This is a genomic window from Ectopseudomonas guguanensis (assembly GCF_900104265.1).
Taxonomy (GTDB): domain Bacteria; phylum Pseudomonadota; class Gammaproteobacteria; order Pseudomonadales; family Pseudomonadaceae; genus Aquipseudomonas; species Aquipseudomonas guguanensis.
Genome location: NZ_FNJJ01000003.1, coordinates 321,998 through 437,340, shown reverse-complemented (window position 1 = coordinate 437,340; position 115,343 = coordinate 321,998). Strand labels below are relative to the sequence as shown.

General features: G+C 64.0%; 100 protein-coding genes, 3 tRNA genes and 1 pseudogene (2 of these 104 running past the window's edge). 50 read left to right on the top strand and 54 right to left on the bottom strand.

Annotated elements, in window-relative coordinates:
* From BLS61_RS06800 to BLS61_RS06750, 9 genes are all read right to left on the bottom strand, one after another.
* Positions 1–60, bottom strand: the start of a protein-coding gene (locus tag BLS61_RS06800; RefSeq protein ID WP_090429128.1) for a relaxase/mobilization nuclease and DUF3363 domain-containing protein. Its footprint begins 1,914 nt before the window's first position; 60 of the gene's 1,974 nt are visible here — the first part of the coding sequence; it begins with the start codon at positions 58–60; its stop codon lies off the left edge, out of view.
* Between the two features lie 400 nt (positions 61–460).
* Positions 461–1,048 carry a S26 family signal peptidase gene (locus tag BLS61_RS06790; protein WP_090429125.1) on the bottom strand — a complete coding sequence of 196 codons (588 nt, stop codon included), beginning with the start codon at positions 1,046–1,048 and terminating at the stop codon, positions 461–463.
* Positions 1,045–1,578: a DUF2840 domain-containing protein gene (locus BLS61_RS06785; RefSeq protein ID WP_090429123.1), complete on the bottom strand. Its 534-nt coding sequence runs from the start codon at positions 1,576–1,578 to the stop codon at positions 1,045–1,047. The genes BLS61_RS06790 and BLS61_RS06785 overlap by 4 nt, the downstream gene beginning before the upstream one ends.
* The gene (locus tag BLS61_RS06780) at positions 1,575–1,826 is read right to left on the bottom strand and encodes a chromosome partitioning protein ParB (protein WP_090429181.1); all 252 of its coding nucleotides are present in this window, start codon (positions 1,824–1,826) and stop codon (positions 1,575–1,577) included. Before BLS61_RS06780 ends, BLS61_RS06785 begins: the two co-directional genes overlap by 4 nt.
* Entirely contained in the window at positions 1,823–2,461 is a 639-nt protein-coding gene (parA, locus tag BLS61_RS06775; RefSeq protein ID WP_090429121.1) for a ParA family partition ATPase, read from the bottom strand. Before parA ends, BLS61_RS06780 begins: the two co-directional genes overlap by 4 nt.
* Positions 2,462–2,702: 241 nt before the next feature.
* Entirely contained in the window at positions 2,703–3,536 is an 834-nt protein-coding gene (locus tag BLS61_RS06765; RefSeq protein WP_208598777.1) for a replication initiator protein A, read from the bottom strand.
* A 26-nt stretch (positions 3,537–3,562) separates the two neighbouring features.
* Positions 3,563–3,859, bottom strand: coding sequence for a helix-turn-helix domain-containing protein (locus BLS61_RS06760; RefSeq protein WP_090429113.1), 297 nt, complete (start codon positions 3,857–3,859; stop codon positions 3,563–3,565).
* 85 nt (positions 3,860–3,944) lie between these two features.
* Positions 3,945–4,730: a DUF2285 domain-containing protein gene (locus tag BLS61_RS06755; protein WP_090429110.1), complete on the bottom strand. Its 786-nt coding sequence runs from the start codon at positions 4,728–4,730 to the stop codon at positions 3,945–3,947.
* Positions 4,731–5,067: 337 nt separating this feature from the next.
* Positions 5,068–5,418 (bottom strand): DUF2958 domain-containing protein, encoded by a 351-nt coding sequence (locus BLS61_RS06750; protein WP_090429179.1) that lies wholly within the window; start codon positions 5,416–5,418, stop codon positions 5,068–5,070.
* A gap of 317 nt (positions 5,419–5,735) precedes the next feature.
* Between BLS61_RS06750 and BLS61_RS06745 the strand changes: the two genes are divergently transcribed.
* Positions 5,736–6,026 carry a helix-turn-helix domain-containing protein gene (locus tag BLS61_RS06745; RefSeq protein ID WP_090429107.1) on the top strand — a complete coding sequence of 97 codons (291 nt, stop codon included), beginning with the start codon at positions 5,736–5,738 and terminating at the stop codon, positions 6,024–6,026.
* 47 nt (positions 6,027–6,073) lie between these two features.
* On the opposite strand, the gene BLS61_RS06740 is transcribed toward BLS61_RS06745, so the two are convergent.
* Complete coding sequence (locus tag BLS61_RS06740) at positions 6,074–6,385, bottom strand: DUF736 domain-containing protein (RefSeq protein WP_090429104.1); 312 nt, start codon at positions 6,383–6,385, stop codon at positions 6,074–6,076.
* A 794-nt stretch (positions 6,386–7,179) separates the two neighbouring features.
* Entirely contained in the window at positions 7,180–7,314 is a 135-nt protein-coding gene (locus BLS61_RS23975) for a hypothetical protein (protein ID WP_276524459.1), read from the bottom strand.
* Between the two features lie 176 nt (positions 7,315–7,490).
* Here BLS61_RS23975 and BLS61_RS06735 point away from each other — a divergent pair, with 176 nt between their 5' ends.
* Positions 7,491–8,270, top strand: a complete 780-nt coding sequence (locus tag BLS61_RS06735; RefSeq protein ID WP_090429101.1) for an Abi-alpha family protein — start codon at positions 7,491–7,493, stop codon at positions 8,268–8,270.
* Between the two features lie 258 nt (positions 8,271–8,528).
* On the opposite strand, the gene BLS61_RS06730 is transcribed toward BLS61_RS06735, so the two are convergent.
* Together BLS61_RS06730 and BLS61_RS06725 are read right to left on the bottom strand one after the other, a co-directional pair.
* Complete coding sequence (locus BLS61_RS06730; protein WP_090429098.1) at positions 8,529–10,562, bottom strand: ParB/RepB/Spo0J family partition protein; 2,034 nt, start codon at positions 10,560–10,562, stop codon at positions 8,529–8,531.
* Positions 10,563–10,641: 79 nt separating this feature from the next.
* Positions 10,642–11,472 (bottom strand): DUF932 domain-containing protein, encoded by an 831-nt coding sequence (locus tag BLS61_RS06725; protein WP_090429095.1) that lies wholly within the window; start codon positions 11,470–11,472, stop codon positions 10,642–10,644.
* A gap of 591 nt (positions 11,473–12,063) precedes the next feature.
* Between BLS61_RS06725 and BLS61_RS06715 the strand changes: the two genes are divergently transcribed.
* The gene (locus BLS61_RS06715; protein WP_090429092.1) at positions 12,064–12,873 is read left to right on the top strand and encodes a hypothetical protein; all 810 of its coding nucleotides are present in this window, start codon (positions 12,064–12,066) and stop codon (positions 12,871–12,873) included.
* 52 nt (positions 12,874–12,925) lie between these two features.
* On the opposite strand, the gene radC is transcribed toward BLS61_RS06715, so the two are convergent.
* The 4 genes and pseudogenes from radC to BLS61_RS06700 form a co-directional block, all read right to left on the bottom strand.
* Positions 12,926–13,435 carry a RadC family protein gene (gene radC, locus BLS61_RS06710; RefSeq protein ID WP_090429089.1) on the bottom strand — a complete coding sequence of 170 codons (510 nt, stop codon included), beginning with the start codon at positions 13,433–13,435 and terminating at the stop codon, positions 12,926–12,928.
* A gap of 453 nt (positions 13,436–13,888) precedes the next feature.
* Positions 13,889–14,008: pseudogene (locus BLS61_RS23360) on the bottom strand (IS30 family transposase); the annotation flags it as partial.
* A 76-nt stretch (positions 14,009–14,084) separates the two neighbouring features.
* Positions 14,085–14,771 (bottom strand): hypothetical protein, encoded by a 687-nt coding sequence (locus tag BLS61_RS06705; protein WP_139205537.1) that lies wholly within the window; start codon positions 14,769–14,771, stop codon positions 14,085–14,087.
* 200 nt (positions 14,772–14,971) lie between these two features.
* On the bottom strand, positions 14,972–15,856 hold the full coding sequence (locus BLS61_RS06700; RefSeq protein ID WP_090429083.1) for a hypothetical protein: 885 nt from the start codon (positions 15,854–15,856) through the stop codon (positions 14,972–14,974).
* A 347-nt stretch (positions 15,857–16,203) separates the two neighbouring features.
* Between BLS61_RS06700 and BLS61_RS06695 the strand changes: the two genes are divergently transcribed.
* Entirely contained in the window at positions 16,204–17,445 is a 1,242-nt protein-coding gene (locus BLS61_RS06695) for a response regulator (RefSeq protein ID WP_090429080.1), read from the top strand.
* A 1,391-nt stretch (positions 17,446–18,836) separates the two neighbouring features.
* Here BLS61_RS06695 and BLS61_RS06685 read toward each other — a convergent pair.
* The 6 genes from BLS61_RS06685 to BLS61_RS06660 all read right to left on the bottom strand — a co-directional run bounded on the left by BLS61_RS06685 (position 18,837) and on the right by BLS61_RS06660 (position 22,407).
* Positions 18,837–18,910: transfer RNA gene (locus BLS61_RS06685), tRNA-Cys, on the bottom strand.
* Between the two features lie 38 nt (positions 18,911–18,948).
* A tRNA-Gly gene (locus tag BLS61_RS06680) sits at positions 18,949–19,024 on the bottom strand.
* 67 nt (positions 19,025–19,091) lie between these two features.
* Positions 19,092–19,652, bottom strand: a complete 561-nt coding sequence (gene pgsA / locus BLS61_RS06675) for a CDP-diacylglycerol--glycerol-3-phosphate 3-phosphatidyltransferase (protein WP_024308167.1) — start codon at positions 19,650–19,652, stop codon at positions 19,092–19,094.
* Positions 19,653–19,685: 33 nt separating this feature from the next.
* Positions 19,686–21,509: an excinuclease ABC subunit UvrC gene (gene uvrC, locus BLS61_RS06670; protein WP_090429077.1), complete on the bottom strand. Its 1,824-nt coding sequence runs from the start codon at positions 21,507–21,509 to the stop codon at positions 19,686–19,688.
* Positions 21,510–21,511: 2 nt separating this feature from the next.
* Positions 21,512–22,156, bottom strand: coding sequence for a response regulator transcription factor GacA (gacA, locus tag BLS61_RS06665; RefSeq protein ID WP_090429074.1), 645 nt, complete (start codon positions 22,154–22,156; stop codon positions 21,512–21,514).
* 163 nt (positions 22,157–22,319) lie between these two features.
* Positions 22,320–22,407, bottom strand: a tRNA-Ser gene (locus tag BLS61_RS06660).
* Between the two features lie 164 nt (positions 22,408–22,571).
* Between BLS61_RS06660 and BLS61_RS06655 the strand changes: the two genes are divergently transcribed.
* The 7 genes from BLS61_RS06655 (at position 22,572) to BLS61_RS06625 (ending at position 26,833) form a co-directional block, all read left to right on the top strand.
* Entirely contained in the window at positions 22,572–23,240 is a 669-nt protein-coding gene (locus tag BLS61_RS06655; RefSeq protein WP_090429072.1) for a Bax inhibitor-1/YccA family protein, read from the top strand.
* 135 nt (positions 23,241–23,375) lie between these two features.
* On the top strand, positions 23,376–23,768 hold the full coding sequence (gene tusD / locus BLS61_RS06650; RefSeq protein WP_090429069.1) for a sulfurtransferase complex subunit TusD: 393 nt from the start codon (positions 23,376–23,378) through the stop codon (positions 23,766–23,768).
* The gene (tusC, locus tag BLS61_RS06645) at positions 23,769–24,128 is read left to right on the top strand and encodes a sulfurtransferase complex subunit TusC (RefSeq protein WP_090429066.1); all 360 of its coding nucleotides are present in this window, start codon (positions 23,769–23,771) and stop codon (positions 24,126–24,128) included.
* Positions 24,128–24,427, top strand: coding sequence for a sulfurtransferase complex subunit TusB (gene tusB / locus BLS61_RS06640; protein WP_090429063.1), 300 nt, complete (start codon positions 24,128–24,130; stop codon positions 24,425–24,427). The genes tusC and tusB overlap by 1 nt, the downstream gene beginning before the upstream one ends.
* Positions 24,424–24,759: a TusE/DsrC/DsvC family sulfur relay protein gene (locus BLS61_RS06635; RefSeq protein ID WP_090429059.1), complete on the top strand. Its 336-nt coding sequence runs from the start codon at positions 24,424–24,426 to the stop codon at positions 24,757–24,759. Before tusB ends, BLS61_RS06635 begins: the two co-directional genes overlap by 4 nt.
* Complete coding sequence (locus BLS61_RS06630; RefSeq protein WP_090429055.1) at positions 24,756–25,751, top strand: glycosyl transferase family protein; 996 nt, start codon at positions 24,756–24,758, stop codon at positions 25,749–25,751. The genes BLS61_RS06635 and BLS61_RS06630 overlap by 4 nt, the downstream gene beginning before the upstream one ends.
* A gap of 74 nt (positions 25,752–25,825) precedes the next feature.
* A complete protein-coding gene (locus BLS61_RS06625) occupies positions 25,826–26,833 on the top strand; it encodes a glutathione S-transferase family protein (protein ID WP_090429052.1) in 1,008 nt (335 codons plus the stop codon).
* A gap of 80 nt (positions 26,834–26,913) precedes the next feature.
* Here BLS61_RS06625 and cysG read toward each other — a convergent pair whose 3' ends face one another.
* The 6 genes from cysG to ftsK all read right to left on the bottom strand — a co-directional run bounded on the left by cysG (position 26,914) and on the right by ftsK (position 34,687).
* On the bottom strand, positions 26,914–28,302 hold the full coding sequence (gene cysG / locus BLS61_RS06620) for a siroheme synthase CysG (RefSeq protein WP_090429049.1): 1,389 nt from the start codon (positions 28,300–28,302) through the stop codon (positions 26,914–26,916).
* Between the two features lie 159 nt (positions 28,303–28,461).
* Complete coding sequence (gene serS / locus BLS61_RS06615) at positions 28,462–29,742, bottom strand: serine--tRNA ligase (protein ID WP_003240645.1); 1,281 nt, start codon at positions 29,740–29,742, stop codon at positions 28,462–28,464.
* A gap of 78 nt (positions 29,743–29,820) precedes the next feature.
* On the bottom strand, positions 29,821–30,201 hold the full coding sequence (gene crcB, locus BLS61_RS06610; protein WP_024308156.1) for a fluoride efflux transporter CrcB: 381 nt from the start codon (positions 30,199–30,201) through the stop codon (positions 29,821–29,823).
* Positions 30,198–31,523 (bottom strand): replication-associated recombination protein A, encoded by a 1,326-nt coding sequence (locus tag BLS61_RS06605; RefSeq protein WP_090429046.1) that lies wholly within the window; start codon positions 31,521–31,523, stop codon positions 30,198–30,200. Before BLS61_RS06605 ends, crcB begins: the two co-directional genes overlap by 4 nt.
* 3 nt (positions 31,524–31,526) lie before the next feature.
* On the bottom strand, positions 31,527–32,153 hold the full coding sequence (gene lolA / locus BLS61_RS06600; protein WP_024308154.1) for an outer membrane lipoprotein periplasmic chaperone LolA: 627 nt from the start codon (positions 32,151–32,153) through the stop codon (positions 31,527–31,529).
* A 125-nt stretch (positions 32,154–32,278) separates the two neighbouring features.
* On the bottom strand, positions 32,279–34,687 hold the full coding sequence (ftsK, locus tag BLS61_RS06595; RefSeq protein ID WP_394328136.1) for a DNA translocase FtsK: 2,409 nt from the start codon (positions 34,685–34,687) through the stop codon (positions 32,279–32,281).
* Between the two features lie 194 nt (positions 34,688–34,881).
* Between ftsK and trxB the strand changes: the two genes are divergently transcribed.
* The 4 genes from trxB to infA all read left to right on the top strand — a co-directional run bounded on the left by trxB (position 34,882) and on the right by infA (position 37,685).
* Positions 34,882–35,832 carry a thioredoxin-disulfide reductase gene (gene trxB, locus BLS61_RS06590; protein ID WP_003240652.1) on the top strand — a complete coding sequence of 317 codons (951 nt, stop codon included), beginning with the start codon at positions 34,882–34,884 and terminating at the stop codon, positions 35,830–35,832.
* Between the two features lie 55 nt (positions 35,833–35,887).
* Entirely contained in the window at positions 35,888–36,568 is a 681-nt protein-coding gene (gene aat, locus BLS61_RS06585) for a leucyl/phenylalanyl-tRNA--protein transferase (RefSeq protein ID WP_090429042.1), read from the top strand.
* Between the two features lie 54 nt (positions 36,569–36,622).
* A complete protein-coding gene (locus BLS61_RS06580; RefSeq protein WP_090429040.1) occupies positions 36,623–37,330 on the top strand; it encodes an arginyltransferase in 708 nt (235 codons plus the stop codon).
* A 136-nt stretch (positions 37,331–37,466) separates the two neighbouring features.
* Positions 37,467–37,685, top strand: a complete 219-nt coding sequence (gene infA, locus BLS61_RS06575) for a translation initiation factor IF-1 (RefSeq protein WP_002553999.1) — start codon at positions 37,467–37,469, stop codon at positions 37,683–37,685.
* Positions 37,686–37,774: 89 nt separating this feature from the next.
* Here infA and clpA read toward each other — a convergent pair whose 3' ends face one another.
* Complete coding sequence (gene clpA / locus BLS61_RS06570; RefSeq protein WP_090429038.1) at positions 37,775–40,045, bottom strand: ATP-dependent Clp protease ATP-binding subunit ClpA; 2,271 nt, start codon at positions 40,043–40,045, stop codon at positions 37,775–37,777.
* Positions 40,046–40,074: 29 nt separating this feature from the next.
* On the bottom strand, positions 40,075–40,437 hold the full coding sequence (gene clpS / locus BLS61_RS06565) for an ATP-dependent Clp protease adapter ClpS (RefSeq protein WP_090429176.1): 363 nt from the start codon (positions 40,435–40,437) through the stop codon (positions 40,075–40,077).
* Positions 40,438–40,667: 230 nt separating this feature from the next.
* On the opposite strand from clpS, the gene cspD reads away from it, so the two are divergent.
* The gene (gene cspD, locus BLS61_RS06560; protein WP_090429037.1) at positions 40,668–40,937 is read left to right on the top strand and encodes a cold shock domain-containing protein CspD; all 270 of its coding nucleotides are present in this window, start codon (positions 40,668–40,670) and stop codon (positions 40,935–40,937) included.
* A 74-nt stretch (positions 40,938–41,011) separates the two neighbouring features.
* Here cspD and icd read toward each other — a convergent pair whose 3' ends face one another.
* The gene (gene icd / locus BLS61_RS06555; protein ID WP_090429034.1) at positions 41,012–42,268 is read right to left on the bottom strand and encodes an NADP-dependent isocitrate dehydrogenase; all 1,257 of its coding nucleotides are present in this window, start codon (positions 42,266–42,268) and stop codon (positions 41,012–41,014) included.
* Positions 42,269–42,630: 362 nt separating this feature from the next.
* Here icd and BLS61_RS06550 point away from each other — a divergent pair, with 362 nt between their 5' ends.
* The 13 genes from BLS61_RS06550 (at position 42,631) to BLS61_RS06490 (ending at position 58,204) form a co-directional block, all read left to right on the top strand.
* Entirely contained in the window at positions 42,631–44,859 is a 2,229-nt protein-coding gene (locus tag BLS61_RS06550; RefSeq protein WP_090429030.1) for an NADP-dependent isocitrate dehydrogenase, read from the top strand.
* 162 nt (positions 44,860–45,021) lie between these two features.
* Entirely contained in the window at positions 45,022–45,462 is a 441-nt protein-coding gene (locus BLS61_RS06545; RefSeq protein ID WP_090429027.1) for an NUDIX hydrolase, read from the top strand.
* Positions 45,463–45,599: 137 nt separating this feature from the next.
* Positions 45,600–46,712 (top strand): tRNA 2-thiouridine(34) synthase MnmA, encoded by a 1,113-nt coding sequence (gene mnmA, locus BLS61_RS06540; protein WP_090429024.1) that lies wholly within the window; start codon positions 45,600–45,602, stop codon positions 46,710–46,712.
* Positions 46,709–47,329 (top strand): high frequency lysogenization protein HflD, encoded by a 621-nt coding sequence (gene hflD / locus BLS61_RS06535; protein WP_090429021.1) that lies wholly within the window; start codon positions 46,709–46,711, stop codon positions 47,327–47,329. Before mnmA ends, hflD begins: the two co-directional genes overlap by 4 nt.
* 2 nt (positions 47,330–47,331) lie before the next feature.
* Positions 47,332–48,195 (top strand): DMT family transporter, encoded by an 864-nt coding sequence (locus BLS61_RS06530; protein ID WP_090429016.1) that lies wholly within the window; start codon positions 47,332–47,334, stop codon positions 48,193–48,195.
* A gap of 148 nt (positions 48,196–48,343) precedes the next feature.
* Positions 48,344–49,714, top strand: a complete 1,371-nt coding sequence (gene purB / locus BLS61_RS06525) for an adenylosuccinate lyase (RefSeq protein ID WP_090429013.1) — start codon at positions 48,344–48,346, stop codon at positions 49,712–49,714.
* A 221-nt stretch (positions 49,715–49,935) separates the two neighbouring features.
* A complete protein-coding gene (locus BLS61_RS06520; protein WP_090429010.1) occupies positions 49,936–51,102 on the top strand; it encodes a ribosomal protein uL16 3-hydroxylase in 1,167 nt (388 codons plus the stop codon).
* A complete protein-coding gene (locus BLS61_RS06515) occupies positions 51,095–51,520 on the top strand; it encodes a GNAT family N-acetyltransferase (RefSeq protein ID WP_003240666.1) in 426 nt (141 codons plus the stop codon). Before BLS61_RS06520 ends, BLS61_RS06515 begins: the two co-directional genes overlap by 8 nt.
* A gap of 8 nt (positions 51,521–51,528) precedes the next feature.
* On the top strand, positions 51,529–52,170 hold the full coding sequence (locus tag BLS61_RS06510) for a DUF7931 domain-containing protein (RefSeq protein ID WP_090429007.1): 642 nt from the start codon (positions 51,529–51,531) through the stop codon (positions 52,168–52,170).
* Positions 52,167–52,976, top strand: a complete 810-nt coding sequence (locus BLS61_RS06505; RefSeq protein WP_090429005.1) for a secretin N-terminal domain-containing protein — start codon at positions 52,167–52,169, stop codon at positions 52,974–52,976. The genes BLS61_RS06510 and BLS61_RS06505 overlap by 4 nt, the downstream gene beginning before the upstream one ends.
* 561 nt (positions 52,977–53,537) lie before the next feature.
* Positions 53,538–55,133 carry an isocitrate lyase gene (locus BLS61_RS06500; protein ID WP_090429001.1) on the top strand — a complete coding sequence of 532 codons (1,596 nt, stop codon included), beginning with the start codon at positions 53,538–53,540 and terminating at the stop codon, positions 55,131–55,133.
* Between the two features lie 277 nt (positions 55,134–55,410).
* Positions 55,411–57,426 carry a PhoX family protein gene (locus BLS61_RS06495; RefSeq protein WP_090428999.1) on the top strand — a complete coding sequence of 672 codons (2,016 nt, stop codon included), beginning with the start codon at positions 55,411–55,413 and terminating at the stop codon, positions 57,424–57,426.
* 121 nt (positions 57,427–57,547) lie between these two features.
* Positions 57,548–58,204, top strand: a complete 657-nt coding sequence (locus tag BLS61_RS06490; RefSeq protein ID WP_090428996.1) for a hypothetical protein — start codon at positions 57,548–57,550, stop codon at positions 58,202–58,204.
* Between the two features lie 97 nt (positions 58,205–58,301).
* Here the strand turns inward: BLS61_RS06490 and BLS61_RS06485 are convergent, their stop codons facing one another.
* Positions 58,302–59,639 (bottom strand): pectinacetylesterase family protein, encoded by a 1,338-nt coding sequence (locus BLS61_RS06485; RefSeq protein ID WP_244157916.1) that lies wholly within the window; start codon positions 59,637–59,639, stop codon positions 58,302–58,304.
* 581 nt (positions 59,640–60,220) lie between these two features.
* Between BLS61_RS06485 and BLS61_RS06480 the strand changes: the two genes are divergently transcribed.
* From BLS61_RS06480 to nuoN, 13 genes are all read left to right on the top strand, one after another.
* On the top strand, positions 60,221–60,634 hold the full coding sequence (locus BLS61_RS06480; protein ID WP_090428994.1) for an NADH-quinone oxidoreductase subunit A: 414 nt from the start codon (positions 60,221–60,223) through the stop codon (positions 60,632–60,634).
* Positions 60,635–60,644: 10 nt separating this feature from the next.
* Positions 60,645–61,322, top strand: coding sequence for a NuoB/complex I 20 kDa subunit family protein (locus BLS61_RS06475; protein ID WP_013715478.1), 678 nt, complete (start codon positions 60,645–60,647; stop codon positions 61,320–61,322).
* 63 nt (positions 61,323–61,385) lie between these two features.
* Positions 61,386–63,167 carry an NADH-quinone oxidoreductase subunit C/D gene (nuoC, locus tag BLS61_RS06470; protein ID WP_090428991.1) on the top strand — a complete coding sequence of 594 codons (1,782 nt, stop codon included), beginning with the start codon at positions 61,386–61,388 and terminating at the stop codon, positions 63,165–63,167.
* Positions 63,164–63,664, top strand: coding sequence for an NADH-quinone oxidoreductase subunit NuoE (nuoE, locus tag BLS61_RS06465; protein ID WP_090429173.1), 501 nt, complete (start codon positions 63,164–63,166; stop codon positions 63,662–63,664). The genes nuoC and nuoE overlap by 4 nt, the downstream gene beginning before the upstream one ends.
* A complete protein-coding gene (gene nuoF / locus BLS61_RS06460) occupies positions 63,661–65,007 on the top strand; it encodes an NADH-quinone oxidoreductase subunit NuoF (protein ID WP_090428989.1) in 1,347 nt (448 codons plus the stop codon). The genes nuoE and nuoF overlap by 4 nt, the downstream gene beginning before the upstream one ends.
* Before the next feature lie 59 nt (positions 65,008–65,066).
* Positions 65,067–67,775: an NADH-quinone oxidoreductase subunit NuoG gene (gene nuoG / locus BLS61_RS06455; RefSeq protein ID WP_090428987.1), complete on the top strand. Its 2,709-nt coding sequence runs from the start codon at positions 65,067–65,069 to the stop codon at positions 67,773–67,775.
* Positions 67,772–68,764: an NADH-quinone oxidoreductase subunit NuoH gene (nuoH, locus tag BLS61_RS06450; protein WP_090428984.1), complete on the top strand. Its 993-nt coding sequence runs from the start codon at positions 67,772–67,774 to the stop codon at positions 68,762–68,764. Before nuoG ends, nuoH begins: the two co-directional genes overlap by 4 nt.
* A gap of 11 nt (positions 68,765–68,775) precedes the next feature.
* A complete protein-coding gene (nuoI, locus tag BLS61_RS06445) occupies positions 68,776–69,324 on the top strand; it encodes an NADH-quinone oxidoreductase subunit NuoI (RefSeq protein WP_017677093.1) in 549 nt (182 codons plus the stop codon).
* Between the two features lie 160 nt (positions 69,325–69,484).
* Positions 69,485–69,994 carry an NADH-quinone oxidoreductase subunit J gene (gene nuoJ, locus BLS61_RS06440; protein ID WP_090428981.1) on the top strand — a complete coding sequence of 170 codons (510 nt, stop codon included), beginning with the start codon at positions 69,485–69,487 and terminating at the stop codon, positions 69,992–69,994.
* On the top strand, positions 69,991–70,299 hold the full coding sequence (gene nuoK / locus BLS61_RS06435; RefSeq protein WP_003460477.1) for an NADH-quinone oxidoreductase subunit NuoK: 309 nt from the start codon (positions 69,991–69,993) through the stop codon (positions 70,297–70,299). Before nuoJ ends, nuoK begins: the two co-directional genes overlap by 4 nt.
* Positions 70,296–72,146: an NADH-quinone oxidoreductase subunit L gene (nuoL, locus tag BLS61_RS06430; RefSeq protein WP_090428978.1), complete on the top strand. Its 1,851-nt coding sequence runs from the start codon at positions 70,296–70,298 to the stop codon at positions 72,144–72,146. The genes nuoK and nuoL overlap by 4 nt, the downstream gene beginning before the upstream one ends.
* A 15-nt stretch (positions 72,147–72,161) precedes the next feature.
* The gene (gene nuoM / locus BLS61_RS06425) at positions 72,162–73,691 is read left to right on the top strand and encodes an NADH-quinone oxidoreductase subunit M (protein ID WP_090428975.1); all 1,530 of its coding nucleotides are present in this window, start codon (positions 72,162–72,164) and stop codon (positions 73,689–73,691) included.
* A 19-nt stretch (positions 73,692–73,710) separates the two neighbouring features.
* Positions 73,711–75,195, top strand: coding sequence for an NADH-quinone oxidoreductase subunit NuoN (gene nuoN / locus BLS61_RS06420; protein ID WP_090428972.1), 1,485 nt, complete (start codon positions 73,711–73,713; stop codon positions 75,193–75,195).
* A gap of 114 nt (positions 75,196–75,309) precedes the next feature.
* Here the strand turns inward: nuoN and tam are convergent, their stop codons facing one another.
* Complete coding sequence (gene tam / locus BLS61_RS06415; RefSeq protein WP_090428969.1) at positions 75,310–76,071, bottom strand: trans-aconitate 2-methyltransferase; 762 nt, start codon at positions 76,069–76,071, stop codon at positions 75,310–75,312.
* A 306-nt stretch (positions 76,072–76,377) separates the two neighbouring features.
* Here tam and BLS61_RS06410 point away from each other — a divergent pair, with 306 nt between their 5' ends.
* Positions 76,378–77,385, top strand: a complete 1,008-nt coding sequence (locus tag BLS61_RS06410; protein WP_090428965.1) for a TRAP transporter substrate-binding protein — start codon at positions 76,378–76,380, stop codon at positions 77,383–77,385.
* Between the two features lie 39 nt (positions 77,386–77,424).
* Here the strand turns inward: BLS61_RS06410 and BLS61_RS06405 are convergent, their stop codons facing one another.
* The 8 genes from BLS61_RS06405 to BLS61_RS06370 form a co-directional block, all read right to left on the bottom strand.
* Positions 77,425–78,852, bottom strand: a complete 1,428-nt coding sequence (locus tag BLS61_RS06405) for an efflux transporter outer membrane subunit (protein ID WP_244157919.1) — start codon at positions 78,850–78,852, stop codon at positions 77,425–77,427.
* A 101-nt stretch (positions 78,853–78,953) separates the two neighbouring features.
* A complete protein-coding gene (locus BLS61_RS06400) occupies positions 78,954–82,058 on the bottom strand; it encodes a multidrug efflux RND transporter permease subunit (protein WP_090428959.1) in 3,105 nt (1,034 codons plus the stop codon).
* 106 nt (positions 82,059–82,164) lie between these two features.
* Positions 82,165–85,257 (bottom strand): MdtB/MuxB family multidrug efflux RND transporter permease subunit, encoded by a 3,093-nt coding sequence (locus BLS61_RS06395; RefSeq protein ID WP_090428956.1) that lies wholly within the window; start codon positions 85,255–85,257, stop codon positions 82,165–82,167.
* Positions 85,254–86,477: an MdtA/MuxA family multidrug efflux RND transporter periplasmic adaptor subunit gene (locus BLS61_RS06390; RefSeq protein WP_090428953.1), complete on the bottom strand. Its 1,224-nt coding sequence runs from the start codon at positions 86,475–86,477 to the stop codon at positions 85,254–85,256. The genes BLS61_RS06395 and BLS61_RS06390 overlap by 4 nt, the downstream gene beginning before the upstream one ends.
* 165 nt (positions 86,478–86,642) lie before the next feature.
* The gene (gene tpx, locus BLS61_RS06385) at positions 86,643–87,143 is read right to left on the bottom strand and encodes a thiol peroxidase (RefSeq protein ID WP_090428951.1); all 501 of its coding nucleotides are present in this window, start codon (positions 87,141–87,143) and stop codon (positions 86,643–86,645) included.
* Positions 87,144–87,317: 174 nt separating this feature from the next.
* Positions 87,318–90,998, bottom strand: a complete 3,681-nt coding sequence (locus tag BLS61_RS06380) for a translocation/assembly module TamB domain-containing protein (protein WP_090428948.1) — start codon at positions 90,996–90,998, stop codon at positions 87,318–87,320.
* On the bottom strand, positions 90,995–92,722 hold the full coding sequence (locus BLS61_RS06375) for an autotransporter assembly complex protein TamA (RefSeq protein ID WP_090428945.1): 1,728 nt from the start codon (positions 92,720–92,722) through the stop codon (positions 90,995–90,997). Before BLS61_RS06375 ends, BLS61_RS06380 begins: the two co-directional genes overlap by 4 nt.
* Positions 92,723–92,789: 67 nt before the next feature.
* Positions 92,790–93,434, bottom strand: coding sequence for a GNAT family N-acetyltransferase (locus BLS61_RS06370; RefSeq protein ID WP_090428942.1), 645 nt, complete (start codon positions 93,432–93,434; stop codon positions 92,790–92,792).
* Between the two features lie 145 nt (positions 93,435–93,579).
* Here BLS61_RS06370 and xthA point away from each other — a divergent pair, with 145 nt between their 5' ends.
* The 3 genes from xthA (at position 93,580) to BLS61_RS06355 (ending at position 97,902) form a co-directional block, all read left to right on the top strand.
* Complete coding sequence (gene xthA / locus BLS61_RS06365) at positions 93,580–94,392, top strand: exodeoxyribonuclease III (RefSeq protein ID WP_090428939.1); 813 nt, start codon at positions 93,580–93,582, stop codon at positions 94,390–94,392.
* A gap of 100 nt (positions 94,393–94,492) precedes the next feature.
* A complete protein-coding gene (locus BLS61_RS06360) occupies positions 94,493–95,872 on the top strand; it encodes a substrate-binding domain-containing protein (RefSeq protein ID WP_090428937.1) in 1,380 nt (459 codons plus the stop codon).
* Positions 95,873–96,915: 1,043 nt separating this feature from the next.
* Complete coding sequence (locus BLS61_RS06355; RefSeq protein WP_090428934.1) at positions 96,916–97,902, top strand: TerC family protein; 987 nt, start codon at positions 96,916–96,918, stop codon at positions 97,900–97,902.
* Between the two features lie 331 nt (positions 97,903–98,233).
* Here the strand turns inward: BLS61_RS06355 and BLS61_RS06350 are convergent, their stop codons facing one another.
* Positions 98,234–99,463 carry an acyl-CoA dehydrogenase gene (locus tag BLS61_RS06350; RefSeq protein ID WP_090428932.1) on the bottom strand — a complete coding sequence of 410 codons (1,230 nt, stop codon included), beginning with the start codon at positions 99,461–99,463 and terminating at the stop codon, positions 98,234–98,236.
* Positions 99,464–99,614: 151 nt separating this feature from the next.
* Between BLS61_RS06350 and BLS61_RS06345 the strand changes: the two genes are divergently transcribed.
* The gene (locus tag BLS61_RS06345) at positions 99,615–100,550 is read left to right on the top strand and encodes a LysR family transcriptional regulator (protein WP_090428930.1); all 936 of its coding nucleotides are present in this window, start codon (positions 99,615–99,617) and stop codon (positions 100,548–100,550) included.
* A gap of 60 nt (positions 100,551–100,610) precedes the next feature.
* Here the strand turns inward: BLS61_RS06345 and BLS61_RS06340 are convergent, their stop codons facing one another.
* Positions 100,611–101,045, bottom strand: a complete 435-nt coding sequence (locus tag BLS61_RS06340; RefSeq protein WP_090428928.1) for a DoxX family protein — start codon at positions 101,043–101,045, stop codon at positions 100,611–100,613.
* A gap of 102 nt (positions 101,046–101,147) precedes the next feature.
* Positions 101,148–102,563 carry an MltF family protein gene (locus tag BLS61_RS06335; RefSeq protein ID WP_090428925.1) on the bottom strand — a complete coding sequence of 472 codons (1,416 nt, stop codon included), beginning with the start codon at positions 102,561–102,563 and terminating at the stop codon, positions 101,148–101,150.
* Between the two features lie 273 nt (positions 102,564–102,836).
* Here BLS61_RS06335 and BLS61_RS06330 point away from each other — a divergent pair, with 273 nt between their 5' ends.
* The 3 genes from BLS61_RS06330 (at position 102,837) to BLS61_RS06320 (ending at position 105,673) form a co-directional block, all read left to right on the top strand.
* Complete coding sequence (locus tag BLS61_RS06330) at positions 102,837–103,664, top strand: TatD family hydrolase (protein ID WP_090429169.1); 828 nt, start codon at positions 102,837–102,839, stop codon at positions 103,662–103,664.
* Positions 103,665–103,748: 84 nt separating this feature from the next.
* Positions 103,749–105,215: a methyl-accepting chemotaxis protein gene (locus BLS61_RS06325; protein ID WP_090428923.1), complete on the top strand. Its 1,467-nt coding sequence runs from the start codon at positions 103,749–103,751 to the stop codon at positions 105,213–105,215.
* 101 nt (positions 105,216–105,316) lie between these two features.
* On the top strand, positions 105,317–105,673 hold the full coding sequence (locus BLS61_RS06320) for an Mpo1-like protein (RefSeq protein ID WP_090428920.1): 357 nt from the start codon (positions 105,317–105,319) through the stop codon (positions 105,671–105,673).
* Positions 105,674–105,679: 6 nt separating this feature from the next.
* Here the strand turns inward: BLS61_RS06320 and BLS61_RS06315 are convergent, their stop codons facing one another.
* The 9 genes from BLS61_RS06315 to mnmH all read right to left on the bottom strand — a co-directional run.
* On the bottom strand, positions 105,680–106,477 hold the full coding sequence (locus BLS61_RS06315) for an acyl-CoA thioesterase (protein ID WP_090428917.1): 798 nt from the start codon (positions 106,475–106,477) through the stop codon (positions 105,680–105,682).
* An 81-nt stretch (positions 106,478–106,558) separates the two neighbouring features.
* Complete coding sequence (locus BLS61_RS06310; protein ID WP_090428914.1) at positions 106,559–107,353, bottom strand: CHAD domain-containing protein; 795 nt, start codon at positions 107,351–107,353, stop codon at positions 106,559–106,561.
* Between the two features lie 81 nt (positions 107,354–107,434).
* Positions 107,435–109,420 (bottom strand): transglutaminase TgpA family protein, encoded by a 1,986-nt coding sequence (locus tag BLS61_RS06305; protein WP_090428911.1) that lies wholly within the window; start codon positions 109,418–109,420, stop codon positions 107,435–107,437.
* On the bottom strand, positions 109,417–110,373 hold the full coding sequence (locus BLS61_RS06300) for a DUF58 domain-containing protein (protein WP_090428908.1): 957 nt from the start codon (positions 110,371–110,373) through the stop codon (positions 109,417–109,419). Before BLS61_RS06300 ends, BLS61_RS06305 begins: the two co-directional genes overlap by 4 nt.
* Positions 110,373–111,290, bottom strand: coding sequence for an AAA family ATPase (locus BLS61_RS06295; RefSeq protein ID WP_090428906.1), 918 nt, complete (start codon positions 111,288–111,290; stop codon positions 110,373–110,375). Before BLS61_RS06295 ends, BLS61_RS06300 begins: the two co-directional genes overlap by 1 nt.
* 95 nt (positions 111,291–111,385) lie before the next feature.
* Positions 111,386–113,353: a methyl-accepting chemotaxis protein gene (locus BLS61_RS06290; protein ID WP_090428903.1), complete on the bottom strand. Its 1,968-nt coding sequence runs from the start codon at positions 113,351–113,353 to the stop codon at positions 111,386–111,388.
* Positions 113,354–113,479: 126 nt separating this feature from the next.
* On the bottom strand, positions 113,480–114,085 hold the full coding sequence (locus tag BLS61_RS06285) for a flavin reductase family protein (protein WP_090428900.1): 606 nt from the start codon (positions 114,083–114,085) through the stop codon (positions 113,480–113,482).
* The gene (locus tag BLS61_RS06280) at positions 114,085–114,363 is read right to left on the bottom strand and encodes a hypothetical protein (protein ID WP_090428897.1); all 279 of its coding nucleotides are present in this window, start codon (positions 114,361–114,363) and stop codon (positions 114,085–114,087) included. The genes BLS61_RS06285 and BLS61_RS06280 overlap by 1 nt, the downstream gene beginning before the upstream one ends.
* Before the next feature lie 40 nt (positions 114,364–114,403).
* On the bottom strand, positions 114,404–115,343 hold the 3' portion of the coding sequence (mnmH, locus tag BLS61_RS06275; RefSeq protein WP_090428894.1) for a tRNA 2-selenouridine(34) synthase MnmH. 182 nt of this gene lie beyond the right edge of the window; only the last 940 of its 1,122 coding nucleotides appear in the window; its start codon lies beyond the right edge, outside the window; the stop codon is at positions 114,404–114,406.

Here is a 115,343-nt window from a genome sequence, read left to right as displayed (position 1 = left end):
GCCTCGGTACTTCGGGGTGTTGGGCCGAATGCGAAAATCGTCGTCACGCCGGTCGGTCATGGCTGTTCCCCCGTCGAGCCAGGGCGTGTCCTGGCGTGTGAAGCACACGGGTATGCCGGCATCGGCGCGTGTTGCGCGTCGCACACAGCACGGCGGTGAAGCCGCGCCGTGCCGCTCCTCCCCCCACGTGCAGACTGGTGTTGCGGGCGAGCAGGTGCCGCCCCCTTTTGTCTTGCCTTCCGCTTTTGCTCTGCCCTGCCCTCCTGGCCTCGGCGCCTAGGCGGCTCTGCTGCACCAGCAGCCAGCCTGTCTGCGAATGCGCCAGTGGCCGCAGGCCGGACGCGTTCGAGGCAAGACATCTGCACGCAGGACAGCTGCGCCGGGTGTTGCGCGAAGCGTGGTGCGGATGCGCCCGCGCTGCACGTGCGACGACACGGCAGCAGCAGCGAATCGGCGACCATCATGGATGTGTCTCCGACCAGATCGGGCGCGCGACGCCGATCACGGCGGACGTGCTGACCGGCCCGAAGTAGCGGCTGTCGAACGACGCCGGGTTGGTCACGCTCAGCAGGAACAACTCGCCCTCGATCAGCGGTCGGCAATGCCGCCAGGATGGCAGCAGCCGGCCCAGGCGGTCGGCAGGCAACGCGGTGGCCACCGGCACGCCGTCGATGCGTACCTGGCCGGCGACGACGCAGACGTGTTGCGGCGCAACCGCACCCACGCGCTTGAGCAGAGGGATGTGCGCCGGCAGGTAACCGCGCTGCGCAGCGAGTGCGGTAGCGTCGGCAGGCAACCGGACCAGGATGAAGCTGTCCACGGACAACGGACGTGGCGGCGAGCCGGCCCCGGACTGAAGCGGTTCGATGCGATACCAGCCGACCGGAACGCTGTCGGACGGGTTGTAGATCAGGCGCGGCAGCGGCTGCGCGAAGGACGCCCAGGCCAGCGCGGCAAGGCCGACGGCGGACAGTACGGCCAAGACGATGCGAGCGCGCAGACGCGAGTATGGACGCGGCGCGAGACCTGCCGTGGAAACAATGGTCATGACCATGATCTCCCGGCGAGCCAGGCGGCGTGCCGCTCGGCGGTGTAGTCGGGCAGCGGCGAGCGTGCAACGATTCGGTTGCCCAGCGTGCGCCAGTACGCGGGCGATGCGGCGGCTGGTGCGATGCCCAGCGCCTCGATGGCGTCGATGCGTTCGAGCACGGCGCGCACCGTGTTATCGCCTTCCATATGCAGCAGCAGGCGCGCGCCAGGCAGCACGCCGGGGAGGCGCTGCACGGTGTCCAATGGCGTGCACGCCTGCATCACCATGAGTTGCCAGCGGATCGTGCCGTAGTCGTTGGCCTGCCAGCGAATGCGGCAGAAGACGGCACCCGGCAGGAACACCGCGACACGTCGCCAGTGATCCAGGCGGGTGATGCGTGCCGGCTCGCCGAAACGCAGGTAGAGCTTGATGCGCTGCTCCACATAGGCGAGCGAAACTCGGGTCAGCTGCGCAGCGTCGGTCTGGCCGGCGAGCACCGCGAGCGATGGCGGCGGCGCAGGCGTGGTCTCCGTGAGCTGTGTGTTCATAGGGATGTCTCCGGGAACTCGCGCTCCAGCAGCGCGCGCAGCAGATCGGCGACCGTTACCCCCTGGGTGAACGCCGAGACCTTGATGCGGGCGCGCATGGCGGGCGTGATGTCGAGGGTCAGGCGTGCGGTGTAAAGGTCTCCTTTCTGCAGGCCGCCAGCATCACCCTGGCGCACCCACGCCTCGGCGTGCGGATTCGCCGGCGGACGCGCGCCGATGGCCGTGCGTTTGCCGCGCTGGCGGTTCATGCCGTCCACCGCAGCAGCTCGTCGACCAGCGCTGTGATCTCCCGCGCGGCGGGGCTGTCCGGAGCCGTCTCGCGAGCGAGTCGCCCGGCGGCCACGCTGTCGGCAAAGACGATGCGCTGGCGCACCTCGGCGCGCAGCGCCGGCAGCGGTTGGTCGGCCAATGCCTGGCGCGCCTCGCGACCAATGATGGTGGTGCTGACACGCCGGTTGATGACAAAGGCCGCCGCCAGTTGCGGCCGGAACACCTGCGCCTCGCGGATCAGCGCGACCATCTCGGCGCTGGCCCACAGGTCGTAAGGGCTGGGCTGCACCGGGATCAATACGCGCTCAGCTGCCAGCAGCGCGGAGCGCGCCAGGGCGGCGATGCGCGGTGGCCCGTCGATGATCACGTGATCGGCGCGACGCGCCAGTTCAGGCGCTTCCTGGTGCAGCGTCTCGCGGGCAAGGCCCACGGCGCCGAACAGCCTGGGCAAGCCCTGCTGGGCGCGCCGTTGCGTCCAGTCCAGCGATGATCCCTGTGGGTCGGCATCCAGCAGGACGACCTGCTGACTGCGCAGCGCAAGCTCGCCCGCGATGTGGGTGGCGAGCGTGGTCTTGCCGACACCGCCCTTCTGGTTGAGCAAAGCGATGATCATGGCGCGGCCCTCCCTGCTGGAAAGCCGGCCTGACCGTGCCGTTTCGTCGTTGTCCACCGCAACGGCGCGCCTCTACAGCAAGTTAGAGCTTTTAAGTTAGAGAGGTTAAGGGAGGCTGTATCCCGCGTGGGATATGGCCTGCAGAGCATTTCGCACGCCTGATAGCACGATAGTGATACGCCCGATAGCACGATACCCCGTACGCCTGATAGCACGAGCCCATGCACAGGTTTTCCCGCGCTTATCCCCGTGCCGTGGGCGGCACGGGCCGGAATGTCAGCAGCTCCGCGCGAGACTCCGGGATGCGCTCGATGCCGAGCACGTAGCCTGGCAGCGACTGCCGCGCCACCAGGGCGCGTAGGTCGCAGGCGAAGTCGCAGAGTTTGGCCGTGCTGCCCGACTTGCGGTGCAGGTGACGGAAGTCGAACTGCCAGCCTTCCGGCTGTTTGCCGCCATGCTTGCGCACCAGGCGGTACAGCCAGCGCTCGATACCGCCAGTGAGGCGGAAGTACGCCGGGTCGATGGTCAGCACCAGGGCGGCATCCAGCACGCCCGCGTAGAACCAGTCCGGCAAGATCAGCTCGATGCCCAACGGCGTGCCGCGGGCGTCGGCCAGCTCCTTCCATTCGTTGATCCAGGAGAAACGATGCAGACGCCGCCCGGTGGTCTCTCGGATAGAGGTGGCCACCGTGGTCGACTGCAGACGATCCAGGGCGGCCTTGAGGCGCTGGTAGTCGCGCAGCGAAACCCCGCGACCGATGAAGCGCAGGATTTCGTAGGGTGTGGCGCGCATCAGGCGTGACGGGTGCAAGCCCGCGTCGCGCGCCGCGACGATCTGGCTGGCCGCCCAGATCAGCACGTCGGCATCCCAGATCGTGGCAATGCCGTGCTCTCGCGTGCCCTCCACACGCACGGTGACACTGCCGGACTGGAAGTCGATCGGCGTGGTGCGCCGTGACTTGCCCAGCGAGAAGAACGGATAGGCCATCAGATCCTGGCTGTCGCGCGGCGCCATGTCCCCCGGCAAGGCTCGGAACAGGTCGAGCTGTTCCCGCTCCGGCTTGGGGCCGGTCATGGCGCTGGCCACCGACGTGCCACCAGTCAGTGCGCACGGCTGTCGGCCGAGTGCTGCTCGGCATATTCAGGATCGGAGGTGGCCTCGAAGCTGTGTTGGTCGGCCCAGGCATCAAGGTCGGCAATGGCATACATGACGCGCCGGCCGAACTTGCGAAAGCGCGGGCCGCCACCGATCACCCGCTGCTTCTCCAGCGTGCGCGGCGATAGACGCAAGTAGACGGCGGCCTCGTCATTGGTCAGGTAGCGCTGCGGCTGGACAGGAGCAGCGATTTGTAGTGGCTTGGCGTGAGCAGCAGCGGGTCGTACGGGAGCAGGTCGCATAAGGGGGAGCCTCCATCTTTCAGGACAGCCCGGCCACACCAGCGCAGCCGGATGGAGACAGTCTCAGAAAGGCCAGGCGGCCTGCTCAGGGCCGGTTTGCGGGCGGCGTAGAACGACCCTCCCCGTGCGCGTCGAGCTGTGCCAGGTGGCGATAGCCTCCGTACATCAGTGCCCGACCGCGCCGCACCAGGCGACGCACTTTCGAGCGCAGGCTGCCGTCGGCGTGCCAGCCGCGTGTGACCATCGCCGTCCCGAACAGCCCAGCGGCCACTTCTCGCAGGGACGCCCCCGCCAGGGTGGCGTCGAGCGTCTGGAGAGTATGCAGCTCCAGCATGGCGCCAGGGCTCGGCCTGCATCTGGCCGCCGCTGGGGACGGCGTACTAGCGGCAACAGCCAGCTTGTCCAGCTCGGCCGCGAGGGCGCCGTAGCGGACGCAGGGCCGGACGACATGGACGTAGGCCATGCCCTCCTCCAAGCCGGCCGCAATCGCCAGACGTAGACGACAACCAGGCCAGCGCGTCGTCAGCAGCAGGCGCCGGCCATCGTGAACCAGGCATTTGCTGCCCGGGATACGCCAAAAGTTGAAGGTTGCGGCATCGGGCATGGGGTCGACATCGGGATAGAGCTGAAGCAATTCCGGATGGTCGGGAAACCAGATCGGATACGCATCACGCGCATCCAAGCCTGGGTCTTCCAGCAGGCGCAGCCCCCAGCGGTGTGCCGCCTCAGGCCGGTACACGCGATCCCGCCAGTCGCTCTGGTAATCCGGATTCCGACGCAGATATTCCCAGGCCAGAGCTAAATCATCCAGATGCAGTACATAGAGATAGGCCGCAGTGGGATACCACTGCTCGGCGTCGCGGTCAGCCATCAGGCAATCTCCCTTTGCACAGAGTTAGCCGCCACGCCTCGCAACGCGGGTCAAGCTCTCCTCAACACAGCCTCCTCTGGTAATACACCAAGCGACAGTATCAAGACCGATTGACTCCGAAGTGTTGCGTGGATTATCCGAATGCGGCAGCGCCGCTGCCCATCAGTGATGCGGCGCTAGGCATATCCTGCAGTCTTGAGCGTGGGCCATCATGACCGAATTGGTCAGGTTGGTACCGCGGATTGCAACAGTGCCGATTGAGACCGAGACAGTCTGGAATCGGATCGAGCTGATCACAGTGCGCCCCGGCACGGCCTGAGCGGGATAGATGGCATGGTCAGTCCATGATCGAGCCGTTAAGGTGCGCCAGCCGTGTGTACTCCGACAACGTGCGCGCCGCCCGGAAGTGCAGGTCGCGCATGACAGGGCGCTTGAGCGGCCCCACGATGGACAGCAACTCAGACATTTTTACGGTACCCAGCGTGGGCATGCCGATCCCCACGTCGCACAGGCCATAGGCCGTGTCCTCGTCGACCGGGTCGAGCGAAGCCAGAAGCCAGGTCGCATGTGCGTCAGGGGTGAACAGGCGCACCACTGGCAACGGGTCGATGTCCTGGCTCGCCGCTCGGGCTCGTCCGTTCGCCAGCAGCTGTTCGCGCTCAGTCTCGGTGATAAGCGACAGGGTCATGATGACGCGCCGGAATGCGCTCCCGCTCTGCTTGTCGGCGTGGACGCGCAGAGGTGCTTTCGCACGGAGTAACCAACCCGCCGATGTGGATTCGTGCATTCGCTCAGAAGCAAGGATGAGAATTCCTGCGAATCCACAAAGGCACCAAGGCGTGAAAACGGCATTTCGAAAATCAGGAAAGGCACGGAGACGCCTCCACGGTTCTGATGAAATACGCCGGTACGGATTTCCGTAAAAACACGGAAGCGGCGAAAATCCCAGGAAATGAGTTAAAGATAACGTGGTTTTAATTCTCCCCCGAACGGACGCTTCTGTCCATGCAGAAGCGATCCATCCAGCCCGGCCGACCGGCCGGCTCCACCACCTTCGATGCCGAGCTGGCGAAAGCCTTCGGCGCGGCGGTGCGCGCACTGCGCATGGAGCGCGGTATCGCGCAAGAGTCGCTGGCGAACCTGGCCGGGATCGAGCGCTCGCACATGGGCAAGGTCGAGCGTGGTGAGCACATGCCCACGCTGGCGATCATTTTCAAGACCGCCGGCGCGCTCGATTGCAGCACGGCAGAGCTGATGGCTGCGACGGAAAGCCAGCTCGCCGCTTCTAGGGCGTAGTCCCACGACAGCACCCCGCCGCAACGGGCGGGGCGCCGAGGTGGCCGTCAGGCCGCCGGCTTGCTGCGCGACCAGATCAGGTTGTGCGTACCGTCCTCCTCCTCGATCAGCCGGGCGTAGATCGTCGCCGGGAACGAAGGATCGTCGAGGGTCACGGACAGGTAGGGCCGCTCGGCCTGGCTGACTTTCTTCCAGGCCGCGCCGATGTCGTAGCCGCCGGCCGCCTGGATGCGGTAGTCGGGGGCGTTCTCGCCGCTCCGGTCGTTGGGGACGAACTTGACCTTGACGTTGAGCGTCAGGGTGCGGACTGTGCCGGTGAAGCCGTCGTTCTGAGCGGTGAAGGTGCCGATGTTGGCCATGATGATTTCTCCTTGCGGGGTAACCAAGGTCGCGCCCATCGCGTCCTTGTTGTGATCCGGCAGGCGGGAGACGGGCTGGCCGCACCGCGCAGCGGCCGCAACAGCGTGGAGGACCAGGAGGCGCACAGAATTTGTGGGCGAGGAATCCGCGCAGCGGAGGGGAAATTGTTTGCACCGGACGGTTGCAGCCATGAAGCCCGAGGCGCAGCCGTGCCACCGCCAGGATTCACGACAAGCCAAGGACGCACCGGGCCGAACCGCCCCGGAAGGAGACGGGGCCGACTCAGTTTCCTCGCGTGACGGCTTCACCGGCCTGCACCCTGACGCGGGCAAGGCCAATACCCCCGACGACGAGCGAGAACGCCCTTGCCGCAGCCTGCGGCAACAGGCTTGAGGCGTGGACTGGAAACGCCATAGCAAGGCCGTGCGGCATGTCCGTAGCCCGTCCTTCGTGATCTGGAACTAGCAACCGTCAGCGTCGAGGACGGTGCGCGCATGCACAACCTGCCGCAGCAAGCCGGGGCGTAGCCCCATCGTGCTCAGCCCGTTGCGGCGGGGCCATCGAAGGCCCCCGCCAGCGGGAACCGATGCCGTGGCGCGCCAGGCCTTGGCGCACCGCTCCCCTCCTACAATCATTCTTCAGACGTAATGGGCAGAATGCGGGCAGAAGCAGTCACTCTGCGGGGGCTACAAAACCAAGGGCGATCCACACAACTTCCTGAATGCGAGCCCTACGGGGGCAAAGCCCGATATAGCCTACTAACGACCGCCCCTCTGGGCGGTCTCTCTCAGCCTCAGCTGTGGCCTTCATAGAGTTTGATCAGCTCATCGCAGAAGTCTTTATGCCGCGCGAGCTTCTCGTCCATTTCCACCTCTTTGCTAGCAGTAACGCCGAACAGCCGGCGAATGGATTCAAAAATCTTGTTCATTGATAATCTCCATAGCCGAACTCCGGCCAGCCGCCCAACATGGGCCTACCCATTCTGAAACGGTGAGAACGCGAGTTTCGGGCGGACTTTCCGAAAGTTAGCGTGAACCCATAGCCTCTGAGTTTTTCGAAGGTCCCTTAGGGTTAGTTGAATCTGCAAATCTGAAGAGGTGAACCATGGATGAAGAAACGATCAAGCGGCTTATGCCCTTACTGGAAAAAGCCTACGACGATGTTGGTCGAGGTGCTGGAAGGGAGCTAGGAAGCATTCTGGAAGACGTGGTGAAGACCTTTCGCCTGGCGCTTGCTCCCATCCAATACACCGCATTCCTGCAGGATTCACTCAGGGGGCATCTCGAAAAGTGTTTCCGGAAAGTACCCAAGGAAAATCTCATTTCGCCCGCACGGTCGTTGACCTTGCCGATATGTGAGCAGCTCAGGTTTCATGAAGATGGCGTGTTGGCAGAGCTATATACCAATCTGCTTAGCTGCAGCATGGATCGCGAGCGTGTTTCTTACGCGCACCCTGGCTTCATTAATGTGATCGCTCAAATGGCACCTGATGAGGCCTTGTTACTGGAGCAGCTGTCCAGCAGGGAGGGCAAGCTCTTCATTCGTTGCGGCGAGCAAAGCAGATTTCCCTATGCTCCATTAGAGGCTGAGCGGCGCTCGCTATACACGGAGTCGGTATATGACCAGCCGATTGAGAGCAGCATAGAGCCTTTCATGGTCAAGCCGGAAAAGCTAGCTGCCCCGGAGCTATTCCTAACCTATCTAGAGCACCTTGTTTCAATGGGCGTGGTCGAATACACGAACGACCACGGTGTCTACAATCTTGCGGGTGTGTCGCGTAGTGGGCTGCAGATCGAGACGTTTGTAATCAGATTGTCGATGTACGGCAGGCTTTTTCACACTGCCTGTATGGCCGACTCAACCTTCGGCAACGCCTACGATTGAAGTTTGCCCCGCTGGCAGTGTGCTCAATGTCCCGAAGGCAGGTGGCCGGCTTAATCCCCCATCATGAAACCGGGTAAGGAAAAACTGCCGCCTTCCCGTGGTTTGAGACGACCCGGCGCACCGAGGCCGCCAGTGGGTCTAGTACCCCTACTCGATCATCTCCGACACCAGCTAGCACAGAGGCGACCTTGCTGCTCACCGGGGAAAACTCCACCCACACAGCAGCACCCCAGCATCCTTGCCAGGGCGCCGAGTGCATCAAGCCGCCAGCGTGTGACCGTGCGCCTCGTCGTCAGCCTCTGTCGGCTCCGACTCCTTCACCACTTCCCGAATAGTCTGCGCCTCCGCACCCTGCCCTGCCGTGAATACAGCCGGCATCCAGCCAGTGCCTTCGACCAACCGTTCGGCTTCGCTAGCGATGTCGGCCTTCTTGAGCTTGGCCAACCGGCTAACGTCCTTCGGCGCGAACTCACCCACCGCCTCCAGGATCACCGCCTTGGCGACGTGCTTGAAGTAGCCTTCGGCGGTCGGCTTCCACCATACACCCATGTCCAGGCCAACGGCCTGCGCCAGCTCGGCTCCAGGCTGATGCTGGAACGCACGCGGCGTGACCACATCGACGGTCACCGCCACGCACACCGCGAGCAACCGCACCAGCTCGTCCTGGGGCATCGCCAACAACGCAGCGAACAGCGCGGCACTGTCCTGCGGCAGCTTCTCGCCCCATGCCTGACGCAGCTCGCGCAGCGCCACAGCGGCGGGCGACTCCGGCCAGTCCGGAGCCAGGCTATCGAGCCGATCCCGCACGGTCAGGCGCACACCGAGCGGCATGCTGTCGCCGTGATCATCGACCTGCAGGGCGGTGTGCACCATCCCATGCACCAAGGCCGCCAGCGCGACCTGCGGGTGCCGGGCCACTTCGATCTGCAGCGCCGCCGTGCGATGGGCACTCAAGCGCTGGGCCAGCCGGTCGGACAGGCTCGCCGCTCTGGGCAGCTCGGTACCCTCGCCCGCCTTGTCGCTCGAGCCTTCACTGTCGCCGATGCCCTGGCGCAGACGCTCCAGGGTACGCAGCGCATTAGCCTCGGCCTCGCGCAACAGCCCGCGATGGATCACCGCCTCACCGCTGCGGTCGATGGTGACCACGGCGCCGGCCACGCTGAGCACTTCCGGGGTGCAGCCCTGCAAGGACTCAGCTACGGCGTGCAGTTCAGCGGCCACCTGTTCGCGCCGCTGCTCCAGCGTCGACACCTTGCCTTCGTCCTCGGCGTCGTAGGCATCCTCCAGCTCGGCATCGACCTTTTCCAACCGAGCTTGCAGCGAGGCGATACGCCGCGCCTCGCGGGCAGTCGGGTCGCGGCGGATGCGCGACGCGCTCTGGAAGGCTTGCCGATCCGCATAGCTGAACTGCGGCACGGCCTCCACCCAGGCCCAGCCCTCGGCGCGCACATCCTCGGCCAGCGCATCCAGCTTGCCGCGCACCAGCGTCTCCAGCAGCGCGGCATCGGTGAGGTAGGTGCCGCTGTCGTCGTCGGCGAACAGGTCGCGGCGAATGCCGCCACCCGCCTCCGTATAGGCCTCCAGCCCGACGAAGCCCACCAGCGGATGACGCACATCGATTTCACGCTCCGTCAGGCGAGCCCGGAGCGCCGCCGCGCCACGTTGCCACTCCGGCGCGTCGTAGAACGCGGCCTCCTGGGCGGCGTAGTCATCGGTGATGGTCAGTGCCATCAGTTGCTCCAGGGTGACGCAGCCAGCCCGGTAGTCCGCCATCAGGCGTGGCGAGACGTTCGCCAGCTTCAGGCGGCGCTGCACCACCAGCGGAGTGACGCCGAAGTCGGCGGCGATATCCTCGACAGGGCGACCTTCCTTGACCAGCGCGGCGAAAGCCTCGAACTGGTCGGCCGGGTGCATCTGCTCACGCAGCAGGTTTTCCGCGAGGCTGACGGTGCGGGCCGAGGCGTCGGGCACCAGCAGGCACGGCACCTCGAAGTCGGCGGCGATGCGCTTCTTCTTCGCCAGCAGCTTCAAGGCGGTCAGGCGGCGGTCGCCGGCCACCACCTCGTAATGCTTGCCATCAGCGGCGAGGATGACGACAAGGTTTTGCAGCAGGCCGATGCGGGAAATGCTCGCAGCCAGCTCGTCGATGGACAGGCGCGGCGTGGTGCGCGCATTGCGTTTGGAACGGCGTGGCAGTAGTTGCGCCAGCGAAAGCAACAGCAGGTTCTTGGTCGGGTCGGCCACTTGCAGAGTGGGCACGGTGACGGCTTCGGTTGGGAGGGTGGCGTTCATGGTGATAGCTCCATTCATGAGATAACGACAGCGGTGGGAATGGAGGGGCCGACCGCCTGACAGCCCCTCGGGGTGGGGGTCAGGCTTTCAACTGGCGCAGGCCATCGGCCAGCAGCCACAGGGCGCGGTTCAGTCGCAGGCCCTGGTCGATGCCTTGCACAGGACGGGTACGCTGGCGGCGCCCATTGCCGCCGCGACCAAGCAGGCCGCCGCGAATGAGGTTTTCCTGGGTGCGGTTGAACACGCTCCACAGGTCGGCGCGGTTGTCGTCGAGACGGCGCGGGGCCAGCACCTGCCGTTCGGTGATCGGTGCGGGCTTGTCAGGGTCGTCGTACTTGAGCGCCAGCGCAGCACGGGCAAAGACTTCGGCCTCGCCGCCGTCCAGGGTGACGGCCCGCATGGCCTCGCGGGACTGCTGCGCCTGCTCGAAGCCGTGCAACACCTCGTAGGCGCCCTCGATCACCTGGCCGGCCACGTCGCCCTTGTGCGGCACCCGCACGTCCGCCATGGTGTCGCCGCAGACCAGGCCGTTCTGGCAGACGAAGCGGAACATGCCGGCGAGCATCTGGTAGCTGCTCGTTCCGTCATGCGAGTTCAGCAGGATGATTTCGTTGGCCTCACCTCGGGCGCTGATCTGGCTAGCGTGGCGCAGGCGGATCAGGTGCTTGGTGAAGTCGCGCCGGTCGTCCCGGCGCACGCGGGTCTGGCACACCATGAAGGGCTCGAAGCCTTCACCGCGCAGCTCCTGCAACACGGTGGCGGTCGGGATGTAGCTGTAGCGCTCGGAGCGACTTTCGTGCGGGGCCTCGGCGAAGATGGACGGGGCCACGGCGCGAATCTGCTCATCCGACAAGGGGGATTCCGAGCGCAGCACCGGGGAGCGGTACGAGAAGTGGGAAGCCAGTTGCATGGTCGTTCTCCTGACAAGGTTTGCTGGTTACCCCCACCGGATTCCTAGATTCGGAGCCCGCTTTCGGCTCTTCCGGTGGGGTCGGCGCGGAGACCTGGGCTGGCCTCGTTGCCACCGTCTTTCCTGAGTTCATCGCCCGCGACGGTCAGGAGCGCGCGGACGGGGGCCGTCAAGGAGACAAGCGCCGGGTAGGTGCGGCCCGCAGGCGCAGCCGAGGACACGGCCCGGCGCGCCTTGACGGCTCAAGGCCGCGGGCTACAGTCGCGACAAGGTGATGAAGTCAGGGAAAGGCGGATCGACAGGCAACGGCCACAGCGTTGGCGCAGACGCCACGCAAGCGCAGCGCGCAGGCCCTGCGTAGCCGGGCCGAAGGCATCAGCCGAACGCCGTGAGGGAACGATGGAAACCCGAATGGGGCGAGACTCGCGCAGCGTGGCTCGATGCACAGCATGACAACGCGCCCGGCCATTGGCCGGGATGCCCAAAAAACAGAGGTACCTGAAAGCAGGTCGAACAATGGGCTTGGGGGTACCGACAAGCGCAACTCGGCTCATTACGCTGCAAAGCATCCTCACTACTCAGAGAAGACCCATGCGTACCGCACCGACCCCATCCCCGCAGCAAACCTGCGAGAACATCCTGATCGACGATAAAACCTACAACGTCGAGCACAACATCCTGCCCAGCGAAAACGCCATCATTGATCGCCTGCTCGCGCGACGCCTCGAACTGACTGAAGCCTACGGTGAGCTGTACGACAAACTGCACCTGCATCCTCGGGCACTCCCGGTATTCCTGAGCCTCTTGCTCAGTACCGCAGCATTCTGGGCCCCAGATAAGATCGCCAGGGCTCGTGCTCAACGGGACGAACTTATCGGCACCAATCAGCAGATTGCACAGAAAGCCGAGGAGCTGGCCGAACTGCTGGAGCACCGCTCCAACCTGCACAATACATCGGGCTTCAGCAGTGACACTCACTACCATGTGTGTAACGTAATTGAGGATGCAGCGAAGGATCACTACCTCTTCAACGCCTATGTGAAGGAGCGCCTGAACACCGTTCGCAACCAGTTCGAGTGGAAGTACTGGCCCACCTTGGAACAGTTCGTTCGAGCGGTGGCCAGCGATGCAAACACCGCTGAAGTGGAAGCCACAGATCCGCTGACTCGAGCCGCAACCGCAGCCACACGCCACTCGCCTGCGGACTTCTTCAAGGCACTCTTCGTCGCCATCGAGGAGAACAGCGAGCAGAGCGGTGGCCCGCTACCCGAAGGCCTCAAGCTCAGCGATGCCACGCTGGCCTCGCTGGTGAACTGTGCATTGGATCTGGGCCCTGACGAACTGAAAGACAGCGCCTACGTGAAGCGACTGCGACAACGCGAACGCAATATGGACAAGTGATGCACGGCCAGCAGGCAGGGCGCAGCAAAAAAGGGGCCGAAGCCCCCAGCTGTCAGAGCAACCCCTGCTCTGCGAATGATGCAGTCGCCTCGCCACCCACGATGACGTGATCCAGCGTGCGCACATCCACCAGTGCCAGAGCCTCCTTGAGGCGCTGGGTCAGCACCTTGTCGGCCTGACTCGGCTCTGGATTTCCGCTCGGATGGTTGTGCGAGAAAATCACCGCCGCTGCGTTGACGCGCAATGCCTCCTTTACCACTTCCCGTGGATACACCGCCGCCGCATCGATGGTGCCGCGAAACAACTCCACATACTCAAGCAGCCGATGCTGGCTGTCGAGGAATAGCGCCGCGAACACCTCATGCTCGAAACCAGCCAGCTTGGTGCACAGGTACTCCTTGACCAGCTCCGGTGACGCGAACAACGCTCCACGCTGGTATTTTTGGTCGATCACCTGACGCGCCATGTTCAGGATCTGATCTGCAGACGCTGGCAGGTAGCGCCCCTGTGCATCACGCACCAGCAGCATGGCATCGAACGAGGAAAAGGAAAGTTGCGACATGGTCATGCTCCGGTTGCTCGGGCGGAATTGCCCGGAACCGGCGCCAGCACGGCGCAGCGCAGCTGTCAGGGGTCAACGACGGCCGCCAGGACGCCAGCGTGCATGCACGCGCAGCCCTTGACGGCGAGAACGCCGTGATACGGTGAAGGGAACAGCAAGACCGCCCCACTCCACCCATGCCACGGATCGGCAAGCGGAGCGCGCAGGCCCTCAAGGGCCGGAGGCGTTAGGGATCAATGCCGAATGGACACGACTCGGCACGAGGCGTGGCGCGCAGCCCGCGAGCCCGCCGGCGGTACGCCGGGGCACCTTAGCGAATAACGAGCATAGAGCTCGCCACTTCAGGTCAACCAAAATGAATGGACAGGGCATTGGCGAAGGACGGATCTTAGTCCGCTTTAGGCCTATGGATTCAACCGATCGACGTAAACCATTCGGCAAGCGAGGCGTACCTCAGGGTTTTCGGGGGTGCTCATTCAGCTGCCGGGCGACCTCGTCGAGCTTGACCTGCGAATAAAGCGGGAGATCAGTGCTCATCAGAAAATACTGCCGCAGCAACCCGTTGGTGTTTTGAGCCACCTTCATCAGATCACGCATCTGAACGCATGAGCTAGACGATCATGAAGGCAAAATCCAAGCTGAAGCCAAGCTACCGGGTGCGCCCAACTTCTGATAAAGCCGCCACTGGGAGATCGAACCGTATCATGACGTTATCGGACTGGCGCAAGGTATGGCCTTCTCTATCTTTGACGACACGCACGCCGCGACTTGCCAGATCACCCACATTGGTCACAAAGCCCAAGCGTCGAGACGCTGAAGCGTGGAGCTCGTAGCCAATACCCCGATCGTCGACGCAAGACACCCCCACAATATCGATATAGCCGTAGCGCGCATCATCTGAGAGACCTTTTCCCTTCCCTAGCAATCGGCAGCCGTCGCCCCGAAAAATGGTGTCCATGGTGAAGGGCTTGAAAGGACTGACCAAGGTAAATAGAAAGTTGCTCTCGGTTAAGGGGCTCGAATCATCCAGTCCAGCCCGACTCATTACCTTCGCTACTACATTCTCACTGCTAGGCCTTGTGTACTTGACCCCTTCTATCGAGGCCGACTCGATAACCTCCATCATGCTTCTTTGAGGTGCATAGAAGACGCTCCAGACGTTGTCAGGCGTAATGGAATACCAGCCCAGCAGAGTGGCGACCCCAGAAACAACGCTAAGTGCTGCAACACTACGAGCAGCCAGTTTTAGTGAGCGGTGCTCTGCACAGAACAGCCACCAGCTCCCCATCCGCTTGCATCTACCTTGGCCACGAGTTCTTCCCAAGCACTGACGCATCTGCACTCCAGCATCGCTGATAAATTTGACTCAATTCTATCCCGGCCTGAATCGCCCCTTCCAAATCCTGTCGCTGCCGACGGAGGACGGCCTCTCCGATTCGTCCCGCTTTCCTTGTTCATGTACACAGCCACAACACTGATACCGAAGATGTTCATCAGTCGTTTGAGGTTGTATCGGGGGGGGAACTCAGAGAGGGATCATTTCGGCAGATCTTTGAGTAGCCAGATCAGAGCACTCATGTCGACGCCCATGTGTTTCAGCTTCTCAATGTTCTCACGAGTGAAAAAGCGCCAGCCGGCCTCGATCAGATCGCGGCTTTGGCGGATCCGGGTCGGCACTTCACCCACCCACTTGGCTTCGTTGGACAGCGCCTTGTTCCGCATAGAGCTGATCTCCTCAACGGTCTGACGCTGAAGGTTCTCCAAGGGCACCAGCAGCCCGGTGTGAACGGTCACTTTGAAACCATTCTTCATGAAGGCCAAGCCTTCAAGAGTGGCCAGCAGCATTTCCTTGTGAGGCCAGCCCTTGCCGTCATTCGGCCTACGATTGGTGGTCTGCCACACGATCTCGGCCTCCTCCTTGGTCATAGGGACGGACTTCATGATTTGGTTGTCACCGAGATCTGCTCGGCGCTTGATCTGCTGGTATGCCTGCAGGCTTACAGCCCCCATCAGTCGGTTCCGGAGTTCCTGCAGGCGCTTGTAATCCCTTTCGATCTGCGCCAACTCCTCGATCATGCTGGGCAGACTTTCCTTGAAGGCGAGGATCGTTCTGATACGCCTAGCCTTGGCGACCTCACCATCCACCCGCTTACGATCTCGGGTGAACTCAACACCGAACTCACGCCGACCACAATCTTTGCCGATGGCGATCAGAAGCTCGTCTGAGGTTGAGACCAAATACCCTTCAAGATGCTTCTGTCGGCAGTTGGCGATGCCACAGGGGATCATGTCTTTGAAGCGGTAGGGGACAACGACGGACTTGAATGTCCTGTCAGTGCCTTTGAAGGAAAGAGACTCCTGGAAGTTATCGTAAACCAGCAGATCGTCTAGGGACTTGAGGTTGAGAAGCGCGCTATCCAAAACTGCAACCCTCCTACAGTGGCAAAAAGCCTTAACAGGAGAGTAATACTGTGTTTTTGTACAGTCAAGTATCCACTGTCCGTGCACCCAAGGCTACCCCGGCCGAAACCGGGGCAGGCGCCTATTCGGCGTCCTTGAAGCCGCTTTGCATGATGTACACCTGGAACCGGCCGTGGGAGCGGCCGTACGGCGCAAGATCGTGAGGCTGAGCAGGCTACCCACTTTCGACCGTACGATCAGACCAGCGTGTGATGGGCACCTCCACGGGCTGGGCTTTAACTGTGGAGTTGAGCCACGGTAATCTGGCCCGAATATTGGCATGGCCCTATGTCAAAGGAAATGTCCTGATGCTTACGAACCTGCTCGTGAATGATTTTCCCAGCGTCTATGCCGCGCTGGTCGAAGCTTTCCCGCACAAGCCGTGGCTCAGAAGAACTGAGACTCTGGATCAGCACGCGAGGTCGACACCACTGCAGCATGCACTAGCTCGCAAGAACAACGGCATTGCGTACAGCCTCAGCCTGTTCGATCAACACGGACTTGGGCTTATGGATACCCCAGATGAGCCTGAAATAATTGTCGCTCTGTGCCTGATGGCCCAGGCACTTGCTTTGACCAAGGCTTCGGATGGGCGGGCTCGTTCCAGGTTGCTCAAGCGTCTGGAAGGTGCTTTCCGTAACCCTGACGACATGCGAGCGCTGCAAATGGAGCTGCATACAGCTACCCATTTGCATCGACTTGGCTCCCGAGTGGAGTGGTCGGACGAATGCAGCGGGCAAGAGACCTACGACATGCTCATCATTAGTTCTTCGGGTCAGGAGGTTGAAGTTGAGTGTAAGACCTGGTCCGAAGACAAAGGTGTGGCCATCACTGCTGAGCAGGCTGCCGGATTGTTGCAGCACTTGGACGGGATCAAGACAAAACTCATCGAGATCGTTAAACCTGGTGAGGTTCTAGCGGTGACCTTTACCGTTGCAGCCGGACTGCCGAGAGGAGAGCCTGAGCAGCGACGGTTAGCCCTCGACTTGGTTGAGGCCATCGTCGAGTCTCAAACGGAAAAAGTAGACGCAGGCCAGATTAGCTTTCTGAAATTGCCCGCCCCTCTTATCAGGCAGCTTGAGGCTGATGACCGCATTACTTATTGCAGTCAGTTGGTAGATGCTGCAGCAGGACCGGCCGTTGGCTATCGTGCGGTGATAGGTGATCGTCAACGAGCAATTGTTGTGGAGTTGCGCAGCGAACGAGTATCGAAGAAATTTTCACGAATGCTGAAGGATGCCAAACACGCCATTCGTGATCAGATGACTGGGACCAGGCCAGGATGTCTGGTAGTTAGGCTGGAGGGGATATCCGGGCCTGAACTGCTGGAGCGTATTACAGAGGCAGGAGGCGTGCCGACGGTATTTGCACATGCGTTGTTTCAAGATGAGCAGCACGAGCACCTAGATTGCATCGTTTGGATGAGTGATCCGGCGCTTCAGGAGCTCGCGCCCGGCATAGGATCGAGCCAGAGCGTGTCGTACGTGATGCGCCGCTCTCAAGGACGGTACTCAAACCTCAATCTCGGGATAATTTTCAACCCTCACTGAGGCCGCTTACTGAACTTGTATCTGTGTGCGGGCCTGTATCTACCACCCCGTGAGGCTTGGCAAGGTATTGCCGTTACCCCGTGATCGGCTCTCCTGCAGATGGCAGCGGGGCAGTAGACACGCCCCAGGCGTGGCTGCACTTCTATGCGCCACCCCTGCCTTGGGCATGCTTAAGCGCTTCTTCGACCTCTTTACTTCGGGTGAAAGGGATCTCCAGTATTCGCATGACTCACCAGGTTGTTAATTGACAACCTGGCCTTCCTTTAAACGGCGGCATCCAACATCGGTACGGTCACATTGTCCGGTAACAGCTCCGTCGACCATCGATCCAGACATCCTCCATGTTCGCCGCTCCTGCAGCATATGGCACCGCTGTTCCGCATACCCGGCCCTGTTGTAGACCTAGCACGAGGAACGACCATCTCCATGCGCCAGGCATTCTCAATCCAGTCGCCATTGAAGCCTACTTCATTGAGCAGCGTGGAACCGCTCCTGCACAGGTCGTGAACCGTCAACGGCTCCAACGGCAGGACCCGCTTCTGTGCGCAAAGTGATGAGCTGGGTAATCCGGTTCAAGATAGCCTGCGACATGCAGCGGTGAAAGTCATAGTGCGAGACTGCACGAATTTCAAGCCAGCGGTACAGGTATGCAGCGCCACGAATATATCTAGGGACTGACCTGCTAGATAGGCTACGTGCGAGCCGCAAATAAAAAAGCCGACCTTACAGAGGCAAGGACGGCTTCAAAATTGGTGCCCGAGGCCGGACTCGAACCGGCATGCCATTGCTGGCGAGGGATTTTCGTCCCACTTCGGCTTTCGCCGCCGCCCTGCAAATCGCAGGACGTTCGTGGGCTGGAGCACGCCTTCACCATAGCCTTGCGGCCGTAGGTGCCCGCCGTCTGCTCTCTACACCTTCCCAAGCAGAACTTGGGCTTGGCTCGGCGTTGGCTCGGACACCGAAGTGCCCAGGGCTTTCGCCGAATTTGACGGGCTTCACTTCGGACGTTTCCCTCCGAAGGCTCAAATTGTTTAAGTCCCCTGTGTCTACCGATTTCACCACTCGGGCGTAGTGCGCAACGCACAAAAACATCTACCGCTGTCTACTGGCCCCTAGCTGGCCCCTAGCTCGCCAAGACTAACTACGAAGTTACATCCTGACTACTCACAACTCACTGTCGCCATTAACTTTTTAGCCCAACTGCACAAGCTGAAAATGCTTGACAAGTCGGATTTTAAGTCTCCTGCGTCTACCGATTTCGCCATTCGGGCGGTAGCGCTGTGCGAAGGGCGGACTATATACAGCCCTCCGCGTCCTCGCAAGGCATGCACAGCACACCCCGGAGAATGAAAAAGGCCTCGTAAATCATTGATTTACGAGGCCTTTTGGATTGGAGGCTGAGGTCGGAATCGAACCGGCGTTCACGGATTTGCAATCCGGTGCATAACCACTCTGCAACTCAGCCATGAAGCAAACGAGCCGCCTTGGCGACTCGTGTAAAACTGGAGCGGGAAACGAGACTCGAACTCGCGACCCCGACCTTGGCAAGGTCGTGCTCTACCAACTGAGCTATTCCCGCTTGTCTTGTCGACGGGCGCCATTTTATAGAATCGAATCGCGCCGTCAACCCTTTGATTCGAAAATACTTATTTCTTTTCAGAGGTGGTGCTGAGGTGCGGCCAGGCGGCCAGCAGGTACTGCAGCATCGACCACAACGTCAGCACCGCTGCGATCACCAGCAGGATGTATCCGACCACCACCCAGAAGGTGAACACGGGCGGATTGCCCAGCAGGATGACCAGTGCCAGCATCTGCGCCGCGGTTTTCCATTTGCCGAGGTTGGAGACGGCTACGTGCGCCCGAGCCCCCAGCTCGGCCATCCACTCACGCAGTGCGGAGACAACGATCTCGCGACCGATGATGGTCGCTGCCGCCAGGGTCAGCCAGAGGTTGGAATGCTCCGCAACCAGCAGTACCAGCGCTACCGCCACCATCAGTTTGTCGGCTACCGGATCGAGAAAAGCGCCGAACGGAGTGCCCTGCTCCCAGCGGCGAGCCAGGTAGCCGTCGAGCCAGTCAGTGGCGGCAGCGACGGCGAAGACGCCGCTGGCAGCCCAGTAACTCCAGGAGAACGGCATATAGAACAGCAGGATGAAGACCGGAATCAGCGCGACCCGGAGCACGGTAAGCAAGTTGGGGATATTCATCGGCACAACTAGGCTGCGAAGTGAACGGGCATTCTACTCACTGTGCAGAGTGTCATAAATCAACTCGGCGAGCTTTTTGCTGATTCCGGGCGCTTTGGCGATTTCCTCGGCGCTGGCGCGGGACAGTTCCTGCAGACCGCCGAAGTGATTGAGCAGTTCACGCCGGCGCTTCGGACCGATCCCTGCAACCTCTTCCAGCGTCGAGGTGCGGCGCGTCTTGCCACGACGCGCACGATGTCCGGTGATCGCGAAACGGTGCGACTCATCGCGTATCTGCTGGATCAGGTGCAGCGCCGGCGAGTTGCCGGGCAAGGTGAACTCGTGCTCGGCGTCGTTGAGATAGAGCACTTCGAGGCCAGGCTTGCGCGTCGTGCCCTTGGCCACGCCGAGCAGAATCAGGTCCGGCACCGCCAGTTCCTGCAGCACCTCGCGGGCCATGGCCAGTTGCCCCTTGCCGCCGTCCACCAGCAGCACATCGGGCAGCTTGCCCTCGCCATCCTTGATCTTGCTGAAACGCCGCGTCAGTGCCTGGTGCATGGCCGCATAATCATCGCCGGGCGTGACGCCCTCGATATTGAAGCGACGGTAATCGGATTTCAGCGGCCCTTCGGGGCCGAATACCACGCAGGAGGCAACCGTCGCCTCGCCGCTTGAGTGACTGATATCGAAACACTCCATGCGCTGCGGCGGCTCGTCCATTTCCAGCACGGCGGCCAGCGCCTCGAAGCGCTCGGCCAGGTGCTGCCGATTGGCCAGGCGTGCAGCCAGCGCCTGCTCGGCATTGGTGACGGCCAGTTGCTGCCAACGCGCCCGGGTGCCGCGTACACGCAAACTGATGCTCAGACTGCGCCCGCGCAACGACTCGATGGCTTCGACCAACGTGGCGAAGTCTTCATGTTGCACGTTGACGATCAACTCGCTGGGCAGATCGCGCTCGACATTGCCCAGGTAGTACTGGGCAAGGAAGGCCATCAGCACGTCGCCGCCCTCTTCTTCGATCGCCACCTGCGGGAAGAAATTCTTGCTGCCCAGCACGCGACCGCCGCGCACGCTGATCAGGTGCACGCAGGCGCCGCCGGGCGTGAGCATGACGGCCACCACATCGACGTCGCCGCTGCCGCCTTCCATGCTCTGCTGATCCTGCACGCGGCGCAGCATGGCGATCTGGTCACGCAACTCGGCAGCGCGCTCGAACTCCAGGGCCATGGAGGCCTTTTCCATGCTGGCGGACAGTTCCTCGCTCAGCGCATTGCTGCGCCCTTCGAGAAACATCACCGAATGGCGTACGTCTTCGGCGTATTCCTCGGGGCTGACCAGGCCGACGCAGGGCCCCTTGCAGCGTTTGATCTGATATTGCAGGCAGGGCCGCGTGCGGTTCCTGTAGTAGCTGTCCTCGCACTGACGAACCAGAAAGGTCTTCTGCAGCAGACTCAGGCTTTCGCGAATCGCCAGGGCGCTGGGGTAGGGACCGAAGTAGCGTCCCTTGGCCTTCTTCGCACCACGGTGGATGCCCAGCCGAGGAAAGTCGCCATCGGAGAGAAACACGTAGGGATAGGACTTATCGTCGCGCAGCAGGATGTTGTAAGGCGGCCGCCATTCCTTGATCAGCGTCTGCTCGAGCAGCAGCGCCTCGGTCTCGTTGGCGGTTATGGTGGTTTCGATCTGCGCGATGCGCGCCACCAGCGCGGCGGTCTTGGGTGCCTGACCGGTCTTGCGAAAGTAACTGGAGAGACGCTTCTTGAGATTCTTCGCCTTGCCCACGTAGAGCAGGCGGGCATCGGCGTCGAACATGCGATAGACGCCGGGGCGACCGCTGCAGGTCGCCAGGAAGGCACTCGAATCGAAGGGAGCAGACATCTTCAGCTGACGGCGTCGACCATGCCGTGGCGTACCGCAAGCAGGGCCAGCTCGACATCGCTGGTGATGGAGAGTTTCTCGAAGATGCGGTAGCGATAGGTGTTGACCGTCTTCGGCGACAGGCACAGCTTGTCCGAGATGTTCTGCACCTTGTGGCAGTTGGCGATCATCAACGCGATCTGGATTTCACGCTCGGACAGAAGATCGAACGGCGAGCCACTGCTCTGTGGCTGGAAGGACTTCAACGCCAGCTGCTGAGCGATCTGCGGGTCGATGTAGCGCTGGCCGGCGAATACCAGACGAATGGCCTGGACCATTTCGTCCAGCGCCGCGCCCTTGGTCAGATAACCGGCGGCGCCAGCCTGCAGCAGGCGGGTCGGGAACGGGTCTTCCTCGCACACGGTAACCGCGACGACCTTGATATCAGGGTGGCTGCGCATGAGTTTGCGGGTGGCTTCCAGGCCGCCAATGCCGGGCATCTTGACGTCCATCAGGACGACGTCAGGCTTGAGTTCGCGAACCCGGAGCAGGGCTTCTTCGCCGGTGCAGGCCTCGCCCACCACCTGCAGACCATCGATATCGGCCAGCATGCGGGTGATGCCCGTGCGAACCAGATCGTGATCGTCGACAACCAGGACCCTAATCAATCGCCACCTCGTTGCACCTTGTCAGCCACCGTGCAGCGACGGTGAGGTTGAACTTGCCGGCCACCTTAGCAAAAAGCCAGGGCCTGACCTAGCTTGGCGCATGGCAGTCAAAAAGCAAGCGCCAGATTAAGGTCAGGAATCGCGTCAAGGCAATATGGAGAATTGGCGGAAGCGGTGAGATTCGAACTCACGGATAGTTGCCCATCGACGGTTTTCAAGACCGTTGCCTTAAACCACTCGGCCACGCTTCCAAACGCTGAGTGCGGAGGCTCGATCGCTTACCTCCGCTGCAGTGCGGGCGGCAATCTTACCGGAACGCAACACACTGTCAAACTCTCTGTCTTGGCACCTCGACAGGCTCTGTTATGATCCGGGACATTCGAATAACGGATCCTCGTGCCACAGGAGCGTCGCCATGCAAGAGCGAGACTACGTACTAAACCATTCGCAGGCCGACCAGCTGGAAGTCAGCAAGGTACTGCGCAACACCTACGGTTTGCTGGCCATCACCCTGGCCTTCAGTGGCCTGGTCGCGTTCCTCAGCCAGCGTGCCAACGTGCCCTACCCGAACTTCTTCGTGGTGCTGATCGGCTTCTACGGTCTGTTCTTCCTCACCTACAAGCTGCGCAACTCGGCCTGGGGTCTGCTTTCCACCTTCGCCCTGACCGGCTTCATGGGCTTCACCCTCGGCCCGATCCTCAACCGCTATCTGGGCATGGCCAATGGTGCCGAGGTGATCAGTTCGGCGTTCTCCATGACCGCGCTGGTGTTCTTCGGTCTGTCCGCCTACGTGCTGACCACCCGCAAGGACATGAGCTTCCTCAGCGGCTTCATCACTGCCGGCTTCTTCGTTCTGCTCGCCGCCGTCCTGGCCAGCTTCTTCTTCCAGATCAGCGGCCTGCATCTGGCGATCAGCGCCGGCTTCGTGCTGTTCTCCTCGGTCTGCATCCTGTTCCAGACCAGCGCCATCATCCATGGCGGTGAGCGCAACTACATCATGGCCACCATCAGCCTGTACGTGTCGATCTACAACCTGTTCGTCAGCCTGCTGCAGATCTTCGGCATCATGGGCGGCGACGACTAATCAAGGTTCGTCCCCCTTCGAGCCCGCTCCGGCGGGCTTTTTCTTGCGCGCCTGTTTTGCCTCGCTGCAGTGATTCTTTGTTTGCCGGGCACCCTGGCCTTATCATTGCCGCAGTTTTGCCTCGCCGGACGCCCCATGAAGTTTGCCATCGCCCTGTTCGCCGCCCCACATCTGCCTGCTTCACGTCGCGCGCTGCGCTTTGCCCAAGCGGCGTTGGACGGCGGCCACGAGATCGTTCGCCTGTTCTTCTATCAGGACGGCGTGCACAGCGCCGCCAGCAATGTCGTGAGCCCACAGGACGAGCTGGATCTGCCCCGAGAGTGGCGCGAGTTCGTCACGGCCAATGGACTCGACGCCGTAGTCTGCATCGCTGCCGCCCTGCGTCGTGGCGTACTCAACGCCGAAGAGGCGCAGCGCTATACGCGCCCGGCGGCCAACCTGCAGGCCCCGTGGGAGCTTTCCGGCCTCGGCCAATTGCATGAAGCGGCGCAGCAGGCCGACCGCCTGATCTGCTTCGGAGGCCACTGAATGAGCAAGTCGCTATTGATCATCAGCCGCCAGGCGCCCTGGAGCGGCCCCGGCGCGCGCGAGGCACTGGACATCGCCCTGGCCGGCGGCGCCTTCGACCTGCCCATCGGCATGCTGTTTCTAGACGATGGCGTGTTCCAGCTGAGCACGCACCAGCAGCCCGGCAATCTGCAGCAGAAGGACCTCGGCGCCAATCTGCAGGCCCTGCCGATGTTCGGTGTGGAGGATCTGTACGCCAGCCAGCGCAGCCTGGCCGAGCGCGGACTCGATACCGCCGAACTGAACATCTCGGTACAGCGCCTCGACGACAGTGCGCTGACCACCCTCCTCGATCGTTACGACCAGGTGATCACCCTCTGATGGCCACCCTGCATATCCTTTCCCACTCACCGTTCGCCGACAGCCGCCTGGCCAGTTGCCTGCGCCTGCTCGGTGCCGACGACGCGCTGCTGCTCAGCGGCGATGCGGTCTACGCCCTGCAGCCCGATACCGCCAACCTGCAGGCGCTGCAGTTGATGCCCGCCAGCGTCGCGCTCTACGCTCTGGACGAGGACCTTGCCGCACGCGGTCTGCAGGCGCCCGAGCGCGTGAGGGCCGTGGATTACCCGGCGTTCGTCGAGCTCTGCACCCGCTACGCCAAGGTCAACAGCTGGCTATGAGCACACTCAACGTCGCCGGACGCGAAATCGCCCTGGACAAGGACGGCTACCTGGTCGACCTGCAGGACTGGTCGCACCCGGTTGCCGAAGCGCTGGCCGCCGCAGAAGAGCTGCAACTGAGCGACGAGCACTGGGAAATTCTCGACCTGCTGCGCGCCTTCTACGATGAGTTCCAGCTGTCGCCGGCCAATCGCCCCCTGATCAAGTACGTGGCGCTCAAGCTCGGCCCGGACAAGGGCAACAGCCTGCACCTCAACCGCCTGTTCAAGGGCACGCCCGCCAAACTCGCCGCCAAGCTCGCCGGCCTGCCGAAACCGACCAACTGCCTATGAACCTGATCACGCCCGCTGAACATCCTTTCGCCCAGTTCGTGCGCATTCTCGGCAAGGGCAAACGCGGTGCGCGCGGCCTGACCCGCGAGGAAGCCCGCGAAGCCATGGGCATGCTGCTCGACGGCAAGGTCGAGGACACCCAGCTCGGCGCCTTCCTGATGCTGCTGCGGCACAAGGAGGAAAGCGCGGAGGAGCTCGCCGGTTTTACCGAAGCAATCCGCTCACGACTGGCCGCACCCGGCATCAGCGTCGATCTGGACTGGCCCAGCTACGCCGGCAAGAAGCGTCACCTGCCCTGGTACCTGCTGGCGGCCAAGGCGCTGGCCGCCAGCGGCGTGCGCATCTTCATGCACGGCGGTGGGGCCCACACCGCAGGGCGCCTGTATAGCGAACAGCTGCTGACAGCGCTGGATATCCCCTGCTGCCGCGACTGGCAGAGCGTGGCCACGGCGCTCGATCAACAGGGTCTGGCCTACAGCTACCTGGGCGACTGGATGCCGGCACTGCAGCGCATGATCGATCTGCGCAACACGCTGGGCCTGCGCTCGCCGATTCACTCCCTGGCACGCATCATCAACCCGCTGGGCGCCAGTTGCGGGCTGCAGAGCATCTTCCATCCCGGCTACCAGGCCGTGCACCGCGAAGCCAGCCGCCTGCTCGGCGACCCTGCCATCGTCATCAAGGGCGAAGGCGGCGAGATCGAGGTCAACCCGGACGTGACCTGCCACCTGTACGGTACCCGCGATGGCAAGGACTGGGACGAGGAATGGCCGGCGCTTTCGGCGCAGCGTCACGTCAAACCGGAACAGCTCGACCCGACGGCCCTGAGCGCCTTCTGGCGCGGCGAGATAGAGGATGCCTACGGCCAGCTGGCTGTCGTTGCCACCATGGCCGTCGCGTTGCGAGGGTTGGGCATGCCGCGCGAGCAGGCTTTCGAACAGGCCCGGCAGCGCTGGGATGCCCGACTTCGATCCAATCAGTCGATTGATTAAGCCAGCTTTTTCCACCTTTTAATCGACCCCATGGCGCTAGACTCCAGGCTCACTCAAGAACGGAGGCAAGCGTTATGGGTTTGCTGATCGATGGGCGCTGGCACGACCAGTGGTACGACACCGGCGACAGTGGCCGCTTCCAACGCGAAAGCGCGCAACGCCGCAACTGGGTAACCGCCGACGGCAGCGCCGGCCCGAGTGGCGACGGCGGTTTCAAGGCCGAAGCCGGACGCTATCACCTGTATGTCTCGCTGGCCTGCCCCTGGGCTCACCGTACCCTGATTCTGCGCAAGCTCAAGGGTCTGGAATCCTTGATCGACGTATCCGTGGTCAGTTGGCTGATGCGCGAGCACGGCTGGACCTTCGACCGCAACTTCGGTTCCAGCGGCGACCGTCTCGACAACCTCAGCTACATGCACCAGCGCTACACGGCCGACGATCCCCACTACAGCGGCCGCGTCACCGTGCCGACACTCTGGGACACACAGAGCGGCGGCATCGTCAGCAACGAGTCGGCGGAAATCATCCGCATGTTCAACAGCGCCTTTGACGGCCTGACCGGTAATGACCTGGACTTCTACCCAGAGCCGCTACGCGAGCGTATCGACCAGCTCAACGAGCGCATCTACCCGGCGGTGAACAACGGCGTCTATCGCGCCGGCTTCGCCACCACCCAGGAAGCCTACGAAGAAGCCTTCGACGAGCTGTTCGCCATGCTCGATGAGCTGGAAGCACTCCTGGACAAGAATCGCTACCTGGCCGGTGAATACCTGACCGAGGCCGACATCCGCCTATTCACCACACTGATCCGCTTCGATGCCGTCTACCACGGGCACTTCAAGTGCAACCTGCGGCGCATCGAGGACTACCCCAACCTGTCCAACTGGCTGCGCGAGCTGTATCAGTGGCCGGGGATCGCCGAGACGGTGGACTTCTCCCATATCAAGTCGCACTACTACGCCAGCCACGCCACCATCAACCCGACCGGCGTGATCCCCAAGGGGCCGCAGCAGGATTTCACCCGCGCGCATGACCGCCAGCGCCTGCCGGGCAAGGGTGTGTGGCAAAAAGCTGAGAGCTAGGTCGTAGGGTGGATGACGCTTTTTCATCCACCGATGCCCGACCGCGGTGGATCGATGAAGCGCGATCCACCCTACCTGCGTCAGAGGCTGCCCTGAGCGCCTTCGAACCAGGCCAGCTTGTCCCGCAGGGTGACCACTTCTCCGACTATCACCAGGGTGGGCGCATGCACTTCGTGCTGCGCCACCAGCTGCGGCAGGGTTTCCAGAGTACCGGTGAAGACCCGCTGATTCTGCGTGGTGCCCTGCTGCACCAACGCCGCGGGCGTTGCAGCCGAGCGGCCGTGAGCGATCAATTGCTCGCAGATGCCGGATAACCCGACCAGGCCCATGTAGAACACCAGCGTCTGCCCAGGCGCCACCAGATCCTTCCAGGGCAGATTGCTGCTGCCATCCTTGAGGTGACCGGTGACGAAACGCACCGACTGCGCATGGTCGCGATGGGTCAGCGGAATCCCGGCATAGGCCGCGCAACCGGAGGCCGCGGTAATGCCCGGCACCACCTGGAACGGGATGTCCTCGGCGGCCAGCTGCTCGATCTCTTCGCCACCGCGGCCGAAGATGAACGGATCGCCGCCCTTCAGGCGCAGCACGCGCTTGCCCTGGCGCGCCAGGTCGATCAGCAGCTGGTTGATCTGCTCCTGCGGTACGGCATGATCGGCGCGGCGCTTGCCGACGTAGATGCGCTCGGCATCGCGCCGGCACAGCTCGATGATGGCCGGTGCCACCAGGCGGTCGTACAGCACCACATCGGCTTGCTGCATCAGGCGCAGGGCGCGAAAGGTCAGCAGATCGGGATCGCCCGGGCCGGCGCCGACCAGATAGACCTCGCCCAACGCACGTGGCGCCGCACCGGCCAGACGCTCCTCCAGCAGGCGCTCGCCCTCTTCCGGCTTGCCGGCAAACACGCTTTCGGCGATTTGCCCCTGGAAGACGTCCTCCCAGAACACCCGGCGCTGCTGTACATCGGGAAACAGTTGCTTGACCCGCTCACGGAAGCGCTTGCCCAGGTTGGCCAACTGACCGTAGGTGGCCGGTATCCAGGTTTCGATCTTGGCGCGGATCAGCCTGGCCAGCACCGGCGCATCGCCGCCGCTGCTGACCGCGACGATCAGCGGCGAGCGGTCGACGATAGCCGGGAAGATCACGCTGCACAGTGCCGGCGCGTCCACCACGTTGACCGGAATGCCCTGCGCCTGAGCCTCGGCAGAAATACGTGCATTGAGCGGCTCGTCATCGGTGGCGGCAATGACCAGGGCAACGCCCTGCAGATCGCGGCTGGCATAGCCGCGCAGGGCGATGCCTTCGGCCCCGGCCAGCTCTTGCAACTCGCTGCGAATCTCCGGTGCGACGACGCGTAGACGCGCGCCGGCATCGCTCAGCAGGCGCGCCTTGCGCAGCGCGACCTCGCCACCGCCGATAACCAGTACCGGGCGACCCTGCAGCTTGTGGAACAGCGGAAGGAATTGCATCAATCAGCCTCGCAGAAGGACGTCCGTAGGGTGCGCCGCGCGCACCAACCTACGGTGGAGGGCCTTGGTGCGCACGGGGCACCCTACGCGCGGCGATCATCGCCAGGCCAAAAACGGGGCGGCCATTGCCACCCCGTATTCTGCACCGCGATCACCGGCTTAGCCGATCACCTCGATTCCGCCCATATAGGGCTTGAGCACCTCGGGCACGCGGATGCTACCGTCGGCCTGCTGGTAGTTCTCCAGCACGGCCACCAGGGTGCGGCCCACCGCCAGGCCGGAGCCGTTGAGGGTGTGCACCAGCTCCGGCTTGCCGGTTTCCGGGTTGCGGTAGCGCGCCTGCATGCGGCGCGCCTGGAAATCGCCACAGTTGGAGCACGAGGAAATCTCGCGGTACTTGTCCTGGCTCGGCACCCAGACTTCCAGGTCGTAGGTCTTCACTGCGGAAAAGCCCATGTCGCCAGTGCACAGCGCCAGCTTGCGGTACGGCAGCTCGAGCAGTTGCAGCACGCGCTCGGCGTTGGCAGTCATGCCTTCCAGCGCCTCGAAGGACTTGGACGGCTCGACGATCTGTACCATCTCCACCTTGTCGAACTGGTGCTGGCGGATCATGCCGCGGGTGTCGCGGCCGGAGGCGCCCGCCTCGCTGCGGAAGCACGGGGTATGGGCGACGAACTTCAGCGGCAGTTGCTTGGCATCGAGAATTTCGCCGGCGACGATATTGGTCAGCGAGACTTCGGCAGTCGGGATCAGGTACAGATCGGCCTGGTCTTCACGACGGATCTTGAACAGGTCTTCCTCGAACTTCGGCAGCTGGCCGGTGCCCTGGAGTGCCGGGGCCTGCACCAGATAAGGCGTGTAGGCCTCTTCGTAGCCGTGCTCGCCGGTGTGCAGGTTGATCATGAACTGCGCCAGGGCGCGATGCAGGCGGGCGATGGGGCCGCGCAGCAACGCGAAGCGCGCGCCGGACAGCTTGGCGGCGGTCTCGAAGTCCAGCCAGCCGTGTTGCTCGCCCAGGGCGACGTGATCCTTGATTTCGAAATCGAAGCTGCGCGGGGTGCCCCAGCGCGCCACCTCGACGTTGCCGTCCTCGTCCGCGCCGACCGGCACGGACTCGTGCGGCAGGTTGGGGATGTTCAGCAGCAGGTTGTCCAGCTCGTTCTGGATGGCGTCCAGCTCACGCTTGCCGGCCTCCAGATCGCTGCCCATCTGGTCGACTTCCGCCAGCAGCGGTGCGATGTCCTCACCGCGCGCCTTGGCCTGGCCGATCGACTTGGAACGGCTGTTGCGCTCAGCCTGCAGTTGCTCGGTGCGCACCTGCACCGACTTGCGCTGACTCTCCAGGGCCTCGAAGCGGGCGACGTCGAGGGCGAAGCCACGGGTAGCGAGGCGCTCGGCGATTTCGGTGAGTTGCGTGCGGACAAGTTTGGAATCGAGCATGTTCGGGTCTCAAGACAACGGCGAAATGGTGATGGCCAGCAGTGTGGCGCGGGTTGTGGAGTGTAAAGCCTTAGCGGGTCAGGATGCCAATCGGGCCAGGCTCAAACCGGCCCAGGCCGCCAGCAAACCGCCGACAATACTGAAAGCCAGATAGCCGAAGGCCTCGGTTGCGCGCCCGCCCTCCAGCAGCTTCATGATTTCCAGACTGAACGATGAAAAGGTGGTGAAGCCACCCAGTACCCCGGTGATCAGCCCGGTACGCAGTTCCAGGGGCAAGTCGCTGCGCGTCAGAAACAAGCCGGACAGCAGGCCGATCAACAAGCAACCAAGGACATTGACGGCAAAGGTGCCCAGATAGAAGTGCCGCGGCCAGTTGCCGGCCACCCAGCTGGCGACGAGAAATCGCATCACCGATCCGAGCGCCCCTCCTGCAGCTACGGCAAGCGCCACACGGATCATGATTTTCTCCTCTGCCTGGCGCTTGTAGCGTCCAGATTGCGCAGATGTTGCAGCTTGTCACGAATCTTCAGCTCCAGGCCGCGCGGCACGGGGTCGTAGTACTGACGTGGCTGCAAATTCTCGGGGAAGTAGTCCTCCCCAGCCGCGTAGGCATCCGGCTCGTCATGGGCGTAGCGGTATTCGTCGCCATAGCCGAGCTGCTTCATCAGCTTGGTCGGGGCATTGCGCAGGTGCAGCGGCACCTCCTGCGAGCCCTGCTCGGCAGCATCACGCATCGCCGCCTTGAAGGCCGTATAGACCGCATTGCTTTTCGGCGCACAGGCCAGATAGACGATGGCCTGAGCCACGGCAAGCTCACCCTCCGGACTGCCCAGGCGCTCCTGCACGTCCCAGGCATTGAGGCACAAGGTCAAGGCGCGCGGGTCGGCATTGCCGATATCCTCGCTGGCCATGCGCACCACACGCCGGGCGATATAGAGCGGGTCGCAGCCGCCGTCGAGCATACGTGCGTACCAGTACAGTGCGCCGTCAGGGCTGGAGCCGCGCACCGACTTGTGCAGGGCGGAAATCTGGTCATAGAACGCCTCGCCGCCCTTGTCGAAGCGACGGCGGCTGTCGCCCAGCAGGTTCTGCAGCAACTCCACCCCGATTTCGCCATCGTCCTCGGCAAGGTCGGCGGCATTCTCGAGGAAGTTGAGCAGACGGCGCCCGTCGCCATCCGCGGCAGCCAGAAGGATCTGAAAGGCCTCGTCCGGCAGGCTGAGATGGCGATCGCCCAATCCTTTCGGATCGGTCAAGGCGCGATTGACCAGCTTGCGCATCGCCGCCTCGTCAAGACTCTTCAGCACGTAGACGCGGGCGCGCGACAGCAGCGCGTTGTTCAGCTCGAACGAGGGATTCTCGGTGGTGGCACCGATGAAAATCAGCGTGCCGTCTTCCACATAGGGCAGAAAGGCGTCCTGCTGGCTCTTGTTGAAGCGGTGCACCTCGTCGACGAAGAGGATGGTGCGACGGCCGTACTGCGCCGCATGCTGCTGGGCCACCTCGACGGCCTGACGGATTTCCTTCACACCGGACAAAACGGCGGAAATGGTCTCGAAATGAGCATCGGTGACCTTGGCCAACAGGCGCGCCAGGGTGGTTTTGCCCACACCGGGCGGTCCCCAGAAGATCATCGAATGCAAGGCGCCCTGCTCCAGCGCCTCACGCAGCGGTTTGCCCGGCCCCAGCACGTGCTCCTGGCCGACGTACTCGTCCAGGCTGGTAGCACGCAAACGCGCAGCCAGGGGCTGCGCGACGGGTTGACGACCGAACAGATCCACGCGCTACTCCTGGATGACGTCCGCGCCTTCCGGAATGTCGAAGGTGAACTGGCCGTCATCGACCGGCTCGTTCATCTTCACATTGAGGAACAGGATGTTGGTGCGCTGGCCGATGCTGTCGATCAGCTGCATGTCGTTGAGCATGCGATTGCGGAACGACAGGCGCAGGCTGTCGAACAGGCTGTCCTTGGCCTTGGGCTTGAGGATGAAGTCGACCACGCTGCCGCCTTCCTTGTAGTCGATCTCGAAATTCTCACGGATCTGCGACACATCGCCCGAGAGCAGCAGAGCCGGGGTATGGGTCAGGCGTTGATCGAGGGTCTGGATGGTGACTTGCTCCAGGTCCGGATCATACAGCCAGACCTTTTCGCCATTCGACACCAGCAGCTGTTCCATCGGCTGATCGGTGTGCCAGCGGAACAGCCCTGGGCGTTTAAGCACCAGCTCGCCAGCGGTCTCCTGCAGCTGGGTGCCGCTGGCATCGAGGGTCAGCTGGGAAAAACGGGCGTTGATGGTCTGCGCCTGATTGAGCAGTTCGGTCAGGCGCTTGGTGGCCGCCTCTTCGTCAGCCTGGGCGGTTAGCAGGGTAAAACTCAGAGCAGCCAGCATCAGCAGGCGAATAACACGCATATAAACCCCTTGAGTCCGTATGAGAATGACGAGGCGACTCCGCACCCCGCACTGCTCGGCAGCGTCTGAGCTGCCGTGAATCCTGTAGACCGCGAATTCAGCGGTTTATCCGCGGCGCGCAACACTCAGTCACGTGATGAACCGGGCGCCAGCACCTCGCGCGAACCGTTGGTATTCATCGAGCTGACCACACCGGCCATTTCCATGGCCTCGATCATGCGCGCGGCGCGGTTGTAGCCGATCTTCAGCTTGCGTTGCACCGCGGAAATGGAGGCGCGGCGGCTTTCAAGCACGAAATTGACGGCCTCGTCGTACAGCGGGTCTTCCTCGCTGCCCTCACCGCCTTCACCACCACCGCCGCCCTCGAGGCCGCTGCCGCCCTCCTCGACACCGGCGAGGATATCCTCGATGTAATCCGGCGCGCCGCGCTGCTTCCAGGCCTCGACCACGCGATGCACTTCGTCATCCGAGACGAAAGCGCCATGCACGCGAATCGGCAGACCGGTGCCGGGTGGCAAATAGAGCATGTCACCGTGACCAAGTAGCTGCTCGGCGCCGCCCTGATCGAGGATGGTGCGCGAGTCGATCTTGCTCGACACCTGGAAAGCCATACGGGTCGGGATATTGGCCTTGATCAGACCGGTGATCACGTCCACCGACGGGCGCTGGGTCGCGAGGATCAGGTGGATACCAGCGGCACGCGCCTTCTGCGCGATACGTGCGATCAGCTCTTCGACCTTCTTGCCGACAATCATCATCATGTCGGCGAATTCGTCGACCACCACAACGATGGTGGGCAGCGGCTTGAGCAGCGGCGCCTCGTCTTCCATGCTTTCACGGCGGTAAAGCGGGTCGGTCAGCGGCGTGCCGGCCTCGATGGCGTCCTTCACCTTGCGGTTGAAACCGGCCAGGTTACGCACGCCCATGGCCGCCATCAGCTTGTAGCGGCGCTCCATTTCGGCCACCGACCAGCGCAGCGCGTTGGCCGCCTCCTTCATGTCGGTGACCACCGGGCACAGCAGGTGCGGAATGCCTTCGTAGATCGACAGCTCCAGCATCTTCGGGTCGATCATGATCATCCGCGCTTCTTCCGGCGTGGACTTGAACAGGATCGACAGGATCATGGCGTTGACGCCCACCGACTTACCGGAGCCGGTAGTACCGGCCACCAGCAGGTGCGGCATCTTGGCCAGATCGGCGATCACCGGGCGACCGCCGATATCGTGACCCAGCGCCAGGGTCACCGGCGACTTGGCATCGTCGTACTCGCTCGAAGACAGCACCTCGGAGAAGCGCACGATCTGACGATCCTCGTTGGGCACCTCGATGCCCACGGTGGTCTTGCCGGGAATCACCTCGACCACGCGCACGCTGACCATGGCCATCGAGCGCGCCAGATCCTTGGCCAGGTTGGAGATGCGGCTGACCTTCACCCCGGCAGCGGGCTGAATTTCGAAACGGGTAATCACCGGGCCGGGATGCACGGACTCGACCACCACGTCGACGCCGAACTCCTTGAGCTTGATCTCCAGCAGGCGCGACATGGCCTCCAGCGACTCGGGGGAGAACTGCTTCTGCTTCTTCTCGGCGACATCGAGGATGGAAATCGGCGGCAGGCTGCCTTCGATGGCGGTGTCGACGAACAAGGGAGCCTGCTTCTCCTTGAGTACACGCTTGCTCGGCTCGGCTGCCTTGGGCGGCGCTGGAGGCGTGATAACCGGCGCTGGACGCTTTTCGCGCTCGCTCATGTGCTTGCTGAGTGACTCTTCGCGCTCGATCAGGCGCTCCTTGACCTTGGCCTGCTCGCGACGATCCGAAACGACCGGCGCCGCCACCTCGATGACCCGCTCATCGAGTTCGCGCAGCTGCAGCTTCAGTTGCTTGCGCTCGCTACGCGCATTCCACCAGCCGGTGATGACGCCCTGGATCAGCTCGATCAGATCGAGGGTGATCTTGCCGGTCAGGTCCATCACTCGGAACCAGGACAGATCGGTGAAAACGGTCAAACCGAACAGGAACAGCGCCAGGAACAGCAGCGTGCTGCCCTGCACGTTAAGCGCATGCACGGCCAGATCGCCCAGGCTGGCGCCAAGCATGCCACCGCCGGAGCCCTGCATGCCTGCGGCGGCAGAGAAATGAATGTCGCCCAGCGCGGCGCCCGAGAGAACCAGGAAGACCAGACCGATGCTGTGCCAGGAAAACAGCCAGCCATTCCAGTGCCAGGGCTGATTACGCGTGCGGAACACCTGCCAGGTCTTGGCAGCCAGCAACAATGGAAAAATGTAGGCGAAGTAACCCAGGGCACCGAACAGCGCGCTGGAGAGCCAGGCGCCAATGCTGCCGCCGGCATTGATGATGCGCTCGACCTGGACGCTATTGTCCCAGGCCGGATCGGCAACGTTGTAGGTCAACAGTGCCATCAGCACATAGAGGCACATCGCGCCCAGGGCGATCAGGGCACCTTCCTTCAGTCGGTACTGAAGTTTCTGGCGCCAATCGGTGATCTGGGTGGTGGAATTCTTCAAAACAGCCATTTCCTGCGCCTCTGGCGCGTCCATCTGATGGTTAACCGCAGAAGCGGCCTATTGTAGGGCCAGCCTGAGAAGTAGGCCAATCAGCGCGCTCCCGCACCTGCCCTGCTTCGGTGTAGCATAGCCGCCAGCAGCTTCCATGCGGCTCAATTGGAGCACGCATTCTCTTTTGTGACAAAGGCTTATGGGGTTTTTTTATGAGCGAAGTCAAGCATTCCCGCCTGATCATCCTGGGTTCCGGCCCTGCCGGCTACAGCGCCGCGGTTTACGCCGCGCGCGCCAACCTCAAACCCGTCGTGATCACCGGCATCCAGCCTGGCGGCCAGCTCACCACCACCACCGAAGTGGACAACTGGCCGGGTGACGTCGAAGGCCTGACCGGCCCGGCACTGATGGAGCGCATGCAGAAGCACGCCGAGCGCTTCGACACCGAGATCATCTACGACCACATCCATACCGCCGAGTTGCAGAGCCGCCCCTTCGTGCTCAAGGGCGATAGCGGCACTTACAGCTGTGACGCACTGATCATCGCCACTGGCGCCAGCGCCCAGTACCTGGGCCTGCCGTCTGAGGAAGCCTTCTCCGGCAAGGGCGTCTCGGCATGCGCCACCTGCGACGGCTTCTTCTATCGCAACCAGGTGGTCGCCGTCATCGGCGGCGGCAACACCGCCGTTGAAGAAGCGCTGTATCTGTCGAACATCGCCAAGGAAGTGCACCTGGTGCACCGCCGTGACAAGCTGCGTTCGGAGAAGATCCTCCAGGACAAGCTGTTCGACAAGGTCGAGAACGGCAACATGCGCCTGCACTGGAACCACACCCTCGACGAAGTGCTGGGCGACCAGAGCGGCGTGACCGGCGTACGCCTGAAGAGCACCCTCGATGGCAGTACCAAGGAACTGGCGTTGGCTGGCGTATTCATCGCCATCGGCCACAAGCCCAATACCGAGCTGTTCGTCGGCCAGCTGGACATGCATGACGGCTACCTGAAGATCAAGGGCGGCAGCGAAGGCAATGCCACCGCCACCAGCATCGAGGGGGTATTTGCCGCCGGCGATGTGGCCGACCACGTTTACCGCCAGGCCATCACCTCGGCCGGCGCCGGCTGCATGGCCGCGCTGGATGTCGAGAAGTTTCTCGACAACAACTGAAGTATCTGGGCGAGCCACTGCGCTCGCCCTCCCCCGCCCCGCTGGACAACCGCGCATGCTGACCTGGCTGCAACGTGATTCTTTTCAGTTCCCGCCGCTGGCCAAGGCCATGCGCGAACCCAATGGCCTGCTGGCGGCCGGCGGCGACCTGAGCGCCGACCGCCTGATCAGCGCCTATCGCCACGGCTGCTTTCCCTGGTTCCAGGATGGCCAGCCGATTCTCTGGTGGTCACCGGACCCACGCACCGTGCTGTTCCCCGAGGAGCTGCATGTTTCTCGCAGCCTGGCCAAACTGCTGCGCCAGCAGCGCTACCGCGTCACCTTCGATGAGGATTTCCCGGCCGTCATAGCCGCCTGCGCCGCACCGCGCGCTTACGCCGACGGCACCTGGATCACCCGCGGCATGCAGGAGGCCTATCTACAGTTGCATGAGCGCGGCATCGCTCATTCTGTCGAAGTCTGGCAGGACGGCGAGCTGGTCGGCGGACTCTACGGCCTGGCGATGGGACAGCTGTTCTTCGGCGAATCCATGTTCAGCCGCGCCGACAATGCATCGAAAGTCGGTTTCGCCACCCTGGTCGGCAAGCTGCAGCAATGGGGTTTCGTGCTCATCGACTGTCAGATGCCCACCCAGCATCTGCACAGCTTCGGCGCCAGGGCCATACCCCGCGCCCGTTTTGCCGAGTATCTGCAGCGCCATCTCGATCTGCCGAGCCAGGCGGACTGGCTCGCCTAGTCGAGCAGCCAAGCCTGGCATACACTCTTAGTCAGGCTTTTTCGAGATTTCGCCATGACCGAGCTGGCCCGCCTGAAGTTCTATGCCACTCAACCCCATCCATGCAGCTATCTGCCCGAGGAGCAGGCCACCACCCTGTTTCTCGACCCCAGTCAGCCCATGGATGTGCTGGTCTATGCCGAACTGTCGGAGCTGGGCTTTCGCCGCAGCGGCGATCACCTCTACCGCCCCCACTGCCAGCAGTGCACCGCCTGCATTCCCGCGCGCATTCCAGCGGCGCGCTTCACTCCCAACCGGCAACAGCGCCGCATCCTCAAGCGCAATGAAGATATCGTCGTTCGCTGCGTACGCCCGACGTTCACCGAGGAGTATTACGACCTCTACGTGCGCTACATAGAGCAACGCCATGCCGACGGCGACATGTATCCGCCCAGCCGTGACCAGTTCTCCACCTTTCTGGTGCGCGACCTGCCGTTCTCGCGTTTCTATGAATTTCGCCTGCAGGGCCGACTGGTCGCCATTGCCGTCACCGATCTTCTGCCGAACGGTCTCTCGGCGGTCTACACCTTCTACGACCCCGCCGAGGAGCGCCGCAGCCTGGGTCGTTTTGCCATTCTCTGGCAGATCGGCGAGACCGCGCGCCTGGGGCTGGGGGCCGTCTACCTCGGCTACTGGATCAAGAACTGCCGCAAGATGAATTACAAGACCCAGTACCGCCCGATCGAACTCTTCGTCAACCAGCGCTGGACCCTGCTGACCTAGCCTTGCATCGGCGGCCCAGCCAGCTCGACACTCCAAGCCCCTTGGCGCAGCCCCCTGTTTTCGGGCACAATGCACGCCGCTTTTGCCTGGCGCCAGTTGCACCGGGCCATTTCCTGGATACCGAGGGCTTTACTGCATGTCGAAAGAAGACAGCTTCGAAATGGAAGGCACTGTCGTCGACACCCTGCCCAACACCATGTTCCGCGTGGAGTTGGAAAACGGGCACGTCGTTACCGCGCACATCTCCGGCAAGATGCGCAAGAACTACATCCGCATTCTCACTGGTGACAAGGTGCGCGTTGAGCTGACGCCTTATGACTTGAGCAAGGGCCGCATTACCTACCGCGCCCGTTAAGCCAAGCACCAAACGAAAACGCCCGGCCTATGCCGGGCGTTTTCGTTGGCCCACCGAAAGCCTTTGACTCTCGGTGGGCAGCCTTTCGATCAGGCGACCTCCGCCGCCGTCTCGAACTCGAAGCTAGGCTCGCCATCCTTGATGTCCACGTGCACCACGCCGCCATGCTCGGCCAGCTCGCCAAAGAGGATCTCCTCTGCCAGCGGACGCTTGATCTTGTCCTGGATCAAACGCGCCATCGGCCGCGCGCCCATCAGTACATCGTAGCCACGCTCGGCCAGCCAACTGCGCGCCGCGTCGCTGACTTCCAGCGTAACGCGCTTGTCTTCCAGCTGCGCCTGCAGTTCGGTGAGGAACTTGTCGACGATGCTCTTGATGGTTTCGTGGCTGAGGCGACCAAACTGGATGATGGTATCCAGGCGGTTGCGGAACTCCGGCGTGAAGCTCTTCTTGATGACTTCCATGGCATCGGTGGAGTGATCCTGCTGAGTGAAACCGATCGATGCACGCGAGGCGGTTTCCGCACCGGCGTTGGTGGTCATGATCAGGATCACGTTGCGGAAGTCCGCCTTGCGCCCGTTGTTGTCGGTCAGGGTGCCGTGGTCCATCACCTGCAGCAGCAGGTTGAAGACTTCCGGATGCGCCTTCTCGATCTCGTCGAGCAGCAGTACACAGTGCGGCTGCTTGGTGATCGCCTCGGTCAGCAGACCACCCTGATCGAAACCGACATAACCGGGCGGTGCGCCGATCAGGCGGGACACGGTATGACGCTCCATGTACTCGGACATATCGAAGCGCACCAGCTCGATGCCCATGGCCTTGGCCAGCTGCCGAGCCGCCTCGGTCTTGCCCACGCCGGTAGGCCCTGCGAAGAGGAAGGAGCCGACCGGCTTGTCAGGTGCCTTGAGGCCGGCACGCGACAGCTTGATGGCGGTCGCCAGCGAGTCGATGGCGGCGTCCTGACCGAACACGGTGAGCTTGAGGTCGCGCTCGAGATTGCGCAGCAGCTCCTTGTCGGAGCTGGACACGTGCTTCGGCGGAATCCGCGCGATCTTGGCGACGATGTCCTCGACCTGAGCGACATCGATACGCGCCACGCGCTTGTCTTCCGGCTGCAGGCGCTGATAGGCGCCGGCCTCGTCGATCACGTCAATGGCCTTGTCCGGCATGTGCCGATCATTGATGTAGCGCGCAGCCAACTCGGCCGCTGCACGCAGCGCCTCATCGCTATATTCGATGTGGTGATGCTGCTCGAAACGCGCCTTGAGCCCCTTGAGGATGCCGACGGTGTCCTCCACCGACGGCTCGACCACGTCGACCTTCTGGAAGCGCCGCGCCAAAGCGCGATCCTTCTCGAAGATGCCGCGAAATTCCTGGAAGGTGGTGGAGCCGATGCAGCGGATCTCGCCCGAGGACAGCATCGGCTTGAGCAGGTTGGACGCATCCATCACCCCACCCGACGCCGCGCCGGCACCGATGATGGTGTGAATCTCGTCGATGAAGAGGATGGCGTGCGGACGCTTGCGCAACTCGTTGAGCAACGCCTTGAAGCGCTTCTCGAAGTCGCCGCGGTACTTGGTACCGGCCAGCAGTGCGCCGAGATCCAGGGAATAGACCACGCTGTCGGCCAGCAGATCAGGTACCTGCTCGTCGACGATGCGCTTGGCCAGACCTTCGGCAATGGCGGTCTTGCCGACGCCAGCCTCGCCTACCAGCAGCGGATTGTTCTTGCGCCGACGGGCGAGAATCTGCGCGACGCGCTCGACTTCATGCTCGCGCCCGACCAGCGGGTCGATACGCCCCTGACGGGCCAGTTCATTGAGGTTGCTGGCGTAGGCATCCAGCGGATTGCCGGAAGTGGACGACTCGCCGCCCTCCTCGTCCTGCATCTCCTGGTCATGCTCATGCTGATCGCCATGGCCAGGCACCTTGGAAATGCCATGGGCGATGTAGTTGACCACATCGATACGGGCGACGCTCTGTTGCTTGAGCAGGAATACCGCCTGACTTTCCTGCTCGCTGAAGATGGCCACCAGAACGTTGGCGCCAGTCACTTCGCGCTTGCCGGAACTCTGCACGTGGAACACCGCGCGCTGCAGCACGCGCTGGAAGCCCAGGGTCGGCTGGGTTTCGCGATCTTCGTCGTGCTGGGGAATCAGTGGCGTGGTGGAGTCGATGAACTCCTGCAGATCATGGCGCAGCTTGTCGAGGTTGGCCCCGCAGGCCCGCAGCACACTGGCGGCTGCCTCGTTGTCCAGCAAGGCGAGCAGCAGATGCTCGACCGTCATGAACTCATGACGCTTGGCACGGGCCTCCTTGAAAGCCAGATTGAGGGTGACTTCGAGCTCTCGATTCAACATAGCTTCACCTCATACCCAAGTGGCCGGCGTTAACCGTCCTTCTCTATTTCACAGAGTAGCGGATGCTGACTCTCCCGTGCGTACTGGTTGACCTGCAACGCCTTGGTCTCTGCAATATCACGGGTGTACACACCACATACCGCACGCCCTTCCGTATGGACGGCCAGCATGATCTTGGTCGCCAGCTCCCGGTTCATGCCGAAAAACGTTTCAAGCACTTCGACGACGAAATCCATCGGGGTGTAGTCGTCATTGAATAAGACCACCTTGTACATCGGTGGTGCCTGCAATGCTGGCTTGGATTCCTGAACAGCAACACCAGAGGAGTCATCCTCATGCTCTGACGGGCGATCCTGATTGAATGTTAGTCGAATCTGGCTACTTGCATGCATGCTGAAATCAGAGGTTCGAGGCCGGGCGAACAGGGATGCTAGAGGGATTTTGACTGACTTCTCAGCCATCCGCCGTATAGCCTTGACTAACGGCAAAAGGGTGTTACAACAAAAGAATACCCATTAGCGGGTATCAGGGATTCCACGCTTCGCCCAGCCTGGTTGGTGATCGCGCGGAATCGAAGTGGATGATACTCCAGAGATGGAGTCCTTTGCAGAGGGATATCAGCATGCTCAGCGGTAAGGTCAAGTGGTTCAACAACGCCAAGGGCTACGGATTCATCCTGGCCGACGGCCGAGATGAGGACCTGTTCGCCCACTACTCGGCCATCCAAATGGACGGTTATAAAACGCTCAAGGCCGGCCAGCCGGTCCGCTTCGAGATCGTGCAAGGCCCCAAAGGGCTGCATGCAGTCAATATCAGCGCGGTTACCACCACCCAGGATGCCCCTGCAGCCTTACCTCAGGTGCAAAAAACCGCAAGCACCGTCGAAGTCTGAGCTGCCTGGCAAATCGCCACGAAAAGGCCGGTCATGTGACCGGCCTTTTTTCACACTCTGAATCGGTCTGCCGATCACATATGGCTGATCATCGCGTCACCGAATTCGGAGCAGGACAACAGCTTCGCCCCTTCCATCAGACGCTCGAAGTCGTAGGTCACCGTCCTGGCGGCGATGGCGCCATTGGTGCCCTTGATGATCAGGTCGGCCGCCTCGCTCCAGCCCATGTGGCGCAGCATCATCTCCGCAGAGAGAATGACCGAGCCCGGGTTGACCTTGTCCTGGCCGGCGTACTTCGGTGCGGTACCGTGAGTCGCCTCGAACATGGCCACCGAATCGGACAGGTTGGCGCCAGGCGCGATACCGATGCCACCGACCTCGGCCGCCAGGGCGTCGGAGAGGTAGTCACCGTTGAGGTTGAGCGTGGCGATCACATCGTACTCGGCCGGGCGCAGCAGGATCTGCTGCAGCATGGCATCGGCGATCACGTCCTTGACCACGATGTTCTTGCCGGTGCGCGGGTTCTTGAACTGCATCCATGGGCCGCCATCGAGCAGCTCGGCGCCGAACTCCTCGCGAGCGATCTCGTATCCCCACTCCTTGAAGGCACCTTCGGTGAACTTCATGATGTTGCCCTTGTGCACCAGGGTCACCGAGCTGCGATCGTTGTCCACGGCGTACTGCAGCGCCTTGCGCACCAGACGCTTGGTGCCTGCCTCGGAAACCGGCTTGATGCCGATACCGCACATGTCGGTGAAGCGGATCTTCTTGACGCCCATTTCCTCGGTGAGGAACTTGATGACCTTCTCGGCCTCGGGGCTGCCGGCCTTCCACTCCACGCCGGCATAGATGTCTTCGGAGTTCTCGCGGAAGATCACCATGTCCACATCACCCGGCTTCTTCACCGGGCTGGGTACGCCCTCGAACCAGCGCACCGGACGCAGGCAGACATAGAGGTCGAGCTCCTGGCGCAAGGCCACGTTCAGCGAGCGGATGCCGCCGCCGACAGGCGTGGTCAAGGGGCCTTTGATCGAGACCACGTAATCACGCACGGCCTCCAGGGTTTCTTTCGGCAGCCAGGTGTCCTGATCGTAAACCTGGGTGGCCTTCTCGCCGGCGTAAACTTCCATCCAGGAGATCTTGCGAGCGCCGCCATAGGCCTTTTCGACGGCAGCGTCGACCACCTTGATCATCACCGGGGAAATATCGACACCAATGCCGTCACCCTCGATGAACGGGATGATCGGATTGTCTGGAACGTTCAGCGACATATCGGCGTTGACGGTGATTTTGTCACCGCTGGCTGGCACCTGAATCTTTTGGTATCCCATTGCTGGACTCCATCTTGTGGTTAGACAGTGTGCACTCCCGAGAGTAGCGCAAACCTCGGAGCTCAGACACATGTGCAAAGGTCTTATTCAACTGGGCATTCTGCGGCGAGGTGCCGCAGTGGTATACTGCTTAGGTGACTAACGAGTCATAAGGGGCCAACTGTCTGGAACCAGGCAGCAACCTCTTGAAACCGGTAAACGGCCACCACTGTCTGCCGGATCGAAATGCTCGACACTCTACGGGTGCATCCAACATCACCGCGGCGAGTCCTCGACCCGGCCCCGCCACCATGGGGCCCAGGCGCCTACCAGCGCAGGTCGAGTTTCTATGCGCGCTCAGCAAAGAAGAGAGTTAACGCTAAATGTCCACCCCTTCGAAGATCATCTACACCTTCACCGACGAAGCTCCGGCCCTTGCTACCTATTCGCTTCTGCCCATTGTGGAAGCCTTTGCCGCATCGGCTGGCATCTCCGTTGAAACCCGCGACATCTCTCTTGCTGGACGGATCCTGGCAAGCTTTGCCGACCGCCTGGACGCCGACAAGCGCATCGATGACGACCTGGCCAAACTCGCCGAGCTGACCCTGCAGCCGGACGCCAACATCATCAAGCTGCCGAACATCAGCGCCTCCGTACCCCAGCTCAAGGCTGCCATCGCCGAGCTGCAGGCCCAGGGCTACAACATCCCCGATTTCCCGGAAGATCCGCAAAGCGAGGAAGACAAGGAAGTGCGCGCGCGTTATGCCAAGGTTCTCGGCAGCGCCGTGAACCCGGTGCTGCGTGAAGGCAACTCCGACCGCCGCGCCCCGGCCGCGGTCAAGGCCTACGCCCGCAAGCACCCGCACAGCATGGGCAAGTGGAGCATGGCCTCGCAGTCCCACGCCGACTACATGCGCGGCGGCGACTTCTTCTCCAGCGAGCAGTCGATCACCATGGCCAAGGCCGGTGACGTGCGCATCGAGTTCGTCGGCAAGGACGGCAAGGTCGAAGTCAAGAAACAACTCGCCCTGCAGGAAGGCGAAGTCTTCGACAGCATGTTCATGAGCTGCCGCAAGCTGCGCGCCTTCTTCGAGAAGACCCTGCAAGACTGCAAGGAAACCGGCGTGATGTGGTCCCTGCACGTCAAGGCGACCATGATGAAGGTCTCCCACCCGATCGTCTTCGGCCACGCCGTCAGCGTCTACTACAAGGACGTGTTCGACAAGTACGGCGAGCTGTTCAAGGAACTGGGCGTCAACCCGAACAACGGCATCAGCAGCGTCTACGACAAGATCAAGGCCCTGCCCGCCTCGCAGCAGGAAGAGATCCTGCACGACATCCACGAGGTCTACAGCCATCGCCCGGAAATGGCCATGGTCGACTCGGTCAAGGGCATCACCAACCTGCACATCCCGAGCGATGTGATCGTCGACGCCTCGATGCCGGCGATGATCCGCAACTCCGGTCAGATGTGGGGCAAGGACGGCAAGCAGAAAGACACCAAGGCCGTCATGCCTGAGAGCACCTACGCGCGCATTTATCAGGAAATGATCAACTTCTGCAAAACCAACGGTGCGTTCGACCCGACCACCATGGGCAGCGTGCCGAACGTCGGCCTGATGGCGCAGAAGGCCGAAGAATACGGCTCCCACGACAAGACCTTCGAAATGACCGCCGACGGCACCATGCGCGTCGTGGCTGCCGATGGCACCGTGCTGATGCAGCACGAAGTCGAAGCTGGCGACATCTGGCGCGCCTGCCAGACCAAGGACGCGCCGATCCGCGACTGGGTCAAGCTGGCCGTTACCCGCGCCCGTCAGTCCAACACGCCGGCGATTTTCTGGCTGGACCCGGAGCGCGCCCACGATCGGGAGCTGCAGAAGAAGGTCGAGCTGTACCTCAAGGACCACGACCTGACCGGCCTGGACATCCGCATGATGGGCTACAACGAAGCCATCCGCGTATCCATGGAGCGCATGATTCGTGGCCTGGACACCATCTCGGTGACCGGCAACGTACTGCGTGACTACCTGACCGACCTGTTCCCGATCATGGAGCTGGGCACCTCGGCCAAGATGCTGTCCATCGTTCCGCTGATGGCGGGCGGCGGCATGTACGAGACCGGTGCCGGCGGCTCGGCACCCAAGCACGTGCAGCAGCTGGTCGAAGAGAACTACCTGCGCTGGGATTCCCTGGGCGAGTTCCTGGCCCTGGCCGTGTCGCTGGAAGAAACCGGCATCAAGACCAACAACGCCAAGGCCAAGGTACTGGGCAAGACCCTGGATCAGGCTACCGGCAAGCTGCTGGACAACAACAAGTCCCCGGCGCGCAAGGTCGGCGAGATCGACAACCGCGGCAGCCACTTCTACCTGGCGCTGTACTGGGCCCAGGCCCTGGCCGAGCAGAACGACGATGCCGAGCTGAAGGCTCATTTCGCCCCGCTGGCCAAGCAGCTGACCGAGCAGGAAGCGACCATCGTTGGCGAACTGGCTGCCGTGCAGGGCAAGCCGGTCGACATCGGCGGCTACTACCGCTCCAACCCCGAGCTGACCAGCCAGGTGATGCGTCCCAGCGCCACCTTCAACGCGGCCCTGGCTGCGCTGAATGCCTGATAAGGCTTGAGTGTCAGAAGAACCCCGGCCTAGTGCCGGGGTTCTTTATTTGTAGACGCGAACAATCTCCGCAGGAGCGAGCTCTGCTTGCGAAGCCGTTTTTCGCGAGCAGAGCTCGCTCCTACAGAATTCTGCACGCTGATCGTTTTTTGGAGCACCGAAATGGACTGGCAACCCCATATCACCGTGGCCACAGTAATCGAAGACGATGGCCGTTTTCTGTTCGTCGACGAATTCAAGGCTGGCCGTATGGTGCTCAACCAGCCGGCCGGCCATCTGGAAGCCAAGGAATCGCTGCGCGAAGCCGCACTACGCGAAACACTCGAGGAGACCGGCTGGGAAGTCGAACTCACCGGCCTGCTCGGCATCTACCTCTATACCGCGCCGAGCAACGGCGTGACCTACCAGCGCGTATGCTTCAGCGCCCGCCCCGTGCGCCATGACCCCGCGCGCGAGCTGGACAGCGACATCAGCGGCATCACCTGGCTGACCCGCGACGAGCTGGCCGCCCAGCCGGAGCGCTGGCGCAGCGAGCTGGTGTTGCGTTGCGTGGATGATTACCTGGCCGGCATCCGAGGTTCTCTGGAGCTGGTGCGTGACTAAGCGCGATTGATCGCGAGCATATGCCGTTGCGTAGGGTGCGCCGTGCGCACCACAGACACCGTGGCAGGTGCTCGGTGCGCATAGCGCACCCTACCTGTTAAACTCGACAACTTTTCAGGCTTCACTCGCAGATTCCCATGCAAGCACCTAGCACCCAACGCGTGATCGTCGGCATGTCCGGCGGCGTCGACTCGTCCGTTTCCGCCCTGCTGCTGCTGGAGCAGGGTTATCAGGTCGAAGGCCTGTTCATGAAGAACTGGGACGAAGACGACGGCACCGAGTACTGCACCGCCATGGACGACCTGGCCGACGCCCAGGCCGTATGCGACCGCATCGGCATCAAGCTGCATACCGCCAACTTCGCCGCCGAGTACTGGGACAACGTGTTCGAGCACTTCCTGGCCGAATACAAGGCCGGACGTACGCCGAACCCGGACATCCTTTGCAACCGCGAGATCAAGTTCAAAGCCTTCCTCGACTACGCCCTGAGCCTCGGCGCCGACCTGATCGCCACCGGCCACTACGTGCGCCGTCGCGATATCGACGGCCGCACCGAACTGCTCAAGGGCCTGGACCCGAACAAGGATCAGAGCTACTTCCTGCACGCCGTCGGCGGCGAGCAGATCGCCAAGACCCTGTTCCCGGTCGGCGAGCTGGAAAAACCGCAGGTACGCGCCATTGCCGAAAAATACGAGCTGGCCACGGCGAAGAAGAAGGACTCCACCGGTATCTGCTTCATTGGCGAACGCCGCTTCAGCGACTTTCTCAAGCAGTACCTGCCGGCGCAGCCGGGTGATATCGAAACCACTGAAGGTCAGGTCATCGGCCGTCATCACGGTCTGATGTACCACACCATCGGCCAGCGCCAGGGCCTCGGCATCGGCGGTCTCAAGGACGCCAGCGATGATCCCTGGTACGTGCTGCGCAAGGACCTGACGCGCAACGTGCTGATCGTCGGTCAGGGCAACGAACACCCCTGGCTGTTCTCCCGCGCCCTGCTCGCCTCGGACATCTACTGGGTCAACCCCGTGGACCTGAGCACGCCGCGCCGCCTCACGGCCAAGGTGCGTTACCGCCAGAGCGACCAGGCCTGCACCCTGGAGAAGACCGAGAACGGCTATCGCGCCGTGTTCGACGAGCCGCAGCGCGCCGTTACCCCAGGTCAGTCCGTGGTGTTCTACGACGGTGAGGTGTGCCTCGGCGGCGGCGTGATCGAAACCGCGCAAGCCTGGTACGAGGACGCCCGATGACTCCGATGCAGGAACAGCTGGTCGCGCTCGGCGCGGTATTCGAAGCCGCCGTGCTGGCCGACAAGATCGCCCGCACCGGCCAGGTCAGCGAAGCCTCGATGGGCTGCATGCTCGGCAGCCTGCTGGTGCGCGATCCGCAAACCACGCTGGACGTCTACGGCGGCGACGATCTCAACCTGCGTGATGGCTATCGCGCACTGATCAGTTCGCTGGAACGCAACCCGTCCGCCCTGCAGCGCGAGCCGCTGCGCTACTCCCTGGCGATGATCGGCCTGGAGCGCCAGCTGGACAAGCGCAGCGACATGCTGCAGATCATGGGCAGCCGCCTGGACCAGATCCAGCAACAGGTCGAGCATTTCGGCCTGGTCCACGACAATGTCATCGCCGCCTGCGGCGGCCTGTACCAGGACACCATCAGCACCTTCCGCCAGCGCATCCAGGTGCACGGCGACATGCGCTTCCTGCAGCAGCCGAACAACGCAGCGAAGATCCGCGCCCTGCTGCTCGCCGGCATTCGCTCGGCGCGCCTGTGGCGCCAGCTCGGCGGCCACCGCTGGCAGCTGGTTTTCAGCCGCGGCAAGCTGCTCAAGGCGCTCTACGACATGACGCGAAACTGACCATGGAGCCCGCCAGCCGCAGCGTCAAACCCCTTCAGGGTGCCCTGCTGCTGGCGCTCTCGGCACTGCTGTTCGCCTTCACCGGAGTCGGCATCCGCGAGGTCTCCGCCAGCGTCAACAACGAGTCGGTGGTGTTCTTCCGCAACCTGGTCGGCGTGCTGTTCTTTTTGCCGCTGCTGCTCGTGCGCGGCGTCCGCCCGCTGCGCACGACCCGCCTGAAATCCCACCTGTGGCGCACCACCTACGGCCTGGCGGCGATGTACTGCTTCTTCTACGCCATCGCCCATCTGCCCCTGGCCGACGCCATGCTGTTCACCTACTCGGCGCCGGTGTTCACCCCGCTGATCGCGCATATCTGGCTCAAGGAGCCGCTGACCCGGCGCATGCTGATCAGCAGCCTGATCGGCCTGTGCGGGGTGCTGCTGGTGGCCAAACCCAGCGCCGCACTGTTCGAAGGTGCAGCCCTGGTCGGTCTGGCGGCCAGCCTGCTGGCCGCCTTCGCCTTCGTTTCCATCCGCGAGATGAGCGACAGCGAGCCGGCGACGCGCATCGTCTTCTATTTCTCGCTGTTCAGCGCACTGTTTTCCGCCATCCCGCTGACCTGGAGCTGGCAACCGCTCGATGCCACGCAACTAAGCTGGCTGCTGGGCATCGGCCTGCTGGCCACCGCCAGCCAGGTGATCATGTCGCGCGCCTATGGCCTGGCGCCGCCCGGGCTGATCGGCCCGGTCGCCTACCTGGCCATCGTCTTCGCCGGCATCATCGCCTGGCTGCTCTGGGGCGAGACGCCGGACAGCCTGTCGCTGCTCGGCGCGGCGCTGATCTTTGCCGCCAGTCTGTTATCAGTCGCCAGGCGCAGGGCATAGGCGACCAAGCGTCGGTTTTCATGTATGATATTCGCCCTTTTCGTCAGAGGTCGTCCCGGCACCTGAGCTAGAGCCCGCTTCATCGAAGCCGGCGCGATGCACAGCGATCCAGGATGGCTTTTCAGCCCGACAGCCCGAGAACGCCTACATGCAGCTTTCCTCGCTCACCGCGGTTTCCCCCGTCGACGGCCGCTACGCCGGCAAAACCAGCGCCCTGCGCCCCATCTTCAGCGAATACGGCCTGATCCGTAGCCGCGTACTGGTCGAAGTGCGCTGGCTGCAGCGCCTGGCCGCCCACGAAGGCATCCCGGAAGTCGCGCCCTTCTCCGCCGAAGCCAACGCCCTGCTCAACGAGTTGACCGAGAACTTCGCCGTCGAGCACGCCGAGCGCGTCAAGGAAATCGAGCGCACCACCAACCACGACGTCAAGGCCGTGGAGTACCTGCTCAAGGAGCAGGCCGCCAAGCTGCCGGAACTGGACAAGGTCAGCGAGTTCATCCACTTCGCCTGCACCAGCGAGGACATCAACAACCTGTCCCACGCCCTGATGCTGCGCGAAGGCCGTGACGCCGTGCTGCTGCCGCTGATGAAGCAACTGGCCGATGCCATTCGCGAACTGGCGGTGAAATTCGCCGACGTGCCGATGCTGTCGCGCACCCACGGCCAGCCGGCCTCGCCGACCACTCTGGGCAAGGAATTGGCCAACGTCGTCTACCGCCTGGAGCGGCAGATCGCTCAGGTCGCCGCCGTGCCGCTGCTGGGCAAGATCAACGGCGCCGTGGGCAACTACAACGCGCACCTGTCGGCCTACCCGAGCATCGACTGGGAAGCCAACGCCCGTCAGTTCATCGAAGTTGACCTGGGCCTGACCTGGAACCCCTACACCACCCAGATCGAGCCGCACGACTACATCGCCGAGCTGTTCGACGCCATCGCCCGTTTCAACACCATCCTGATCGACTTCGACCGCGACGTCTGGGGCTACATTTCCCTCGGCTACTTCAAGCAGAAGACCGTGGCCGGCGAGATCGGCTCCTCGACCATGCCGCACAAGGTCAACCCGATCGACTTCGAGAACTCCGAAGGCAATCTGGGCATCGCCAACGCGATCTTTCAGCACCTGGCCAGCAAGCTGCCGATCTCCCGCTGGCAGCGCGACCTGACCGACTCCACCGTGCTGCGCAACCTGGGTGTCGGCTTCGCTCATAGCGTCATCGCCTACGAGGCAAGCCTCAAGGGAATCAGCAAGTTGGAGCTCAATGCTCAGCGTATTGCTGAAGATCTGGATGCCTGCTGGGAAGTGCTCGCCGAGCCGATCCAGACCGTGATGCGCCGCTACGCCATCGAGAACCCGTACGAGAAGCTCAAGGAATTGACCCGCGGCAAGGGCATCAGCGCCGAGGCACTGCAAACTTTCATCGATGGCCTGGACATGCCAGTCGCCGCCAAGGAAGAGCTCAAGCAACTGACCCCGGCGCGCTACCTCGGTAACGCCGTGGCCCAGGCCAAACGCATCTGAGCGACACCAGCCTGGCAGACAGCCGAAAAACTACCTGCGTTGGCAATACTGCGTTAAAACCGGCCTCAGAATGCTCATTTACAGCACGTAAACTCCGCTTCTTCGGCCGCTTTTGCCTTGTCTTGCCTGCCTCGCCTGCGTTTTTCGACAGTCCGCCAAGGACGCCCGGCTGAGCCGGGCGTTTTTGTTTTAAGGTTTTTATTCATTTCAAGGGCTTACTGATGAATCCTGATACTCCGCTGCAATTGCTGGGTGGCCTCACAGCCCGTGAATTCCTGCGCGACTACTGGCAGAAGAAACCACTGCTGGTGCGCCAGGCCATTCCCGACTTCGAAAGCCCGATCAGCCCGGACGAACTGGCCGGCCTGGCGCTGGAAGAGGAAGTCGAGTCGCGCCTGGTGATCGAGCATGGCGAGCGCCCCTGGGAACTGCAGCGTGGCCCGTTCAACGAAGACACCTTCCAGGACCTGCCCGAGCGCGACTGGACCCTGCTGGTCCAGGCCGTCGATCAGTTCGTCCCGGAAGTGGCCGAGCTGCTGGAGGACTTCAAGTTCCTGCCCAAGTGGCGCATCGACGATCTGATGATCAGCTTCGCCGCGCCCGGCGGCGGCGTCGGCCCGCATTTCGACAACTACGACGTATTCCTGCTGCAGGCTCACGGTCATCGCCGCTGGCAGATCGGCCAGATGTGCGATTCCGACAGCCCGCTTCTCCCCCACGCCGATCTGAAGATCCTGGCCGAATTCGAACCAACCGATGAATGGGTGCTGGCACCCGGCGACATGCTCTACCTGCCGCCATGCCTCGCCCACTGTGGCACCGCTGAGGATGATTGCATGACTTATTCCGTGGGCTTCCGCGCGCCGAGCGCCGCCGAAGTACTGACCCATTTCACCGATTTCCTCGGCCAGTTCCTGCCCGACGAAGAGCGCTACAGCGATGCCGACATCCAGCCGAGCGAGGATCCCAACCAGATCCAGCGCGACGCCCTGGAGCGCCTCAAGGCCCTGCTCAACGAGCACATGAGCGACGAGCGCCTGCTGATGACCTGGTTCGGCCAGTTCATGACCGAGCCCAAGTACCCGGAGCTGGTCGCCGGCATCGAGATCGAGGAGGAAGATTTCCTCGGTGCCCTGGAAGATGGCGCGATCCTCATCCGCAACCCCAGCGCACGCATGGCCTGGTCGGAAGTCGGTGACGACCTGGTGCTGTTCGCCAGCGGCCAGAGCCGCCTGGTTTCGACCAGCCTGCGCGAGCTGCTGAAGCTGATCTGCAGCGCTGACGCGTTACATGTGGAAAACCTCGCTGCCTGGCTGGCCGATGACGAGGGGCGTACCCTGCTATGGGAACTGGTCAAACAGGGCAGCCTGGGGTTCGCCGATGAGTGAGATCACCGTCCGCGTCGCGGACTGGCATAGGGACAATGCCGAGCTTCGCCGTATCCGCGACAGCGTGTTCGTCGCCGAGCAATCGGTGCCGCCGGAACTGGAGTGGGACGCCGAAGACACCGACGCCGTGCACTTTCTCGCCGAAGAAGGTGATTACGCGGTGGGCACCGCACGCCTGCTGCCGGACGGTCACATCGGCCGCGTTTCGGTGCTCAAGGACTGGCGCGGCCTGAAGGTCGGCGAAACCCTGATGCAGGCGGTGATCGCCGAAGCGGAAAAGCGCGGCCTGCGTCAGCAAATGCTCACCGCTCAGGTGCACGCCACGCCGTTCTATGAAAGGCTAGGCTTCAGGATTGTCAGCGACGAGTACCTCGACGCCGGCATACCGCACGTGGATATGGTGCGCACCAGCCAGTAGAGGCCCCGATGAACGAAAAAGACGCCCCGGTCGAAGCGATCGATACGCCAGAAGCCATCGAGCTGGCAGCCATCGAGTTCGAGTCGCCGGGGCGTTTTGCCGTGCACAACCCGCAGTCCGTCACGCCGGATGCGGCGCAATGGGAGCCGGCGCCCTTCATCCTCGGTCAGCACCAGGACCTGGAACGCTTCAGCCAGCCGCAGGAGGCGCGCGCTCACGTGCTGGCACTGATTCAGCAGGCCCAGCGCAGCCTGTGCCTGTACAGCGACGACCTGGAGCCCTGGCTCTATCACCACAGCAGCGTGCAGCAGGCCTGCACCCGCTTTCTGCTGAGCAGCCCGCGGGCGCGCCTGCGCATCCTGCTGCGCGACCCGACCCGCGCCGTGAAGGAAGGTCATCGGCTACTCAGCCTGTCCCGTCGGTTGTCATCGAACCTGCATATCCGCAAACTCAACCCGGACCATGCCAGCGAGGAACTGGCCTACCTGATTGCCGACGACCGCGGGCTGCTGTTACGCCCGGAGCTCGACCAGCAGTCCGGCTATACCCTGTACAACGACCCGGCGCGCGTTCGTCAGCGCCAGGCCCAGTTCGACCAGGCCTGGGACACCAGCATCACCGACCCCGATCTGCGGAGCTTTCTGCTATGACCCTGCGCACGCTGTTCGCCGCCCTGCTTCTTGGCCTGTGCCTGCCGCTGCACGCGGCTACCGAGGTGATTCCGCTGAACTACCGCACCGCCGACGATGTACTTGGCGTGGTGCAGTCGATGCTCGGCAACGAGGGCAAGGTCAGCGCCTACGGCAACCAGCTGATCGTCAATGCCTCACCCGCCAAGATCGGCGAGATTCGCGTGCTCCTGCAGCAGCTCGACACCCGCCCTCGCCGCCTGCTGATCACGGTCGAAAGCGCCGACAGCAGCTACCAGAACGACCGCAGCTATCGGGTCGACGGCACGCTCAGCGCCGGCAATGCCGAGGTGCAGGTCGGCCGAGGCGAAGTCAACGGGCGCGACCAGGTGCGCATCATCCGCCGCAGCACTGACAGTCGTGGCGGCGGGACCCAGCAGGTACAGGCCACCGAAGGTTATCCGGCGCTGATCCAGGTCGGCCAGAGCGTACCGCTGACCACCACCAGCACCGGCCCCTACGGGCGGATCTATCAGGACACCCAGTACCGCGACGTCACCCGTGGTTTCTACGTAACGGCCAGCCTCTCCGGCGAACTGGTGCATGTGGCCATCAGCAGTCAGCGTGATCGCGTCAACAGCAACCGCCCAGATGTGATCGACGTGCAGAGCACCGACACCCGCGTCAGCGGCCGACTCGGCGAATGGATCACCCTTGGCGGAGTCAGCGAGGACACCAGCTCCAGCGGCCGCGACGTGCTGCGCAGACACACCACTCAGGGCCGTGAAGACATGTCGCTGCGGATCAAGGTCGAGGCGCTCGACTGACGCCACCGACCAAAGTCGAATGCATTTTCCTCACAAGAACGATGGACAACACGCGCAACCCGCAAAACCGCTGAAACGCCCGCCTCATGGGCTGCCATGCGTGACCAGCCAGTCGTCTCCTGAATATGTAGTAGTCTGAAAAAACCACTACAAAACGTTTGACGAAGCATTTCTCGAGAGGCATGATGGCCTCGCTCCCGCTAGCCAGGGGTCCTGAAAAGGATCTCCAGATCGTTCACGAAGTACTTCGTAACGGTCCGTGTCCCAACAGCCCACAAGGCCGTACGACGAGGTTGCGACTGGAACGAAGTTGTCCTGAGGGACGGGGAAGCGTTTAGCGTCAGACAGATCGAAAGATGCAGCAGGTGCCCAAGGTTTCCACGAGCCGACCGGCCCAAGCGACCTTATCGAGCTGTTCGCCACATCCCCCCTCCTCGCGGTCAATCCTCGCCCCAGCCGTCTTCTCGCCGTCAAAGTGGAAGCCTCCCGCAGCCGCTGCATCCGTGCACGCATTGCGAGGGTAGTCGGTGCTCAACCAACACATTTTTTGAAGGATTGACCATGTCCGCATATCAAAACGACATCAAGGCTGTAGCCGCTCTGAAAGAGAAGTTCGGCAGCAGCTGGAGCGCTATCAACCCCGAGTCCGTCGCCCGTATGCGCGCTCAGAACCGCTTCAAGACCGGTCTGGAAATCGCTCAGTACACCGCTGACATCATGCGCAAGGACATGGAAGAGTACGACGCAGACTCCTCCCTCTACACCCAGTCCCTGGGCTGCTGGCACGGCTTCATCGGTCAGCAGAAGCTGATCTCGATCAAGAAGCACCTGAAGACCACCAACAAGAAGTACCTGTACCTGTCCGGCTGGATGGTTGCCGCCCTGCGCTCCGACTTCGGCCCGCTGCCGGACCAGTCCATGCACGAGAAGACCGCCGTCTCCGACCTGATCGAAGAGCTGTACACCTTCCTGCGTCAGGCCGACAGCCGCGAGCTGGACCTGCTGTTCACCGCACTGGACGCTGCTCGCGAAGCCGGCGACCAGGCCAAGGCTGCCGAGATCCAGAACCAGATCGACAATTTCGAGACCCACATCGTCCCGATCATCGCCGACATCGACGCCGGCTTCGGTAACCCGGAAGCCACCTACCTGCTGGCCAAGCGCATGATCGAAGCCGGTGCCTGCTGCATCCAGATCGAGAACCAGGTTTCCGACGAGAAGCAGTGCGGCCACCAGGACGGTAAAGTGACCGTTCCGCACGCCGACTTCCTCGCCAAGATCGCTGCCGTTCGCTACGCCTTCCTCGAGCTGGGCATCGACAACGGCGTGATCGTCGCACGTACCGACTCCCTGGGCGCCGGCCTGACCAAGCAGATCGCCGTCACCAACAAGCCGGGCGACCTGGGCGACCTGTACAACAGCTTCCTCGATTGCGAAGAAATCTCCGAAGCCGAGCTGGGCAACGGCGACGTCGTGATCAAGCGCGAAGGCAAACTGCTGCGTCCGAAGCGCCTGCCGTCCAACCTGTTCCAGTTCCGCGCTGGCACCGGTGAAGACCGCTGCGTACTGGACTGCATCACCAGCCTGCAGAACGGCGCCGACCTGCTGTGGATCGAGACCGAGAAGCCGCACGTTGGCCAGATCAAGGGCATGGTTGACCGCATCCGCGAAGTCATCCCGAACGCCAAGCTGGTCTACAACAACAGCCCGTCCTTCAACTGGACCCTGAACTTCCGTCAGCAGGTGTTCGACGCCATGGTTGCCGAAGGCAAGGACGTGTCCGCCTACGATCGCGCCAAGCTGATGAGCGTGGAGTACGACGAGACCGAACTGGCCAAGCTGGCCGACGAGAAGATCCGCACCTTCCAGCGCGACGGTTCGGCCCACGCCGGCATCTTCCACCACCTGATCACCCTGCCGACCTACCACACCGCGGCCCTGTCCACCGACAACCTGGCCAAGGGCTACTTCGCCGACCAGGGCATGCTGGCCTACGTGAAGGGCGTGCAGCGTCAGGAAATCCGTCAGGGCATCGCCTGCGTCAAGCACCAGAACATGGCTGGCTCCGACATCGGCGACAACCACAAGGAGTACTTCGCTGGCGAAGCTGCTCTGAAGGCAAGCGGCAAAGACAACACCATGAACCAGTTCCACTAAGAACGGTTCCCCTGCTGCGGACCACGCATCCGCAGCAGCAATTTGCCTAATCCGCCCCGGCTCTGCCGGGGCTTTTTTTCATCCCCATCTTCGGCACAGCTCTTGTAGGGTGCGCCATGCGCACCAGCTGTTTGCAGCGGTTTCAAAGCGCACAGCACAAGCAACGCAAAGTCCAACCTTGCAGTTTTGTGCAACAGCGCACAGACGATGTCATTATTCCGTCGTTTTCCTTGGTTAGCGTCATGGCTCCGTCGATCAGCCTAACCAGGAGCCCCCCATGCGCAATGAACACGAGCAAGACGTGCTATTCGGCAATGGCGATGAGCCGCTCAGCAACACCTCCAGCAACCCCCATATCAACGACCTGATCGAGGCCGGCCTGAGCCGTCGCCAGGTGGTCGCCGGTGGCGCTGCACTGGGTGTCATGGGTTTTCTCGGCGTAGCCATGCCCGGCACCGCCGAAGCCGCCGGCAACCCGCTCAAGGATCAGCTCAAGGATCTGCTCGAACGCCTGAAGAAGCGCAGCAAACGTCTGCCGTTCAACCCGGTGGCGGTGACCCGCGCCGATACCATCACCGTACCGGCCGGCTACAAGGCCACCACCTTCATCCCCTGGGGCACGCCGATTCGCGGCAGCTTCCCGGCCTTCCTGGAGAACGCCGGCAACAGCGCCGCCGACCAGGCCGACCAGATCGGCATGCACCATGACGGCATGCACTTCTTCCCCATCGACGGCCAGCGCGGTGGCGGCAACAAGAGCGACCACGGCCTGCTGGTACTCAACCACGAGTACATCGACGCGCCGCTGCTGCACCCCAACGGCCCCACGCTGGTAAACGGCAGGCGCAGCAACGTCGATGAAGTGCGCAAGGAAATCAATGCCCACGGCGTTTCCGTGGTGGAAGTACGCCGCGTACGTGGCCAGTGGGAAGTGCTGCCCAGCGCGCGCAATCGCCGCATCACCGGCGCCACGCCGATGCAGATCAGCGGCCCGGCACGCGGCCACGCCCTGCTGCGCACTCGCTACAGCCCCGACGGCACCGCCACCCGCGGCACCCTGAACAACTGCGCCAATGGCTTCACGCCCTGGGGCACCTACCTCACCTGCGAGGAAAACTGGGCCGGCTACTTCGCCAGTGGCGATGCCGAACGCCCGCGTGAAATGACCCGCTACGGCGTCGGCAGCGCCAGCCGCTACGGCTGGGATCACCCGGCCGGCGACGAATTCCAGCGCTTCAACGCCACCCGCCTGGCCGCCGACGCCACCGGCGACTACCGCAACGAGCCGAACCACTTCGGCTGGATCGTCGAGATCGATCCCTTCGCGCCGGAATCCACCCCGGTCAAGCGCACCGCACTGGGTCGCTTCGCCCACGAGGGCCTGGTGTTCGCCCCGGTCAAGGCCGGCCGTCCGGTGGTCTGCTATTCCGGCGACGACTCGCAGAACGAGTACATCTACAAGTTCGTCAGCCGCGGCAAGTACGTACCGGGCCGCAGCAATGGCAGCCTGCTCGACGAAGGCACCCTCTACGTGGCGCGCTTCAGGGCCGACGGCAAGGGCGAGTGGCTGGCCCTGGACATCAAGGACAAGGCCTTCCAGGCCGCCTGCAAGGCTGCCGGGGTGAGCTTCGCCGACCAGGGCGAGGTGCTGATCAACACCCGCCTGGCTGCCGACATCGTTGGCGCCACCAAGATGGATCGCCCGGAATGGGGCGCGGTGAACCCGAACAACGGCGACGTCTACTTCACCCTCACCAACAACAGCTCGCGCACCGTCGCCGACGCGGCCAACCCGCGCCCGGCCAATGCCTACGGTCACATCATCCGCTGGCGCGAGCAGAGCCGCGACTATGCCGGCCGCGAGTTCGTCTGGAGCCTGTTCCTGCTGGCCGGCCCGGAAAGCGACAGCCTCGACCCCAACGGCAAACCCCTGACCGCCGACAACCGTCTGGCCAGCCCGGATGGCCTGTGGTTCGACGATGAAGGCCGTCTGTGGATCCAGACCGACATGAGCGGCAGCCAACTGGCCAGCGGCCCGTTCGGCAACAACCAGATGCTGGTGGCCGAACCGAGCACCGGCGAGGTCAAGCGCTTCCTGGTTGGCCCCGTGGGCTGCGAGGTCACCGGCATTACCGCCACGCCGGACTTCCGCACGCTGTTCGTCAACATCCAGCACCCGGGAGAAGGCTCGACCCCGACCGATTTTCGCAGCACCTGGCCGGACGGCCCCGGCCGCCGCCCGCGTTCGGCTACCGTGATCGTCACCCGCGAGGACGGCAAACCGCTGTTCTGATCCACACGCCTGCACCTTCTCGTCCTGACGAGAGGGTGCAGGCACCTATTCGATGCATGGACAGGCAGGGCACGGGCGCAGCTTCTAAGCTGGAAGCAATCGACTCGCGCAAGGACTGCCCATGCCCCGCTCCACCCTGCTGCTCGGCAGCTGCATTCTGATCGGCAGCGTGACGCTCGCCTGGTACTGGCAGCGCCCCCCCAGTGACGAGCCCGTCGTACCCAGGCCCGAACCGAGACCGGCGCCTGTAGCAGCGCCAGCCGACGCCCCGCCTATCTCAACCGAGCTCAACCCCGAACGGCTGCAACTGCTGGCCAGACCCGAAGTCGAGCAACAGCAACGACGCCTGGATTTCCATCGACGCTACCGAGGCTTCATCGAGCACGCCGCAGAACTCGACAGCGGCAGTCGCGAGACCGAGGCGCGCGAGCTCAGCGAAGGCATCGATGCACTGGAGCGCCGAGGCGAGGTGGCACTGAGCGAAGCCCTGCTGCTGCAGATAGCCCTGATCCGGGCTGTCAGCCAAGACGAGAGCGAACAAAAGAGACGCGCCGAAGCGCTAGTCGAGCGCTACCGGGCCATCAGCGCCGAACGCGAAGCCAGGCTGGCGCAACGATCCGATGCCGACTTCGAACGCTACAAGGCAGAGGAAAGACGCATCGTCGACGAAGTTCTCGCCCTGCAGAACATCCCCGACGGACTCACGCGCGACCAGTACCTGCGGCAACGCCTGCAGGAAGCACGCGAGCGCAGCTATCGGCAGGCCCCGGACAGCTGAGCGCTGCAGCGAAACCGGCCGCTGCAGCGCCTGCACTCACAGCAGCTGATCGAGCAGGTAATACAGCAAGTTGAACGGCTTGTTGCGATCGGCCACGTCACTGCTTTCCGAGGCTTCGAGTACTTGCCCGCTGCCATCGAGAACACTGCTCACGAAATGATCCAGTTGCAGGTTGCGCTCCTGAATATCCGAGTTGGCGAACTCGATGATGCTGGTGCAGTGGGCTTTCGTTGACGTTGCGAAACTGCGGGAAATACCCCCCGACATTGCCCAGGCTGGCCAGCTGGCTGCGCAGGCGCGTGGTGTCCGTGGCCCAGCGCTGCTTGATCAGCGCCTCCCGGGCAGCCTGATTCGGTGCATTGACGATCTCCGGGTAGAAGCGTTCGTACGAATAGGAGGAATAGTTCAGGTCTTGCCAGAAGTGCGTGTGCCCCATGCGATCGCCCGGCAGGTTACTCGAGAGTGCCGGATACAGGCTGCCCAGGTCGTTGCGGTTGAAACCGGGCAAGCGGGCCTGCAGGTACTGCAACGGCCCGTGCGCGGCGTCCAGGCCCCAGGCCTGACGAATGAGGGTCTGCAACGGATAGGAAGGGTACGCCTGGTTGTCGCCGGCCAGCGCGGTGTAGACCGGCCCAGAGTCATTGATCAGGTAACCCCGGTCCGGAGCGATGTCCTGACGCAGGTTGGCGTAATTGGTCAGACTCCCTGCACCGCCTGCACTGCATCCGGTAGCGAGCATCTGGGTCGGTCGCGGCAGGTTGTCCTTCAGCCAACCTACCACCGCGCGCATGTTGCGCAAGCCGTTGTGATGCCACACCAGCGGCGGTTGCTGGCCTTGCGGGTCCTCATACACCGCCACCTTGTCGCCGGAGTAGATGTCACCCGTGCAGTAGGGCACGTAGACCATGTTCCAGTTCTGCGTCTTCACTCTGGTCCAGGGGTGCAGGCGCACGACGAAGGGGCTCACCAGACTGGCGCCGGGGTTGAGCAGCGACATGTAGTCGTCGGCGATGCCATTGGGGTTGCGCGCGCCGCGAATGCCGCTCTGCCCGCTGCAGCTGGCGTAGTCCCAGCAGGCACCGCCACCCTCCAGGTACACGATGGTGTTGCGCGTGTTCGGCACGCGATTGATGAAGAATTTGTAAGGCGAGCCATTGCCGCATACCGCGCCGGTCTGCGGCGCCATCCGGATGGTTTGCCAGCCGTAGTAGTTGCCGGGATCGAAGCCGCTGTTGAATCCCGCCGGGTTGGCCAGCAGCGGGTACGGCCCGACGCGCTGCGCAGGCGTCACCGGGTTATCCGCCCTGGGCGGCGAGACCAGATTGCTCAGGCTCTGCCAGAAGCTGTAATCGCCCAGTTCGGCATTGGCGGGAGCACTCAGGGCGAGCAGGAAGATGGCAGGCAGGGCAGGCGGCAGAGCGCGGACGACAGGCATGGCAAAACCCCTCATGTTGTTATGCGTACGGAGGGTCGGCATACCCAGGCAGGGGCAACTTCGCAGACCCAGCGGGTGGTGGGCACTGCTCGATCAGCGAGGTATCGCTGTACTGCAATTCATGCACGCTAGTACAAGATCAGCTGAAGGGCACCCTGTAGTCGATAACATTTGGTGATACTGAGTATGTCGATCTATGCAGTGCAGGAATTTCAACCCGGTCCCGCTGCTTTGGCCTTAACACCAAAGTGGCAATGAAATGCTCATCTTGCCGAGGCCAATAATTGCGCCAAATGCGGCAAATTGGTCGGATGAATGGCGTACGGAAGTTGCCACCGTGCATTGCACGGCTACAGTTCCGAGAAGCCCTGCCATGCGCTTCGCTGGCAAATTGCATGGATGCGACAAGTCAATCAGAAGCTCGACAGAATTGAGCCAATTGCAGGAATAAATTTTCTTCGAAAAATTTACTTACAGTTATCTTGCACATAGTATTGTGTACACACTTTGCGTCAGCGCCCTTGGCGGCGCCTGACCACTAACAAATTAAAAGCCGTTCCTTAAGTTCAAGGAGTACCGGCATGCCTGATGCGGTATCGACCATGTCCCAGAACTGGGCCTTCGCTGTTTTCCTGCTGGGTGTCTGCGGGCTGATCGCCTTCATGCTCGGCCTTTCCAGCCTGCTCGGCAGCAAGGCCTGGGGACGCAGCAAGAACGAACCCTTCGAGTCGGGCATGCTTCCCACCGGCAGCGCGCGTCTGCGCCTGTCAGCCAAGTTCTATCTGGTCGCGATGCTCTTCGTGATCTTCGACGTTGAAGCCCTCTATCTCTTCGCTTGGGCAGTCTCGGTGCGCGAAAGCGGCTGGGCGGGCCTGATCGAAGCTACAGTTTTCATAGCAATTCTGTTGGCAGGTCTTGTCTATCTTTGGCGTATCGGGGCGCTCGATTGGGCACCTCAGGGACGCCGTGAACGGCAGGCGAAGCTGAAACAATGAGGCTTTGGCGATGCAATACAAACTTACTCGGGTCGACCCGAATGCGCCCAACGAGGCGTATCCGATCGGCCAGCGGGAGGTCGTCTCCGACCCGCTGCTAGAGGATCAGGTTCACAAGAACATCTACATGGGCAAGCTCTCGGACGTGCTCAACGGCGCGGTCAACTGGGGGCGCAAGAATTCCTTGTGGCCATACAACTTCGGCCTGTCCTGCTGCTATGTGGAAATGACCACCGCCTTCACCGCGCCGCACGACGTGGCGCGTTTCGGTGCGGAAGTCATTCGCGCATCACCGCGCCAGGCCGACTTCATGGTCATCGCCGGCACCTGCTTCATCAAGATGGCGCCGGTCATCCAGCGTCTCTACGAGCAGATGCTGGAGCCCAAGTGGGTCATCTCCATGGGTTCATGCGCCAATTCCGGCGGCATGTACGACATCTACTCGGTCGTTCAGGGCGTGGACAAGTTCCTCCCCGTGGACGTCTACATTCCCGGCTGCCCGCCCCGTCCGGAGGCGTTCCTGCAAGGCCTGATGCTGCTGCAGGAATCCATCGGCCAGGAGCGCCGCCCGCTCTCCTGGGTCGTTGGCGATCAAGGCATCTACCGTGCCGAAATGCCTTCGCAGAAGGAGCAGCGACGCGAGCAGCGAATCGCCGTTACCAACCTGCGTAGCCCCGACGAAGTCTGAGCCGATGCTTGCCTGCGCAAGCGTCATGCCCACTTTCTACGTTGATCGACAGCGACCGAGACCATGACTCAAGACACCGTTGTGTCCATACCGCCTTACAAGGCTGACGACCAGGACGTCGTCGCCGAACTTCAAGCCCGCTTTGGCGAAGACAGTTTTACCCTGCAGGCGACCCGCACCGGCATGCCGGTTCTCTGGGTCGCCCGTGAGCGCCTCATCGAAGTGCTCACCTGCCTGCGCAGCCTGCCGCGCCCCTACGTGATGCTCTATGACCTGCACGGCGTCGACGAGCGCCTGCGCACCCAACGTCGCGGCCTGCCGGACGCCGACTTCACGGTGTTCTATCACCTGATGTCGCTCGAGCGTAACAGTGACGTGATGATCAAGGTCGCCTTGAGCGAGCGCGACCTCAACCTGCCCACCGCCACCGGCATCTGGCCAAACGCCAACTGGTACGAGCGCGAAGTCTGGGATCTGTACGGCATCACCTTCACCGGCCACCCGCACCTGAGCCGCATCATGATGCCGCCGACCTGGGAAGGTCACCCGCTGCGCAAGGACTACCCGGCGCGCGCCACCGAATTCGATCCGTTCAGCCTGACCCTGGCCAAACAGCAGCTGGAAGAAGAAGCCGCGCGCTTCCGCCCCGAAGACTGGGGCATGAAACGCGGCGGTGAGCACGAGGACTACATGTTCCTCAACCTCGGCCCCAACCACCCTTCCGCACACGGCGCGTTCCGTATCATCCTGCAGCTCGACGGCGAAGAGATCGTCGACTGCGTGCCGGAGATCGGCTACCACCACCGTGGTGCCGAGAAGATGGCCGAACGCCAGAGCTGGCACAGCTTCATTCCCTACACCGACCGCATCGACTACCTCGGCGGGGTGATGAACAACCTGCCCTACGTGCTCTCGGTGGAGAAACTCGCCGGTATCAAGGTGCCGGCCCGTGTCGACTTCATCCGCGTGATGCTCGCCGAGTTCTTCCGCATCACCAGTCACCTGCTGTTCCTCGGTACCTACATCCAGGACGTCGGCGCCATGACCCCGGTGTTCTTCACCTTCACCGACCGCCAGCGCGCCTACAAGGTGATCGAGGCCATCACGGGCTTTCGCCTGCACCCGGCCTGGTACCGCATCGGCGGCGTCGCCCATGACCTGCCGCGCGGCTGGGACAAGCTGGTCAAGGAGTTCGTCGACTGGCTGCCCAAGCGCCTCGACGAATACGAGAAGGCCGCGCTGAAGAACAGCATCCTCAGGGCCCGTACCATCGGCGTGGCGCAGTACAACACCAAGGAAGCGCTGGAATGGGGCACCACCGGCGCCGGCTTGCGCGCCACCGGTTGCGACTTCGACCTGCGCAAGGCGCGCCCCTACTCCGGCTACGAGCACTTCGAGTTCGAGGTGCCGCTGGCGGCCAATGGCGACGCCTACGACCGCTGCATGGTGCGCGTGGAAGAGATGCGCCAGAGCATCCGCATCATCGATCAGTGCCTGAAGAACATGCCGGAAGGCCCGTACAAGGCGGATCACCCGCTGACCACGCCGCCGCCGAAAGAGCGCACGCTGCAGCACATCGAAACCCTGATCACCCACTTCCTGCAGGTTTCCTGGGGCCCGGTCATGCCGGCCAACGAAGCCTTCCAGATGATCGAGGCGACCAAGGGCATCAACAGTTATTACCTGACGAGCGACGGCAGCACCATGAGCTACCGCACCCGGATTCGCACCCCCAGCTTCGCCCACCTGCAACAGATCCCCTCGGTGATCCGCGGCAGCATGGTGGCGGATCTGATCGCCTACCTGGGCAGTATCGACTTCGTCATGGCCGACGTGGACCGCTGATCATGAGCACGCTAATTCAGACCGACCGTTTCACCCTCAGCGAAAGCGAGCGCTCGGCCATCGAGCACGAGATGCATCACTACGAAGACCCGCGCGCCGCCAGCATCGAGGCGCTGAAGATCGTCCAGAAAGAACGCGGCTGGGTGCCGGACGGTGCCGCCGACGCCATCGGCGAAGTCCTCGGCATCCCGGCCAGCGACGTCGAGGGCGTGGCCACCTTCTATAGCCAGATCTTCCGCCAGCCTGTGGGCCGCCACGTGATTCGCGTGTGCGACAGCATGACCTGCTACATCGGCGGCCATGAGTCGGTGGTCAGTGAGATGCAGAAGCAGCTCGGCATTGGCCTCGGCCAGACCACCGCCGACCAGCGCTTCACCCTGCTGCCGGTGTGCTGCCTGGGCAACTGCGACAAGGCGCCGGCGGTGATGATCGACGACGACACCTTCGGCGATGTTCAACCGGGCGGCGTCGCCAAGCTGCTGGAGGCCTACCAATGAAAACCCTGACCTCCATCGGCCCGGCCAACCGCATCGCCCGCAGCGAAGAAACCCACCCGCTGACCTGGCGCCTGCGTGACGACGCCCAGCCGGTATGGCTGCAGGAATACCAGCAGAAGAACGGTTATGCTGCCGCACGCAAGGCACTGACCGAGATGGCCCAGGCCGACATCGTGCAGACCGTCAAGGAATCCGGCCTCAAGGGCCGTGGCGGCGCAGGCTTCCCCACGGGTGTGAAGTGGGGCCTGATGCCGGCCGACGAATCCATGAACATCCGCTACCTGCTGTGCAATGCGGACGAAATGGAACCCAACACCTGGAAAGACCGCATGCTGATGGAACAGCTGCCGCACCTGCTGGTGGAAGGCATGCTGATCTCCGCGCGCGCGCTCAAGGCCTACCGCGGTTACATCTTCCTGCGCGGCGAATACGTAGACGCCGCGGCCAACCTCAACCGCGCCATCGAGGAAGCCAAGGCCGCAGGCCTCCTGGGCAAGAACATCTTCGGAAGCGGCTTCGATTTCGAGCTGTTCGTGCACACCGGCGCCGGCCGCTACATCTGCGGCGAGGAAACCGCGCTGATCAATTCGCTGGAAGGCCGCCGCGCCAACCCGCGCGCCAAGCCCCCCTTCCCGGCTGCCGTCGGCGTGTGGGGCAAGCCGACCTGCGTCAACAACGTCGAGACGCTGTGCAACGTGCCGGCCATCGTCGGCCAGGGCGTGGACTGGTACAAGGGCCTCGCCCGCCCCGGCAGCGAAGACCATGGCACCAAGCTGATGGGCTTCTCCGGCAAGGTGAAGAACCCCGGCCTGTGGGAGCTGCCGTTCGGCATCACCGCCCGCGAACTGTTCGAGGACTATGCCGGCGGCATGCGTGATGGCTACCAGCTCAAGTGCTGGCAGCCCGGCGGCGCCGGTACCGGCTTCCTGCTGCCTGAGCACCTCGAGGCGCAGATGTACGCCGGCGGCATCGCCAAGGTCGGCACGCGCATGGGCACCGGCCTGGCGCTGGCGGTGGACGACTCGATCAACATGGTTTCCCTGCTGCGCAACATGGAAGAGTTCTTCGCCCGCGAGTCCTGCGGCTGGTGTACGCCGTGCCGCGACGGCCTGCCCTGGAGCGTGAAGATTCTCCGCGCCCTGGAGCGTGGCGAAGGCACCCGCGAGGACATCGCCACCCTGCTCGGCCTGGTCAACTTCCTCGGCCCGGGCAAGACCTTCTGCGCTCACGCGCCAGGTGCCGTGGAGCCGCTGGGCAGCGCGATCAAGTATTTCCGTGAAGAGTTCGAGGCTGGTGTGGCCAAGGTGGCGACCACGCCCCGCATGCCGGCAAGTGCGAGCTGAACAGACGAATTCCCTTAGCCAGCCGCTTTTATGAAGCGGGTAAACGAAGACTCAAAGAAATGGCCACTATCCACGTAGACGGCAAAGATTTCGAAGTCGATGGTGCAGACAACCTCCTGCAGGCCTGCCTGTCCCTCGGACTCGATATCCCCTACTTCTGCTGGCACCCGGCGCTAGGCAGCGTCGGCGCCTGCCGCCAGTGCGCGGTCAAGCAGTACAACGACGAGAACGACACCCGTGGTCGTATCGTCATGTCCTGCATGACGCCAGCCACCGACAACACCTGGATCAGCATCGACGACGAGGAATCCAAGGCGTTCCGCGCCAGCGTCGTCGAATGGCTGATGACCAACCACCCGCACGATTGCCCGGTGTGCGAGGAAGGTGGCCACTGCCACCTGCAGGACATGACGGTGATGACCGGGCACAATGCCCGTCGCTACCGCTTTACCAAGCGCACTCATCAAAACCAGGAGCTCGGCCCCTTCATCGCCCACGAGATGAACCGCTGCATCGCCTGCTACCGCTGCGTGCGCTACTACAAGGACTACGCTGGCGGCACCGACCTCGGCGTCTACGGCGCGCACGACAACGTGTACTTCGGCCGCGTCGAGGACGGCACGCTGGAAAGCGAGTTCTCCGGCAACCTGGTGGAGGTCTGCCCCACCGGCGTTTTCACCGACAAGACCCACTCCGAGCGCTACAACCGCAAGTGGGACATGCAGTTCGCCCCGAGCATCTGCCATGGCTGTTCCAGCGGCTGCAACATCAGCCCCGGTGAGCGCTATGGCGAGCTGCGTCGCATCGAGAACCGCTTCAACGGCTCGGTGAACCAGTACTTCCTCTGTGACCGTGGCCGCTTCGGCTATGGCTACGTCAATCGCGAGGATCGCCCGCGTCAGCCGTTGCTGGCCGGCCAGGCTATCGGCATCGATGCCGCGCTGGACAAGGCCGCCGAGCTGCTCAAGGGCAAGCGCGTGATCGGTATCGGCTCGCCGCGCGCCAGCCTGGAATCCAACTTCGCCCTGCGCGAACTGGTGGGCACCACCAACTTCTACAGCGGCATCGCCGCCAGCGAACTGGCCAATATCCGCCTGATCCGCGACATCCTGCAAAACGGCCCGCTGCCGACCCCGACCCTGCGCGATGTCGAGCTGCACGACGCCATCTTCGTCCTCGGCGAAGACCTGACCCAGACCGCCGCACGCCTGGCCCTGGCCCTGCGCCAGGCGGTCAAGGGCAAGGCCACCGAGATCGCTGCCGGTGCGCGCATTCAGGACTGGCACATGGCGGCGGTGCAGAACGTCGCCCAGCACGCCCTGCACCCGCTATTCATCGCCAGCGTCGCTGAAACCCGCCTCGACGATATCGCCGAGCAGTGCGTACACGCCGCGCCGGCCGACCTGGCCCGTATCGGTTTCGCCGTGGCTCATGCCATCGACCCGAGCGCACCGGCCGTCGACGGTCTGGACGCCGAAGCCGGCGAACTGGTGCAGCGCATCGCCGACGCCCTGCTGGCAGCCCAACGCCCGCTGATCGTTTCCGGCGCCTCGCTGGGCGACAAGTCCCTGATCGAAGCCGCCGCCAATATCGCCAGCGCACTGAAGAACCGTGAGAAGAATGGCTCGCTGAGCCTGGTGGTGCCCGAAGCCAACAGCCTGGGCCTGGCACTGCTGGGCGGTGAGTCCGTCGATGCCGCACTCGATGCTCTGAGCAACGGCCAGGCCGATGCCGTGATCGTGCTGGAGAACGACCTGTACCGCCGCGCCGATGCGGCCAAGGTCGATGCAGCGCTCGGCGCCGCACAGACGCTGATCGTCGCCGATCACCAGCGCACCGCCACCGGCGAACGCGCCCACCTGCTGCTGCCGGTGGCGAGCTTCGCCGAAGGTGACGGCACCCTGGTCAGCCTGGAAGGTCGCGCCCAGCGCTTCTTCCAGGTCTATGAGCCGAGCTACTACGACGCGGGCATTCTGATCCGCGAAGGCTGGCGCTGGCTGCACGCGCTGCACAGCACCCTGCAAGGCAAGGCCGTGGACTGGACGCAACTGGACCAGGTCACCGCAGCCTGCGCCGCCAGCAACCCGCTGTTGGCCGGGATCAAGGATGCCGCGCCGAGCGCCTCGTTCCGCATCAAGGGGCTCAAGCTCGCCCGCGAGCCGCACCGCTACAGCGGCCGCACCGCCATGCGCGCCAATATCAGCGTGCATGAGCCGCGTCAGCCGCAGGATCAGGACACCGCTTTCGCCTTCTCCATGGAAGGCTACGCCGGCAGCAAGGAAGCCCGGCAGCAGATTCCGTTCGCCTGGTCGCCGGGCTGGAACTCGCCACAGGCCTGGAACAAGTTCCAGGACGAGGTCGGTGGTCATCTTCGCGCCGGCGACCCCGGCGTACGCCTACTGGAAGCTGCCGGCAATGCCCTGCCCTGGTTCGCCGTCAACGCCGCCTTCAATCCGGCAGCCGGCACCTGGCAGGTGGCGCCGCTGCACCACCTGTTCGGCAGCGAGGAAAACTCCGCACGCGCCAAACCGATTCAGGAGCGCATGCCTGAGCCGTACGTGGCCCTGGCACGCGATGAAGCGGCTCGCCTTGGGGTGAACGACGGCGCGCTGCTGGCCCTGCGCGTCAACGGCCAGGCCCTGCGCCTGCCGCTCAAGGTGCGCGATGACCTGGCCATCGGTCTGGTCGGCTTGCCGCTTGGCCTGCCTGGGATTCCGGCGGTCATCGCCGGTGCCAGCGTGACCCTGCTGCAGGAGGCCGCGCAATGAGCTGGTTGACGCCCGAACTGATAGAGATCGTCATCGCGGTACTCAAGGCCATCGTCATCCTGCTGGTGGTAGTGGTCTGCGGCGCGCTGCTGAGCTTCATCGAGCGCCGTCTGCTCGGCTGGTGGCAGGATCGTTACGGCCCCAACCGCGTGGGGCCGTTCGGCATGTTCCAGATCGCCGCCGACATGATCAAGATGTTCTTCAAGGAGGACTGGACGCCGCCGTTCGCCGACAGGTTCATCTTCATCCTGGCACCGATGATCGCCTTCTCGGCCATGCTGATGGCCTTCGCCATCATCCCCATCACCCCGACCTGGGGCGTGGCGGATCTGAACATCGGCATCCTGTTCTTCTTCGCCATGGCAGGTTTGTCGGTCTACGCGGTGCTGTTCGCCGGCTGGTCGAGCAACAACAAGTTCGCCCTGCTCGGCAGCCTGCGTGCCTCGGCCCAGACCATCTCCTACGAGGTGTTCCTGGCCCTGGCGCTGATGGGCGTAGTGGCGCAGGTCGGCTCGTTCAACATGCGCGACATCGTCGACTACCAGGCGCAGAACCTGTGGTTCATCATTCCGCAGTTCTTCGGCTTCTGTACCTTCTTCATCGCAGCGGTGGCCGTGACCCACCGTCACCCCTTCGACCAGCCGGAAGCCGAGCAGGAGCTGGCCGACGGTTACCACATCGAATACGCCGGGATGAAATGGGGCATGTTCTTCGTTGGCGAATACGTGGCCATCGTCACCGTGTCGGCCTTGCTGGTAACCCTGTTCTTCGGTGGCTGGCATGGCCCGTTCGGCCTCCTGCCGCAGATTCCGTTCTTCTGGTTCGCGCTGAAAACGGCCTTCTTCATCATGATCTTCATCCTGCTGCGCGCGTCGATCCCACGCCCGCGCTATGACCAGGTCATGGCTTTCAGCTGGAAGTTCTGCCTGCCGCTGACCCTGATCAACCTGCTGGTGACCGGCGCCGTCGTGCTGGCCACGGCCCAGTAAGGAGAAAAGCAATGTTCAAGTACATCTGGGACGTGCTGGTCGGTACCGGCACCCAACTGCGCAGCCTGGTCATGGTGTTCAGCCATGGCTTTCGCAAGCGCGACACCCTGCAATACCCGGAAGAGCCGGTGTACCTGCCGCCGCGTTACCGTGGCCGCATCGTCCTGACCCGCGACCCCGACGGCGAAGAACGCTGCGTGGCCTGCAACCTGTGCGCCGTGGCCTGCCCGGTGGGCTGCATCTCGCTGCAGAAGGCCGAGACAGACGACGGGCGCTGGTACCCGGAGTTCTTCCGCATCAACTTCTCGCGCTGCATCTTCTGCGGCCTGTGCGAGGAAGCCTGCCCGACCACCGCGATCCAGCTCACCCCCGATTTCGAGATGGGCGAGTTCAAGCGTCAGGATCTGGTGTACGAGAAGGAAGACCTGCTGATCAGCGGCCCCGGCAAGAACCCGGACTACAACTTCTACCGCGTTGCCGGTATGGCCATCGCCGGCAAGCCCAAGGGCGCCGCGCAGAACGAGGCCGAGCCGATCAACGTCAAGGGTCTGCTGCCATGAGCCAGGGTCATGGGTTTTCCCGCCCTGTAGGAGCGAGCTCTGCTCGCGAACGCAGACAACGCCAAACGCTTCGCGAGCAGAGCTCGCTCCTACGGCTTTGGCGTCATATCCCGAGATATGCCGCTGCTTCTCGTGAGGCGAGCGGAGTGAGGAGCTTCTGATGGAATTCGCGTTCTACTTCGCCGCCGGTGTGGCGGTGGCATCGACGGTTGGGGTGGTCACCAACACCAACCCGGTGCATGCCCTGCTCTACCTCATCGTCTCGCTGCTGGCGGTGTCGATGGTGTTCTTCGCCCTCGGTGCGCCCTTTGCCGGCGCGCTGGAAATCATCGTCTACGCCGGCGCCATCATGGTGCTGTTCGTCTTCGTGGTGATGATGCTCAACCTCGGCCCGGCTGCCGCCGAGCAGGAGCGCAAGTGGCTGACGCCAGGTATATGGGTCGGCCCGGCGATTCTCAGCGCCTTGCTGCTCGGCCAGTTGCTCTATGTGCTGCTGAACCACGTCAGCGACGCCCATATCGGCCACACCACAGTGGAAGCCAAGGCCGTCGGCATCAGCCTGTTCGGCCCCTATCTGCTGGCGGTGGAGCTGGCCTCCATGCTGTTGCTCGCCGCACTGGTCGCCGCCTACCACCTGGGCCGCCACGACGCCAAGGAGCCCACCGCATGACTGGAATCCCACTCGAACACGGCCTGGCCCTGGCCGGCGTGCTGTTCTGCATCGGCCTGGTGGGCCTGATGGTGCGGCGCAACATCCTGTTCATCCTGATGAGCCTGGAAGTGATGATGAACGCCGCTGCACTGGCCTTCGTCGTCGCCGGCGCCCGTTGGGGCGCGGCTGACGGCCAGGTGATGTTCATTCTGGTGATCACCCTGGCAGCCGCCGAGGCCAGCATCGGCCTGGCGATCCTGCTGCAGCTGTATCGCCGCTTCAACACTCTGGATATCGACGCTGCCAGCGAGATGCGCGGATGAACCTTCTAGCCCTGACTCTATTCTTCCCGCTGCTCGGCTGGCTGCTGCTGGCCTTCTCGCGCGGACGCTTCTCGGAAAACACCAGCGCCGTGATCGGGGTCGGCTCCATCGGCCTGGCCGCTGCCAGCGCTGCCTGGGTCATCGCCGCCTTTCTCGGCAACCCGCCGGCCGGCGGCGCCTTCAGCCTGACCCTGTGGCAGTGGATGAGCGTCGAAGGCCTGGCGCCGAGCTTCACCCTGCATCTGGATGGCCTGTCGGTGACCATGCTCGGCGTGGTCACCGGCGTGGGTTTTCTGATCCACCTGTTCGCCAGCTGGTACATGCGCGGCGAGGAAGGCTATTCGCGCTTCTTCGCCTACACCAACCTGTTCATCTTCAGCATGTTGCTGCTGGTTCTCGGCGACAACCTGCTGGTGCTGTTCTTCGGCTGGGAAGGCGTGGGCCTGTGCTCGTACCTGCTGATCGGCTTCTACTACAAGCACGTGCCCAATGGTAACGCGGCACTCAAGGCCTTCATCGTCACCCGCGTCGGCGACGTGTTCCTGATGATCGGCATGTTCCTGCTGTTCATCAACCTCGGCACCCTGAACATCCAGGAGCTGATGGTGCTGGCGCCGCAGCGGTACGCGGCCGGCGATACCTGGCTGTGGCTCGCCACGCTGATGCTGCTTGGCGGCGCGGTCGGTAAATCCGCCCAGTTGCCGCTGCAGACCTGGCTGGCCGACGCGATGGCTGGCCCGACCCCGGTGTCGGCGCTGATCCACGCGGCGACCATGGTCACCGCCGGCGTCTACCTGATCGCCCGCACCCACGGCCTGTTCCTGCTGACTCCGGAGATTCTCGAACTGGTCGGCATCGTCGGCGCCGTGACCCTGGTGCTGGCCGGTTTCGCCGCGCTGGTGCAGACCGACATCAAGCGCATCCTCGCCTACTCCACCATGAGCCAGATCGGCTACATGTTCCTGGCCCTGGGTGTCGGCGCCTGGGATGCGGCGATCTTCCACCTGATGACCCACGCCTTCTTCAAGGCCCTGCTGTTCCTCGCCTCCGGTGCAGTGATCCACGCCTGCCACCACGAGCAGAACATCTTCAGGATGGGCGGGCTGTGGAAGAAGCTGCCACTGGCCTACGCCAGCTTCGTCGTCGGCGGTGCGGCGCTGGCCGCCCTGCCGCTGCTGACCGCAGGCTTCTACTCCAAGGACGAGATCCTCTGGGAAGCCTTCGCCAGCGGCCACAGCGAGCTGCTCTATGCGGGCCTGCTCGGCGCCTTCCTGACCTCGATCTACACCTTCCGCCTGATCTTCATCGCCTTCCACGACGAGCAGAAGACCGAGGCACACGCCGGCCATGGCATTGCCCACAACCTGCCACTGCTGGTGCTCATCGTGCTGTCCACCTTCATCGGCGCCTGGATCACCCCGCCGCTGGCCGGCGTGCTGCCGCAAAGCGCCGGCCATGCCGGTGGCGAGGCCAAGCACAGCCTGGAACTGCTGTCGGGGCTGATCGCCGTGAGCGGTATCGTCATCGCCGCCCTGCTCTTCCTCGGCCGGCGCCGCGTCGCCTCCGCCGTGGCGCAGAGCGCGCCGGGTCGCCTGCTGAGCGCCCTGTGGTTCGCCGCCTGGGGCTTCGACTGGCTCTACGACAAGCTGTTCGTGCGCCCCTACCTTGCGCTCTGCCACCTGCTGCGCCGCGACCCCATCGACCTCGGCATCGGCCTGATTCCGCTGCTTGCGCGCGGTGGCAACGCCGCACTGGTGCGCAGCGAAACCGGCCAGGTGCGCTGGTACGCCGCTTCGATCGCCGGGGGCGCCGTACTGGTGCTCGCCGCCATCCTCTTTCTGAGTTAAGGAAAACAGCCTGTCATGATTCTGCCCTGGCTAATCCTGATTCCCTTCATCGGCGGCCTGCTGTGCTGGCAAGGCGAGCGCTTCGGCCACGTCCTGCCGCGCTGGATCGCTCTGATCACCATGGGCCTGCTGCTGGGCCTCGGCCTGTGGCTGTGGGTCAGCGGTGACTTCACCCTGGCGCCGGCGCCGGACGGCGGCCCGCGCTGGGCCCACGAGTTCGTCATCGACTGGATCCCGCGCCTGGGTATCACCATCCACCTGGCGATGGACGGCCTGTCGGTGCTGATGGTGGTGCTTACCGGCCTGCTCGGCGTGCTCTCGGTGCTGTGCTCGTGGAACGAGATCCAGAACCGCGTCGGCTTCTTCCACCTCAACCTGATGTGGATTCTCGGTGGCGTGGTCGGCGTGTTCCTCGCAGTCGACCTGTTCCTGTTCTTCTTCTTCTGGGAAATGATGCTGGTGCCGATGTATTTCCTCATCGCGCTCTGGGGCCATAGCGGCAGCGACGGGCGCACCCGCATCACCGCCGCCACCAAGTTCTTCATCTTCACCCAGGCCAGCGGTCTGATCATGTTGCTGGCGATCCTGGCCCTGGTGTTCGTGCACTTCAACCAGACCGGCGTGCTGACCTTCAACTACGCCGACCTGCTGAAGACCGAGCTGGCGCCCGGCACCGAATACCTGCTGATGCTGGGTTTCTTCGTCGCCTTCGCGGTGAAGTTCCCGGTGGTGCCGGTGCACTCCTGGCTGCCGGATGCCCACGCCCAGGCGCCCACCGCCGGCTCCGTGGACCTGGCCGGCATCCTGCTGAAAACCGCGGCCTACGGCCTGCTGCGCTTCGCCCTGCCGCTGTTCCCCAACGCCTCGGCAGAGTTCGCGCCCATCGCCCAGTGGCTGGGCGTGTTCGCCATCATTTACGGCGCGCTGCTGTCGTTCGCGCAGACCGATATCAAGCGCCTGGTGGCTTACTCCAGCGTGTCGCACATGGGCTTCGTGCTGATCGCCATCTATTCGGGCAGCCAGATCGCCCTGCAGGGCGCGGTGGTGCAGATGGTCGCCCACGGCCTGTCCGCTGCTGCGCTGTTCATCCTCTGCGGCCAGCTCTACGAGCGCCTGCACACCCGTGACCTGCGCCAGATGGGCGGAATCTGGGCGCGCATGCCCTGGCTGCCGGCCATCAGCCTGTTCTTCGCCGCTGCCGCGCTGGGCCTGCCGGGCACCGGCAACTTCGTCGGCGAGTTCCTTATCCTGATCGGCAGCTTCCCCAGCGCACCCTGGGTCGTGGTGATCGCCGCCACCGGCCTGGTACTCGGCTCGGTGTACGCCCTGGCGATGATCCACCGCGCCTACTTCGGCCCGGTGCAACAGGAAGCGCCGCTGCCCGGGCTGAAAGCCCGCGAATTGGCCATGGTGCTCGGCCTTGGCGTGCTGCTGATTCTGCTTGGCGTTTACCCGCAACCGGTGCTCGACACCTCCGCTGCCAGCATGCATGGCGTGCAGCAGTGGATGGCTGGCGCCCTCGATCAACTCGCCTCGGGCCGGTAAGGGTAAGGATTAGAGACTCATGGAACATCACGCTGTCGAATTCACCCTGCAACACCTGATCGCCCTGCTGCCGCTGCTGGTGACCAGCCTCACCGCCGTGGTGGTGATGCTGGCCATCGCCGCCAGGCGCAATCACGCCCTGACCTTCATCCTCTCGGTGGTCGGCCTGAACCTGGCGCTGCTGTCAATCATTCCTGCTCTGGAGGCGGGGCCGATCGAGGTCACCCCGCTGCTGCTGATCGACAACTTCGCCTGCTACTACATGGCCCTGGTGCTGGCCGCCAGCCTGGCCTGCATCACCCTGATCCATGCCTACCTGGGCGGCGCATCGGGCAAGGGCTACCCCGGCAACCGCGAGGAGCTGTACCTGCTGGTGCTGCTGTCGGCGGCCGGTGGCCTGGTGCTGGTCAGCGCGCAGCATCTGGCCGGCCTGTTCATCGGCCTGGAGCTGCTGTCGGTGCCCACTTACGGGATGATCGCCTACGCCTTCTTCAACAAGCGCTCGCTGGAAGCCGGCATCAAGTACATGGTGCTGTCGGCCGCAGGCAGCGCCTTCCTGCTGTTCGGCATGGCGCTGCTGTATGCCGAGTCGGGCAACCTGGCCTTCGCCGATATCGGCGTCAGCCTGGCGCGCGAGAGCAGTCAGCTGGTGCAGATCGGTATCGGCATGATGCTGATCGGCCTGGCCTTCAAGCTGTCGCTGGTGCCCTTCCACCTGTGGACGCCGGACGTCTACGAAGGCGCCCCGGCGCCGGTGGCGGCCTTCCTGGCCACCGCCAGCAAGGTCGCGGTGTTCGCCGTACTGCTGCGCCTCTACCAGATTTCCCCGGCCATGACCGGCGGCTGGCTGAGCGATCTGCTGACCCTGATCGCCATCGCCTCGATCCTGTTCGGCAACCTGCTGGCGCTGCTGCAGAACAACCTCAAGCGTCTGCTCGGCTACTCCTCCATCGCCCACTTCGGTTACCTATTGGTGGCGTTGGTCGCCAGCAAGGGCCTGGCCGTGGAAGCCGTCGGCGTATACCTGGCCACCTACGTGCTGACCAGCCTCGGCGCGTTCGGCGTGATCACCCTGATGTCCACGCCCTACAGCGGCCGCGATGCTGATGCGCTGTACGAGTACCGAGGGCTGTTCTGGCGCCGCCCGTATCTGACCGCGGTGCTCACGGTGATGATGCTGTCGCTGGCCGGCATTCCGCTCACCGCAGGCTTCATCGGCAAGTTCTACGTGATCGCCGCCGGTGTCGAGGCGCAACTCTGGTGGCTGCTCGGCGCCATGGTGCTGGGCAGCGCCATCGGTGTGTTCTACTACCTGCGGGTGATGGTCACCCTGTTCATGCGCGAGCCCAACCTGCGCCGTCACGACGCCCCCTTCGACTGGGGCCAGCGCGCCGGCGGCATCATGCTGCTGGTTGTCGCCCTGCTCGCTTTCATCATCGGCGTGTACCCGCAGCCGTTGCTGGAGCTGGTGCAGCACGCCGGGCTGGTCGCCCTGGCGCAGTAAACGCACAGCCCCCGCAGATGCGGGGGCTTTCTTTTAAGGGTCGCGGCTAAAGCCCCTCCCACACAGGCTCATGGTGACTTGTGGGAGGGGCTTTAGCCGCGACAGCTTGTTGCGCTACCGCCGAGCGACCAGAAACAGCCGCGGAAACGGCAGCAACACCCGACCATCGGCCTGCGCCGGATAGGCCTCGGCGATCGCCGTCTGATAGCGCTCGAGGAAAGCCGCCTGCTGCTCGGCATCCAGCGGCTGCAGGAACGGCAGCAGCGCCGTGGACTTGAACCACTCCACCACCGCCGCGGCATCGTCCAGCACATGGAAATAGGTGGTGCGCCAGATATCCAGTTCGCTGGCATGGGCGCCGAGGATGTCGTAATAGGCCTGCGCGCTGTGCCGCTGGGCATGACGCACCTCGCCAATTTGTGCAGCCCAGGGCCCGTCTGCCGCCACCTCGCGAGCCAGGCGGTGTGCCGGCTCCTGCAGGTTGTCCGGCGTCTGGATCGCCAACCAGCCACCGGGCGCCAACTGCGCGAGCAATCTCGGGTACAGCCGCGGGTGATCGGCCAGCCATTGCAGCGAAGCGTTGGCCAGGATCAGCTGCGGCGGGCGCTCGGCCTGCCAGTGCTGGATATCGGCCAGTTGAAAGCTGACCTGCGGCAGGCGCTCACGCGCAGCGCGCAGCATGTCTTCACTGCTGTCGATACCGAGCACCTGCGCCTGCGGTGCATGTGCCTGCAGCACGGCAGTGGAATTGCCAGGGCCACAGCCCAGGTCGACGGCCAGCTCGATGCCGCCGCGCGGCACGGCCGCCAGCAGGTCATGCACCGGGCGGGTGCGCTGACGTTCGAACAGGGAATACTGCTGTGCGGACCAACTCATCGGCGTCTCCTGGGCTGCTTACGTGCGTCCCAGCATAACAGGCGATGGCCGGCACACCGGCAATTTTCCGCTGCATCACGACAGGCGCATGGCGATTATCCGCCACCCTCTGTGCGCCAGATCACATGCTTTTCAACGCCCCAGGCAGGCTGGCGGAAATTCGCCACAATGGCATAACCCTTGCGATGCAAGAACCAGCTCTGAACTGTCCGGGTTGCTGCCTCGACCCCACAACAGAACAGTGGAGCGACCAACACGAGGATGCCTGCCAAGGCATCGCAACCGACAAGAAGAAAAGGAAGCAGTATGTTCAATCCAGTCCGCGCCCTGGCCGCCTTCGCCCTGGCGTTCGCCTCTCTCGGTGCCGCCACGGCACTGGCCGATGGACCTATCCTGATCAAGTTCTCCCACGTCGTCGCCGATGGTACCCCCAAGGGCCAGGGCGCGCTGATGTTCAAGCAGAAGGTCGAAGAACGCCTGGCCGGCAAGGTGAAGGTGGAGGTCTACCCGAACTCCAGCCTCTACGGCGATGCCAACGAACTCGAGGCGCTGCGCAACAACGAGGTGCAGTTGCTCGCTCCGTCGCTGGCCAAGTTCGAGCAGTACACCAAGCAGCTGCAGGTCTTCGACCTGCCGTTCCTGTTCGATGACATCGAGGCGGTCAACCGCTTCCAGAAGCGCTCCAAGGGTCGCCAGCTGCTGCGCTCGATGGAGGATCAGAACATAGTCGGCCTGGCCTACTGGCACAACGGCATGAAGCAGCTGTCGGCGACCCGCGCGCTGCGAACACCCGGTGACGCCAATGGCCTGAGCTTCCGTATCCAGTCGTCTGCGGTGCTGGAGGCGCAATTCGGCCAGATCGGCGCCAGTACTCAGAAGCTGCCGTTCGCGGAGGTGTTCAAGGCGCTGCAGAGCGGCCAGGTACAAGGCGCGGAGAACCCCTGGTCGAACATCTACAGCCAGAAACTTCACGAGGTACAGCCCTTCATCAGCGAAACCAACCACGGCGTGCTGGACTACATGCTGGTGAGCAACTCGCGCTTCTGGTACGGCATTCCGCACCAGATCCGCGTGGAGCTGGAAGCCATCATCGATGAAGTGTCCTATGCGGTGAACAAACAGGCGGAAGCGGCCAACCAGGCCGACCGCCAGCGCATCATCGACTCGGGCCGCAGCCAGCTGATCACCCTCAGCAACGAAGAACGCGAAGCCTGGCGCAACGCCATGCGCCCGGTGTGGCAGCAGTTCGAATCGGTGATCGGCAGCGACGTGATCAAGGCTGCGCAGACGGTCAATCGCAAGCAGCGCGATTGAGCCGCGATCGGCATGGCGGAAAACCGCCATGCCGCAACCTCACTCTGCCGGCTGCAGAGGCTGCTGGTGCAATTGTTCCACCTGCCAGCCACCCCCCAACGCAGCGATCAGCTGCACGCTGGCCGTCAGCCGACTGCCCAGCAGGGTGAGATTGGTTCGCTCGTTGCTCAGCGCCGTGGCCTGCACGTTGACCACGCTGTTGAAGTCCACGGTGCCGGCTCGGTACTGGTTCTCGATCAGGCGTAGCGACTCGCGCGCCGCCTCCAGCGCCTCCTCCTGCACCCCGCTTTCCTGCTCCAGCACGCGCAGCTGCACCAGGTAATCCTCCACTTCGCGGAAGCTGTCCAGCACGGCCTGGCGGTATTGCGCCACCGTCTGGTCGTAGGCGGCTTCGCTGCGCTCCAGCTCGGCACGCCGAGCGCCACCATCGAACAAGGTCAGCGCCAGTTGCGGACCGAGCGACCAGAAGCGGTTCGGCACCTCGATCCAGTCGGCGAAGCTGCTGCCACGATAGCCGCCGCTGGCCGAGATGGTCAGATCCGGGAACCAGGCGGCCTCGGCCACGCCGATCTGCGCGTTGGCCGCCATCACCCGGCGCTCGGCGGCAGCGACGTCAGGACGGCGCTCGAGCAGTTGCGAAGGCAGCGCCACGGGCACCTCGGGCAGCGCTGGCAGGCTCTCGCGCGGTGCGATGGACAGCTCGGCTGGGCTGACGCCGACCAGCACGGCAATGGCATGTTCGAGCTGCGCGCGCTGCCACTCGAGATCGATGGCCTGCGCCTGGGTGCTCTTGAGCTGGGTGGTGGCCTGGGACACGTCGGATTTGGGCACGATGCCGGCGCGGTACTGGTTCTCGGTCAGGCGCAGGGAGCGCTGGTACGCGGCGACGGTCTCGTCGAGCAGGCGCTTCTGCTCGTCGAGAATGCGCAGCTGCAGATAGTTCTGTACCAGCTCGCTCTGCAGGCTCAGGCGTACCGCGGCCAGGTCGGCGGCACTGGCCTCGAACTCGGCACGGCTGGCCTCAAGGCCGCGGCGTAGCTTGCCCCAGATATCCAGTTCCCAGGCGGCGTTGAGCCCCAGTTCGTAGCTCTTGGAAATGCTCGAGGCATTCGAGCCGCTGACACTCACGCCATCGGCGGTACGCAGGGTGCTGTCACCGCCGCCCTGCCCGGAACGGGTCACCCCGGCACTGCCGGACAGCGTGGGGGAGAAGCTGGCGCGCGCGCCTCGTACCAGCGCACGCGCCTGGCGATACTGGGCCTCGGCAGCAGCCAGGTTCTGGTTGGAAACTTGCAGACGCTCGACCAGTGCATCGAGCTCGGCGTCGCCGTACAGCTCCCACCAGGCGCCGCGTTCCAGGGCGTCGCCTGGGGTGGCGGCCTTCCAGCCCGCGACCTGTTTGAACTGCATCGGCGCTGCCAGTTCGGGGCGCTGATAGTCGGGGCCGAGCATGCAGCCGCCGAGCATCCCCAGCAGCACGAGCAGACCGTAGGAGCGGGCTCTGGCGAACGGACCGAGGTAAAAAGCTTCGCGAGCAGAGCTCGCTCCTACAGGACGTGCGATGGATTTCATAGCGGAGTTTCCAACGAGGCATCGGTGCGCACGCCGCGCCAGCGATTGACGCGGTGGCGCAGGCGGTCGAAGTAGAGATAGACCACCGGAGTGGTGTAGAGGGTCAGCACCTGGCTCAGCACCAGGCCACCGACGATGGTGATACCCAGCGGCTGGCGCATTTCCGAACCTTCGGCGCTGCCCAGCACCAGCGGCAAGGCGCCCAGGATTGCAGCCAGGGTGGTCATCATGATCGGGCGGAAACGCAGCAGGCAGGCCTGGCGGATGGACTCCTGCGGGCTCAGGCGCTCGCCGCGTTCCAGTTGCAGGGCCAGATCGACCATCAGAATGGCGTTCTTCTTGACGATACCGATCAGCAGGAACAGGCCCAGCAGCGAGATCAGGCTGAACTCCATGCCCACCAGTTGCAGCGCGAGCAAGGCGCCGACCCCGGCAGAGGGCAAGGTCGAAAGAATGGTCAGCGGATGCACGTAGCTCTCGTAGAGCACGCCGAGGACGATGTACACCACCACCAGCGCCAGCAGGATCATCAGCGGCTGATTGCCCTGGGTCTGCTGGAAGGCCGCTCCGGTACCGCCGAGCATGCCCTGCACCTCGGTGGGCAGGCCGACGCGCGCCACGGCGTTGTCGATGGCGCGGCTGGCCTGATCGAGGCTTACACCTTCGGCCAGGGAAAAGCCGATGTTCTCGGCGGCGAACTGGCCCTGATGGTTGACGCGATCTTCCTCCAGGCCACGCTCCCAGTGGGCGAAGGTCGACAGCGGCACACGCGCACCATCGGCGGTGATCAGCTGAATCTGATCCAGCGCCTCGGGATGCTGGGCATAGCGTGGGTTGATCTCCATCACCACGCTGTACTGATTCAGCGCCTGGTAGATGGTCGACACCTGACGCTGACTGAAGGCATTGTTGAGCACCGCGGTGATCATGCTCATTTCAACGCCCAGACGCTGCGCGGCCTCGCGGTCCACCACCAGGCGGATTTGCTGCGCACCGCTGTTCTCGCGCGCGTCGATATCGGTCAGTTCCGGCAATGCGCGCAGCGCCTCGCGCACCCGTGGCAGCCATTCACGCAGGGCGTCGAGATCGCCGGAGAGCAACATGTACTCGTTTTCCGAACTGCGCCCCTCGCGCCCGCCTATCTGCAGGTCCTGATCGGGCATGAGGAACATGCGCCCACCCGGCACCTTCGGCACGCTGGCACGCAGGCGGTTGATCACCTGCTGCGACGACACCTTGCGCTCGCTGATCGGTTTCAGACGCACGATCATGAAGGCGTTGTTGATACCGCCGGCGCCGCCGATGAATCCCGCCACGCTGTCCACTGCCGGATCGGCCAGCACCGCCTTGCGGAAGATCTCCATTTTCGGCTGCATGACCTGGAACGACAGACCGTTGTCGCCGCGAATGAAGCCGATCAGCTGGCCGGTATCCTGCTGCGGCATGAAGGTCTTGGGAATGCTGACGAACAGGTAGACGTTCAGCGCGATGGTCGCCAGCAGGCTGATGACCATCAGCAACGAATGGCGCAATGCCCAATCCAGCGAACGCCCATAGATGGCCAGCACCCGCGCCTGCAGGCGGTCACCCCATAGCTGCAGGCGGCTGCGCGACTGCTCCTGCTCGGCCTTGAGCCAGCGTGCGCAGAGCATCGGTGTCAAGGTCAGCGACACCAGCAGAGAGATCACCACCGCCACCGCCAGGGTGATGGAGAATTCACGGAACAGCCGCTCGACGATGCCGCCCATGAACAGGATGGAGATGAACACCGCCACCAGCGACAGGTTCATCGACAGCAGCGTGAAGCCCACCTCGCGTGTACCTTTGAACGCCGCCGCCATCGGCTTCTCGCCGTTATGGATGTGCCGGGCGATGTTTTCCAGCACCACGATGGCATCGTCCACCACCAGCCCGGTGGCGATGATCAACGCCATCAGCGACAGGTTGTTCAGCGAGAACCCCAGCAGGTACATGGCGGCGAAACTGCCGATCAGCGACACCGGCACCGCCAGCGCGGGTATCAGCGCTGCGCGCCAGCGCCCGAGGAAGGCCAGCACCACCAGGATCACCAGGCCCACGGCGATCAGCAGGGTGCGCTCGGCCTCATGTAACGTGGCGCGGATCACTGGCGAGCGGTCCATCGCCACCTCCAGCTCGACGCTGGCTGGGATCACCTCGCGCAGCGCCGGCAGCTCGGCGCGGATGTCGGCGATGGTCTGCAGGATGTTCGCCCCGCTCTGCCGATTGATCACCAGCAGCACCGCTTCCCTGTCATTGTAGAAACCGCTGTTGTAGCGGTCTTCGACGCCGTCGGTGACCGTGGCTACGTCACCCAGGCGCACGGCGGCGCCGTCCTGGTAGCGGATGATCATCGGCAGGTAGTCGGCGGCCTTGGCCAACTGATCGCTGGCCTGCACCTGCCAGCGGCGCTGCTCGTCCTCCACCGTGCCCTTGGGACGCAGGGCGTTGCTCGCGGCGATGGTCTGGCGCACTTCGTCCAGGGCAATGCCGTACTGGTCGAGCAGGCGCGGCTCCAGCGACACGCGCACCGCCGGCAAGGAGCTGCCGCCGACCTGCACCTCGCCGACGCCGCCGACCTGCGACAGCTTCTGCGCCAGGATGGTCGAGGCCACGTCGTACAGCTGGCCTTTGCTCAGGGTGTCGCTGGTCAGCGAGATGACCATGATCGGCGCCTGCGACGGATTGATCTTGCGGTAGCTGGGCATGGTGCGCATGCCGCTGGGCAGCAGCTCGCGCGCGGCGTTGATCGCCGCCTGCACCTCGCGCGCGGCGGTGTTGATGTCCTTGTCCAGGTCGAACTGGATCATGATCCGCGTGCTGCCCTGGCTGCTGCGGCTGTTCATCTGGCTGATACCGGCGATGGTGCCGAGCGAACGCTCCAGCGGCGTGGCTACGGTGGAAGCCATGATCTGCGGGCTGGCCCCCGGTAGGCTGGCCTGCACGGTGATGGTGGGAAAATCCATCTGCGGCAATGGCGCCACCGGCAACAGGCCGAAGCTGACGCCGCCAAGCAGCATGATCGCCAGGCTCAGCAGCAGGGTCGCCACCGGGCGGCGGATAAAGGGGGCGGAGAGGTTCATGCGCGATTAGCCCCGCCAAGGCTTGGCCAATCCTGTAGGAGCGGCTTCAGCCGCGAATCCCCTGCACCGATCTGTTCGCGGCTGAAGCCGCTCCTACGGGCCGGGGTCATACCGACACCCCCGCGGCACTGCGACCACTGACGCGGCGCGACAGGCGATCGAAGTACAGGTAGATCACCGGCGTGGTGAACAGCGTCAGCACCTGGCTGACCAGCAGGCCGCCGACCATCACCAGGCCCAGCGGCTGGCGCAGCTCGGCGCCGGAGCCCGAGGCGAGCATCAGCGGGATGGCGCCGAACAGCGCCGCCAGGGTGGTCATCAGAATCGGGCGGAAACGCAGCAGCGCCGCCTGGTAGATCGCCGCCTCGGGCGCCATGCCCTGATGGCGCTCCGCCTCCAGGGCGAAGTCGATCATCATGATCGCGTTCTTCTTGACGATGCCGATCAGCAGGATGATGCCGATGATGGCGATCAGGCCCAGATCGTTGCCGGTCAACAGCAACGCCAGCAAGGCGCCGACGCCCGCCGAAGGCAGCGTGGAAAGAATGGTGATCGGGTGGATATAGCTCTCGTAGAGCACGCCGAGCACGATGTACATGGTGACGATGGCCGCCAGGATCAGCAGCAGCGTGGAGCTCAGCGAGGCGCGGAAGGCCTCGGCAGCGCCCTGGAACTGGGTACTGATGGACAACGGCAGGCCGATTTCCTGCTCCACCCGCTCGATGACTGCCACCGCTTGGCCCAGCGACACACCTGGTGCCAGGTTGAACGACAGGGTCACCGCCGGGAACTGACCGATATGGTTGATCAGCAGGCTGGCCGGACGCTCCTCGATGCGCGCCAGGGATGACAGCGGCACCTGCTGGCCATCGCCAGTGGCGACGTGGATCTGACGCAGCGCGGCCAGGCCGGTGCGACCGCCATCGCGGCTCTCCAGCACCACGCGGTATTGGCTGGCCTGGGTGTAGATGGTGCTGATCTGGCGCTGGCCGAAGGCGTCGTAGAGCGCGTCGTCGATATCGCCGACGTTGATGCCCAGACGCGCCGCGGCGTCGCGATCGATATCCAGGAATACCTGCAGGCCGCGGTTCTGCAGATCGCTGGCGACATCGGTCAGCTGCGGTTGCTCACGCAGCGCCTCGACCAGCCGCGGCGTCCAGGTTTCCAGCAGCTGGCTGTCCGGCGACTCCAGGGTGAACTGGAACTGGGTGCGGCTGATGCGATCCTCGATGGTCAGGTCCTGCACCGGCTGCATGAACAGTTCGATCCCGGGAATCTTCGCCAGCTCCGGACGCAGCCGTTCGATCACCTGGCTGGCAGTGACGTCGCGCTCGGCGTGAGCCTTGAGATTGATCAACAGGCGGCCGCTGTTGAGCGTCGGATTATCACCGTCCACTCCAATCGAGGAAGACAGGCTGGCCACTGCCGGATCGCGCAGGATGACGTCGGCCAGGCGCTGCTGGCGCTCGCTCATGGCGCTGAAGGAAATCGACTGCGGCGCCTCGGAAATGCCCTGAATCACCCCGGTGTCCTGCACCGGGAAAAAGCCCTTGGGCACCGCCAGGTACAACAGCACGGTCAGGCCCAGGGTCGCCACAGCCACCAGCAGGGTCAGCGGCTGGTGCCTGAGCACCCACTGTAGCCACACGCCGTAGCGCTCGATCATGGCGTCGATGAAACCGCCGGCGGCGTGGTAGAAGCGCCCTTCCTGCTCGGGTTTCTCGGCCTTGAGCAGGCGCGCGCACATCATCGGCGTGAGGGTCAGCGACACTACCAGGGAAATCAGGATGGCCACCGCCAGGGTGATGGCGAACTCGCGGAACAAGCGGCCGACCACATCGGCCATGAACAATAGCGGAATCAACACCGCGATCAGCGACAGGGTCAGCGACACCAGGGTGAAGCCGATCTGCCGCGCGCCCTTGAGTGCAGCCTCCAGCGGCGTCTCGCCCTCTTCCAGGTGGCGGGCGATGTTCTCCAGCATGACGATAGCGTCGTCGACCACGAAACCGGTGGCGATGGTCAGCGCCATCAGCGTCAGGTTGTTGATGGTGAAGCCGGCCAGGTACATCACGCCGAAGGTGCCGATCAGCGACAGCGGCACGACGATCGACGGGATGATGGTCGCCGACAGCTTGCGCAGGAACAGGAAGGTCACCATCACCACCAGGGCGATGGCCAGCAGCAACTCGTGCTGCACGTCGCGCACCGCAGCGCGGATGGTCTGCGTACGGTCGGTCAGCACCTTGACCTCGACGCTGGCCGGCAGGCCCTCGGTCAGATGCGGCAGCAGGGTCTGGATGCGGTCGACCACCTCGATGACGTTGGCGCCCGGCTGGCGCTGCACGTTGACCAGCACCGCCTGGTTGCGGTTGGCCCAGGCCGCCAGACGCTCGTTTTCGGCGCCATCGATGATCTCGGCGACGTCCTTCAGGCGCAGCGCGGCGCCGTTCTGATAGCTGAGGATCAGCTCGCGGTATTCATCGACCGACTTCAGCTGGTCGTTGGCGTCGAGCTGGGAAACTCGCGTGGGCCCGTCGAAATTGCCCTTGGGCTGATTGACGTTGCTCGCCGTGATCAGGCTGCGCACATCGGCCAGGCTCAGGCCGTAGGACGCCAGCGCCTCGGGGTTGACGCGAATGCGCACGGCCGGACGTTGCCCGCCGGCCAGGGTGACCAGGCCGACACCGCTGGTTTGCGCCAGCTTCTGCGCCAGACGGGTGTCGACCAGGTCGTTGACCTGCGGCAGCGGCAGCGTTGCCGAACTCACCGCCAGGGTCAGCACCGGCGTATCGGCCGGGTTGACCTTGTTGTACACCGGCGGCGCCGGCAGATCGCCCGGCAGCAGGTTGCTCGCCGCGTTGATCGCCGCCTGCACCTCCTGCTCGGCCACCGCCAGGGAAACGTCCAGGTTGAAACGCAGGGTGATCACCGAGGCGCCGCCCGAGCTGGTCGAGGACATCTGCTTGAGCCCGGCCATCTGGCCGAACTGGCGCTCCAGCGGCGCGGTCACCGCACTGGTCATCACGTCCGGGCTGGCACCGGGATAGAGGGTCAGCACGCGGATGGTCGGGTAATCCACCTCCGGCAGCGCCGACACCGGCAACAGGCGATAGGCGATCAGGCCGCTCAAGAAGATTGCCACCATCAACAGCGTGGTGGCGACCGGCCGCAGGATGAACGGGCGGGAGATGTTCATGCGTCGTTCCGTGCGCCAGCCCGGCCTGACTCGCGCGGCTCCCCGGCCTTCTGCGCGGTCTGCGGGTCGACCACCTCCACTTCGCTGCCGTCGCGCAGGCGATCGGTGCCTTCCAGTACCAGCCGCTCGCCCTGCTGCACACCTTCGCTGACCATGCTGCGCTCGGCATCGCTGGCGGCGATGCTGACCGGGCGGATGCTTACCTTGTTGGCGTCATCGACCACGTAGACGAAGGTACCCTGGGTGCCGAACTGCACAGCAGCGGACGGAACGATGGTGGCGGCCTGATGGGTTTCCACGCGCAGGCGCACGTTGACGAACTGGTTGGGAAAGAGCATCTGCTCGGCATTGTCGAAACGCGCCTTGAGCTTGACCGTGCCGGTGGTGGTGTCGATCTGGTTGTCCAGGCTTTCCAGCACGCCCTCGGCCAGTTTCAGACGCTCGCCACGATCCCAGGCCTCGACGGCCAGAGTCGTGCCGTCGCGCCTGCGCTGCAGTACTGCCGGCAGATCGCCCTCGGGAATGGTGAAGATCACCGAAATCGGGTCGGTCTGGGTGATCACCACCAGCGGCGTGGTATCGCCGCCACTGACCAGGTTGCCGATATCCAGCTGGCGCAGGCCGAGACGACCGGCAATGGGCGCGCGAATCTGGGTGAAGTCGAGATTGAGCTTGGCCGTGGCGACGTCGGCCTGGTTGCTCTGCAGGCTGCCGCGGTACTGATTGACCAGCGCCTGCTGGGTATCGAGGGTCTGCTTGGCGATGCTGTCTTCAGCGTACAGACCCTTGTAGCGCTGCAGATCCAGCTCGGCATTCTTCAGCTGCGCCTGGTTTTCCTGCAGCGCGCCCTGCGCCTGCTGCAGGGCCACCTGATAAGGGCGCGGGTCGATCACCGCGAGCAGGTCGCCGGCCTTGACCTGCTGCCCCTCCTCGAACAGCACCTTGACCAGCTCACCGTCGACTCGCGAACGCACGTTGACCGTGTTGTAGGCGGTCACCGTGCCGAGTGCCTTGAGCTCGATGGCGAACTCGCCCTGCTCGACTTCGGCCAGGCGCACCGGTATCGGGCCCATGTCGCCGAAGCGACCACGGCCCATCTGCTGGGCCTGGGGTTTGCTCGGCCAGAACCACCACAGCAGCAGAAGCAGCACGGCCAGCAGCGTCAGGCCGATCAGCCATTGGCGGGAGTTGTTCGAGGCAGACGAGGGAACATTCGACATGGCAGGCGCGGTATCACTTTTTGTGGGAGTCGGAACGATAAGCACTGGCCCGCGTCAAGCAAAGCCCATTTACCCGCTTTTTACGCTCCCCTTACGTTACTAACTGTTTGAGGCACAAATAAAAACGGCCTGCTGAGCAGGCCGTTTCAATGGGTGCCGAAGAGGTTACTTCAGCACAGCCAGGGCAGCAGCGTAGTCTGGTTCGTGGGCGATTTCGCCAACCAGCTCGCTGTGCAGCACCTTGTCCTGCTCGTCCAGCACCACCACCGCACGCGCGGCCAGGCCGGTCAGCGGACCACTGGCGATGGCCACGCCGTAGTTCTTGAGGAAGTCGGCGCCGCGCAGGGTGGACAGGTTGACCACATTCTCCAGGCCTTCGGCGCCGCAGAAACGCGCCTGGGCGAACGGCAGGTCGGCGGAGATGCACAGCACCACGGTGTTGGCCAGTTGGCTGGCTTCACCGTTGAACTTGCGCACCGAGGCCGCGCAGGTCGGGGTGTCGACGCTGGGGAAGATGTTCAGCACCTTGCGCTTGCCGGCCAGGCTGGCCAGGGTGACGTCGCTCAGGTCACCAGCGACCAGGCTGAAAGCCGGCGCCTGTTGGCCGGGCTGCGGCAGTTGACCGTCGACCTGCACCGGATTGCCTTTGAGAGTGACTTGCGCCATGGGAGTTTCCTTATCGTTCAGGGGGTTGAAGGGCAAAATGTGTGACATGGGCTCGCCGGAGCGAATGGCCCATCGAATGGCAGGTCACGGCCCGACCATCCGTCCAGACTAGCGCAGAAGCCGCGCCGATACACCCGAGGCCGAGTAGGGATTTAGCAAAAGATAGCGTCGCCATCAGAAGTCCCGTCGATAGAACAGATCCAGCGAGCTGGCCAGCCCGCTGGCGGCCTCCAGATACAGGCGTCGGCTCAGTTGGTAACGCAGCGCGATGGTGTTGGCTGGCTCGAACACGCCCACGCCATAGCGCAGGCTGAGGCGCTCGGTGATATTGCCGCTGGCCACCACACTGGTAGTCACGCCACTACCCTCGGTGTCGAGCTGGAAATCCTGAATGCCCAGGCTGTTGGCCAGGCCGGTGGTGAGCGAACTGCTGCCGGCCAGACCGAGCGCCAGTGCGGCCTGGCCGAGCATGTTGTTGTCACCCGTGCTCTGCCCCAGCGGCCGGCCCAATACCAGGTAGGACAGCGCCTGCTCCTGGCTCATGGCCGGTTCGGCGAACACCGTGGTGGTGGGTTGCTCGGCGTTGCCGGAGAGGCGAATGCCCGCCACTACGCTGTCGACTCGACGAATGGCCTCCACGTCGAGAAATGGCTGGTCGATGGGTCCGGTGAACAACAGGCGCGCCCGGCGAATGGTCAGGCGCTGACCGTAAGCGCGATAGCGACCATTGGCCAGATCCAGCTCGCCACGGGTATCGAGGTTATCGCCGATATGCACGCGCCCGCGCAGGTCGGCTGTCAGACCGAAGCCGCTGAAGGCCAGCTTGTCCTGACCGACCTCGACGTCGACATCCATGGCGATGCCCAGGCCCTGCTCGGCCTCGGGCACTTCACGCCCGACCACCCGCGCATCGCCGGACACCTTCACCGTCGACGGCGGCAACTCCCGTACGCTGATCAGCCCGCGCGGCACGCCGACCTTGCCGCTGACCGCCAGGCGCCGGGCGCGCAACTGCAATTGCAGATCGGGCTCGACCTCCAGTTCGGCGTAAGGCTCGACCTTCACCGGTAGGCGCTGGCCCTGCAACGCCAGGTCGCCGCTCAGGCCTTCGGCCCAGTTGAGTTCGCCGCGCAGGCTGCCTCGCCCCTGCTCACCGCTGCGCCAGTTGCCGGCAAGCTGCACCTGCTCGCCCGCGATCAAGGCCTGCAACTGCAAGCCTTCCAGACTCAGCGGTAGTTCGCTGCCGGACAGTTCGCCACCATCCAGGCGCAGCTGGCCATTGATCTGTGGCGCCAGCAGGTGGCCAGAGAGGGTGCCGCTGCCCTGCAGCTGGCCCTCGAGCTTTTCCGCCATCGGCACAAAGGGCCGTAGCACGGCTAGATCGAAGCCGCTCAGGCGAAACTCACCGTTGAGCGGTTTATTCACCGGGCGCGGGTCGAGCTGCGCTTGCAACACCAGCTCACCCAGGCGAGCACTGACGAAGCGCAGCTCGCTGTCCACCCGTTGCGGGCGCAGCGTGCTGTTCAGGCGCAGGCTGTCGTAGGGAAAATCCAGCCACTGCTCGTCATCCGGCTGACGAATGCGCAGGTTGCCGCCGCCCGCGTCCAGGGTGACCTGGCCGTTGGGTCCGCTGTCGGGCAGTTCGATCTTGAGCTGGCCATCCAGACGCCCCTGCCAGGCGAAATCCTCGGGCAACCAGGGCTGCAGGCTGGCCAGCGGGAAGTTCTCCAGGCGCCAGTCCAGGCTGGGCTGCGGCATCAGCCGCTGCTGCCCGCCACACAGGCTGGCATCGCCGGACTGCCAGCAATGTGCGCCCAGGTTGAGTCGGCCGTTGGCCAGGCGCTCCAGGCTCGCGGCCTGCTGCAGCTGCCAATCCTGCCCGCCACTCTGCACCCGGCCACTGGCGATGCGCCCGCGCCAGTCGCCCTGCTCGCTCAGGTTGCCGTCCAGCGCCAGCGTCATTTGCAGCAGCGGGCCCTGCAGGTCGATATCCAGCGCCTGGCGACGTTGGTCGCCACGCCCCTGGGCCTGCAGGCGCCCGAGGTAGGTATCGCCGATACGGATGCCACGCAGGTTCAGGTCGATCAGCCCCTGCTGGCGAGCATCCAGCGTTGCCTGCAACTGCAGGCGACGCAGACTGGGCTCGCCGTAAGCCAGGCGCTCTCCACTGAGCGCAAGCTGAGCTTGCGGCGCCTGCAGGGTGCCGGCCAGGGCAAGCTGCCCCTGCATCTGCCCCTGCAAGCCGGGCCAGAGCTGCCCCAGGCGCGGCAGCGCCAGCTCCAGCTGACCGCGCAGGCGTTGATCCAGCGCGCCCTGGCCGCTGACCCGGTTGTCGCCCAGGCGTACCAGGAGCCGCTGCAGCTGCCACTGCTCTCCACTACCTGCGCCCTGCACCTGCAATTGCGCCGGCTGGCCACGCAGGCGGCCATTGAGATCGATATCGGCTTGCGCCTGCAACGCACCGGCGTTGAAGCTACCCGAGGTGTTCAGCGGGCCGGCCAGATTTCCTGGCATTTCCGCCAACCAGTAACCGGGGTCGAGCGCACTGAGCTGCAGCATGGCCTGCCACTCGAGGCCCTCGGCAAAACCCAGCTTGAGCACGCCTTCGGCACGACCCTGCCCAGCCACCAACTGCAGTTGCGGCAGACTGACCTGGCCCAGATCGCCACTGACCGGGCTGCTCAGGCTGAAGTCGCCCGCAGGTCCCTGCAACTGTGCAGCGAAGTTACCCAGGTAGCTGCCTTCGCCATAGCTGACCTCGGCCTGCAAGGTGCGCAAGGCCACCGGCGGCGGCGCGTCCATGGGGTAAAGGCGCTGCCAGGGAAAATCCAGCCAGTCCAGCTTGGCATCGACGCTGAACGCTTCGCTCCAGGCCAGCGTGCCCTCGACCTGTACGTGCTGCGCTTCGGCCTGAATACGCAGCAGTTCGATATCCGCACCAGCGGCGTCGACCCGACCACTGAGCTGCAGCGGCATCGGCGCCTGCTCGGCAGGCAGACTGGCCGTGCCGTCGACACGATAGCCGGCCGCCAGATCGCCTTTGGCCTGCAGCTGCACGTCCTGCAGGCGCAGGGTCGACGGCAAGGCGCTGCTGGCCTGGAACTCGCGACTGGTCAGGCGCAATTCGGCGGGCAGATGTTCGGCCAGAGCCTGCACGCTGCCCTGCAGGTGCGCCTCGAGATAACCGCTGCTGTCGGCCTCGAGCTGCAGGCTGCGCTGCAGCTCACCAGCAATCTGCAACGCTACCTGCCAGGGCCTGCCATCGACTTCCGGCAACTGCAGGCGCCCACTCAAGGCGAGCGGCCAGTCGCCCTGCGGGGTCAGGCTGCCGCTGATGTCCAGGCGCAGGTCATCACGCTGCAGGGCCAGGCGCTGCAGCTCGACACCCTGCTCGTTCCAGCTGGCGATCAGTTCCAGGTCGCTCAACTGCCCCTCGCCATCCAGGCGCAGCTCACCCAGGCGGATATCGCCCAATCGCAGGCGCAGCGGCAAGTTCAGGCTCGGCAGGCTGAACGGTTCGCTACTCGGCTCGGTGCTTGGCGGCAGGTCGAGCGCCGCCTGGTGCAGATGCAGGCGGTCGATACACAGCGTGAGGCGCAACAGGCAGGACGGCGACCAGGCCAGGTCCAGCTGCTGCAACTGCACGCGCGTCTCGCCCTGCTGCCAGAGCAGCGCATCGGCCTGCCAGGCACTGCCCAGGCGCCCCCGGAAATTGTCGACCTGCAGGCCCGGGACCTGCGCCAGCAGCCAGCGGCTGCCCGCCTGGGTGCCGAGCATTCCCCACAGGGCGGCGCCAAACAGCAGCAGCAGGCCAAGCACAGCGGCAGCCAGCCATTTCAACGGGCGCCGGGTCACAGTTCAGGCCCCATGGAGAAATGCAGGCGCACACCGCCGTCGTCATCCAGCGCATGGGCCAGATCCAGACGCAGCGGGCCAACCGGCGAAACCCAGCGCACGCCGAAACCAACGCCGGTCTTGAGGGTGGGAAACTCCAGCGAGTTGAACGAATTGCCCTGATCGATGAAGGTCGCCAGGCGCCACTTGTCGGTAAGGCTGTATTGGTACTCGGCGCTGGCGGTGAACAGGTAGCGCCCGCCGATCTTGTCGCCGCGATTGTTCTCCGGCGACAGGCTCTGGTAGTCATAGCCGCGCACGCTCTGGTCGCCACCGGCGAAGAAACGCAGCGACGGCGGCACCGCAGAGAAGCCATTGGTTTCGGTACCGCCGAACTGCACGCGGCCGAGCAGGCGGTGGTTGTCGAAGACGGTGGTCAGCCCCTTGAGCATGACATTGCCGTGCAACACGTTGGCATCGGACAACAGACCGTCGACGGCGCCGCGCAGGTCGAACTGCAAGCGGTAGCCGCGGTTCGGATCGAGGCGGTTGTCGCTGCGCAGCAGCGAGTAGCTGACGCCCGGCATAAACAGCGTGCTCAGCCCGGAATCATCGCCCAGACGATACTCCTCGCGCTGCCATTTCACCGACAGCACGCGTTGCCAACCACCGGGGCGCTGGCTGTGCCATTCCGGGCCGACGGTGAGCAGACGGCTGAGGCTGTCCTTGCTGGCCAGCTCCTCATACTGGTAGCCGCCGGCCAGACGCAGCTTGTCGGTCAGCGGCGGATCGCCCGGAATGTCGTACCACAGACCGACGTTCTGCCGCGGTGCCGACAGCTCGGTTTCCACCCCGTAGCTATGCCCCTGCGGATTGCGCCAGTGACGCGTCCAGTTGGCGCGCAGGCGCGGCCCGACATCGGTGGAAAAACCCAGCCCCAGGCCCATGGTGCGTGGCTGACGCACCTGCAGGTCGACCGCCACGGGAATGCGTTGCTGGTCGGCCTGGGTGGGGATGGCATCGACCCTTACCGACTCGAAATAGCCGCTGGATTGCAGTGCCTGGTACAGCTCGGCGATCAGTTCGGAGTCGTAGGGAGTGTCCGGCTCGAACGGCACCATGCGCCGCAGCAGGTCCTCATCGAAGGGAAAGTCGCCACTGAAGCTGAGATCGCCCAGGGCGTAGCGCGGCCCGCTGACGAATACCAGTTCGATGTCGGCTACTCCGGCGGCCGGGTCGATCTGCAGGCTCTGCCGGGTGAAGCGACCGTCGAAGAAGCCATAGCGCGAGGCCTGATTCTGAATCAGCCGCTTGGCGTCCTCGTAGCGCCCGTGGTTGAGCACCGAGCCCGGCTGCAGGCGGCTGGCACTGGGAATGCGAAAGCCGGCCAGCTCACTGGCCGGCCCTTCGATGCGAATCTCGACGTTGCGCAGGCGAACACGCTCGCCGGGCTCGACCTCGAGCACCAGGCGCGGTGTTTCGCCGTCTTCGACGTGGCTACGAATGCGCGCCTGGTAATAACCCAGAGCCTGGGCCGCCTTGTCGGCTTCGCTCTCGGCGATACGGCGCAGACGTCGCAGGGATTGCACGTCGCGCCCTTCGAGGCTGCCGACATAACCTTCGATATTGGCCCTGAGGGCCGAATTGTTCGGGGTGATCCGTACGTCCAGCTCGCCCGCGGCGAAAGCCCCCGTACTGATCAGCAGCAGCGCCAGGCTGCGCTGAAAATGTCCATATACGCTCATGACGGGGATGCTAACACGGAGCGCAGCGCGTGCCAGAGCCTTGACGCCGCGCAGCGACCGCCAGGGTTCAGGCGCTGGCCCGCACCACCGGCTGCGGGTTGGGATGGAAGAATACGTGCTCGACCACCGGGCCAATGGCCAGCTCGCCGACCTCTTCATAGCCCTGGCGTCGGTAGAAATCCAGGTAACGGGCATTGCCGGTGTCCAGCACCACACCTTGCGAGCCGCTGTCCTGCGCGCACCAGTCGTGTAGCGCCTCGAGCAGTTGCTCGCCGCGGTGCTGGCCCTGGAACTCGGGGTGAATGCCCAGCAGCGGCAGCACGTGATAGGGGCCTGGCGGCAGACAGGCGAGCACCGCATCGTGGTATTCCAGATAGCGCCTGGTGCAGCCCAGGCCGGTGCTCAGCAGCATGCGCAGGCGCCAGCCCCAGCTCTCGGTGATATCCAGGCGCCGCTGCGGTGGCGCGATCAGTGCCGCGCCGATCAGGCGGTCGTCGATCAGCAGGCCGATGGCCGGCAGCTCCTCGGCGAAATGCCGTTGCACCAGTTCGCGAATCGTGGCGCGTACGCGCTGATCGAAACCGGGCCGCTCGGCCTCGAACAGGTAGGCGAAGGTCGGCTCGTGGCGATAGGCATGGTAGAGCAGCGAGCGAACCTCGCGGGCGTAACCACCATCGAGCATGCGCACTTCTGCTGGAGCGTTATGGGGCATGGTGGACCTCTGTTGTCATGGGTTGCGGCTCAGGCGGGTGGAAGCCGACAGAGCCAACTTAGCACCGCCGCATGACGCCTGCCAGGCGCTGGCCGCGAGCGCCGAGGATCGGCTAGCATCGCGTTTTGCCCAGGACCCGCTGCCCATGAAAATCGTCTCCTTCAATATCAATGGCCTGCGTGCGCGCCCTCATCAATTGCAGGCGCTGATCGAAAAGCACCAGCCGGATGTGATCGGTCTGCAGGAAACCAAGGTGGCCGACGACCAGTTCCCGGAAGCGGAGATCCGCCAGCTCGGCTATCACGTGCATTACCATGGCCAGAAGGGCCACTACGGTGTCGCCCTGCTCTCGCGCCAGGCCCCGCTGAGCCTGCACAAGGGCTTCCCAGGCGATGGCGAAGAGTCTCAGCGGCGTTTCATCTATGGCACCTTCGCCGATGCCGCGGGCAACCCCATCACCGTGATGAACGGCTACTTTCCCCAGGGCGAGAGCCGCGACCATCCGGTGAAGTTTCCGGCCAAGCAGCGCTTCTATGCCGATCTGCAGCAACTGCTGGTAGAGCGCTTCGACCCGCAGCAGGCGCTGGTAGTGATGGGCGACATCAACATCAGCCCGGAAGATTGCGACATCGGCATCGGCGAGCCCAATCGCCTGCGCTGGCTGAAAACCGGCAAGTGCAGCTTCCTGCCGGAAGAACGCGAATGGCTGGCGACCCTGAAGAACTGGGGCCTGGTGGACAGCTTTCGCCACCTCAACCCCGAAGTGAATGACCGTTTCAGCTGGTTCGACTACCGCAGCCGCGGCTTCGAGGACGAGCCCAAGCGCGGCCTGCGCATCGACGTGATTCTCGCCAGCCAGCCGCTCAAGGCACGCTTCAAGGATGCCGGCATCGACTACGAGCTGCGCGGCATGGCCAAGCCGTCCGATCATGCGCCGATCTGGCTGGAATTGAACTGAGGCAAGGGCGGGTGCAGATGACGCGCCCGTCACAAGACTGCAACCTGACTGACTTAATCTGCGCGGCACCTTATCCCACCCACTAGAAGGTGCCTGCCGCATGCCGCGCGCCCTGTCCGCCGACCGCGACCTCTGGGGTCGTACCCTGTCCCTGCTGCTGATCGGTTTCATCTGCTACGCCCTGCCCCTCTCGATCTTCGCCGCACTGCCCGCCTCCGAAGGCAACCGGCCGGTGCTGCGTATCCAGGGCTCCAACACCATCGGTGCCAAGCTCGCCCCCGAACTGGTCAAGGGACTGTTCGAGGCACAAGGTCTGCGCGACATCCGCAGCGAGAACGGCGCCCAGGAAAACGAGCAGCGCCTGCTCGCGCGCCAGGCAGATGGCCGCCAGGTGATCGTCGAGGTGGCCGCCCACGGCTCGGGCACCGGTTTCACCTCGCTCAAGGACGGCAGTGCCGACCTGGCCGCCTCGTCGCGGCCGATCAAGGACAGCGAAGCCGCCAGCCTGGCCTCGCTGGGCGACCTGCGCAGCCCGCAGAGCGAACAGGTCATCGCCATCGACGGCCTGGCGATCATCGTCCATCCGTCCAACCCTGTCGGTGCGCTCAGCGTGGAGCAGATCGCGCAACTGTTCTCCGGCGAGATCAGCGACTGGGCCACACTGGGCGGCAAACCCGGCAAGGTGCGCCCCTATGCACGCGATGACAACTCCGGCACCTATGACACCTTCAAGGAGCTGGTACTGGCCCCGGGCGGACGCACCCTTGCCGCTGGCGCGCAACGCTTCGAGTCCAGCAATCAGCTGTCCGATTCGGTCAGCAGCGACCCCAACGGCATCGGCTTCATCGGCCTGCCCTACATTCGCCAGGCCAAGGCGGTGGCCGTCGCGGCTGGCGACTCCCAACCGATGCCGCCAAGCACCACCTTGATCGCCACCGAGGACTACCCACTGGCGCGTCGCCTGTTTCTCTACAACGATCCGCAGCTGACCAACCCCTGGGCGCGTGCGCTGATCGACTTCGCCCACGGCCCTCGTGGCCAAGCGATCGTCGACAGCAGCGGCTTCATCGCCCAGACCGTGCAGGCGGTGAAGGTCAGCGCCGATGCGCAGATGCCCGCCGATTACCGTCAACTGGCGCAGCAGGCGCAGCGCCTGTCGGTGAACTTCCGCTTCCAGGAAGGCAGCGCGACGCTGGACAACAAGGCCCAACGCGACCTGCAACGGGTGCTGGACTACCTCAAGCAGCACGACAAGCTGCAGCACAAGGTGGTGCTGGTTGGATTCGGCGACCCGAAGAGCGACCCCGAGCGCGCCGAACTGCTGTCGAAACTGCGCGCCATGGCCGTGCGCCGCGAACTGGCCAAACAGGGTGTGCTGTTTCGCGAGATCACCGGCCTGGGCAGCGAGCTGCCGGTGGCCGCCAACGACCAGGACAACGGCCGCATCCGCAATCGCCGCGTCGAGGTCTGGGTTTACTGAGGCGAAAAATTTGGTTCTTCGCATTTTCGCGGGAGGGCACGCTTGAAACCGGACTGGCAATTACGTGTTAGCTGGATGACTTGGCACTATCCGTTAGCGCGCCGCCTGGGCTGATGGGTTTCGCCCCTTACGGGCGACTCACTTGATTCGCTGCGCTCACCCTTCAGGCCAGCCTGCGGCTGTTACTCCGCTGCGCTACGTTTCGTTGCTTGCCCAAGAAAGGTGTGCCAAAGAAGGGCACCCCGACATCCGGGTTTCGCTACGCGAAACTTCCCTCGTTCCGGTGCTGCTCCGGGGGCCGGCTTACATGGGCCATCCCTGGCCCTTTAAGCCTTTCGCCGCATCCATGCGGCTCATCCCCCTACGCAACACCTCCACTCGGCCTCCTGAAGGGGACTTGGGCGTCGTCTGTGAGATCGCGCTTCAAGAGCAAAAGCCAAACGCTACCGATTTTCATGTTGCGGAGATGTCGCAAGCTCGCGAACTGGTTCCCCTTCAGGAGGCCGAGTGGAATCACCGTGGAAGGGGTTGAGCGACATGGATGTCGCGAGAGCTGCGATGGGCCAGGGATGGCCCTTCGCAGCGTGCCCCTGGAGCGGTGATGGAACGAGGGAACCCCGGCGCAGCAGGGCGGGGGCGCCTAGCTCGGATGCAGGGGTGTGTTTCTTTGCTTACTTTCTTTGCACAAGCAAGAGCTACGAAGCGCAGCGAAGTAACAGCCGCAGGCTGGCCCGAAGGGTGAGCGCAGCGAATCAAGTGAGTCGCCCGTAAGGGGCGAAACCCATCAGCCCAGGCGGCGCGCTAACGGATAGTGCCAAGTCATCCAGCTAACACGTAATTGCCAGTCCGGTTTCAAGCCGCCCTTTACTCAAACTAAGCGAAGAACCAAAAATATTCCCGCCCAGGGGGCTTGGCAGCCTGAGCACTCAGCGCTAGTCTTCGCAGCGCGTGACGCCGGGCCCCTCTGGCGGTGAGCTTCTCACCGTGATGTCGGAGTCACTGAGTGAATTTCTTTCAACTCAGGCAGACATTAGGGAGGGCTCATGGACGCTCTACTTGCCTTTTTGACATCCCCCATCTTCGGTACCCCCGGCTGGTTCTGGCTGGCCTTTCTGGTATTGATCATCACCCTTCTGGTACTCGACCTCGGCGTGCTGCATCGCGATCAGCATGAGATCGAGATGCGCGAAAGCCTGTTACTGTATTCCGGCTATTTCAGCGTCGGCGTCGCCTTCGGCGGCTGGATCTGGTGGCAGCTCGGCGGCACCAAGGCGATGGAGTACTACACCGGTTTCCTGGTGGAGCAGTCGCTGTCGATGGACAACGTCTTCGTCATGGCGATGATCCTCGGCTACTTCAACATCCCGCGTAAATACCAGCACCGCGTGCTGTTCTGGGGCATCCTCGGGGTGATCGTGCTGCGCGCCATCATGATCGGCCTGGGCACGGCACTGGTGCAGCAGTTCGACTGGATTCTCTACCTCTTCGGTGCCTTCCTGCTGTTCAGCGGCATCAAGATGCTGCGCAGCAACGACCAGGAAGCCCACCCGGACCTGGCGCAGAATCCGCTGCTGGGCTTCGTGCGCAAGCACATTCGCGTGACCGACGAGCTGCATGGCGGCCAGTTCCTGGTGCGCCTGAAGGATCAGGTCAGCGGCAAACCGCTGCTGTATGCCACGCCGCTTTTGCTGGCATTGATACTGATCGAGCTGGCCGACCTGGTCTTCGCCGTCGATAGCGTGCCGGCCGTGCTGGCCATTTCGCAGGACCCCTTCATCGTCTACACCTCGAACATCTTCGCCATCCTCGGCCTGCGCGCGCTGTACTTCGCCCTGGCCGCGCTGATGCACCGCTTCATCTACCTGAAGTACGCCCTGGCGCTGGTGCTGATGTACATTGGCGGCAAGATCTTCCTGCACGATCTGGTCAAGGTTCCCGCCCTGCTCTCGCTTGGCGTAACCTTGGGTCTGCTGGCCGGTGGTGTGCTGCTGTCGCTGCTGAAGACGCGCGACAAGGCCAGCGCCATGTGAGGAGAGGCGATGCGCGAAGTCTGCATAGAACTCATCGAGCGCCAGGGCCGACGGCTCTGGCAAGTACGATTCGGGCGACGCGCACTGACCTTTCATGAAGAGCTGGCGGCGCGTACCTTCGCCGCACAGCTGCATATGCGCCTGAGGTGGTCGGGCCAGCTACCCTAGAGGTCGCGGGGCCGCCCAGACCTTATACGCCCCCCAGGCAACCGCGGCCTGGTGCGCACGGCGTACCCTACCTGTGTACGCATTCGACTCCCAGGGTGGCCGTGCGCACCGATATGAACGACGAGGCCCGCAAACGCGGGCCTCGTCCTTTCAGGCTGGCGAATCAGCGGCTGGCTTTCATCACGTCGCGCGGTACGTACTTGCCGATCTCGTACTTGCCGATGGCCGCGCGGTGCACCTCGTCCGGGCCGTCGGCCAGACGCAGAGTGCGCTGCATGGCGTACCAGTAAGCCAGCGGGAAGTCGTTGGAAACCCCGGCGCCGCCGTGCATCTGGATCGCCCGGTCGATCACCTTGAGCGCGACGTTGGGCGCGACCACCTTGATCTGGGCGATTTCGCTGGCGGCGATCTTGTTGCCCACGGTGTCCATCATGTATGCCGCATTGAGCGTCAGCAGGCGCGCCTGGTTGATCTCCATGCGCGAATCGGCGATGTGATCGATATTCCCACCCAGGCGCGCCAGCGGCTTGCCGAAGGCGGTGCGGCTCACGGCGCGCTTGCACATCAGCTCCAGGGCGCGCTCGGCCATGCCGATCGAACGCATGCAGTGGTGAATGCGGCCCGGGCCGAGGCGACCCTGGGCGATCTCGAAGCCGCGCCCTTCGCCGAGCAGCACGTTCTCGTAAGGCACGCGCACGTTCTCGAACAGCACTTCGGCGTGACCATGCGGGGCGTCGTCGTAGCCGAACACCGGCAGCGGACGCAGCACGGTCACCCCGGGCGCATCCATCGGCACCAGAATCATCGAGTGCTGCTGGTGGCGCGGCGCGTCGGGGTTGGTCAGGCCCATGAAGATCATCACCTTGCAGCGCGGGTCGCAGGCGCCCGACGTCCACCATTTACGGCCGTTGATCACCCACTCATCGCCCTCGCGACGAGCGTTGGCCTGCATGTTGGTGGCGTCGCTGGAGGCAACCCCCGGCTCGGTCATGGCGAAGGCGGAGCGAATCTCGCCGCGCAGCAGCGGCTCCAGCCATTGCTGCTTCTGCGCCTCGTTGCCGTAGCGCACCAGCACCTCCATGTTGCCGGTGTCCGGCGCAGCGCAGTTGAACGGCTCGGGGCCGATCAGCGAGCGGCCCATGATTTCCGCCAATGGTGCGTATTCGGTATTGGTCAGGCCCGCGCCGTAGTCCGATTCAGGCAGAAACAGGTTCCACAGTCCCTCGGCCTTGGCCTTGCCTTTCAGCTCTTCGATGATCGCGGTCGGCTGCCAGCGGTCGCCCTCGGCAACCTGTTGCTCGAACACCGCTTCGGCCGGGTAGACATAGGCTTCCATGAATGCGCTAACGCGCTCACGCAGCTCTTGAACCTTGGGGGAATAGGCAAAATCCATGGGGTTACCTGTTTTGTACAAGGGGGGTGAGAGGTTGTGGAAATGATGCTAGAACAGCGCTTAAGATTTATCGAACCTATTTTCAGCGTGTATGAACATTCATAACCGATATATGATCGCTTGATATCGACGCCCCTGGAGCACTGCCGGCATGAACCTGACCAAGGTGGATCTGAACCTCTTCATCGTCTTCGACGCCATCTACACCGAGGCCAACCTGACCCGTGCCGGACAGATCGTCGGCATCACCCAGCCGGCGGTTTCCAACGCCCTCGCCCGCCTGCGCGAAACCTTCAACGACCCGTTGTTCGTGCGCACCGCCCAGGGCATGGTGCCGACGCCGATGGCGCAGAACATCATCGGTCCGGTGCGCAACGCCCTGCAGCTATTGCGCGTTTCCGTGCAGGAAAGCCGCACCTTCAATCCGCAGCAGGCCGGCAAGACCTATCGCATCAGCATGACCGACCTCTCCGAGCAGATTCTCCTGCCACCGCTGTTCCAGCGTTTGCGCCGCCTGGCGCCGAGCGTGTGCATAGAGAGCTTCCTGGCCAAGCGCCGCGAAACCACCAAGGAGCTGGCCGCCGGCCGCCTCGATTTCGCCGTCGACGCACCACTCAATACCGACCCGCAGGTGCGCCACGTCAAGCTGCTGGATGATCGCTACGTCTGCGCCATGCGTCCGGGGCACCCGCTAGCCAAGGAGAAGATCAGCCTCGACGAGTACCTGTCGCTTAGCCATATCCACATCTCCAGCCGCCGCAGTGGCCTCGGTTATGTGGATCTGGCCTTGGGCAAGATGGGCATCCAGCGCAAGATCGCCCTGCGCTCGCAGCACTACCTGATGGCCAGCAGCGTGTTGCAGCAAACCGATATGGTGATGACCGTGCCGGAGCGCTTCGCCCGTCGCCACAACCTGCATCACGTGGCGCTGCCGGTCGGCGACGTGCCGGCGCTGGAAACGCACCTGTACTGGCACGAGAGCACCGACCAGGACCCGGCCAACCGCTGGATGCGCGAGCAGATGATCGAACTGGCGCAGCAGGTCACCGCTCAGGAAAAGAAGGCCGAGCAGGCCGCTACCGCCTGATCGTTCGGCCTAACGCAAGAAGGCCCGCATTTGCGGGCCTTCCTGTTGTTGCCTGATCAATCAGCGTGCGAGCTTGCCATCCACCGACAGCTTGCCGGCACCCTCGAACACCAGCGCCACGCTGATGGCCAGCAGAGCCAGGGCGAACTCGTAGCCGTTGTTGCTCATGAAGAAGCCGTTGGCGAAGTGCACGGTGAAGATCGCCACCAGCATGGTCACCGCCAGCACCGCTGCCGCCGGGCGCACCAGCAGACCGATGATCAGCGCCACGCCGCCGAAGAACTCGGCGCTGCCGGCCGCCAGCGCCATCAGGTAGCCAGGGGCCAGGCCGATGCTTTCCATCCACTGTGCGACACCCGCCAGACCGTAACCGCCAAACCAGCCGAACAGCTTCTGCGCGCCATGGGCGGCGAAGGTGATGCCGGCAACGATGCGCAGGATGGTGATACCGAAACCGGCTTGGCTGGCGGTGATGCTTTTGATCAGGTTGTTCATTGCAAGGCTTCCTGTGTGTGGGGGAGATGGCGCACAGAATATCCAATTTATTCGATTAAAAAACAGCAAAATACCGCTTATATAAATCGAATTATTAGATTGTTATTTGGCCGTCAAACGCCGTCCCTGCGGCTCCAGCAAATAGCGCTCACGGTCATAAGCAAGGTAGTACTTATTCACCGCGTTCACATAGCTCACCACGCCCATGCCCACCTGTTCCATCGCCACACGCTCGACCTGGAAGAACCACTGATTGGGGTTCAGCCCCCGCCTGCGCGCCTCGGCGCGCAGGCTCTGTACCCGTTGCGGGCCAAGGTTGTAGCCAGCCAGCACGAAGGCCATGCGCTCACGCTCGTTGAGTTGCGGGCTGTTGAAGAAATTGCGCCGGATCATCGCCAGGTACTTGCTGCTGGCCTGGACGTTGCCATCGACATTCTGGATGTTGCTCACCCCGACCGTGCGTGCCGCCGCCGGGGTGATCTGCATCAGCCCGGTTGCCCCGCTTGCCCCGCGCGCCAAGGGGTTGAGGGTCGACTCCTTGAATGCCAGGGCGGCCAGCATCAGCCAGTCGAAGCCCTGCTGATCAGCATGCTGCTGCAGCACCGGGCGCACCCGCTCCAGACGCTGGCGCTCGGTGCGCCCCAGGGGCGAATGCACCTTGTACAGGCGACGATAGACACGCTGGAACGCCGCATCCTGATCGGCCGGAGACTGATAGCTGCTGAAAAACCGATCGATACTGGCGCGCAGCATCGGCGCTTCGGGACGTACGAACCATTTCATGTCGCCATCGCGCGCCAGCACCAGATGTCGATCGATACGCAGCTTGGGCATCACCCTGGCCCAGCGCTCGGCAATTGGCAGCTCCACCGCGGTGCGCTCGAAGATGCCGGCCTGGACCATTTCCAGCACATCTTCGATCGCCAGGCTGGGGTCGACCCACTCGACCACGATCGGCGGCAGCTTGCGATCGGCGAGTTGCTGGTTGATCAGGCGCAGGGCCTCCCCCACGGCGCTGCCCGCGGGCAACGACAGGCTGCGTCCGGCCAGTTGTTCAAGGCTGCGGTAGTGCCGGTTACCCTGTTTGGAAACCAGTACCAGCGGCACGTCACGGCGAAACGCCGTGCTGGCACTGACCTCGTGCCCGGTGCGCACGTTGAGCACTTCGCCGGGCGCGACCAGATCGCCCTCGCCGCGCTGCAAGGCGCCGAGCAACTGATCCTTGGCCTTGGGAATGATCTTGAGTGTGAGGCTGCGGCCATCACGGGAATTGCGGTTGAGGTATTGCTCGAATGCGCGCAGACGGTGGTATTCGATGCCGATGCTCTGCCCCTTGACCGAGCCCGAACTGTTGCGGCTCTGGTTGACCAGCACGCGCAACTCGCCGCTGCTGCGGATGGCAGGCAGGTCGCGCGTGCTGCGGGCCTGGCTGCCGACCTCGGGCGGGCCGGCCAGGCGCGCACTGACCGGCAGCGGCAGCGCGGCCAACAGGCACAGGATCAGCAGCAATCGCGACATCGGTTCTCCAGGGAAGGTGGTTGCCCACCGAAGCCTCTTGGGGGTGGTCTGCTCCTCGCCGATGCGCGACAGACGGCAACTGACAGCGAACCTGCCAAACAAGTTCCCCAGGCAGGCAGGGGCGCGGAGAGTGGCACAGGCAAGCGTCAAAGCGCCACCCCACACGCTTGCATCAACCTTGGAAACAGCGAACAAGTTGTTGTTTTGAATCGACTTTCTGACGAATGGACGGCATCTGCTATGCTGCCCCATCGCGTTTTCGCAGGTGGCACCATGCAGCTCGTCGATATTGCCGTCAATCTCACCCACCCCAGCCTCGCCGTGCAGGCCGAAGCCCTGCTCGAGCGTGCCTACGCAGCCGGCGTCTGCCAGATGGTGCTGACCGGCACCAGTCTGAACGAAAGCGAGGCGAGCCTCGCACTTTGCCGACAGCTGGACGTCAGCGGCCAGCGCCTGTTCTGCACCGCCGGTGTTCACCCCCACGATGCCAGTTCCTGGGACGGCGCCAGCGCCAATGCCCTCAAGGCGCTACTGGCACAAGCGCCAGTACGCGCCGTCGGCGAGTGCGGCCTGGATTTCGATCGCGACTTCTCGCCGCGTCCGGCCCAGGAGAAGGCTCTGGAAGAACAGCTGGCACTGGCCGTGGAACTGCAGATGCCGGTGTTTCTTCACGAGCGCGAAGCCAGCCAGCGCATGCTGGAGATCCTGCGCCACTATCGCGACCAGCTGCCCGCGGCGGTGGTGCACTGCTTTACCGGCGAGCGCCGCGCCCTCTATGCCTACCTCGACCTCGACCTGCATATCGGCATCACCGGCTGGGTCTGCGACGAGCGTCGCGGCACGCACCTGTACCCGCTGCTCAAGGACATTCCTGGCGAGCGCCTGATGCTGGAGACCGATGCGCCTTTCCTGCTGCCGCGCAGCTTGCGGCCGAAACCCAGGAGTGGGCGTAACGAGCCGGCCTACCTCGGCGAGGTATTGCGCGAGGTGGCTTTGCATCGCGGTCAGCGCGAAGACGCGCTGGCAGCGCAAACCACTGCCTGCGCCCGGGCGTTCTTCGGCATGCCGGCCATACTCGATGAACCGGCACCAGAGTCTTGATTGACGTCAAGGCTCCGGCTGCCTCACCACGGCATACTGCTGGCAAATAGCCAATAGTGAACGCAGCAGGACGGATATCACAGCATGGGCGCCTGGATCAGCGATCTCTCTCTCAAGTACAAGTTCTGGGCGGTCAACGCCGTCGCCTTCGTCATCAGCCTGATGCTGGTGCTGTTCGCCCTGCACACCGAGCAGCAGGCGCGCAGCGCCGATGCCCGGCAGGCCGCCTCAGAGCAGGCGCGCCTGCTGCAACAGTGGCCACAGCAGGCGGCGCTGCCGTCGGCGGACAACGTCCAGCTGCTGCAGGGCAACACCCTGCCGGGTGCTCAAGGCGCACCTGACGCCAGCGGCTGGCAGGCCATGGCGCATGATGCCTGGTTCAGCGACTTGCCGGTGATCGGTGCACAACGCACCACTCTCAGCGATGGGCGCCAACTGGCGATCCTGGCTCGCGCGCCCAGCCTGTTCGATCTGTTCACCCAGCATGCGCTGACCTACGCCGTCGCAGTCGCCGTCCTCATGCTGTTGCTGCTGGCCGCCTCGCAGCTGTTGATCCGTTTTCTGCTCAGCCACCTCAACACCCTCAAGGACGTCATGCTGCAGGCCGAGCGCAGCGGCGACCTGTCCCTGCGCGTACCGCTGGATAGCCGCGACGAGGTCGGACAGATGGCAGCCGCGTTCAACGCCATGCAGGCCGGCTATCAGCGCGTGGTCGGTACGGTCGGCCAGGTGGCCAGCGAACTGAACAGCGGCACCCGCGACATGGCGCAGCGCATGGGTGCCGTGCGCCAGGGCATGCTCAGCCAGCAGAGCGAAACCGACCAGGCCGCCACCGCGATCAACGAGATGTCGGCAACGGTGCAGCACATCGCCGAGCACGCCGGCACCACCCGCGACCAGTCGCTCAACGCCGATCAGCTGGCCCGCGCCGGCCAGCAGGTGGTCGAACGGGTCGAGCAATCCATCGCCGCCCTGTCGCAAGGGGTACGCCAGAGCGCCGGCAGCATCGAGCGACTGGCCGAGGACAGCCAGCACATCAGCCGCGTGGTTGGGGTGATCCACGGCATCGCCGAGCAGACCAATCTGCTCGCTCTCAACGCCGCCATCGAGGCCGCCCGTGCCGGTGAAATGGGCCGCGGCTTCGCCGTGGTCGCCGACGAGGTGCGCAACCTGGCCAAGCGCGTACAGGACTCCACCGACGAGATCACCCAGATGATCGGCCATCTGCAGGACGGTACCCGCGACGCCGTGGAGTTCATGCGTGAAAGCTCGGAGAACGCCAACCACTGCGTGCAACTGGCGCAGGAGGCCGGCGAAGCGCTGGCGGCGATCACCGCCGCCGTGGCGCTGATGCGCGACAGCAACACGCAGATCGCCGTGGCCGCCACCCAACAGAGCCAGGTCGCCGAGGAAATGAGCCGCTCGGTGGTCGGCATCCGCGACGTCACCGAGCAGACGGTCGGCCAGACCCTCGAATCGGCCGCCACCAGCCAGCAGCTTGCACAGTTGGCAGGCGAGCTGAACAGGGCCATCGGCCAATTGCGTCTGTAACCCGGAGACGCGGCACGAACCTATCTGCCCCATAGTCAGGGGCAATTCGCCGCGCACCCCCGACGGCCCTAGACTCGAATCATCGAGTCGAGGACCGCATCATGAGCAAACGTCATCCCAACCTGCTGGCCTGGCAATGGCGCCACTACGCCGACCAGCACAAGCATCCCACCAATCTGCTGCTGCACCTGATTGCCGTGCCGCTGTTTCTGCTGTCGCTGGTGGTGCTGTTGATCGGACTCTGGCAACTTAGGTTCGTACCCCTGGCGCTGGGCATCATCGGCCTGATCGCCTCTCTGGCGCTGCAGGCGCATGGCCACCGTCTGGAACAGCAGCCAGCCGAGCCCTTCAGCGGCAAACGCGACGCGGTGAAACGCCTGCTGCTGGAGCAGTGCGTGACCTTCCCGAGGTTTCTGTTTAGCGGCGGCTGGTGGCGCGCCTGGCGCAAGCGCAAGTAGCCGGCGTCAACCGAACACCGTCACGGTCTGCCGGCTCAGGGCGATCAACTCGCCGGCCGGGCTCCACATCGCCGCCGCCACGTGGCCGTAGCCATCGCGAGCATGCTCGATGTCGGCACGATACAGGCACCAGTCCTCGCTGCTGAGGCTTTGCAGGGGCTGCACGAACTCGATGGTCCAGGTCAGCGAACTGCCCGGCGCCGGGCTCTTCAGATGCGGCAGCACTGCCGGCGGCCAGGCATCGACCAGGGCCAGCAGATGCGCCTCGCTGAGCGCCTGAGCCTCGCCCTCGCCGCGCAGGCGCACCCAACCGCCCATCTGCCGTGACGGATTGTTGCTGAACGGCATGCCGCCGATGCCCCAGCGCATGGCCAGAAAGCGGGTGAACTCGGGGGTGACATGGCGCACGTAGGGCAGCTCCTGGCACTGCTCGACCGGCGCAATCTGCGGTGCAGCCAGAGCCTCCACGGCGATCGCCGACGGGCGCGACGCACCGAAACTGCCCTGCACCACCGTCACCACCTGGCCATCCTGGATTGCGCGCAGGAACATCTGGCTGACCGCCTTGCCCTCGCGCAGCACTTCGGCCTGGAAGCTGACCGGCACATCCGGCGCCACCGGACCGACGAAGGTGATCGCCAGCGAGCGCACCGGCCGCCCCTCTGGCACCTTGGCGCGCATCGCTTCGAACGCCAGCGCGGCCACCAGACCACCGAAGCTGGCGCGCCCCTGCCCCCACTCGGCCGGAATGATCACGGCAGCGGGGTCGCGACGCACCGCGTCGAGCATCTCGGAAAAGATCATAGGCACCTCATGGCTTATCGATGGCGACGATCTTAGGGGATGGCGACGGCTGAACGATAGCCCGACAAAACGCCTAAACGGTCATATTGGCGGCGAAAATGTCGCCTTATCTTCACTGGGGAAATCGCCATACAGCGCCAGCAAGGCATCGTCGGCACGGCGCTCGGCCGCCTGCTGGGCCTGCAGCCAGGCGGCCCGGCATGGGCGCAGGGCGCTGAGGGCTTCGGCCTGTGCCAGCCATTGCACATGATCGTGCCAGTCGCCCAGGGCGCCTTGCGCGCGCTTGAGCCGCTGCTGCGCCACCTTGGGCAAACAACTCTGCCGCGGATAGGCCTCGGCAGCGTAGCGCACGCGCTTGATCAGCAGGCGCAGGCGATGGCGGTCATGCTCTGGCTCGCGCAATGCACGCGCCAAGCGCCTTTGCTGACGGCGCAAGCGGCGCCGGATGCGTTTCTCCACATCGCCCAGCTGGCCCTGCCTGGCCGCTTCACGCCAACTGCTCGGCCAGCCGTCGAGCAGCAGCAGAAGATCCGCCAGCTCGCGGCTGTGGGCGATCGCGGCATACCCGGCAGCGCGCTGCGCATCCGCGGTCGGCGCCAGATGCGCCAGCCCGAGACGCTCGAGCTCGGCCCCCAGCACCTCGCGATCACGCAGCGGCCCGCTGAGCCGACCCAGCACGGCAGCGCCCTGCTCCAGAGCATCCACGGCCGGCAGGCCACGCAGCGGACGCAGCAGGCTGCGCAGCTGCCGCAGGGCTACGCGCAGGTCGTGCAGCGCCTCTGCGTCGGTACAGTCGATCAGTCGCGCCCGGCAGCTGTACAGACGCACCTGCAACGCCAACACGCGTTCCAGGCAATCCTCGATGAAATCGCTCATGCTCGTTCCTCCCGCACGACGAGGGGCCGCATCCCCTCACACCTGTGACCGGCGGCCCCGCCCAGTTTCTTCAACAGCCGGCTATCGCGGCAGGCGCCAGGGCAAAGCCCTGCGCAAATCGCTCAATGCGCGCTGCAGGGTCGCCCGCGAAGCCGGCTCGCCGGCATAACGCTGCTGCTCGAAGCAACGCGCGAATGCCTCGATCTGCGCCGCCTGATCGGGCAGTTGCCGGGCAGCGCGCGAGGCGAAGGCACGCGCGCCCTCGCCGGGCTCGCGCCTGACCTCATGGCGCGCCAGCAGGCGCTCGAACTTGCGAAACACCTGGCGCTGCGGATCGGCACGCTGCTGCCAGGGCTTGAGCAGCCAAAGTGCCAGCAGCCCCAGCAGCAAACCACCCGTGCCCACCAGGCCCAGCGCCAGGCGCTGCCAGTCGAGGCTGCCGAACCAGTTCTGCAGCAGCTTCAGCTGCTGCTCACCCTGGTAACCCAGTACCCAGCGCTGCCAGCCGTAATTGAGATTCTCCCAGCTCATGCGCAGCTGGTTGAGCCAGGCCAGCTCGCGGTAGCGCAGCGGTGAAAAAGGCTGGTCGTCGAGGAAGCCCTCCTCCTCGCCCAGGGCCTGCTCCAGGCCCTGCTCGATACGCTCGGGCGCGACCTGGAAGGTGGGATCGACGCTGCGCCAGCCCTGCCCGGGCTGCCAGTACTCGACCCAGGCATGGGCGTCGAACTGGCGCACCTGAATGTAGTTGCCGTTGGGGTTGAACTCGCCGCCCTGGTAACCGGTGACGACCCGCGCGGGAATACCCGCCGCGCGCAAGACGAAGGTCATGGCGCCGGCGTAGTGGGCGCAGAAGCCGCGCCGGGTATCGAACAGGAACTCGTCGATGCTGTCACGCCCCAGCGGCTGCGGACGCAGCGTGTAGACATAGGGCTCACGGTTGAAATGCTGCAGCACTGCCGCCACCAGCGCATCGCTCTGCGGATGCTGCGCCTTCAACTCGGCCGCCCAGGCCCGAGCGCGCGGATCACCCTGCTCGGGCAACTGCAGCGCCTGGCGTAGGCCAGGCGGCTCGGCCTGCGCCTCACGCGTCGCCTGTGGCCAGGAGCGCACCTGGTACAGCAGCGGCCGGTCCACCGGGCGCAGCCGCTGCCAGCGGAAGTCGCTCATCATCCGCCCACTTTCCGCGGTCACCTCGCCAACGTCCAGGGCGAACAGCCAGCGCTTGCCGCTGGGCTGCATGATGATGCTGTAATCCAGCGGCTCGCCGGCCCTGCTCCACTGCGGCGCGACCGGCACCTCGGCGTAACTGGACTGCGACCAGCGCCGGCCATCGAAACGCTCCAGCGTCAGCGCCCGCCAGTACAGCTGCCCGCGTGGCGGCGCCTCACCGTCGAAGCTGGCGCGAAAGGCCAGCGCCGAAGACCGGCTGAGCTCGGCGATATCGGCAGGCTCCATGCTGTCCGACAGGCCGGTGACGCCCTTGTCGCTGGGCAGCGGCAGCGACCACAAAGGCCCCATGCGCGGGAAGAACACGAACAGCAGCAGCATCAGCGGTATCGCCTGCAGCATCAGGCCACCGGCCAGGCGCAGGGTCGGCCAGGGGCGCTCGGCGAAACCACTGTGCTGCAGGCCGACCAGCGCAGCCAGCAGCGCCGTGACCGGCAACAGGCTGTAGAGCGCGGCGAGGATGCCGTCCTCGAACAGGTAGGCGGTCACCACGCAGAAGAACCCGAGGAAGATCAGCACCAGCGCATCGCGCCGCGTGCGCATTTCCAGCAGCTTGAGGATGAAGGTGGCGATCAGCAGCACCGCCGCTGCATCCAGTCCCACCAGCGTACCGCGCGACAGCAGGATGCCGGCCAGCACCAGCAGCACCAGCCCGCCCTTGGCCCAGCCCTTGGGATAGCGTGCGCGCATGCGGAAGATCTGCACACGCCAAGCGGCAGTGCCCAGCCACAGTGCGATCATCCACAGCGGCAAGTGCACCAGATGCGGCACGATCACCAGCACCTGGGCGACCAGCAACCAGACCAGGGCGACCCGTGGAATCCCCGGCAGACTGCTCATGAGTGCGCTCCGAACAATGCCAGGGCGCGCAGGCAGGCATCGCGATGGCCTTCGCCATAATCCGGGGCGATCACCTGTCCCGGCAGTTGCAGACCGAATGCCTGCTGCCGTTCGGAAAACTGCAGCACCCAGTGACACAGCAGCGAAAGACGCATTTCGCTGTCGCCGCCCAGGCTGTCGAAGTCCAGCCACAGATCACGTCCGCTGAGCATGGCGAAGTCCTTGACCAGCAGGCCCTGGCCGCGCGAATAGGCCTTCCAGTCCAGGCGCCGCTTCGAGTCACCCGGCTGGTACTCGCGCAGGCCCTGAAAATCGTCGGCGCCCTGGCCGCGAGCACGCATGCCCTCGTCCTGCTCCTCGTCACCCAGGCCCGCCGACAGCGGCAGATCGCCTTCCAGCGGCCGCGGGTAGACCAGCACCGCCTGGTCCAGGTCGACCCAGCTCCAGGCTACCAGCAAGCCCAGGGGGAAACGGCTTTCCACCCGCAGGCGCTCCGGCCGCAGCCAGCCGCGCCGCGTGGCCGGCAGGCTCAAATCCACCTCGGTCTGGCCGTCGCGCGGCACGTCGCGCAGCACCAGTTCGGCGGGCGGCCAGCCCAGCGCGATGGCCTGGTGCTCGCGCTCGCGGCTTTCCAGGCGCACGCGAAAACGCGCCTGCTCGCCGACGAATACAGCACCACCGCCACCCGCCTTGAGTACCAGGCCGGCCAGGTTGCGATAGGTGTGCAGGATGGTGACGACGAATACCGACGCCAGCAGAAAGGTCAGGCCATAGGCCAGGCTGTTCTGGTAGTTGATGCCCACCAGCAGCATCAGCAGCAGCGCCACGGCAAACGCGCCGCCTACCCGGCTGGGCAGAATGAAGATGCGCCGCTGGTTCAGGCGCACGCTGGCTGCCGGCGGAATACGTCTGGCCAGCCAGCGCCGCCAGAGCGGTTTCAGCGCAGCGCGCATCAGAGTGCCGGCACTTCGCGCAGCAGCCATTGCACCAGGCTGCCGCCACCGTGGCCGGTAGGGTCGGCGCGCTCGCGCAGGCGATGGCCGACCACCGATGGCAGCACCGCCTGTACGTCCTCGGGGATCACGTAATCGCGCTCGGCCAGCAATGCCCAGGCCCTTGCCGCGGCCAGCAGCGCCAGGCTGGCGCGCGGCGACAGGCCCCAGGCGAACTGCGGCTGGCTGCGCGTCGCCTCGACCAGGCGCAGCACGTAGTCGACCAGCGCATCGCTGGCGCGCACCTTGGGTACTTGCGCCTGCAGGCGGGCCAGCTCGGCATGGTCGAGAATCGGCTCGATGCGCGGCAGCAGGTCGCGCCGGGCGTCGCCCAGCAGCAAGGCGCGCTCGGCGGCTTGCGCCGGATACCCCAGCGACAGGCGCATGAGAAAGCGGTCGAGCTGGGACTCGGGCAGGGCGAAGGTGCCGCCGCTGCTGACCGGGTTCTGCGTGGCGATGACGAAGAACGGCTCGGGCAGCGGCCGGGTCGCGCCCTCGATGGTCACCTGGCCCTCCTCCATGGCCTCGAGCAGCGCACTCTGGCTCTTCGGCGTGGCGCGGTTGATCTCGTCGGCCAGCACCAGCTCGGCGAAGATCGGCCCGGGATGAAAGACGAACTGGCCGCTGTCCTTGTCGAATACCGAGGTGCCGAGAATGTCGCCCGGCAGCAGGTCGGAGGTGAACTGGATACGCTGGAAACTCAGCCCCAGCACGCGCGCCAGGGCATGGCTCAAGGTGGTCTTGCCCATGCCCGGCAGGTCTTCGATCAGCAGGTGCCCGCGCGCCAGCAGGCAGGTCAGCGCCAGGCGCACCTGCGCCTCTTTGCCCAGCAACACCTGATTGACCGAGTCGAGACAGGTATCGAGTTTGCTTCGCATCGTTCGCTCCTTATGCAGAACGTCGATGCTACTGGGGCGCCGGCACGCGGCATAGCGCGGCGCAAACTTTACTCACGAATCTGTGAGGCCAGCCGCTATGCCAGGCGAAATTGTCCGGCCATGCCCTGCAGCTCGCGCCCCAGCTCGGCCAGCTGGATGCTCGAGGCGGCCGTCTCGTCCATGGCCGTGGCCGACTGATCGGCGATATCGCGGATCGAGGTGACACTACGGTTGATTTCCTCGGCCACGGCGCTCTGCTGCTCGGCCGCCGCGGCGATCTGCTGGTTCATCTCCGAGATCAGGCTCACCGCCTCGGCAATCGCCGCCAGCGCGCCCTCGGTCTGGTTGGCATCGCCAACGGTCAGGCTCACCAGGCTGGCGCTCTGCTCCATGTCGCTCACGGCGCGGCGGCTGCCCTCGCGCAGGGCCTCGATCAGCGACTCGATTTCCGCCGTCGATTGCTGGGTACGTTTGGCCAGGGCACGCACCTCATCGGCGACCACGGCGAACCCGCGCCCCTGTTCACCGGCGCGCGCCGCCTCGATGGCGGCATTGAGCGCCAGCAGGTTGGTCTGCTCGGCGACGCTCTTGATCACATCGAGCACCGCATCGATGCGCTGGGTATCCTGGCTCAGGCGCTGGATGCTCTGCGTGGTGGCCTCCATCGCAGCGGCCAACTGTTCGATGCGTTGCAGGGTCTGCCGCACCACCTGGCTGCCGGCACCTACGCGCTGGTCGGCCTGCTCGGTGGAAGCGGCTGCGGCTTCGGCGTTGCGTGCCACCTCGTGTACGGTGGCGGTCATCTCGCTCATCGCGGTGGCGACCTGGTCGGTTTCCAGCTTCTGGCCATTGACGCCCTGGCGGGTCTGCTCGGCGGTTGCCGAAAGCGTCTGCGCCGAACTGGAAATCTGCGCCACCCCGCCCTGCAGGCGGCCGACCATTTCCCGCAGGTTGCCGGCCATGCGCTGCATGGCGGCGAGCAGTTGGCCGATCTCGTCACGCCGATCCTGTTCGATACGCACGCTGAGATCGCCGGCGGCGATGGACTCGGCCAGATCGATCACCCGCTTGAGCGGACGCACGATGGCCAGGCTGATGATGATCGCCGCTCCCAGACCGAACAGCAGGGCCAGTGCCGCTGCCGCGATGATCAGGCCACTGCTGGCCTGGCGCTGGGCATGCATGGTCTGGCGCTGGGTTTCCAGGGCCAGCTCGACGCGTTGCAGCAGTTGCTCGACCTGAGCGACCAGTTGCCCGTAAACCTGTTTCTGCTGCTGCAGCTGGGCGGCGTATTCCTTGAGGCGCTCGTTGAAGGAGTCGACATTGACCACCACCTCACCGAGTACCGCGGCATAACCGGGGTCATCCAGCGCATCGCGCAGTTCCGCAGCCAGGGCCTGTGCCTCGCCGGCCTGGGCGATTTCGCTCTGCTGCTGGGTATCGCTGCGCCGGCTGGCCTCCAGACGCTGGCGCGCCTGGTCCAGCGCCTGCAGCAGCAGCTGGTGGATCTTGCCGACCTTGCCGGCCTGCAGCACCGAATCGCCGCCCTGCTCGCCCTGGCTGCTCTTGAGCAGGTCGACGCCATCCTCGGACAACCCTTCCTGCAGCAGATCCAGGCTGTTGGCGGCGCTGACCACCAGCCAGTCGGCGGCCTGCAGCGACAGCTGCATGTTGTCGGTGAGCTCGACGTAACGGGCAAAGGCGCTGCGGTAGTCGGCCAAGGCCGGTTCGACCTGCGCCATGATCGCGGCGGTATCGCTGTCCAGTTCGGCTTGCAGTGCCTGCCCGGCCTGCAGGATGGCCTCGGCCTGCTGAGCCAGGCGCTCGGCCTGCTGACTGTCGCCACTCAGGGCGAACGCCTGCTCGCTCTGGCGCATGCGCAGCACCTGTTCGCCCAAGGCGTTCATGCGCTGCTGCAGCTCGGCGCCGGCACTGACCTCACGCAGCGCCAGCAGACCGGTCGCGGCCACCAGGGCAGTCAGAATCAGCACCAGCGCAAAACCCAGCATCAACTTGCCGGCCGTACTCAGACTGGCCAAGCGCTTGCCCAACGAGCCACCCATGACAACCCCCTGCCTACCGCAGCCAGCTCCGAATTCTGGAACATAGGAGCGCGATGCTGCTGGCGACAAGCCAGCAGGCAGCGAGATGGCCGGGAAAGCTAACTGGAGGTCGTTTTCAGAACGGGTTCAGGGGCGCTGCATCTGGAACAGGTCCCGCGTGCGGCAGTAGGCGCTGCCGCCCAGGCGCCCGACCAGGTCGAGCTTGAGCGGGTCGAGACGCCCCTGCTCGTTCAGCACCGCATCGTCGACGTGCGCCAGCAGCACCTCGGCGAAGACCAGATGGCAGCTGGGCCGCTGCGCCGGATAGGGCTGGATCTGCGCCACCCGACACTCGAAGGTCACCGCAGCGCCGGCGACCCGCGGCACGTCGATACGCTCGCATGGCAGGCTGGCGATGGCGCAGTGGGCGAACTCGCTGACCTCGTGCGGCAATATGGCCGCACTGGCATTCATCGCCTCGGCCTGGGCGAAGCTGACCAGCTGAATCGCCAGTTCACCGTTGGCCTGGGCATTGCGCAGGCTGTCCTTGAGGCTGCCATCGTCACGGGTATTGACGTTGACCAGCAGGGTCGGCGGGTTGTCGCTGATCACCTGGAAGAAGCTGAACGGCGCCAGGTTGGCCACGCCGTCGGCCGAACGCGTCGAAACCCAGGCGATCGGCCGCGGCGTGACGCTGGAAGCCAGCCAGCGATAGGCCTCGAGCGGGCTCAGCTCGGCGAAATCGAGCTGCATCAGCGCCCCGCTCGCGATTCGCGGATATAGAAGCGCGCACGCTCGGCCTTGCTGGTGCAGCCTTCGTAGGCTTCGAACTGCTGCTGGGTCTTGGCAGCGGTCAAAAGCGACAGCGCCTTGGAATAGCTCACGGTACCGGCGAAGCCTTCGGCCTCGGCGATGCTCAGCTCTTTCCAGGCGGCATCCAGCTGATTGGCGCAGGTTTCGCGGTAAACGGTCTTGCCGGCGCAGCCGGTAAGCGTCAGCGCCAGCAGCGGCAAACAGATCCAGTGTTTCATCGACCACACTCCTCGGACGGATATGACTACGGATTGAAGCTTAGGACGTCGGCGCCCCGGGAAAGTGCCCGCTTCGCTGGCGCAGGTACTCCACCACCGCCTGCTGCTCGCCGGCGAACTCGATGCGTGCGGCCTTGCTCTCGCGCTGGAACACGTACATGGGATCGTAGTACTCCACCAGCAAGGCTTCGATCCAGCCGCGATGGGTATCGACCTGGCCATCGCGCGCCTGCTCCTCCAGCGCCTGGTCCATGATCGCCGCCAGCCGCTGGTAACGCTCGCCACCAAGACGCCGGGTGATGTTGGCCAGGCTCTCGCGCAGGCGTGCGGCAAAGGCGGCAAACCCGGCCTCCGCGCCCTGTACCGCGACGAACTCGGCGCACAGCTCGACCACGTAGGCCTGCAGGATACGCTCGACGCGATCGGCCAGGCTGTCTTCCAGCCACACCAGTGGATAGTGCTGCATGCCCTGATAGAGCGGCAGCGGCAAGGAGCAACGACCGATCAGACGCGCCTCGTCTTCCAGCACGAACTGCTGCTGCCCGGCGGCGCGGCGCTTGAGCAGGTCGATGGCCAGAACGTTCTCGAAGTCGATCTGCGCGGGCTGGGCACTGGCACGCTTGCCGAAACTGGAGCCGCGATGATTGGCATGCGCCTCCAGGTCCACGGCGTTGCCCAGCTGCGCGAGCACCTCGGTCTTGCCGGTGCCGGTCATGCCGCCGACCAGAACGAAATCGCACTCGGCCACTGCCTGCTCGGTGGTTTCCAGAAGGAAGGTGCGCATGGCCTTGTAGCCACCGACCACCCGCGGGTAATCGATACCGGCCTCGCTTTTCAGCCATTGCTGGACGATCTGCGAGCGCAGGCCACCGCGGAAGCAGTACAGGTAGCCATCGGGATTGGCCCTGGCAAAGGTCGCCCAGGCCTCGATGCGTTCGGCCTTGGTGCGGCCGCTGACCAATTGATGCCCGAGTTCGATG

Bases quoted from the DNA above. Each gene is read 5' to 3' on its own strand.
- BLS61_RS06790 (WP_090429125.1), bottom strand. From the start codon at position 1,048: ATGACCATTGTTTCCACGGCAGGTCTCGCGCCGCGTCCATACTCGCGT.
- BLS61_RS06785 (WP_090429123.1), bottom strand. From the start codon at position 1,578: ATGAACACACAGCTCACGGAGACCACGCCTGCGCCGCCGCCATCGCTC.
- BLS61_RS06780 (WP_090429181.1), bottom strand. From the start codon at position 1,826: ATGAACCGCCAGCGCGGCAAACGCACGGCCATCGGCGCGCGTCCGCCG.
- parA (WP_090429121.1), bottom strand. From the start codon at position 2,461: ATGATCATCGCTTTGCTCAACCAGAAGGGCGGTGTCGGCAAGACCACG.
- BLS61_RS06765 (WP_208598777.1), bottom strand. From the start codon at position 3,536: ATGACCGGCCCCAAGCCGGAGCGGGAACAGCTCGACCTGTTCCGAGCC.
- BLS61_RS06760 (WP_090429113.1), bottom strand. From the start codon at position 3,859: ATGCGACCTGCTCCCGTACGACCCGCTGCTGCTCACGCCAAGCCACTA.
- BLS61_RS06755 (WP_090429110.1), bottom strand. From the start codon at position 4,730: ATGGCTGACCGCGACGCCGAGCAGTGGTATCCCACTGCGGCCTATCTC.
- BLS61_RS06750 (WP_090429179.1), bottom strand. From the start codon at position 5,418: ATGACCCTGTCGCTTATCACCGAGACTGAGCGCGAACAGCTGCTGGCG.
- BLS61_RS06745 (WP_090429107.1), top strand. From the start codon at position 5,736: ATGCAGAAGCGATCCATCCAGCCCGGCCGACCGGCCGGCTCCACCACC.
- BLS61_RS06740 (WP_090429104.1), bottom strand. From the start codon at position 6,385: ATGGCCAACATCGGCACCTTCACCGCTCAGAACGACGGCTTCACCGGC.
- BLS61_RS23975 (WP_276524459.1), bottom strand. From the start codon at position 7,314: ATGAACAAGATTTTTGAATCCATTCGCCGGCTGTTCGGCGTTACTGCT.
- BLS61_RS06735 (WP_090429101.1), top strand. From the start codon at position 7,491: ATGGATGAAGAAACGATCAAGCGGCTTATGCCCTTACTGGAAAAAGCC.
- BLS61_RS06730 (WP_090429098.1), bottom strand. From the start codon at position 10,562: ATGAACGCCACCCTCCCAACCGAAGCCGTCACCGTGCCCACTCTGCAA.
- BLS61_RS06725 (WP_090429095.1), bottom strand. From the start codon at position 11,472: ATGCAACTGGCTTCCCACTTCTCGTACCGCTCCCCGGTGCTGCGCTCG.
- BLS61_RS06715 (WP_090429092.1), top strand. From the start codon at position 12,064: ATGCGTACCGCACCGACCCCATCCCCGCAGCAAACCTGCGAGAACATC.
- radC (WP_090429089.1), bottom strand. From the start codon at position 13,435: ATGTCGCAACTTTCCTTTTCCTCGTTCGATGCCATGCTGCTGGTGCGT.
- BLS61_RS06705 (WP_139205537.1), bottom strand. From the start codon at position 14,771: ATGCGTCAGTGCTTGGGAAGAACTCGTGGCCAAGGTAGATGCAAGCGG.
- BLS61_RS06695 (WP_090429080.1), top strand. From the start codon at position 16,204: ATGCTTACGAACCTGCTCGTGAATGATTTTCCCAGCGTCTATGCCGCG.
- pgsA (WP_024308167.1), bottom strand. From the start codon at position 19,652: ATGAATATCCCCAACTTGCTTACCGTGCTCCGGGTCGCGCTGATTCCG.
- uvrC (WP_090429077.1), bottom strand. From the start codon at position 21,509: ATGTCTGCTCCCTTCGATTCGAGTGCCTTCCTGGCGACCTGCAGCGGT.
- BLS61_RS06655 (WP_090429072.1), top strand. From the start codon at position 22,572: ATGCAAGAGCGAGACTACGTACTAAACCATTCGCAGGCCGACCAGCTG.
- tusD (WP_090429069.1), top strand. From the start codon at position 23,376: ATGAAGTTTGCCATCGCCCTGTTCGCCGCCCCACATCTGCCTGCTTCA.
- tusC (WP_090429066.1), top strand. From the start codon at position 23,769: ATGAGCAAGTCGCTATTGATCATCAGCCGCCAGGCGCCCTGGAGCGGC.
- tusB (WP_090429063.1), top strand. From the start codon at position 24,128: ATGGCCACCCTGCATATCCTTTCCCACTCACCGTTCGCCGACAGCCGC.
- BLS61_RS06635 (WP_090429059.1), top strand. From the start codon at position 24,424: ATGAGCACACTCAACGTCGCCGGACGCGAAATCGCCCTGGACAAGGAC.
- BLS61_RS06630 (WP_090429055.1), top strand. From the start codon at position 24,756: ATGAACCTGATCACGCCCGCTGAACATCCTTTCGCCCAGTTCGTGCGC.
- BLS61_RS06625 (WP_090429052.1), top strand. From the start codon at position 25,826: ATGGGTTTGCTGATCGATGGGCGCTGGCACGACCAGTGGTACGACACC.
- cysG (WP_090429049.1), bottom strand. From the start codon at position 28,302: ATGCAATTCCTTCCGCTGTTCCACAAGCTGCAGGGTCGCCCGGTACTG.
- serS (WP_003240645.1), bottom strand. From the start codon at position 29,742: ATGCTCGATTCCAAACTTGTCCGCACGCAACTCACCGAAATCGCCGAG.
- crcB (WP_024308156.1), bottom strand. From the start codon at position 30,201: ATGATCCGTGTGGCGCTTGCCGTAGCTGCAGGAGGGGCGCTCGGATCG.
- lolA (WP_024308154.1), bottom strand. From the start codon at position 32,153: ATGCGTGTTATTCGCCTGCTGATGCTGGCTGCTCTGAGTTTTACCCTG.
- ftsK (WP_394328136.1), bottom strand. From the start codon at position 34,687: ATGGCTGTTTTGAAGAATTCCACCACCCAGATCACCGATTGGCGCCAG.
- trxB (WP_003240652.1), top strand. From the start codon at position 34,882: ATGAGCGAAGTCAAGCATTCCCGCCTGATCATCCTGGGTTCCGGCCCT.
- aat (WP_090429042.1), top strand. From the start codon at position 35,888: ATGCTGACCTGGCTGCAACGTGATTCTTTTCAGTTCCCGCCGCTGGCC.
- BLS61_RS06580 (WP_090429040.1), top strand. From the start codon at position 36,623: ATGACCGAGCTGGCCCGCCTGAAGTTCTATGCCACTCAACCCCATCCA.
- infA (WP_002553999.1), top strand. From the start codon at position 37,467: ATGTCGAAAGAAGACAGCTTCGAAATGGAAGGCACTGTCGTCGACACC.
- clpA (WP_090429038.1), bottom strand. From the start codon at position 40,045: ATGTTGAATCGAGAGCTCGAAGTCACCCTCAATCTGGCTTTCAAGGAG.
- clpS (WP_090429176.1), bottom strand. From the start codon at position 40,437: ATGCATGCAAGTAGCCAGATTCGACTAACATTCAATCAGGATCGCCCG.
- cspD (WP_090429037.1), top strand. From the start codon at position 40,668: ATGCTCAGCGGTAAGGTCAAGTGGTTCAACAACGCCAAGGGCTACGGA.
- icd (WP_090429034.1), bottom strand. From the start codon at position 42,268: ATGGGATACCAAAAGATTCAGGTGCCAGCCAGCGGTGACAAAATCACC.
- BLS61_RS06550 (WP_090429030.1), top strand. From the start codon at position 42,631: ATGTCCACCCCTTCGAAGATCATCTACACCTTCACCGACGAAGCTCCG.
- BLS61_RS06545 (WP_090429027.1), top strand. From the start codon at position 45,022: ATGGACTGGCAACCCCATATCACCGTGGCCACAGTAATCGAAGACGAT.
- mnmA (WP_090429024.1), top strand. From the start codon at position 45,600: ATGCAAGCACCTAGCACCCAACGCGTGATCGTCGGCATGTCCGGCGGC.
- hflD (WP_090429021.1), top strand. From the start codon at position 46,709: ATGACTCCGATGCAGGAACAGCTGGTCGCGCTCGGCGCGGTATTCGAA.
- BLS61_RS06530 (WP_090429016.1), top strand. From the start codon at position 47,332: ATGGAGCCCGCCAGCCGCAGCGTCAAACCCCTTCAGGGTGCCCTGCTG.
- purB (WP_090429013.1), top strand. From the start codon at position 48,344: ATGCAGCTTTCCTCGCTCACCGCGGTTTCCCCCGTCGACGGCCGCTAC.
- BLS61_RS06520 (WP_090429010.1), top strand. From the start codon at position 49,936: ATGAATCCTGATACTCCGCTGCAATTGCTGGGTGGCCTCACAGCCCGT.
- BLS61_RS06515 (WP_003240666.1), top strand. From the start codon at position 51,095: ATGAGTGAGATCACCGTCCGCGTCGCGGACTGGCATAGGGACAATGCC.
- BLS61_RS06510 (WP_090429007.1), top strand. From the start codon at position 51,529: ATGAACGAAAAAGACGCCCCGGTCGAAGCGATCGATACGCCAGAAGCC.
- BLS61_RS06505 (WP_090429005.1), top strand. From the start codon at position 52,167: ATGACCCTGCGCACGCTGTTCGCCGCCCTGCTTCTTGGCCTGTGCCTG.
- BLS61_RS06500 (WP_090429001.1), top strand. From the start codon at position 53,538: ATGTCCGCATATCAAAACGACATCAAGGCTGTAGCCGCTCTGAAAGAG.
- BLS61_RS06495 (WP_090428999.1), top strand. From the start codon at position 55,411: ATGCGCAATGAACACGAGCAAGACGTGCTATTCGGCAATGGCGATGAG.
- BLS61_RS06490 (WP_090428996.1), top strand. From the start codon at position 57,548: ATGCCCCGCTCCACCCTGCTGCTCGGCAGCTGCATTCTGATCGGCAGC.
- BLS61_RS06485 (WP_244157916.1), bottom strand. From the start codon at position 59,639: ATGCCTGTCGTCCGCGCTCTGCCGCCTGCCCTGCCTGCCATCTTCCTG.
- BLS61_RS06480 (WP_090428994.1), top strand. From the start codon at position 60,221: ATGCCTGATGCGGTATCGACCATGTCCCAGAACTGGGCCTTCGCTGTT.
- BLS61_RS06475 (WP_013715478.1), top strand. From the start codon at position 60,645: ATGCAATACAAACTTACTCGGGTCGACCCGAATGCGCCCAACGAGGCG.
- nuoC (WP_090428991.1), top strand. From the start codon at position 61,386: ATGACTCAAGACACCGTTGTGTCCATACCGCCTTACAAGGCTGACGAC.
- nuoF (WP_090428989.1), top strand. From the start codon at position 63,661: ATGAAAACCCTGACCTCCATCGGCCCGGCCAACCGCATCGCCCGCAGC.
- nuoG (WP_090428987.1), top strand. From the start codon at position 65,067: ATGGCCACTATCCACGTAGACGGCAAAGATTTCGAAGTCGATGGTGCA.
- nuoH (WP_090428984.1), top strand. From the start codon at position 67,772: ATGAGCTGGTTGACGCCCGAACTGATAGAGATCGTCATCGCGGTACTC.
- nuoI (WP_017677093.1), top strand. From the start codon at position 68,776: ATGTTCAAGTACATCTGGGACGTGCTGGTCGGTACCGGCACCCAACTG.
- nuoJ (WP_090428981.1), top strand. From the start codon at position 69,485: ATGGAATTCGCGTTCTACTTCGCCGCCGGTGTGGCGGTGGCATCGACG.
- nuoK (WP_003460477.1), top strand. From the start codon at position 69,991: ATGACTGGAATCCCACTCGAACACGGCCTGGCCCTGGCCGGCGTGCTG.
- nuoL (WP_090428978.1), top strand. From the start codon at position 70,296: ATGAACCTTCTAGCCCTGACTCTATTCTTCCCGCTGCTCGGCTGGCTG.
- nuoM (WP_090428975.1), top strand. From the start codon at position 72,162: ATGATTCTGCCCTGGCTAATCCTGATTCCCTTCATCGGCGGCCTGCTG.
- nuoN (WP_090428972.1), top strand. From the start codon at position 73,711: ATGGAACATCACGCTGTCGAATTCACCCTGCAACACCTGATCGCCCTG.
- tam (WP_090428969.1), bottom strand. From the start codon at position 76,071: ATGAGTTGGTCCGCACAGCAGTATTCCCTGTTCGAACGTCAGCGCACC.
- BLS61_RS06410 (WP_090428965.1), top strand. From the start codon at position 76,378: ATGTTCAATCCAGTCCGCGCCCTGGCCGCCTTCGCCCTGGCGTTCGCC.
- BLS61_RS06405 (WP_244157919.1), bottom strand. From the start codon at position 78,852: ATGCTCGGCGGCTGCATGCTCGGCCCCGACTATCAGCGCCCCGAACTG.
- BLS61_RS06400 (WP_090428959.1), bottom strand. From the start codon at position 82,058: ATGAACCTCTCCGCCCCCTTTATCCGCCGCCCGGTGGCGACCCTGCTG.
- BLS61_RS06395 (WP_090428956.1), bottom strand. From the start codon at position 85,257: ATGAACATCTCCCGCCCGTTCATCCTGCGGCCGGTCGCCACCACGCTG.
- BLS61_RS06390 (WP_090428953.1), bottom strand. From the start codon at position 86,477: ATGTCGAATGTTCCCTCGTCTGCCTCGAACAACTCCCGCCAATGGCTG.
- tpx (WP_090428951.1), bottom strand. From the start codon at position 87,143: ATGGCGCAAGTCACTCTCAAAGGCAATCCGGTGCAGGTCGACGGTCAA.
- BLS61_RS06375 (WP_090428945.1), bottom strand. From the start codon at position 92,722: ATGAGCGTATATGGACATTTTCAGCGCAGCCTGGCGCTGCTGCTGATC.
- BLS61_RS06370 (WP_090428942.1), bottom strand. From the start codon at position 93,434: ATGCCCCATAACGCTCCAGCAGAAGTGCGCATGCTCGATGGTGGTTAC.
- xthA (WP_090428939.1), top strand. From the start codon at position 93,580: ATGAAAATCGTCTCCTTCAATATCAATGGCCTGCGTGCGCGCCCTCAT.
- BLS61_RS06360 (WP_090428937.1), top strand. From the start codon at position 94,493: ATGCCGCGCGCCCTGTCCGCCGACCGCGACCTCTGGGGTCGTACCCTG.
- BLS61_RS06355 (WP_090428934.1), top strand. From the start codon at position 96,916: ATGGACGCTCTACTTGCCTTTTTGACATCCCCCATCTTCGGTACCCCC.
- BLS61_RS06350 (WP_090428932.1), bottom strand. From the start codon at position 99,463: ATGGATTTTGCCTATTCCCCCAAGGTTCAAGAGCTGCGTGAGCGCGTT.
- BLS61_RS06345 (WP_090428930.1), top strand. From the start codon at position 99,615: ATGAACCTGACCAAGGTGGATCTGAACCTCTTCATCGTCTTCGACGCC.
- BLS61_RS06340 (WP_090428928.1), bottom strand. From the start codon at position 101,045: ATGAACAACCTGATCAAAAGCATCACCGCCAGCCAAGCCGGTTTCGGT.
- BLS61_RS06335 (WP_090428925.1), bottom strand. From the start codon at position 102,563: ATGTCGCGATTGCTGCTGATCCTGTGCCTGTTGGCCGCGCTGCCGCTG.
- BLS61_RS06330 (WP_090429169.1), top strand. From the start codon at position 102,837: ATGCAGCTCGTCGATATTGCCGTCAATCTCACCCACCCCAGCCTCGCC.
- BLS61_RS06325 (WP_090428923.1), top strand. From the start codon at position 103,749: ATGGGCGCCTGGATCAGCGATCTCTCTCTCAAGTACAAGTTCTGGGCG.
- BLS61_RS06320 (WP_090428920.1), top strand. From the start codon at position 105,317: ATGAGCAAACGTCATCCCAACCTGCTGGCCTGGCAATGGCGCCACTAC.
- BLS61_RS06315 (WP_090428917.1), bottom strand. From the start codon at position 106,477: ATGATCTTTTCCGAGATGCTCGACGCGGTGCGTCGCGACCCCGCTGCC.
- BLS61_RS06310 (WP_090428914.1), bottom strand. From the start codon at position 107,353: ATGAGCGATTTCATCGAGGATTGCCTGGAACGCGTGTTGGCGTTGCAG.
- BLS61_RS06305 (WP_090428911.1), bottom strand. From the start codon at position 109,420: ATGAGCAGTCTGCCGGGGATTCCACGGGTCGCCCTGGTCTGGTTGCTG.
- BLS61_RS06300 (WP_090428908.1), bottom strand. From the start codon at position 110,373: ATGCGCGCTGCGCTGAAACCGCTCTGGCGGCGCTGGCTGGCCAGACGT.
- BLS61_RS06295 (WP_090428906.1), bottom strand. From the start codon at position 111,290: ATGCGAAGCAAACTCGATACCTGTCTCGACTCGGTCAATCAGGTGTTG.
- BLS61_RS06290 (WP_090428903.1), bottom strand. From the start codon at position 113,353: ATGGGTGGCTCGTTGGGCAAGCGCTTGGCCAGTCTGAGTACGGCCGGC.
- BLS61_RS06285 (WP_090428900.1), bottom strand. From the start codon at position 114,085: ATGCAGCTCGATTTCGCCGAGCTGAGCCCGCTCGAGGCCTATCGCTGG.
- BLS61_RS06280 (WP_090428897.1), bottom strand. From the start codon at position 114,363: ATGAAACACTGGATCTGTTTGCCGCTGCTGGCGCTGACGCTTACCGGC.